The following is a 113,083-nucleotide window of genomic DNA, read 5'->3' as shown; positions in this document are numbered from 1 at the left end:
TACAGGGCCATGACTTCTGACGCCTGCTCAGTATTGAGCAGGATCACCTGGTTGCTGTAGCGATGGCCACGCTCGGCAATCTCGTCGGCAATATTGCGCACTTCCAGTACCGACAGCATGGGCTTGCGGTCCGCCACGAAGGTGCCGATACCCTGGCTGCGCATCAATACGCCGTCCTGCGTCAGCTCAAGAATGGCGCGCCGCGCGGTCATGCGCGACACGCCAAATTCCGCAGCCAGCTGATGTTCCGACGGCACTCGCGCGCCCACCTGCCACTCGCCCGAATCGATCTTGCTCAGGACATGCATCTTGATGCGGGCGTACGGGGCTTGCAGCGCGGCAGAGTGTGTCGGGGACATGGCATCTCGCTAAGGCATGTCCAGACTTTATGTTGGCTAGACTTGCATAGTCAAGCGCGAATGTGACTGCTGCTCGTTATCGAGCATGCTCGGATTTGAGTGGCGTCGGGATTGATCGGTTTCGGCTTTGAGTAGGTTCAGGACTGCGGTGGGGTCGGTGCTGCGGCAGGTCCGGTGCTGCGGCGGGTCCGGTGGTGGTCCCATTCGTGAACGCGATTCATAAGCCTTGCAAGCGCCAGGGCGCTAGTCGCGCACGGCGATCTGCATGACCATGTCGCTTGATGCGCGGCACGTCCGTGCCTTTGCTGTCATCCACCGGCATTGACTGGCATTCGCTGGACTGCCTGACCTTGCCCTTCCGACCAGGACGCTTTGCATGACCGCTACACACCGCCGCCGCACGCCCGCCTATGTGTTCGCCTATATGTCCGCCGCTGCCGCCCTGGCCGCCATCGCCCTGGCCGCTGTTGCCGTGACTGCCCATGCGCAAGCTACGGCGCGCCCCGTTGCCCAGGCAACAGGATCCGCACCCATCGTCACCCCCACCAAGGACTTGCGCATGTGGATGACCGTCGGCGACCGCCGCTACGCCCTGACACTGGCCAACACCGACGCTGCGCGGGCCTTTGCGGCGCGGCTGCCGCTGACGCTGGACATGAGCGACCTGAACGACAACGAAAAGAAGGTCACGCTGTCGCCCGCCCTGCCCGCTGCGGCCAGCCGGCCGGGCACGATCCGCAACGGCGACATCATGCTGTACGGCGACAGCACGCTGGTGGTCTTCTACCGCACCTTCGATTCGATCTACTCGTACACCCGCATCGGGAAGCTGGACGGGCCAGAAGACCTGGAACAAGTCCTTGGCCCGCGAGATGTGAAGGTGACCTTCTCCAAGCAGTAGCGGGACAACACGCGCGGTCATCCTTCCGCTTGTCAGCCTTCGATCATGGTGTACACACGCACGCGATGACCATCGGGATCAGCGATCACGAACGTGTAGCCAAAGTCGAGCAGCACCGGCGATTGCAACACCGTGACGCCCGTCGCGGACCAGCTTTCAAACAGCGCGTCCACTGCCGCCTCGTCGTCCACGGCAATCGCCAGTTCCGATCCGCCGCCGGTCGTGGCGGGCGCAGGCTTGCAGGTGTGCTTCGACCACAGCCCCAGCTTCAGGCCGTTGGCCAGGACAAAAAGCAGGAAGGTCGGCGACGCTTCGACCGGTTGCTGATCGAGCAGACGCGCGTAGAACGCCCCGCTTTGTTCGGCGTTGTCGACATACAGAATGGTCATCGAAGGGACAGACATGGAAGGCTCCGGAAGTGAGATAAGGACCGTGCTGATCGAAGGGATTTCGTCTCAGCGCAGGGGGGTATCTTCTTCCAGGCCACTGACAGATTCTGTCAGTAGTGAAGATGGCGCGTGAGCGCCCCATGCCATTTACTGCTCGCCCGTGATGCCCATTTCGGCGCGCCACCGCTTGAGCAAGCCCAGCCGGCGCTGCGGATACCGCACGTTCTGCGTGGTCACGTTAGCCAGGCGATCCGCTCTAAAATGGCGGAAGCCCTCTCGCGTTTCGCACCACGCAACCACCACCCGTTGGCGCTCGAAAAAGCCCAGCGCAAACGGCCAGATGGTGCGCGAACTGGACGCGCCATTGGCGTCCGTGTAATCGATATCCAGCTTGCGTTCGCGCCGGATGGCATCCCGCAATTGCGGCAGATGCTCGGTCAACCCGGGCGGATCGGCGCGGGGTCCGACCAGCAAGGTGTTGGCATCCAGCTCCCGCCGCATCTCGGCAGGCAGCACCGACGAAATCTTCGCCATCGCCTGCTTCGCCGCCGCGCCCAGCTCGTCGTCCGTGCTGCGATTGACCCACCGCATGCCAAGCACCAAGGCTTCCAGCTCCGTCACGGAAAACATCAGCGGCGGCAGCAGATACCCCGGCTTCAGCACATAGCCCACCCCCGGCTCGCCCGTAATGTCCGCGCCCTGCGCCTGCAGGCTGGCAATGTCGCGATACAAGGTGCGCACGCTGACCCCCATCTGCGCCGCCAGGGTCATCCCGGTCACGGGATGTTTATGGCCACGCAGATGCTGCATGAGGGAGAGGAGGCGTTCAGCGCGGGACATGCTCAGACGTCCAATCGCCAATGCCATGGTCCCACCGCGTGGTGGACCATGGCCGTATCAGGATCAAGGTATGCGAGCCGCGCCATGAAAGCACCGCGATCACTTGCCAATACAGAACCGCGAAAAGATGACCCCCAACAGATCATCGCTCGTGAACTCCCCTGTGATCGACGTCAGCGCGCCGTGCGCGAGCCGCAGTTCCTCGGCAAACAGATCCAGCACGCGATCGCTCAACGCCGCATGTTCGCCGGCGATGTCCAGATGGTCGGCGGCTTGCAGCAGGGCCTGGATATGCCGTTCACGCGCAAGGTAGGGCGATTCGCCAGACGGATTCCAGCCTGCTATCGCCAGCAGTTCCTGGCGCAGCGTATCGAGCCCTTCCCCCGTCAAGGCAGAGATGCCCAGGCGCTTGGCGGGGTGACCGGCGACGCGCGTTTCGGCACTGACACGCGCAGCACGCTGGCTGCCGCCGGCATCAGCATCCGCATCAGCATCCGCATCAGCATCCGCATCCGCATCAGCACCGGCACCGGCACCGGCATCGGCCTCCGCACCCGCGTTGCCGCCCGCCCCCGCCCCATCGTTGCCACCGTCAACCAGATCCATCTTGTTGACGATCTCAAGCACCGGCGTGCGGGCGGGCAATCGTGACGTGATCGCAGCATCCAGTTCCGGCTGCGGCTGCGTTGCGTCCAGCAGATGCAGGATCACATCCGCCTGTTCGATCTCGGTCCACGTGCGGGCAATGCCAATCTGCTCGACCGTATCGGTCGTCTCGCGCAGCCCTGCCGTGTCCACGATATGCAGCGGCACGCCTTCAATCGTGATCTGCTGCACGACCTTGTCGCGCGTGGTGCCGGCAATGGGAGTGACGATGGCGGCTTCGAAACCGGCGAGCGCATTGAGCAGGCTCGATTTGCCGACATTGGGTTGACCGGCCAGCACCACGTGCAGGCCTTCGCGCAGGATCGCGCCCTGGCGGGCCTGGGCCAGCAGGTGCGACAGGTCTGACGCAATCGCATCGAGCACGCTGCGAGCCTGGTACTTTTCCAGGAACTCGATCTCTTCTTCGGGAAAGTCCAGCGTCGCTTCGACCAGCATGCGCAGGTGCACGATGCGGTCGGCCAGGCCGGTCACCTGGTCCGAAAACGCCCCCGTCATGGAAGCGGCCGCACTGCGCGCGGCGGCTTCGGACGAGGCGTCGATCAGGTCGGCCACGGCCTCGGCCTGCGCCAGGTCCATGCGGTCGTTCAGGAAGGCACGCCGCGTGAATTCGCCGGGCTCGGCCAGGCGGATGCCCTGCTCCCGTCCGGCTTCCAGGCAGCGCGCAAGCAAACGCCGCAACACGACAGGCCCACCATGGCCCTGGAACTCCACGACATGCTCCCCCGTGTACGAATGCGGGGCGGGAAAGGCCAGGGCGATGCCTTCGTCGATCAGCACGCCGTCGGCGTCCTTGAACGGCAGATAGTGCGCGTGGCGCGGCGTAAGCTGCCGGCCTGCGATGGCTTCGATCAACGCATCCAGCCGGGCCGGCGACGATACGCGCACGACGCCAATGCCGCCGCGGCCGGGAGCCGTTGCAATCGCAACGATGGGGTCGTGATCGGAAATCATCGGAAGATCCTGAAGTGAAAAAACGAAGCCAACGAAAACGAAACCACAAACAACACAGGCCGCCCGGAAACCGTGGCGGCCTGTGAAGTGTACCGGCGGAGGGTGTGAACAAAGCACCCGGCCGGACTAGCGATCCAACAACGTTACGCTGCTGCCAGCGCCTTGTCGGCCTGCTTGCCCACGTACCATTGCTGGGCGATGGAAAGGCAGTTGTTCACCACCCAGTACAGCACGAGGCCGGCCGGGAAGAAGAACATCATGCCGCCGAACACCAAAGGCATGAACATCATGACCTTGGCTTGCATGGGGTCCGGCGGTTTCGGGTTCAGGCGCATCTGCAGGAACATCGTGCCCATCATCAGTGCAGGCAGGATGAAGAAGGGATCGGGCGAGGCCAGGTCACGCACCCAGCCGATCCACGGCGCATTGCGCATTTCAACCGAAGCCAGCAGCACCCAGTACAGCGAGATGAACACCGGAACCTGGACGATCATCGGCAGGCAACCACCCAGCGGATTGATCTTCTCGTTCTTGTACAGCTCCATCATCGCGGTGTTGAGCTTGGTGCGATCGTCCTTGTACTTGTCGCGCAGCGCGGTCATGCGCGGCGTGACCTTCTTCATGCGGGCCATCGAACGGTAGCCGGCGGCCGACAGCGGGTAGAAGGCCAGCTTGATCAGCACGGTCAGCGCCACGATGGTCCAGCCCCAGTTGGCCAGGATCGAGTGCAGCCAGGTCATGAGCAGGAACACAGGCTTGGCGATGATGGTCAGCCAGCCATAGTCGACTACCAGATCCAGACCCTGCGCGACGGCAGCCATGGCCTGCTGGTCTTGCGGACCGATCCAGAGCTTGGCTTCGACGCTGTTGCCGGTACCGGGCGACAGCGTGCCGACGGGCTGCACGGCGCGAACGGCGTACAGGCGCGAGTCGAGCTTGGTGATGTCGTACGTGCGCGGCGCGCCTTCGGGCGGCACCCAGGCCACGGCAAAGTAGTGCTGCACCATGCCCAGCCAGCCGTCGTTCGCGGCCTTGTTGAAGGTGGCCTTGTTCTTGTCGATGTCGCTGAACTGCACCTTCTGGAACTTGTGTTCCGAGGTGTAGATGGCCGGACCCGTGAACGTGCTGTAGAAGTGGCTTTCGCCAGGAGGCTTGCCGCCATCACGCGTCAGCTGCAGGTACAGCGACGGTGCCAGGGGCGCGTCGCTGACGTTCGACAGGTCGTGGCGCACGTCGATGTCGTAACGGCCCTGGCGCAGCGTGTAGGTCTTGATGACCTTGACGCCGCCGCTTTCGGCTTCGAACGACACGTCCATGGCGTCGCCCGACAGCTGGCGTGCGTCGGTGACCGGGCGGAACAGGGTGCGATGCGTCGGGAAGGCCGCGCCTGCCGGTGCACCGACCACGCCGCTCTGGGCCAGGTAGGTGCGGCTGGTCGACTCGTCGAGCAGCACGGTGGGCTTGGTGTGGTCTTCCACGTCGGGCTGCTTGAGCAACTCGGCCTTGACGATCTGGGCACCCAGCGTGTCGAAGGTCAGGCGCAGCACGTCGGTCGTGACGACGATCTTTTCCGCCTTGGCTTCGACCGGCGCTGGCGCGGGGGCCGAGCCGGGCACGGCAGTGTTGCCCGCGACCGCACCTGGCACGGCCGACGGAATGCTGCCGTCAGGCGCGGTAACCGGCGGCTTGGCGTCGGTGGTCGCGGTCTTGACGGGCGTCGTGCCGAACATGGACGGCTGTCCATTGTATTTTTGCCATCCATCCCATAGGAACAGGAGGGAGAGCGAGAAGATCATCCAGAGGATGGTGCGTTGCATGTCCATGGACGGTTGGTTCCAGTCGTCGCGGCAAAGTCCGCTAGTTTAGCTGCCTTGAGCTGACAGATCTCATACAGGCGGCTTGGAAGTCGAATGATCGGCGGAGGATGTGTCGGCAGTGCGTCGGCCAGCTGCGCCGGGCACGGGCGGCACGGGATCCAGGCCGCCCGGAGAAAACGGGTGGCACCGGCAAATACGCTTGAACCCCAGATACACGCCCGCCCCGGCGCCATGCATGTCGATGGCTTCCATCGTGTACACGGAACAGGTGGGCGTGAACCGGCAGGACTGGCCGATCCAGGGGCTCAGGAAAAAACGGTAGAAACGGATGGGCCAGATCAGCAGGCGGCGCAGCGGCGTCGATCCATGAGGAACACCGCCGCCCCGGCTTTCCGCAGCCTGGGCCTGGGCGTCCTGCTGAGCTTGGGCATCCTGTTCAGACACGAGTTCCATCACGTTCCGCACCTTTGTCGGGCGTCACTGCGTTGTCCACGGCCCGCGCGCGGGGTTCGGGTGGGCGTCCTGCCCTGCTGTCGGCCTGGCCGGCCCGGGCCGCGCGCAACCAATGCCCATCCATTTCCAGACGGGTCATGTGCTTGAGCGCCGTCAACGAGACGGACGGGATCCGCGTGTGCAGACGCACCACGTAGTCGCCCGCAGGCAGGGCCAGCCGCTTGTGGCGGAAGGCTTCCCGGATCACGCGTTTGATCGCGTTCCGGCTGACCGACAGGGGCGCATAGCGCTTGCCGATGACCAGGCCCAGGCGCGCTTCAGGCGCAGCCACAGGCGTGGAGACCGTGTCGCCAGACGACGCATCCTGCATCGCTTGCGGCGGCGCGACGCTCAAAACAAAAAGCGCCCCTCTTGCAAGGCGGCGCCCTTTCAGCGCAGGGGCGAATTCCGCCGGACTACGCAGCCGCGCGGTGCCGGGAAACGACGCGCGCGATGTCAACGACATGACCTGATCACGAGGTGGTGGATCCCATGCCTGTTCGGTTCGGCGGCAAGATACGCCCGCCAAGGCACGGACACCCCGTGGTGGACGTGGCGTTTATACAGCCAGGCGCTTGCGGCCCTTGGCGCGGCGCGCGTTGATGATCGCGCGGCCTGCACGGGTGGACATACGCACACGGAAACCGTGGGTGCGCTTGCGGCGGGTAACTGAAGGCTGATAGGTACGTTTCATGACTATTCCGGTTGGTGGTTGGCCGCCCCGGAGTATTGCCTAGCTCGCTGCCGCCCCCATCTACCAGTACGTGAACGTACAAGACGGGAACCGCAGGCCTGCTACCAACCCAGGGCCTTTCCGATGATTCTTGAGGTGACTCTTAATGCAATGCTTACTCTGACTTCTCGTCCCATTTGGGCGCAAGCCTGCGCTCCAAACTCCGGACAGCCTTACATTTCATCAAACTTTGGCGCGTCTGTCAATCCTGGCGCGGCCTGGAGACGTGGGGAAAAGTCGCTTCCCTGTGGATAACTTGGTGCTGGAGGAGTAGAATGGATCGTTTCGGATCGGCGTTTTCCTGCTTCGCGTGAGCCGTTACGGGTCCTCCCAAGTACTCTCAAGTACGGGGCCTCCCCAAGTACAGCTGCGCCCAAGCAACATGCCCTGTCACGGCACTGTCATGTGTGCCCCCCGATCCTTCTAGCGAGATTCATGGAAGATTTTTGGCAAACCTGCGCCCAGACGCTCGAGCGCGAACTGCCGCCACAGCAATTCAGTGCGTGGATCCGGCCGCTCGTTCCGGTGGCCTTCGACGAATCCGCCGGGGTCTTGCGTGTGGCTGCCCCGAACCGGTTCAAGATGGACTGGGTACGCAGCAACTACTGCGGCCGCATCGAATCGATCGCGGCTGAATGGTTCCAGCGCCCGATACAGGTGAAGTTCGAGCTCGACGCCCCTCGCGCGGTCGAACCTCCCCCGCCCCGGTCGCAGAATGGCCTGCAGCACCTGCAACAGCCCAGCCAGGGCCGTGGCGCCAGTGCGCCGGCCCAGCCGCGTGCACCGCAGCAGTCCACCTACCCTGGAGATGGTCCCAGCTACAACGGCCAGAACAATGGCAGCCTGCCCGCGCAGCAGACCGGCCCGTATTCGGGTCCTTATACCGGTCCGAGCAATGGCGGCGCGCAGCACGGCGGCCAGCAAGGTTCGGGTGATGCAGGCGGCGCTCGCGCGCCTGTGCATAACGCCAAGTCGGATCTGAACGAGGCGACCGGCATTTACGAGCGATCGCGTCTGAATGTCGATCTGACCTTCGACAATTTCGTGACGGGTAAGGCCAACCAGCTGGCTCGCGCCGCGGCGCTGCAGGTGGCTGAAAATCCGGGTACGTCCTATAACCCGCTGTTTCTGTATGGCGGCGTGGGATTGGGCAAGACCCACCTGATTCACGCGATTGGCAATTCCATGGTGGCCGACAACAGCGGCGCCCGGGTGCGGTATATCCATGCGGAACAGTTCGTGTCCGACGTGGTGAAAGCCTATCAGCGCAAGGCGTTTGACGAATTCAAGCGGTACTACCATTCGCTCGACCTGCTGCTGATCGACGATATTCAGTTCTTTTCCGGAAAGAACCGCACGCAAGAAGAATTCTTCTATGCGTTCGAAGCGCTGGTGTCGCTGCGCAAGCAGATCATCATCACCAGTGATACCTATCCGAAAGAACTGGCCGGTATCGACGATCGCCTGATTTCGCGATTCGATTCGGGGCTGACCTGCGCGATCGAACCGCCGGAACTGGAAATGCGGGTGGCCATTCTGCTTAAAAAGGCAGAAACCGAGGGCATGCCGCTGCCCGAAGAATGCGCATTCTTTATCGCCAAACACTTGCGCAGCAATGTGCGTGAACTGGAAGGCGCGCTGCGCAAGGTGCTGGCGTATGCCAAGTTCCATGGCCGCGCGATTGGCGTGGAAGTCTGCAAGGATGCACTGAAGGATCTGCTGTCGGTATCCAACGGCCAGATCACCGTGGAAAACATCCAGAAAACCGTCGCCGACTTCTACAAGATCAAAGTCGCCGACATGTATTCGAAGCGAAGGCCCGCCAATATCGCATTGCCGCGGCAGATCGCCATGTACCTGGCCAAGGAATTGACCCAGAAAAGCCTGCCGGAAATCGGCGAGCTGTTCGGTGGCCGCGACCACACCACGGTGCTGCACGCCGTACGAAAGATTTCAGAAGCCCGGACCAAACAAGCCGAGCTGAACCACTCGTTGCATGTCCTCGAACAGACGCTGAAGGGTTGACCGCCGCCCGTGACGCGCACGGCTGACATGGTCCTTCGGCATACTCGCGCCACGCTTGCGGCAGGGTCGCCCCGCAGAGCAACCAAGCTGTTGATTTAAAATACGATTTGCTGATGTTCGAGTTATCCACAGGCTCCTATTTAACGACCAACCCCAAGAAGGATTGGATATGCAATTGGTGAAAGCCTCACGCGACGCACTCCTCAAGCCGCTCGCGACAGTGTCAGGGATCGTGGAGCGTCGGCACACGCTCCCCATCCTCGCCAACATCCTGTTGCGCAAGGACGGCAGCCGCGTGTCGTTCGTATCGACCGATATCGAGGTTCAGATCACCACCCATGCCGATTTCGGCGTGGGTGATGCGTCTGAATCGACGACGGTCGCGGCGCGCAAGCTGCTGGATATCCTGCGCGCCCTGCCCGATACGGGCGACGTTTCGCTGTCGCTGGCGAACAAGAAACTGTCCGTGCAATCCGGCAAGAGCCGTTTTGCGCTGCAGACCCTTGCCGCCGAGGAATTCCCGACGGTCGCCCAACCGGCGACCTGGAATGCGTCGCTCACCATGACGCAAAAGTCGTTCAAGCATCTGCTGAACATGGTCCATTTCGCGATGGCCCAGCAGGACATCCGGTATTACCTGAACGGCATGCTGCTGGTCATCGACGGTTTCGACGTGCGCTGCGTGTCGACCGACGGTCACCGCCTGGCCTACTGCTCGGTCACGACCGAAACGGAATCGCCCAAGCAGGAAGTCATCATTCCGCGCAAGACCGTGCTGGAACTGCTGCGCCTGCTCGACGATTCCGAAGAACCCGTCCAGATCGACGTGGCCGCGAACCAGATCCGTTTCCGTTTTGCGGAAATCGAACTGATCTCCAAACTGGTCGAGGGCAAGTTCCCCGATTACCAGCGCGTGATCCCGAGCGGCTACACCAAGCATTTCCTGATCGCCCGCGAAGCCCTGCAACGCAGTCTGCAGCGCGCCGCCATTCTGACCACCGACAAGTTCAAGGGTGTCCGGATGCAGATGGCCGATCACGTATTGAAAATCTCGGCCAGCAACGCCGAACAGGAAGAAGCGCAGGAAGAACTCGATATCGACTTCAGTTTTGAACCGCTCGATATTGGTTTCAACGTCAGCTACCTCCTCGACGTGCTGGGTAATCTGAAAGCCGAAACCGTGCAGTGGGGCGTCGGTGACGCCAACTCGTCGGCGCTGATTACGCTGCCCGACAACGCCGACTTCAAGTACGTCGTGATGCCCATGCGCATCTGACGCGCCGCAGTCTGCTTTTTATCGTCTTGTAGTTTTTTAACTGCCGGGCCCGGTGTCACAGGGTTCGGCAGTGTGGATGGTTTACACGCTTATGACCGAACAGAACACTTCGCCGGAAACTGGCGACACGGATAACAGCCACCTGACGTCGAACACGGCGATCAATGCCCACATCGCTGGCGCATCGGATGCCTATGGCTCCGATTCGATCAAGATGCTGAAGGGGCTCGAGGCCGTGCGCAAGCGGCCAGGCATGTACATCGGCGACACGTCCGATGGCACCGGCCTGCACCACATGGTGTTCGAGGTGGTCGACAACGCGATCGACGAAGCGCTTGCCGGTCATTGCGACGAAATCGTCGTGACCATCCACACCGACAATTCCATTTCCGTGACCGACAACGGCCGCGGGATCCCGACCGACATTCACAAGGACGACGAATTCCAGCGCAGCGCCGCCGAAATCGTCATGACCGAACTGCATGCCGGCGGCAAGTTCGACCAGAACTCGTACAAGGTCTCGGGCGGGCTGCACGGCGTGGGTGTGTCCTGCGTGAACGCCCTGTCCGAATGGCTGCGCCTGACCATCTACCGTAACGGCGACGTCTACAAGATGGAATTTCGCCAAGGTGCGCGCGTCGAACCGCTGGCCAAGGTCGGCCCGACCGAAAAACGCGGGACCGAGGTGCACTTCCTGGCCGACGTCAGCATCTTCACGAACGTCGAATTCCACTACGAAATTCTGGCCAAGCGCCTGCGCGAACTCTCGTTCCTGAACAACGGCGTCAAGATCAAGCTGGTCGATCAGCGTCAGGGCAAGGAAGAAGACTTTGCGTTCAGCGGCGGCGTGAAAGGCTTTGTTGACTACATCAACCGCGCCAAGACCGTGCTGCACCCGAACGTGTTCAACGTTGCCGTGGAATCGGCTGCCGGCGGCGTGCCCGTGGGCGTCGAAATCGCGATGCAGTGGAACGACAGCTACACCGAAAGCGTCCTCTGCTTCACGAACAACATTCCGCAGCGCGACGGCGGCACCCACCTGACCGGCCTGCGCGCCGCGATGACTCGCGTGCTGAACAAGTACATCGAACAGAACGAAATGGCCAAGAAGGCCAAGGTCGAAACCACCGGCGACGACATGCGCGAAGGCCTGACCTGCGTGCTGTCCGTCAAGGTGCCCGACCCCAAGTTCAGCAGCCAGACCAAAGACAAGCTGGTCTCGAGCGAAGTGCGCCCCGCGGTCGAAGACGCCGTGGGCCGCGCGCTCGACACGTGGCTTCAGGAACGCCCGATCGACGCCAAGGCCCTGTGCGCCAAGATCGTCGAAGCCGCGCGCGCCCGTGAAGCCGCCCGCAAGGCCCGCGAAATGACCCGCCGCAAAGGCGTGCTCGAAGGCGCCGGCCTGCCCGGCAAACTGGCCGACTGCCAGGAAAAAGACCCGGCATTGTCCGAAATCTACGTGGTGGAGGGCGACTCCGCAGGCGGGTCGGCCAAGCAGGGCCGCGACCGCAAATTCCAGGCCATCCTGCCCCTGCGCGGCAAGGTGCTGAACGTTGAAAAAGCCCGCTTCGACAAACTGATCGCGTCCGAACAGATCGCCACGCTGATCACCGCGCTGGGCACCAGCATCGGCGCCGAAGACTTCAACATCGACAAGCTGCGCTACCACCGCATCATCATCATGACCGACGCGGACGTCGACGGCGCCCACATCCGCACGCTGCTGCTGACCTTCTTCTACCGTCAGCTGCCGCAGCTGATCGAACGCGGCCACATCTACATCGCCCAGCCACCGCTCTTCAAGGTCAAGGTTGGCCGCGATGAACGGTACTTGAAGGACGAAGAAGAAGAAACCGCGTTCATGCTGACCCTGGCCCTGCGCGACGCCAAGCTCTACCCGACCGAAGGCGCCGACCCCATCGCCGGCGACGCCCTCACGGAACTGGCACGCCAGTACAACCTGGCCGACGCCGTCATCGCGCGTGTCACCCGCTTCATCGACGAAAAAACCCTGAGCGCCATCGTTCAAGGCACAGTCGTGGACGTCACCAACGAAGCCGCCGCCACGGCCTCCGCCGAACGCCTGCAAGCCGCCTTGGAAAACCCGTCACTGCCCGGCGTGGTGCAGGTGTACGCCAAGTACGACGAGGCCGCCGAAAAATGGCGCCTGGAAGTCCACCGCAACCACCACGGCAACATCCGCGTCAGCGTGATCGACGAAGCCTTCGTTGCCGGGTCGGATTACGGCATTCTTCATCACGCCGCGGAAACGTTCCAGGGCTTGATCGGGGAACGCGGTCGTATCGTTCGCGGTGAAGGCGAGAAGGCCAAGGAGATGTACGTGAATGACTTCCGCGAAGTCATGCACTGGCTGCGGTCCGAAGCGGAACGGTCGATTTCCAAACAGCGGTATAAGGGTCTGGGCGAGATGAACCCTGCGCAGCTGTGGGAAACGACGATGGATCCTACTGTTCGGCGGTTGATGAAGGTGCAGATCGAGGATGCTATTTCAGCGGATGAGATCTTTACTACGCTGATGGGGGATCATGTTGAGCCACGCAGGGCGTTTATTGAGAAGCATGCGTTGATGGCGGGGAATATTGATATTTGAGTTTGTGGGGTCCCACGGGAAGTTAGATTTATCCCGAATGAGTTAGATGTATTAGAGAGGCTGCCGCGGGGCGGCCTCTTTTGTTTCGAGCTTAGCGAGCTTTTGGGGCTTTGATTTCTAGTCATATCGATCGCATTCACGGCAATCGTAGTTCTTAGAGATACTGCCAAGCGCAGGAAGTTAGTACCAACGGATTCTCAGAGTATTGCCAATGGCTAGGGACGGAACTGAGCAGCTCGAACTCGTGACTCGAAGCAATGGACGTCTGGTTCCGACTCATTTCGGCCGGTGGCTAGGCAGAAAGCAGACTGTCATCGTTCGAGGCCGGCGAGAACGATGGGTCGGACATCCCACTGAAGCGGCAAGTCCTAGCAAAGCTTATTCATTTGCGATTGCCATTGTTGCCGCGCAGTGGTCGAGTTTAGATTCCAGTTCATGAATCATCGGCTCGAGTAGCGCAACTACCTCCTCAACCGAATTAATGGCTGAGGGTACTCCCCGCGCGGCATGCCTCCACATGTAATCAGTTTCAAACGGATATTTTCCTCGGAACGCCTTTCGTAAGACATCTTCTGCTAGCGATATAAATGCCGCGCCAGAATAGCCATCTTCCGAGACGTCTGGACGTAGTCCATGTTCGATTCGAACGTACTTTGGGATGTCCCAATACCGTTCCCGGCATACTTCGATACGGTCATTGAGTTCCGTGAGGCGCATGCCAAAAATCTCGGCGCTTGCTTCATGCTGGGATTCGGAAAGCGAGGTCAGGTGTACATTCGTCAGTGCGGCTGCTTCCGCTGCACCGATCTGAAATCCATTTTCAGCCAGAAGAATCCCGCGATCTGCGCCAGTGTCAGCAACAATCTCTCGGAGGCCGAGAACGTGAAGCTTGCTTACCCGAGACTGCCAGTGTTTGCACTCGACAATCCAGGTAACTTCGAAGCCGGCGTGTCGCGATTTCACGAGAACATCAACATCGTGACTTGTACGAACCCCCCTGATTGTGACGTTCGTGGCCGCTTCGAGTCCGAGCGACCGAAAGAATTCAGCGGCTTTCTCTTGATACTCGCTCCAATCTGCCGCCATGGCCGCTTGCTCCTTGTTGAAAACGAACGGGAAACAGGGGTGCGTTCTGAAACGCTCTACGCATGATATTAGTGGCACCGGAGCGCGAAGGGCGCCAAAAGCGTTAGCCGTCGGCATCCGCTTGACCGCCCAGTTAGGCGGCCGGGTTGAATGAACGGACTTCGGCGAACGCTTTCATGAATAGTCCTTGCAAGTGCTTCGGTGGTACTGACAAAAAGGCACAAGCCACGGCAGCAAAACCTTCGATAGCCTCAATCTGCGATGGGAATTTTACGTTAGGTCTGGCGTGCCTCAAAACTTCATAGATTGAGCTCAAATTGTGGTTCTCTATTGAGTGATCAATCTCGTGCCCGAATTTGTTTCGAATCGCATTCAACTGAATGATTCCGGGCCTTACGAATGCCGCGCTCGAGCGTCTCGATGGAAGCAGCTTTGCCTTCTGCGCGAATGTCAGTCGCAGATCATCGAACTCCTCTATCACGTAGAAAATCGTCAGGAATATGTCGAGGAAATTTTCGATCACCAAGTGCGCACGAAGAATCCGCCCGATGGGCTCATGATCGACGGCGAGCAACTTACGGAATCGTTCATTGTGGTACCGGAAATCAGCCTCAATTTCCTGCCAATGCGGTTGAAGTGCGGCAACAGCTTTTTCGATCCCTTCAATGTCATTCATAGCGCATGCCTCATGCCATCCATATTCACTAGCATTTACAACCGAAAATTCACTGGAAAATGTTGTGTCATATTTCCTTGCTTTGCTTGCGACAAGTATATCGAAGGAACTCTCCCCTCAAGGGGCTTAGAGGCAATGTCTGCTTTCTGGTGAACGACCTGAACAACCGTTCTTGGCCGGATGTGTACGTTCTAATAAGTTACGATAGCTGGCGTTCGATGCGAACAGTAAATCGGCCGGTGACTGCTTTCGGGCACATGAATGAAATGAAGTTCTCGGCCAGCAGCGGTCGACGTCAAACGTCCGCTTTTTGGGAAAACTGGCTTTATCTTTCGATGTACACCGACCAAGAACGCGCTCACTTGTGCGTTCGGCATCTGACTGCCGGCAGTTCAATTGGCTTGCTGTGCAGCGAGCAATGGAGCAAACCGCAGCCGAAGGTGCTGAAAGCGCTCATCTAGCCGCTGGGCACGTTCTGTCATCTTCGTGAGCACCTTCGGTCAATCCTCTCGGGATCCATCGAATTCAAAGGCCGAGAAGTCCCGTGCACTGATTGCCTTTTCAAGATGGCCAACTACGTCAGGCGGTTGTTTGAAGCGCATCGTGCCCATATCGATCACGTCCGCGACCGAGCTGTCTTTGACGTTCCTCGGCACCACGATAGATGTTTTGGCTTCGCCGTACAGGTTCGCCGCCGTGACGACAGCGTCAATGCGGAATTCGTCCGCGTGCGGGTCTGCCCAACCAATGACAGCGTACTCGTACTCCAGGCCATGGCGGAAGTCCTCGCATGCAATCTGCACCTCTAGGCACCGTTTTGGATCATCGAGCACCACGAACTCGTGCTTCCCTGGCTGCGCCATCGAGCGGATAGAGTCGTGCAGCGTGCGCGGCATGTGAAAGTCCATCAGAGACCGCCGCTTTGGCCTCGGAGCGGAAGGCCCTGAAGGACTGGCCAACACATACCTCTTGTTGAACCACCCTCCCATTGCTGTCATGCGTATGAGCAAGGACTCCGCCGGCACCTGGCCCATGTTCTCTATCCGGAAGCGAATCTTGAGCTGCCCGTAGTTCAGCTCGATCTTCCGCTCGTAATCACGAACGAAGCGAGGGACCTTGTTGCGCTCCCACTCTGTATAGCGCTCGTCCAAAGTATGGTCATAGTCGCTCATGATTGAAGTGAACCCCGAGCGCTCCTGCTCCGGCAAGGGACTTAGCCGGATGATGGTCTCCTGAATAGCTCTCCTCTCGTCAGGCGACAAAGCCTGAATTCGGTGCACATCCACGGAGGGTTGGCTTGTACTCAGATGCAGTGAAAGCTGGGGCTCGCGGTCTTTCATCGCGTTCAACTGACGCTGAAGATTGGCAGCCTTCTTCTCGGCCTCGGAAACCTCTTTCGGGCGAAGCCAGGTTTCGCTGACCTGATGAATGTTCAGTCCATGGCGTTTCGCAAGGTGGAGTGGACGAATGTCTTGGCTAACTACCACACGTGCATCCGGGGAAGGCCCTTGGGCAGACATTGCCTGCGCTACCACGCGCGCATCCGGCTCGTCTCGGTCAAGCTCGGGGTACTGTTCCCAATCAACGCGTGTGCAGTCGGCCAGCGCGATCTCTACCAGGGGTGCTGGCGACTCTCTAACTAGTACGGTGGACTGGCCTTCAAGCAAAGGCCGCAACGTCCGATTGAAGCGTCGGGCGTGATCTGAAAGCCGCGCATGGTTCTTCTTGGAGTCCACCTCCTGCATCACCGTCGGTACTACCAGAATTAGGATGGGGCCGGTTGCACTGATCTCTTTCCAAGGTAGCCCGCCGAGTGCGGAACACTCAAGGGCAACGTTCGAGTCGATGAACGCGACGACCGGATACTGCTGCCAGTTGATGCTCATTGAGATAGTGTGCCGCAATTAAAGTAGTCGGAGTGTAAGGCTCTACGAGCTGTTGCGAACTACGGCAGTTGGTGAATGTGTCGCTGTCACAGCGGATACGGCTGACACCGCCGGCTGCCCGCGTCCTCCGTCCTGAGGCAACGAGTAGTTTTTTCGTCGCCGACCAGCACCAGGGGCGGGTCGATGGCCAGGCGTTCCTACTTTTCTGACGAGATACCGCCCAGGCCGGCCAGCGAGGGCGAGGCCAGCGTGGCGGCCCGCAGCTAGGTCCAGGCAGGGCGCGGCCTGCTTGGCTGTTGAGTGGCCGGCGCTCGACGATACCGAGGTGGGCCCAGGGCTTGAAGCGCCGACAGACCGCCCCGCGAGAGCAGGCCCGCGATGCCCACTGGCCGCTACGGGGCGAGACAGTCAGTTCGGAGCTTCGAGCAGCAGACATTCGACGGTCTGTTGACGGTTGAACCACTGCCCGCGAGGCCGAATGACTGCTGCACCGCCGAAAGCCGTCATTAGTGTCGATCACCACCATGTTAGATACCTATCTCGGCACGCTCTAAAATCGTAGGTTCTTTTGTTCTGGATCTGGATCATCATCGCTTCAACTAGGAAAATCCAGAAAAATGGGGACGAAGTAGTTTATGCGTCCCATTACAATGCACTAACTCGTTGATTTATATATGTGCACGTTATGGGGTGGAGCGGAACCCTACAGAGCGTTAGGAACTCGGGGAAGAGCGTCTGTTCCTGAGATACTTGGAGTCATCAAGGCCGCCGCAAGGCGGTCTCTTTATTTCTACTCCCGCCCAAGCTCAAGCTCATTTGATTGCTCGGATACGTTGAGCGAGAAGCTTTAATTCCTCATCATCCGCACGGGCGTGATCGTGCGAAGACATGTACCCCTCATACTTATGAAAGTACTTATCGACGTTTGATTTGATTGGTCGCCAATCTGCTGTCGTGCCGTGCATCGGGAATAGTTTCACATGGGCATGGTCTATTCCAAATCCTTCGATCATGCACCCGGTCCGTCCCACATCGTCGAAGGCTGCATCCAGTAGCAATGCGGCCTGCTTCGCGGCCAGCATCAGTTCGGAAATTTCCTCGTCCTTGAGCTCAAAAACATAGCTGGGTCGATGTGCTTTGGTTATGACTACAGCAAATCCAGGCGTGTTCGGAAAGATGGAGAGAAAGGCCAGGTGGTTGTGATCCTCCCATATCTTGTGGCTTGGGAGCTCTCCCTGTGCGATCTGGCAGAAAATGCAGCTTTTCATATTTTTAGAAGACATTTTGTCCAGGGCTATCATTCAAGGTCTACGGCGCGTAGGGTGGAAATGGTAGGGGTCTGGAAAATCGTTATCAATACGCGTTCTACGCAGCCTTCGTTGTCTACACTCAACGATGAGTGACAGTTGTCATTGACCCTCTCTGATCAAGGCGACATCCATGTACGTCCCAGCCCACTTCGACGAACCCCGTCCAGAAGTGCTTCACCAGCTGATTGCCGACCATCCGCTAGGGGTGCTCTTCACTCACGGGCAAAGTGGTCTCGATGCGAATCATCTGCCTTTCGAACTGAACGCCAGCGAAGGCGCACTAGGTAAGTTGCATTCGCATGTCGCCCGCGATAACCCGGTTTGGCAGGACATTGCCGATGGGGATGACGTGCTGGTGGTCTTCCGGGCTGGGGATGCGTACATCTCTCCGCAGTGGTACCCGAGCAAGCACCAATTTCACAAGCAGGTGCCCACCTGGAATTACATGGTGGCGCACGTGCACGGCCGCGTGACGATCCGCGACGATGAGCGTTATGTCCGGGGCATGGTGGGCCGGCTGACCCGGACGCATGAAGCGTCGCAGCCTGTGCCTTGGAAGATGAGCGATGGTGACAAGGACTATATCGACATGAGGCTCAAGGCAATTGTCGGTATCGAGATTGAGGTGACTCGGCTGGTGGGGAAGTTCAAGCTCAGTCAGAACCGAGAGGTGCGAGATATCGAGAACGCTGGTAAGACGTTGGTGGCGCAAGGAAGCGATGTCGTTGGCAATGCGATGCTCGGTTGCGCGTCCGACAAGGCCGGCAAGGGCTGAACTTACACGCCGCCGCCGTCGTACTTCGAGCTTCGTTCAGCGGTTGCCGGCTGAATGAGCGCATGTCGATCCGGACGCTCAGGCTGGCGGCTCATCAAACTGAACGCCGCGTTGCCGCGCGACGTACACCGCCTGCGTCTTGTTGGTCACCCCTAGCCGCTGATACAGCGACGATGCATGCGTCTTGGCCGTCGCTACCGATATCTCCATCCGCCGGGCCACGGTCTTGATCGGGTGGCCCTTGGCCAGCAGCGACAGGACTTCGAATTGGCGCGGCGTCACGTCCAGCGCGTCGGCCTGGTCCGCGATGGACTGCAATTGAGCACGTTCAGGGGATCCGGCCTCGACCGGCCAGCGTGTGTCATGAAAGACCGAACCGGTGCCACCCCCCGCACCCGACCTTGACCGCCGCACCGGCCCACCATCATTCAGCACCCTTCTTCGGCACCGTGGAAAGCACTCCCCACCCGCATCGATCATCATGATCGCCGCTTTGATCTCGGCGGGCGTGGCGTTCTTGGCGACGCAGCCGGCGATGGTGTCGTTGGCATGCGCGTCGCGCAGCAGGTCGTGCGTGACGGTGTCGGGAAGGAGCAGGACGCGGCGGGGGGCGATCTCTTGCTGCGCGTGGTGGAGGTGGGCCCAATCGTAGGTTCCATCGCCCGACATGCCGTAGATCATGATGTCGGGGGCACTGCCCGCCAGGGCGGCCCGTTCGGGGTCGTGGGGGCCGCAGGACTGCAGGAACGCGTCGTCGTTCAGCGGCTGCAAGACGCCGGCCATGCCCAGGCGGATCAGGGGCTGTGCTTCGATGAGGATCAGTTTGGCCATGGGGCTCCAGGGTGGATTGGCTGCGGACATGGGCCTGGCGTCAAGCCGGGTGTCGTTGGCGGATGCAACCATTCTGGAGTGGCATTCGGACATTTCGCGGACGAATGATGAGCGATCGAATGAATGCCGACGACGTGGGGAAATTGCGACGGCGCCGATCGACTGCGTTTGAAGTGGCAGCGCGATCAGCTACCGAGAACGACAGAGCGAGGAAGGTCGCTTTTCTTGTAGCCGCAAATCACGAACACCCCGCCGCTCGCTAACTGGCTAAACCGTCAGGAAGGTCCTGCCCTATGCGTCGAGCACTGCGGTCAACGCTTGCGCGGCGGCGGGTGTCATGACAATGGCCGCGGCCATCGTTGCGCGCGTCAGGCCGACGAATAGCTTGCGGCGGTCGGTGGTGGTCACGCTTGAAAAGTCCACGTCGGTCAGGATGACGACGGGCGACGAGCAGCCCTTGAAGCGGTAGATGCTGTCGCAGGAGATGGCGTCGTCGTTCACCGGCGTGCCGGGTTGGTGCAAGGGATAGCTGCCCAAGGACTCGCTCTGGAACAACGGCGACCTGGCAAGGCCGACGTAGCTCAGCACCACGATGTCGTTGCGGCTGTAGCCGTCGGCCAGGTAGCGGTCGATGCAGTTGACGACTGCAACTTCTTTTTCAGAGGGCGTGGCGCACGCGATGAAGTCGGGCGTGTCCCCTAGGTAGGGGCTGACGCCAACCACCTTGTGGTCCGCCAGGCCAAAGGCGTTGATGGTGTCGACGACGGCGCGGGGGCTGCGGAAGTTGTCGGTGCAGGTCAGGCGGGTGGCGTCGGGCAGCGCGATGGGTTGGGTGCGGTACAGGCGCTGGTCGGTGTCTTCCAGCACGTGGGTCGTGCCGCTGACACGGGTCAGGCGGCGCAGGCAGGTGATCCATTCCGGGTGGAAGTCCTGGCCTTCGTCGATGATGAGGACGTCGTACAGAGCCGTGAAGGTGGATGCGTCGGCCACGTACCGTTCGGCGTTGCGGTTGAATTCGTCTTGCGAGTCCAGCTCGGTGCCGACGGCGCCGATGCCTGCGCAATAGGTGCGCGCCAACTCGTGGAAGGTGGCAACGATCGCACTCGCAGGCGCGAGCCGGCGGACTTCGTTCGATAGCGGCCGGTTGAAGCAGACGTACAGGGCCTGGCGCCCGGCTGCGGCGGCGTCTTCGAGCAGGCGCAGTGCCAGTTGCGTCTTGCCCGATCCCGCGGTGGCCTGAATCCAGAACAGTCCATTCGGTGTGTACAGCCGCGGCACCCAGGTCGCCAGGCCGCTGGCCAACCGATGACTGGCCTGGGCCAACTGGTTGCGAAACACACCCAATGATCGCGCGACCTTGAACTCGTTCAACAGGAAGCTGCGGACGTTGTCGGCGCGTTCGGTGGGAAAGCCTGCCGGCATGAGGTCGGCAATATGCCGGTGCAGGTCATCGATCTGGTCGGCGTCGATGATGCGTTCACGCGGCAAGGCGGCGGACCCTTGCCCCACCATTCGATGGTCGGGCAGCACCAGAAGCTGCCTGACGTGGGTGCCCAGATCAGCTTGCTTGAGACGCCCGCGCAGCGCGGTGTAGTGCTTGCGGCACTGGGCGGCAATGTCTTTGCGGGCGGTGGGATAGCGCTTGTACAGGGAGTCGTCCGCCTCTTCGACCTGGCCTGCCTTGACCTCCAGGATCAACAGATCGCCTCCGGCGTTCATGACGATGATGTCGATCTCGCCGCGCGTTTCGTGGCCCGCATGGACGGACACCCAGTCGATGCTGTGGAAGATGCTGTAGTCATTGCTCAGTGCCAGTTCCAGGCGCTCGAGTACGTCGAGTTCCCGGCGCAGGCCGCCGTCTGCACGGGCGCGGGGGTCGGACGAGGTATCGCTGGGAAACATACGCGCCATGGGAAAACACCTGAAGAGCAAAGAGGGTTGATCAAGCAATCGAAAGGATCGAACCGGCGCAAACCGTCAGCACACTGCTGATCAGCGGTAACGGTCCGCCAGCATCAGCGCTTCGTCTCGAAAGCGTTTGCGTATCCAGTCTGGCGCAATCACTTCGACCGACGACGCGTGGCTGTGCAGCAGCTGCCAGAGCATGACCGACGGCTTGACCTTGGCGCGCAGCAGAAAGCCGCCGTCGGCATCTTCGGCAAGCTGGTCTTCGCACAGGCGGAATTCGCGCAGGGGATGGCGGCGGGGCTTGCCGTCGGTGCGCAGGGGCTCGCACACGAACAGCTGGATCTCGATGTCGTCGTCGGACCCGAAGTTGAGGGCTTCTTCGTTCATCACATAATCGTGCAGGTCAAAGGTCGGGTCGGGTTCGCCGGCGTGTTCGGATATCCGGACATTCGACAGGCGGTCCATGCGGAACAGGAAGCGCTGCCCGGGCCGCCGACTGCCCCACGCCACGAGGTACAGCACCCCTGCCCGGTCCACCAGAGCCAGCGGCGTCATGGTGTAGGTGCGTGCGCTGGGCTGCTCTTCGCCAAACGGGCGATTCGAGAAGACAAGCTGGCGGTCGTAGAACAGGGCTTCGGTGACAGCCTTGTAGACACCGGGATCGACCTTGGGCAGCACGACAGGCTGACTGCCGTCGATGCGCAGGGTCTTGCGCGACCAGGCCTGCCCTCGCTCGCTATCGGGCGAACCGGAATGGCTCGCCAGATACCGGTCGGCGATATGGAATGTCTTTTCCAGGTCTTCCCATACCACCCCGGGAAGGTGGTGGGCGGCCACGCGGCGCACCGCGTTGATTGCCATGGCGACGTTGACCGTCATATTGCTGATCTCGGCCTGCGGGCGCGAGATGGTGCGGTACCACTTGGTGGACCGCGTGCTGCCGACCGAGCCAAATGCGTCGGTCATGTCCAGGAGCGCCCGGCGAATATGGCGATCCGACGGCACTTCGGCCATATGCATCGCCAGCCGCCGGGTAATCTCACTCATCGACATGCCGCTGGTATTGGTGGTTTCGTCTTCCACCAGCGGGAGAATGGAGAGCAGTTTTTCGCGCAGTATCGAGGCTTTGGCCATGGGTCAGAAAGAGCGCAGCAGGTTCAGTAAGTATTCGTTACATGAATGCTAGCTCAAACTGGCATTTCCTTAAACCGCCAGATCCCCCAGAAACCTTCTCCACCACGCGCCCAGATCATTCGTTTTCAACTGCTGCAGCATGGACGCATGCCGTTCCTTCCGTTCTTCCTTGGGCATGGTCAACGCCCGGTGCATGGCCTCTGCCATCCCCAGCGTGTCATACGGATTCACCAGCAGCGCACCGTCAAACTCCGCCGCCGCCCCCGCAAACCGTGACAACACCAACACGCCCGGATCATCCCGATGCTGGGCCGCGACATATTCTTTCGCGACCAGATTCATACCGTCCCGCAGCGGCGTGACCGCCCCCACCTGCGCGCCCCGGAAAAACGCCATCAAGGTACTGCGCTCGTAATTCCGGTTGATATAACGAATCGGCGTGTAATCAATATCCCCAAATCGGCCGTTAATCCGCCCGGCTTCGCCTTCCAGGTCGTGGCGAATCTTTTGGTAGGTCTTGATATCGGACCGGGACAGCGGGGCAATCTGCACCATGGATAATGCGCTGCGGTGCGAAGGTTGAATCTCCATCAGTTTTTCAAACGCGCGGAAGCGTTCGAATTGGCCTTTGGAATAATCCAGCCGGTCGACACTGATGATCAGTTTGCGGTCGAGCAGGCTTTGGCGCAGGCGGCGCAGATGCCGTCTGCTGGCCGCCGTGTGGGCCTGGTCTTCGATTTCGTCGGGGTAGACGCTGATCGGGTAGACGCCGGACCGGACGACGCGATCTTCCATCTGCAGGTTGTCTTCGTCCAGTTTGCGCGCGCCGGATTCGCGGGTCAGGCAGTCGACGAAGGCCTGGCGGTCGCTGGGGGTCTGGAAGCCGACGAGGTCGTAGTGGCTCAGGGCGCGCAGCAGTTCTGACGACGGCGGGATGCAGGTCAGGATGGGCTGGGTGGGGAAGGGAATGTGCAGGAAGAAGCCGATCTTGTTTTTGACGCCCATGGCGCGCAAGGCGGCGGCCATGGGGATCAGGTGGTAGTCGTGCACCCAGATGATGTCATCGGGTTTGAGCAGGGGGAACAGTTTTTCGGCCAGCCAGAGGTTGGCGCGTTGGTAGCCTTCGTATTCGTCGCGCTGGTAGCGGATCAGGTCGCTGCGGTAATGGAAGGCGGGCCACAGAACGTTGTTCGAGAAACCGAGGTAATACTGCTCGTAATCTTTGCGGCTGAGGCCGATCGTGGCCAGGGTGATGTTGCCGTGTTCGGTGACTTGCACCTGTTCCGGGGACTGCGGCGAGGTTTCGCCGTTCCAGCCGAACCAGAGTCCGCCGGCTTTGCCGAGGACGTCGCCGATGCCGACGGCCAGGCCGCCGGTGGACGCTTTGCCGGGGGTGATCGATGCCACCCGATTCGAAACGATGACCAGACGGCCCATGGTGTTTCTCCTTTTTTTAGTGGGCTGACGGCGCGTGTGCGGCGAGGTCGGCTAACCAATGATGAACAGCGGCGACGTCTGGCAGGCGGCAGGGGGCGATGGTCGGGCCTTCGCCGACTTTGACGCTGATGCCGTCGAGGCGGCGCAGCGTGGCAAAGCCTTTTTCGTCTGTCAGGTCGTCGCCCAGGAAGACGGCGCGTCGTCCGGCGAACGGGGCTTCCTGCATGAATGCGGCAATGGCGCTGCCTTTGTCGAGGCCGCGGGGTTTGATTTCGACCACCATCTTGCCGGGCTGCACCGTGAAGTGCCGGCGGCGCGGCGCGATCAGCGTGATCGCCAGCCTGCGCACGGCGTCGGCATGTTCGGGGGCCTGGCGGTAGTGGATGGCGATGCCGATGCCCTTGTCTTCAAGGAGCAATCCCGGGGTGGCATTCACAAAGGCCTGCGCGGCGTGGCGCATGACGGCGACTGCTTCGCGATCGACATCAAAGCGGCGGACGGTGCCGTCCAGGCTGCGTCGCTCGGCCCCGTGCAGGCCCGCGGCGGGCAGGTGCAGGGGCGCAAGGTAATGGTCAATTTCAGCGATGGGACGTCCCGAGACGAGCGCCAGGGCGCCCCCGGTTCGTGCAGCAAGATTGCGCAACGAATGGCGCACGGGGTCGGGCAGGTGGACGAGGTCTGGGCGCGGTGCGAGATCGACTAGGGTGCCGTCAAAATCGAGGAATAGCGCCAGACCGTCAATGGAAGTAGGCAGTTGGTGCATGCTTGCGATTATGCGCGCACGAACGTAAGGAAGGTTTAAGGCTCGGTAACAGACTGCTGGGATCCTGTTGCCGATGCGGTCCCGGATTGGCTCGACCGTAGCCCTGCGCCGCCCCAATAAAAAGGACCGGCAAAGGCATTGCTGCCTGTGCCGGCCTGGAGCGAGCCGAGCTGAAAGTCAGGGTGCCGATGCGCCATCGAACGTGGCGCTGGCCACCCTACTCTCTGAATCCGAAATCGAATACCGCATACCCGCCGTGCCGATGGAAGTGATGCATCGACGGGTGCTGTTCCTTGACGAAGTCCGGATATTGCACCGCGCCGCTTTCTTCCCGATACGTGGTCGGGGTAAGTTCGACGATGCGGTTCAAGGACAGGCCCTTGCCGTAATGGCAGAAGCCCTGGTATTGCGCCGTGCGGACGATGTCGCCGTTCTCGGCGATGATGATGCCGCCGTTGCGGGCCTTGTCGGGATCGCAGACGATCGGGTTCAAGGCATGCGGCGTCCACTCGGTCGACGTGGGCGAATCCGCATAGAAGGCGAACAGTTCGTCGCTGTGGCTGCTGTTGTTGGTGCGGTCGATATTGGTCAGCATCCACCAGCGCTTGTCGTGCGGAAACAGGATCGTGTCGACGGCCGAGATGTCGCTCATCAGCGTCGTCGCCAGTTCCCACTTCAAGGGGAACTCGGTACAGCGCCAGAGTTCGATCGTGCGGTTGCCGCAGGTCTCGGGCAACATGTACAGCTCGCCTTCATGTTCGAACAGGAAGGGGAACGACAGGTGATAGGGCAGGTCCAGCACGACGCCCAGGAACTCGAATTGTCCGTCTTTGCAGACAGCTGCCGAGATCTTGCCGCGGCCTTCTGCAAATGCGTAGTCCTCGAAGAAAATGTACGGCTGGCCTTGATGCGTATAGACGAAGGGGTCGGCAAAGAAGCGGCCCTTGGGTGGACGCAGCGTGGCCGGGATCGCGCCGGTGGGCGTGCCGTTGGTGAGCGCAACGCGCCACACGACATCTTTCTTCTGGTAGCGACGCATCAGCATGCCGGCCATGACCGACGACTGACGCGTGACGTAACCGGCGATCTGCCAGCCTGGCTTCAGCGCCTGCCGGGTGCGCTTGGACAGCGCATGCGGCGCGGGGGCACGCGACATGCGGGGCTGCGCAGCGGGCGCGGTGTCGAGTTCGGCCAGCACGTCGAGCAGGGCAAGGTTGCCCAGGCTCAATGCGCGGGCCTTGTTCTTGAGCCAATAGAATTCGGTGTTGAAGCTGCGCGAGACGACACGTTCGTCGCTGCCGGCATCGGCGCCCAGGCGCACGATGGACAGGGTCGAATGGTCGCGGGCGCCGCGCACTTCCCAGAAGCCTGCATGGCGATCGGTAGCGAGCGACATGTCGGAATGCTGGATGGTCCAGGCGCCAAGGCGCGCCATGGTGACGACATCGCCCCGCACGATCGGCATGCCCAGCACGAGCACCAGATCGAATTCGCCCGAGGCGCGCAGCTGTCGCGTGTCGTCGGTGGTCCACTCACGGGGTGAAGTGGCCGACGGCGTCACGACCAGACCGCGAACCCGTGCATTGGGAACCTGAGGGCGCATGTCTTCGCGATGGAACAGCTGCACTTCGGCCGCGTTCAGCAAGTGCGATTCGGCGCGCTGCAATGCGCCGAGCGCCAAGTCGGACAGCTTGTCCGACAGGGTGTTCTTGGGCAGTTCATTGATCTGATACTCCGCGAGTATCAGGGTCAAACTTTCGGTGTCCGGATCTTCGGACAATCGGACAGCCAGATCGCGAATCCAGCCCGGTTGGTCGATGCGGTCTATGAGTAGACCGATCCGACGTTTCCGTGTTCCTGTTGTGTGCATGACGCCCCCTTGAAGGCTTACCCCTGTCTTTACGCAGGTTGTCAGTGGTTCGGGCCCGGCATTCGGTGATGTCGGCAAGTGGGGTCATGCTGCGCCCGGAACCCCTGTGAAGCCAGCGTGCGATCGGGCTAGGGCGAACGTCGGTGCAATCCCACGGATCGCCTAGCGGATGGCTACGGATCAGTCGTTTTGGACGAGCGCCGTTTGGGGAGGAGGTTGGGATGAGATACGCAATGAACGCGGCTGAATCTAAACTGAATATCCACGCAGCGTACAGCTCAACACCTGCACTGACGCGGGTTTCGCGCTGAGCGGAAGATAGTCTTAAAAGTTGGGGTATTTGTTCGCGAGGTGGAACGAGAGGCGGGGCTGGCCGCCCGGAGAAGGACGGCCAGCAGGACGAGGAATTATTTGATTTTTGCCGGGTCCTTGACGGCTTCGATCTTGTCGAACGGCACGTTGTACAACGCGCCGTTGACCCGCTCGACCTTGCTGATATAGATGTTCTGGACGATTTCGCGCGTGGCGCCGTCCAGCATCACCGGACCGCGCGGGCTGTCCCACTTCAGGTTCTTCATGGCGGCCAGCAGCGCGTCGCCCTTCGCATCGCCCTTGGTGGCGGCCAGCGCGGCGTAGATGACGTGCATGCCGTCATAGCCGCCCACGCTGTGGAAGTTCGGACGCAGGCCGTTGTTGGCCTTGCCGAAGGCATCCACATAGGCCTTGTTGGCCGGCGTGTTCAGGGCGGCCGTGTAGTTCATGGACGTGACCACGCCCATGGCGGCGTTGCCCATGTCGTTCAGCAGATCGTCATCGGTCACGTCGCCAGTGCCGATCAGCTTGATGCCGGCCTTGTCCAGACCACGCTCGGCGAACTGCTTCATGAACGCCGCGCCCACACCCGACGGCACGAACACGAAGACGGCATCGGGCTTGGCGTCGCGCACACGTTGCAGGAACGGGGCGAAGTCCGGGTTGCGCACGGGCACGCGGATTTCTTCGGCGATCGTTCCGCCACCGGCCGTGAACACCTTCTTGAAGGAGTCCTGCGCGTCGATGCCCGGACCATAGTCGGACACCAGGGTCACGACTTTCTTGATGCCGTTCTTGGGCGCCCATTGGGCGATGCCCAGCGTGGCTTGCGGCAACGTGAAGCCGGTGCGCACGATGTACGGCGACTGCTCGGTGATCATGGCGGTGGCGGCGGCCATCACGACCATCGGCACCTTGGCCTGGGTGGCGATCGGCGCGGTCGACAGCGCGAGCGGCGTCAGGCCGAAGCCAGCCAGCACGTTCACCTTGTCGTTCACGACCAGTTCCTGCGCCATGCGTTTGGTGGTGTCAGCCACGCTGGCGTCGTCACGCACGATCAGTTCGATCTTCTTGCCCGCCACGGTCGAGCCGTTCTGCGCCATGTACAGGCGGGCGGCGGCCTGGATCTGGCGGCCGGTGGATGCAAAGGGACCTGTCATGGGCAGAATCAGGCCGATCTTGACGACCTCCTGGGCCTGGGCATGGGCCGGCAGGCCGGCGGCGCCCATCACGGTGATGGCCGCGGCAAGTTTGAGCAGAGTGCGTTTGTTATTCATGAGGTCTCCGTAAAACAGGTAGGGGGAGCCGGGCGCGCGCTACGGCATCGCACGTCGCGGCAGGCGCAGGAATTCGCCTGAGCAGGCTCTGGCGGAATCGTAGCGGGTTTCCAGGGGGAATCCCCAGGATGTAAACCCGAATATGTCGGGGGATTTCCCGTGGGTTTCCGCAGGGCATTGCCGAGAGGGCGAGGACGCTTGCCAGCGCGTCGGCCCGGTGCCGGCACGGGCGCTGTTGCGATCGCTTGCGGCTGCCTTTTGCCGTAATGGCTATGATGGAAGCGCCTGAGCCGTGTCGACTTCCGGCCGCGCCTTTTAATGGATACCTTATGACCTCATCCCAAGACAACGTCAGCATGGCGGTGTTCTGCGACTTCGAAAACGTCGCCCTCGGCGTGCGGGACGCCCAATACGAAAAGTTCGACATCAAGCTGGTGCTTGAACGCCTGCTGCTCAAGGGCAGCATCGTCGTCAAGAAAGCCTATTGCGACTGGGACCGCTACAAGAACTTCAAGGCGACCATGCACGAGGCCAATTTCGAGCTGATCGAGATTCCCCATGTGCGCCAGTCCGGCAAGAACTCGGCCGACATCCGCCTGGTGGTGGACGCGCTGGACCTTTGCTATACCAAGTCGCACGTCGACACTTTTGTGATCGTCAGTGGCGATTCGGACTTTTCGCCGCTGGTGTCCAAGCTGCGCGAAAACGCCAAGAAGGTGATCGGCGTGGGCGTGAAGCAGTCCACGTCGGACCTGCTGATCGCCAATTGCGATGAATTCATTTTCTACGACGATCTGGTCCGCGAGATCCAGCGCGCCGCGGCCAAACGCGAGACGCGTGCGGTTCAGGCCGCGCCCGCCCGCCGCACCCGCGACGACGAACCGGCCAAGAAACGCCGCGACGATGCCGATACGCGCCGCACGACGGCGGTCGAGATCGTGTCCGAGACCTTCGAAGCCCTGGTGGCCGAGCGGGGCGACAGCGGGAAGATCTGGGCGTCGGTGCTCAAGGAAGCCATCAAGCGCCGCAAGCCCGATTTCAACGAGTCCTATTACGGCTTCCGGGCCTTTGGCAATCTGCTGGAAGAAGCGCAGTCGCGCGGCCTGCTGGAAGTGGGCCGGGACGACAAGTCGGGCACCTTCGTGTATCGCGGCAATGGCGCCGGCACGTCGGCCAGCGGGGCGTTGATGGATGCGCCGTCGCAGGGCGAGGCGCAAGGGGGGCAAGGCGGGTCGGATGAGTCGCCGGCTCGTGGCGAGTCGCGCCGGCGCGGTCGCGGCAGCCGCCGCAATGAACGTCGCGATGACAGCGACACGCCGGGCCTGTTCGAGGACGGCGGCGATGCCATGGCCGCGAATTTTGTGTCGCACGATCTGACCGAGCCCGTGGTGGACAAGCCCGTGGGGTCCGGTCACCCGCTGCCCGATGTGCGCTTCGATGCGGAGGCCTTGCAGGAAGCGGCGCGGTCGCGGGACGATGATGACGACGGGCTTGTGGACGATCCGTTCGATGCTCGCCGGAACGCCGGGCGCGGCGATGCGCGGTCGGAGCCGGTGCAGTCGGATTACCGGTTTGCGGATGACGATGAGGATCTGGACGACGAGCAGGCGGATCGTGCGCCGGCGAGTTCGGGGCGAGGCAACCGGGCACGTGCGGACAATGCGGGTGCTGCCAGGGGTGCTGATGCGGGTGCCGATGGCATGGAGGGTGCGAGCTTCAATGCTGCAGGAACCGATGACGCCGGCCCCGATGCTTCACGGACCCGGGACGCCATCAACGGCGACAGCATGAACGGTGAAGCAGGCTCGGACAACGCTGCGGGCGCGCCGTCCGCCAATCGCCGCCAGCCACGCGGTCGCCGCAAGGCCGGGGCTGCGGCCAAGACGTCAGGAAATGCCGCGGATCCGACCTTGTTCGATGCCGATGCACCTGGCGCTGCTGCGCCCGACAACGTTGCACCAGATTCCTCGGCATCTGCGGATGCGCCCGCGTTTTCGCAGGCCGATGCCGATGTGTCGGGCGGTGCGGCAGGCGTGCGCATGGGCATGGACGAGTCGCCCGCACCGGTAGGCCGCCGTCCGGGCCGCAACGCGCAGCGTCGCCGGAACACTGCCGAGACAACGCCGTCGTCGGATGCGTCGTCGACGCCGGGGATGCCGGAGTCGGTGGAAGGCGGGGCAGGTTCGGTGCTGGCTGCTGCCGACAACGGAGGTGGCAGTGGCAATGGCGATGGCGATGGCGACAGCGATAACACCGGCAATACCGCCGCGCCCGCCAAACGCGCGGCCAAGTCTGCCCGCAAATCGCCTCGCCCCACGCCTGCACGCAGCCGCCTCCCCCGTAAACCGAAGGAAGGCTGAAACCGAAGGAAGGCTGAACCGGGCGGCCCGGCGTGCCTGGCGCGCCAAGGCTAATCGGGTCCGGCCTCTGATCCCACCCTGAGCCAGTTACCCTGCCATCACGGCGACCAACCGGTTCGCGGCGTCCGGCTCACCTAGCCTGACGCCGTCCACGGCGGCCAGCAGGGCGTACAGCCGGGCATCGGCCCGGGCTGCCTCGGGCGCGGACCAGAACAAGGGCAACACGGCGGGGCCGCCGCCCCGCCCTGCCGGGTCGGGCCAGACCGGCGCCAGGGCATCCCCTGTCGTCAACCGCGCCGGCCCCGGCACCGCAGCACCCCCGGTGATCATGCCGCGCGTTAACGAACCTGGGGCCGCTGGGTAGACATAACGCAGCCCGTGCGTCAGGAATTCGATCAGTGCCGGCCGGACCGCCAGCGGGATGTCCGTGCGCACATCCCGCCTGGCCAAGCCATTGGCAAGGCTGCGCTGCAAGGACAAGGCGACTTCGGATTTGCTGATGCCGGTGGCCTGGGCCAGCGCCCGCACGCTGTGCAGGGCGATCAGGGTGGGGTCGGTCCAGTCGTCGCGTTCAGGCGTCTGGATGCTGACGAGTTTGAGCAGCAGCAGGATGTCTTGAGGTTTCATGCAAAGCGGGACGACGGAATCGCGGCATCGCGCAAAGGCCCTGTGGCGGGGACCTGTCGCGAAGCACTGAGCAACGGCGTCCCTGAGTCAGGGACAATCCGCCCAGTGTAGCCGTCGTCACGCCTGGTCTTCATGGCGGCGACTCAAGCATCCACCACGACCTGGAACCCACCATAGATCATCCGCTTGCCATCGAACGGCATGGGTTCCAGGTCCGACTGCAGCCGGGGGTCGTTCATCACCTTGTCCATGCCGACGTCCCGCACCGTCTTGGACGGCCACACGATCCACGCAAACACGACCGTCTCGTCGTCGCCCCGCTTCACCGCCATGGGGAATGAGGTCAGCTTGCCTTCGGGCACGTCGTCCCCCCAGCACTCCACCACCTGCAGCGCGCCGAACTCCTTGAAGACTTCGGCGGCCCGTGTGGCGTGGGCAATGTATTGCTCGCGATTGGCGTTGGGTACGGCGGCTACGAATCCATCGATGTAGTTCATGACGTCTCCTGATGCAAGGAAGGCGCCGGCGGCACGTGCCCCGGCGTGACAGACGCAGTGCGTCTGCCTACCCCTTCGACGATCGGGAACCCGCCGGATCGACACCCCACGTCACCAAGCCATCCCGACAGTCGGTCATCACGCCCGAAGCTTCCGGGCCAGGTCCGCCAGCCGATAGGGTTTGTTAATGAACGCAAACTGGTCGAGGTCGTCGAAATCGTTCTTCAGGGCCGGCAGCGGGTAGCCCGATGCCAGCACCACTTTCACGCCGGGTGCGATGTCGAGGGTGAGCCGCGCCAGCTCGATACCGCTCATGCCCTGCGGCATCACCACGTCGGTGAACAGGATGTCAATGTCATTGCGGCGGCGCAGCAGTTCCAGGGCGTCGGGCCCGTTGCTGGCCGTGATCACCGCGTAGCCGATGCTGCGCAGCAGTTCCGCCGCGGCGTCCATGACGTCGGGTTCGTCGTCCACCAGCAGCACGGTTTCGACGTTGCTGTCGCCGTTTCCATCGGTGTCGGCCGGGGTGTCTCCGGCGATCGCGGGCAGGTAGGCGGTCACGGTGGTGCCCTGGCCGGGCCGGGTGTCCAGCACGATGTCGCCGCCCGACTGCGCAAAGAAGCCATACACCTGGCTCAGGCCCAGGCCGGTCCCCTTGCCCACGGCCTTGGTCGTAAAGAACGGTTCGAAGGCGCGCGCGGCCACGTCCGGCGGCATGCCCGCCCCGGTGTCGCGCACGGATACCTGCACGTACGGACCGGCCGGCAGACGTCCCACCGCATGGTCGGCAAGGTCCACATCGGTCGTGGAGACAATCAGTTCGCCGCCTTCGGGCATGGCGTCGCGCGAATTGACGACCAGATTCAGCAGTGCGGCTTCGAAGCGCGCGGCGTCGACAAGTACCGGGCGCAGTTGCGGCGCCAGGTCCAGATCGAAGCGTACTGATGAATTTCCGGCGCGCTGCAGCACCGATTCGAAGCCGCGAATGACGGTGTTCAGATCATGCGTGTCGACCTTCAGCGGCTGCTGCCGCGCGAATGACAGCAACTGTTGGGTGAGCGTGGCGCCGCGGTCCACGGCGCGCCGCATGGCGTCCAGGATGCGCATGTCGGCATGTTCATGCAGGCGGGTGGCCAGCACTTCCAGGCTGTTCGACACGACCGACAACAGGTTGTTGAAGTCATGGGCGATGCCGCCGGTCAATTGGCCGATCGCTTCCATCTTTTGCGCCTGGAACAGGGCGGTGTTGGCGCGCTCCAGGGCTTCAGCGGCCAGCTTGCGTTCGGTCACGTCGCGCGTCACTTTTGCAAAGCCGACCAGCTCGCCATTCTCGCGAATGGCGTCGACCACCACGTGCGCCCAGAAGCGGGTGCCGTCCTTGCGCACGCGCCAGCCTTCCTGCTCATAGCGGCCTTCGCGCGCCGCCAGCGCCAGGCTGCGTCCCGGCACGCCGTCGTCACGATCCGCTTCGGCGTAGAAGCGCGAAAAATGCATGCCGATGGCTTCGGTCGAACTGTAGCCCTTGATGCGTTCCGCGCCCTGGTTCCAGTTCGTCACCACGCCTTCGGGCGACAGCATGTAAATGGCGTAGTCGGTCACGCCCTGCACCAGGCGGCGGAACTGGTCTTCGCTTTGGCGCAGCGCGTCCTGCGCCGTCTTGCGGTCGGTGATGTCGCGCGTGATCTTGCCGTAGCCGATCAGGACGCCCTGATCGTTGCGAATTGCATCTATCACCACGCTGGTCCAGAAGCGCGTGCCGTCGCGGCGGACACGCCAGCCTTCGGATTCGAAGCGGCCCGTTTCGCGTGCGATGGTCAGCGCCCGGGCGGGCAGTCCGCTGGCCCGGTCTTCATCGGTATAGAACACCGAAAAATGCTGGCCGATGATCTGCTGCGGCAGGTAGCCCTTGAAGCGTTGCGCGCCCAGGTTCCAGCTGCTGACGTAGCCATCGGGATCCAGCATGTAGATCGCATAGTCGGTCACGCCGTCTACAAGCAGGCGGATACGTTCGGACTCCGCGAGATCGCGCAAGGTCTGGGGAGGCGGGCTGGTCATCGGGAAATCGGTTCCATCAGGGGAAGTCATGCTGTGCGCCCGGCGCCGTAGCGTCCTGGCCGCCCGATAATCTCACAGATTCTTTACGCGGTGAAAAGAGCCGGCATCGGGATGAGGGCCTTTACGCGGTCTTCAAGAATCCAGCCGGCGGCCTTCTCGGCGATCATCAACGTGGGCGAATTGGTGTTGCCGCTGACGATGGTCGGCATGATGCTGGCGTCCACCACACGCAGTCCCGCGACCACGCCACCGCGGCCGTCCCGCACCCGCAGCCGCGCATCCACGACGGCGTTCAGGTCATCCAGACGGCCCATGCGGCAGGTGCCCACCGGGTGGAAGATGGTGGTGGCGATGTCTCCTGCCAGGGTGGCCAGCGCCTCGTCCGATTGATACTGCAAGCCGGGCTTGAATTCCTCGGGCGTAAAGGGCGCCAGCGCGGGCTGCGCAACGATGCGCCGCGTCACCCGCAACGAATCGGCCGCAACCTTGCGATCTTCCGGCGTGCTGAGATAGTTGGGCGCAATGGCCGGCGCATCACTCGCGCGCGGACTGCGCAAGGTGACGGTGCCACGGCTGGTCGGATTCAGATTGCACACGCTCGCGGTAAAGGCATCGAAGCGGTGCAGCGGCTCGCCAAACGCATCCAGGCTGAGCGGCTGCACATGGAATTCCAGATTGGGATGGGGCTGGTCGGGCGAACTGCGCGTGAATGCGCCCAGCTGGCTCGGCGCCATGCTCATCGGACCCGTACGGTGCAAGGAGTACTCCAGGCCGATACGCGCCTTGCCCCACCAGGTCGACGCCAGCGTGTTCAGCGTGCGCGTATTGCGCAGTGTGAACACCGCGCGGATCTGCAGGTGGTCCTGCAGGTTGGCGCCGACACCGGGCAGATCGTGCCGCGGCGTGACGCCATGCCGGGCCAGCAAGGCCGCGGGCCCCAGCCCCGACAGTTGCAGCAGATGCGGCGACCCGATGCTGCCGGCCGACAGCACGACCTCATGCCGGGCGGTCACGTCCATCCGGCGGCCATCCCGCACCACGGTCGCGCCGGTGCAGCGCGAACTGCCATCGGCCTGCGTCGCCATGGTCAGGCCCTGCACATGCGTGCGTGTCCACAAGGTGAAGTTGCGGCGCTGCATGCAGATCGGCCGCAGGAATGCCTTGGCCGTGTTCCATCGCCAGCCATTCTTCTGGTTGACTTCGAAGTAGCCGACCCCTTCGTTGTCGCCTTGATTGAAGTCATCGGAAGCGGGAATGCCGGCCTGTTCGGCCGCCTTGGCAAAGGCATCCAGGATGTCCCAGCGCAGGCGCTGTTTTTCGATGCGCCATTCGCCGCCCGCGCCATGCATCGCGTTGGCGCCCCGGTAGTGGTCTTCGTGCTTCATGAAGGCGGGCAGCACGTGGTCCCATCGCCAGGCGTCGTCACCGGTGGCCCGCGACCACCCGTCGTAATCGCGTGCCTGGCCGCGCATGTAGATCATGCCGTTGATGCTCGAACATCCGCCCAGCGTCTTGCCGCGCGGGTAGCGCAGACTGCGGCCGTTCAGGCCGGCATCGGGTTCGGTGGCATAGAGCCAGTCGGTGCGCGGATTGCCGATGCAATACAGGTAGCCCACCGGAATGTGGATCCAGTGGTAGTTGTCGTTGGACCCCGCTTCGATCAGCAGCACGCGGCATTCCGGGTCGGCGCTGAGCCGATTGGCCAGCAGGCACCCGGCCGACCCCGCACCGATGATGATGTAGTCGAACGCTGCGGAGTCGGTCATGAAGGGTCGCCGGATGAAAGGGATCCCGGCGACGATATCAGGTGCTGAGCGGTGGATTGCCCCGGCTAGGGTATGCCCCAGGCCACTCCGCGCACATCAAGGATCGGGGAAACCACGTATCGCCGTGGAGCCGCTTGCGCTACGTTAGGCGCTTTCCTGATTGCCGCCTGCCGTCATGCTGGATCTGAACGAATTCGTCACCTTCGCGGCGGTTGCCGATCTGGGCAGCTTTTCGCGCGCCGCGGCCAAGCTCGACCTGTCCAAGGCGCTGGTCAGCAAACACATTGCGGATCTGGAACGCACGCTGGGGGTGAAGCTGGTGAACCGCACCACGCGGCGTGTCGGCCTGACCGCGGCGGGCGAGATCTTTCACCGCCGTTGTCATGAACTGATCGCGCATGCCAATGGCGCGCGGCATGAACTCGAACAGTTTCGCGATGCGCCCGGCGGCACGGTCAAGGTGAGTGCATCGATGTCATTCGGCCGGCTGCATCTGGTGCCGGCCATTGCGCGCTTCCTGAAGCGCTACCCGAACGTGTCGATCGAACTCGAGCTGAGCGAAAAGTTTGCCGACCTGGTCAGCGGCAATACCGACGTCGTGGTGCGCCAGGCCGAAGAACCGCGGCTGCTGTCCTTCGTGGCGCGGCGGCTGTTGCCGCTGCGGCAGGTGGTGTGCGCCACGCCGGCGTATCTTGAACGCCACGGGCGGCCTGCATCACCTGACGATCTGACCCGTCACAACTGCATTGTGCGGACCGCCAACAGCAAGGGGGAATGGATGTTCGACAGTCCGTCGGGATCGCAGATGGTGCGTGTGACGGGCAATCTGCGCGCGAACAATGCCGATGGCGTGTTGCAGGCCGTGCTGCAGGACCTGGGCATCGGCGCCATGCCGTCCATGGTCGCGGGCGACCTGCTGCGGCAGGGCCGGCTGGAACGGCTGCTACCGGATCATGCCTTGCCGAATCTGGTGCTGTACGCCGCCTACCTGCCCAACCCCACCATGGCCACGTGCGTGCACACCTTCGTGGACTTTCTGGGTGGGGCGTTCGGGCAGCCGCCGTACTGGGATGAGGGACTGGGGCTGTGGCCGGATGCGGAACCTCCGGCCAAGGTCCCTGGCGGTCTGGCCTAGACGCCGCCGCGCGAGATGTTGCGCAGGGTGTCCGTGCGGCTCTGCTCGATCGCGGACATCTTGTCTTTCACGTCCTTGATCACATCCATCATCTGCTTCTGCATGTCGCCCGCCTGCTGCGGCGTCGAACTCATGGCAGTGGCCTCGTGAGCGAGCCCCGCCTTGGCGCTGAGCGCATCGTGCGACGTATCGGCCATCGCGCCTTTACCCGACGAAAGGCTTGAACCCAGTCCGGCCAGACCGCTCTGCACCATCCCGCCAGCAATACTCATGCTGCCGGCCATGACGGCGGCTTGCATGCGGTCATGGGCGGTGTCGCGCATGTCGTTGGCCGTCTGTTTCAGTCCCTCGATCTGCGACGCCATCTCGGCGCTGCGGGTTTCGCGCGCGGAATCGCGCGATTGCTGGGCCACGTCCTGAAACAGTTTCATGACGCTGTGCATGTCCGTCGTCGACGTCTCGTCCAGCCTGGTTGATGGCGTGGCGCCCGCGCCTCCGACGACCTTGGCAAGTTCGTCGTCGTTCAATGGGGTCGGGTGGTCGGACATGGCGTGCTCCAGTTCGGATGGGCGAAGGGTGCCCGATTCTTTCGTGCCCGGCGCGCGCTGTCAACGGAAAGTCGATGGCCTACGCACGATGGTCGAGTCAGGCAGGCGTTGTCACGGTGGTGCTGGCGGGACTCGGTCATACTGGGGCTCATCCGTCACGAGGAAATACCATGCCGCTCTCGAACTATCGCGCGTTGGGCCGCTCCGGGCTTGCTGTCAGCCCGCTTGCGCTGGGCACCATGACGTTCGGCGCCGCGCGATGGGGCTCCGGGCAGGACGAGTCGCGCAAGGTGTTCGATGCCTATGTGGATGGCGGCGGCAATTTCATCGATACGGCCGACGTGTATTCCGGTGGCGAGTGCGAAACCATGCTCGGCAACTTCGTTGCGGACCGCAACAATCGCGACGACCTGGTGATCGCGACCAAGGCCGGCTTTTCGACGTCGACCGGACCGCATCGCGGCGGCAACGGCGCCAAGCACGTGCATGCCGCAGTGGATGCGTCGCTGCGCCGGCTGCGGTTGGACCATGTCGACCTGTTCTGGCTGCATGTGTGGGATTCGGTCACGCCCGCGGAAGAACTGCTGGAAACCGTGACCGCCCTGGTGCGCTCGGGCAAGGCGCGGTACTGGGGCATCTCCAACGCGCCCGCGTGGTTCGTCGCCAAGCTGGCCGCCCTGGCTGCGGCCCACGGCGCGCCCCGCCCGATCGCCTTGCAGTATTTCTATTCGCTGGCCAATCGGGATATCGAAGAAGAATTCGTGCCGCTGGCCGCCGATGCCGGGATGGCCATCGTGCCGTGGAGCCCCTTGGCCTTTGGCTTCCTTGCCGGCAAGTACGACCGCGCCACGGTAGAAAGCGCCGCGCCGCGGGCCGCAGGTTTGCCTCGCGATGCCGCACAGGCCGGCCAAGCGCGGCCCGATGCCGACAAGCGGCTGGACGGCGCCAACCCGTTTGGCGACACGCTGTTTACCGAGCGCAATTGGCGCATTGCCGACGTGCTGCGCAACGTCGCCAGCGAAGCCGGCCACAGCATGGCCGCCGTGGCGCTGGCGTGGGTGGCCGGACGGCCCGGTGTGGGCGCCACCCTGATGGGGGCGAGCCGGATCGAGCAGGTGGCCGACAACATCGCGGCGCTGGACGTGGTGCTGTCACCGGAGCATCGCGCGGCGCTGGATGCCGTCAGCGCGCCTGATACTCGCTTTCTGTACAGCCTGTTCACCGATGCCGGGCGGCAGCATGCGGTGTTCGGCGGCAGCGCGGTGTCGGCCTGGAAGTAAGGCGCAACACCCGGCGCGCTACACCTTGAACGCGGCCACCACGGTGCTGAGCCGATCGGCCATGTCGCGCATGCCCTGCGCCGACCGTGACGTCTCGCTCATGGCCACGGTGGTCTCTTCCACCATCTGCGCAATGCTTTCCACCTGCTGGGCGATCGACGTGCTGGCCGCCGATTGTTCGCGGGTGGCGTTGGCCACTTCCCGCACCCGCTCCAGGGATCCGTCCGCGCTCAGGCGGATCTCGGCCAGGGCCGCGGCCACCCGCGCCGTCAGGTCGCAACCTTCGGCCACCATCGGCAGCACCTGCGCCATGGTGCGGGTCGAGTCCGACGCTTCGCGCTGCACATTGGCCACCATGGCTTCGATCTCGACGGTTGCCGAGGCCGTGCGCTCGGCCAGCTTGCGCACTTCGTCGGCAACCACGCTGAAGCCCCTGCCCTGATCGCCTGCCCGGGCGGCTTCGATTGCGGCATTCAGCGCCAGCAGATTGGTCTGGCCGGCGATGTCCTTGATGGCCGACGCAATGGTGCTGATCTGGACCGCACGGGCTTCCAGTCCGCGCATCTTGTCGGACGCATCTTCGACTGAGCCCGCAATGCGGCGCATGCTGTCGGCCGCGCTGGTCACCTGGATTTCGCCGTCGCGGCATTTCTGCGCCACGCTTTCCGAGTTCTTTTCGGTTTCGGCGGCGGCATGCGAAATGTGCGCGACGGACACTGTCAGCTCTTCGACGGCGGCTGCCATGGACGCGGTGGCGTCGCTTTGCGCGGCCGATGCACGCGACACCTGTTCAACCGAATCGGCAATCGATTCGGCATCGCCCTTCATGGCCTGCGCTTCGTCCCGGACCTTGGCGATCATGCCGCGCACGGCGCCCGACATGGTCGAGAAGCCTGACAGCAGGCTGCCTGCCGGGGCGGCCGGCAAGGTGCGCGACAGGTCGCCACGCGCGGCACTGGCCATCACGCCCATCACATCGGCCGGTTCGCCGCCGATCTGGGCCAGCACGCGCCGCGCGATCAGCCAGCCAATGGCCGTCATCAGCAACACCAGAACGATGCCGGTGACGATGCTGCGAATAATGCGCGCGCGCACCAGGGCGTCCAGGTCGTCCGTGAATACGCCCGTTCCGATCGACCATTTCCAGGGCTCGAAGATCTTGTAGGCGTTGAGCTTGTCGATGTGCGCGGTGGCGCCCGGCCGGATGGCCTGTTCATTGAAGATGGCCTGGCCGCCGTTGGCCCGCATGGCCGTGAACTGCTCCTGCATCACGGCCACGGGATCGCGAGTGTCGCCCGTGCGCCGAAACGCATTGGTGCCGACGTACGACCGGTTGCCACCATGCGCGACGTTATCGCCTTGCGCATTGCGCACAAAAATGTAGTCGGCATGGCCGTTGCTGCCGCCATACCGCATGTCGTTGAGCACGCTGGCCGCCGCGCGCTGGGCTGCGTCACGCGACAGTTCGCCTTTCAGTTCCTGTTGATGGAAATGGTCGACCACGCTCCATGCGTTCTGCACGACCGATGTGATCTCGGTGCGCTTGGCCTGGATCAACTGGTTGCGGTCAGCAACGACCGCGCTCGTCTCGAGACCCGCCAGGAAGATGACGGCAATGGCGACCAGGGCCAGCAGCTTGGTGCGCAAGCGGGAACTGGCGCGGCGCTTGCCAGGATGGGGACCTTCAAACAGGACCGGATGGGGTATCGCACTCATGGTGACCTCGGACAGAACGCCGCGGCCGCCTTCTCATGGGGTGGCAACACGCCGGCAGGGAACCGCAGAATCAGTACAGCAGCCGGGTGACCTGAAGGCTGAAACCGTCCAGATAGGCGTCGGGCGATGTGCCGTCGTGCGCGTCCGTATGCACCTTCACGTGATCCAGGATCCGGTGGACCAGGGCGGACCGGTCGGGGCTCGAAGCCAGGATCGCGCGCAGGGCAATTTCCATCATGTCGAGCCGTCCGGAGTCGAACATCACCTTGTCGTCGACCCAATGTCTTTTTTTACGCATACGGCATGTAGCGGGCTTGCCGGCATCGCCGGACGGTGCGCGCGAGTGTTCCGCCGGGCGTTCCTGGATGTCGGGCTGGGGCGCGTGGGGGCTGGTCGCGGCGGCGTTTCCCAGCATGGCGCGCGGCAGGCACGAGCGAGACCGGAAGGATGAGGGCAGACGTTTGCGGCGGGGACTGATCATAAGTAGCTCACGGCAAGTATCGGAAACTGCGATCACCGCAGAATTTGTTTTGGGTTACCGTCCCCGGGAAGCTCGTTTATTTGGCGGCCTGCCACACAGCGTGGGCCCCACCAAGAAACAGCTAACTCTATATAATGCTAGAACCATATCATATGAATTTGCTGGAATATCCACCAATACTCACAGAGTTGCCGCCGTACGACAAGGCAGCGTGGGCGATGCGTGAGTTCCATGACCGAAGCGCGCAGCTGCTCAATCGCATCCTTGCGCCGCACGGCACCACCCTGCCCCGGATGATGATGTTGATGTTCATCCATCGGGCCGGATCTGCGCGATCGATCGACCTGATGGCGGCCTTTCCGTTTGCGCCGCGCACAATCACCGAATCCATCGACAGTCTGGAAACCAAGGGTCTGGTCACGCGAACGCCCGACCTGAAGGATCGCCGCTCGAAGCGGATCGAATTGACGGATGAAGGACGCGCGAAGCTGGTCCGCATCCTGCCGATCATCTATCGGTTCGGAGAAGACTTGTTTGGCACGATGGCCGATGAAGAACTCGACGCCGTGGCCGCCATGTTCGACCGGCTGAATGCGCGCGTGGCCGAGATCGAGGCCGCGCTGCCCAAATAAGGCATGCCGCCGGACTAGGCGGATGCAGGCTGCATCGCCGGCTTGGCCAGCGCGACGCATCGGATCGCCAGGATCGTGGTGGGGTCCACGAAGGCCACCGTGGTCCCGGCCAGCGCCACGGCCGGGGCATGCGCGGCGATCAGCGGCAGTTCGGTGCACCCCAGGATCACTACCCGCGCGCCCCGGCGCACCAGATGCTCGGCAGCCGTCATCAGCTGGTCGACGCACACCCCTTCAGTCCACCCCGCTTTGACGCCCTGCTCGCCATAGATGGCGCTCGTCACCAGGTCCTGGTGCGCGGGGTCGGGCACGATCAGCTGCAGGCCGACCGCATCGGCGGCTTCGTGATACACCCGGCTGGCCACCGTGCCCGCCGTCGCCAGCAGGCCAACCGGACTCTCCGCGCCATGCACGCGGCGGATGTAGGCCACGGTCTCGGTCAACATGTTGATGATCGGGATGGTCAGATGCGGCTCGATCCGCTCAACGAACGCGTGCGCCGTGTTGCATGGAATGGCAATGGCATGCGCACCTTCGCTCTCCAGCCGCTTGCAGGTCGCATACAGCGCAACGCTGGGGTCGGCGTCCTGATGCAGCAGGTGCGCCGTGCGATCGGGGATCTGCGGGTTCTGTTCGACCACCATCTTGATGTGGTCCTGATCGCGCCCCGCGGGCGTGTGCTTCACCACCTTCCCCATGAAGTCCACGGTCGCGGCCGGCCCGATGCCGCCCACGATGCCCAGCTTGAACGGCGCCGGCGCGGCCGCCGTGCGTGACCGGGTGGCATAGTCGGCATACACCGCGTTGACGTCGACACACGGCACCCCGCGCTGCTGCAAAGACGGGCTGACCAAGGACAGTTCCGTCATGCCCGGCAACACCATTTCGGCGCCCTGCCCCATCACGTCCAGGCTTGCGCTTTCCACATATTCCAGCGCCGGCCCCTCCAGGTGCCCCGCCTTGATGCCCTGCGCGCCATAGACCGCGTCCATCAGGTGTTCCTGCGCAGCGGCGGCCGGGTACACCAACGTGTAGCGGTCACCGAAGTAGCGTTCGAACAGTTTGCTCTGGCGCACGTAGTCCGACGTCAGCACGCCCAGGCAGGTGGGCTGCAGCGGACTGCGGTCCACGTGTTCGCGCAGGCCCGCCATCATGTCGACCAGGCCGATGCCGAGTTCCGCCTGGAGCTCGTCACGGAAGGTGTGCGTCGCAAAGCACGGCAGCAGCACCGCGTCCACCTGGCGGGCCTGGAAGGACTGGCAGACCTGGAACACATAGAACTTGCGCGACGTCATGCTCGCGTGGGCCGTGAGCGGCACCGCCACATCCTTGAACGGATGCTGTTCAAACAGAAAGTGGTACCTGCCCTGGTCCGCCAGCACTGGCTGGCTCTTGACCAGTTTGAGGAACAGGTCCGCGCCCGCCAACGACCCCAGCCCGCCGATGATGCCCAGGAAGGTGTTGGCGGCGGGGTCGGTGGGTGGGAGCATGGCGGGGTGTCGGGAAGCATCGGGGATGGGTGCAGTCTACCCGGACCTGACCACGCCGATTCCGTGAACACACTGTTCACCGTAAGTCGTTGCTGATGTCATCCACTTTGCCCACACTGTGTCGCATCCGCGGCGCAAGACTGCGGACCGGAAACATGCCGACGCATCGGCGGTCTGGAGACACGCATGGTCATGCAACGCCTGATGGCAGCGATCGCTGCCGTGCTGTTCATCGTCGCCCCCGCGGCGGCGCAGACGGACAAGGTCTGGCCCGACAAGCCGATCAATCTGGTGGTGGGGTTCACGCCCGGCGGGCCGAGTGATGTGCTGGCGCGGCTGGTGGGCAAGAAGATGGGCGATGCGCTGGGGCAGACGGTGGTGGTGGTGAGCCGGCCCGGTGCGGGCGGCAACATTGCGGCGGCGGCGGTGGCCAAGAGTGCGCCGGATGGCTACACCTGGCTGTTCGGCAACAACTCGATCCTGTCGACCAATGCGGCGCTGTACAAGACGCTGCCGTTCGATCCCGACAAGGATTTCGATGCGGTCGGGCTGGTGGCGGTGCAGCCGAGCATATTGGTTGTGAACAGCAACGTTCCGGCCCGGTCCGTCCAGGAGCTGGTCGCGCTGATCAAGGCGAAACCGGGCGAGCTCAATTACGCGTCGTCGGGCGCGGGCGCCGCGGCGCATCTGGTGGGGCAATGGTTCAAGACGTCGGCGGGGCTGACGCTGGAGCATGTGCCGTACAAGGGCGCGCAGCCGGCGTTGACGGATCTGATTGCCGGGCAGGTGCAGATGATGTTCGCCACGTCAGCGTCGGCACTGCCGTATATCAACCAGGGGCGGCTGCGGGCGTTGGCGGTGACGGGGCCCAAACGGATGGATGAGTTGCCGCAGGTGCCGACGATGGTGGAGGCGGGCATGCCGCAGTTCGTGGCGGAAAGCTGGCACGGGATCGTGGTGCCGGCGGGCACGCCGCCGGCGATCATCCAGCGGATGAATCAGGTGATGGTGAGCGCGCTCAATAGTCCGGAGGTGCGGGCGCAGTTTCGCGAGCTGGGGGTGGATGCCGCGCCGGGTACGCCGGAAGCGTTTGCGTCGTTCATCCGGTCCGAAACGCCCAAGTGGACGCGGCTGGTGCAGGATTCGGGCGCGTTCGTGGAATGAAGAGGGATTCCGCAGCGAGCTGACCCAGTCGCGCCAAATCGGTGCATGATCTGAGCCGGACATTTCCCCGCGACTGCCTGCCCTGGACTTCCTGCCCATGCCTACGCCCACGCCTCCCTCCATGTCAAACCAAGCGCCCTCTTCCGACCCGACCCGACAAGGTGCGCCCCTGTGCGCGGCGCCCGATCCCTCTCCACGGCCACCCGCCTTCGCCGTTCCCGCCGGCAGCTGTGACTGCCACGCCCATATCTGCGGGCCGGGCGACCGCCATGCCTATTCCCCCGACCGCATCTACACCCCGCCCGATGCGCTGCTGCCCACCTACCGGTCGATGCTCAGTGTGCTGGGCATGACGCGCGCGGTGCTGGTGCAGCCGAGCGTGTACGGCAGTGACAACGCGGTGCTGATGGCGGCGTTGCAGGAAGGGGGCGAGGCGTTTCGCGGCGTGGCGGTGATCGATGACGCGATGGAGGCGGACGCGCTGCAGGCCATGCATGCGGCTGGCGTGCGCGGCGTGCGCGTCAACATCGTGGACCGCAAGACCGGCAAGGGTGAACTGCCGATGGATGACGTGCGCGCCCTGGCCGACCGCATCGCGCCGCTGGGCTGGCATCTGGAACTGCTGATGCATGTCGATGCTTTTCCGGATCTGGCGACCTCGCTGGGCAACCTGCCGGTGCAGCTGGTGTTCGGCCACCTGGGCTATATGGCGCCCGGTGCGAAGGTGGAGACGCCTGCGTTCCAAGGCTTGCTGGACCTGATGTCGCGAGGCCGCGCGTGGGTGAAGCTGACCGGGCCCTACCGCATTTCGGCCGGCGCGATGCCGCATGCCGATATCCAGCCGCTGGCCGATGACCTGCTCAAGGCGGCGCCCGACCGGGTTGTGTGGGGCAGCGATTGGCCGCACGTGATGGTCAAGCGCGACATGCCCAATGACGGCGATCTGCTGGACCTGTTGCACGCCTGGGCGCCCGATGCGGCCCTGCGGCGGCGGGTGCTGGTCGACAACCCCGCCAGGCTTTATGACTTTCCGCCGCTGCCCTGAAGGCGGCGCCCCGCTTTGATTCCCTAGCCTTGGCTTATCCAGGAGTTCACCGTGTCCGCCCACCCGCCGCTTACGCAGAACATCAACCGCCTGTCGCGCCTGGAGCTGCCCGGCGCGGGCCAGGTGACCGTGCAGGGTCACCATGCCTATGTGGGTCACATCCCGAACAAGGCCGGGCTGGGCACCAGCATCCTGGACGTGTCGGACCCGCGCAACCCGCGCATCGTCAGCCAGATCATGCTGGACGATCCGGAATCGCACACCCACAAGGCGCGCGTGGTGGGCGACATCATGATCGTGAACAACGAACGCAACATGACGCTGATCGGGCGCAAGGCGGACGAATTGCCGGGGCTGCGGATCAAGCTGCGCGATCGCCTGGGCCGGGACGCGACACACGCCGAACTGGCGGATGCGCTGAACGTGCGCGAGGTGGATATCCCCGCGGTCGAGGCGGCCGAAAAGCAGCCGTACGATCGCGGCGGCTTCAAGATCTATGACGTGTCGGACAAGACCCGCCCTCGCCTGCTGTGTCATCAGAAGACCGGCGGGATTGGCGTGCACCGTTTCGACATGGACGAAAATTATGCGTATATCTCTACGGAAATGGCCGGCTATATCGGCAACATCCTGGTGATCTATGACATCCGCAATCCCTCAACGCCGCAGGAAGTCTCGCGCTGGTGGATTCCGGGCCAGCACCTGGCGGGCGGCGAAACGCCCACGTGGAATGGCCGCCGCACCCGGCTGCATCATGCGCTGCGGTATGGCGACGAGTTGTGGGCGGGCCTGTGGCATGGCGGGGTCGGGATCATCGACATTCGCGACATCACCAAGCCCACGACCCTGGGCATGTACAACTATCATCCGCCCTTCCCCGAACCGTCGCATACCTTCATGCCGCTGGAAAAGCCGATAGGCGGACGGCGCATTGCACTGGCGATCGACGAGGAAGACCATGCGCACGATGCCGAGGAACTGGACCGCCGCAAAGGCCGGCCGCATGGCTGTCTGTGGGTGATGGACGTGACGGACCCGGCCAACATCAAGGCGCTGTCGAGCTACGAGGTGAGCGAGCTGGATTCGCCGTGGAGCCGCGCGACGCCCGGACGGTTTGGTGCCCATCAGTTCCAGGAACAGCGCCGCGGCACGATGGTGTATTGCGCGTGGTTCGCGGGCGGCTTGCGGGTGGTGGACGTGGCCGACCCGATGTCACCGCGCGAAGTAGGCTACTTCATTCCGGACCCGGCCGAGGGCCGCGCCGCGCCCCAGACCAATGACGTTTTCGTTGACGATGACAACCGGATCTACATGGTGGACCGGTACGCCGGGTTCGACATTCTTGAGCATGCTCGATAAGGGCGCGCGCACCGATACGCAGCCCGTGATCACGCCGGCGTGAACACCTCGTCGGGCATCACTGCCGGCACGAACGCGTCGCAGAAGAAGGCGTCGCGTGGCAGGCCGCGTTCGTCCACGAAGGCCTGCCGCGCGGCCTGGATCATGGCGGGTGATCCGCAGGCATAGACCTCGTGTCCGGCCAGGCTGGCGTGGTCGTCCAGCACGGCCTGGTGAACGAAGCCGGTGCGGTGGCCCGGCACACCATCCCCTTCCGACAGCACCGGCACGAACGTGAACCACGAATGCTTCTGCGCCCACTTCGCGGGCAGGTCCGCCAGGTACACATCGGGGGCCTTGCGCGCGCCCCAGTACAGCGTCATGGGCCGGGTCGCCTTGCGTTTGATGGCGTCTTCAACCATCGCCTTGACCGGTGCAAAGCCGGTGCCGCTGGCCAGCAGGATCATGGGCTTGCCGGTGGCATCACGCACCGTAAAGTCGCCGAACGGCAGGGTCACGTCCAGCGTGTGGCCCACCTGCATCTCGCCTGCCAGGTGCGCGGTGAAACGACCGCCCGCCACATGACGGATATGCAGCTCGACGCCGTCATTCTGCTGCGGCGGATTGGCCATCGAATAGTGCCGCACGGTGCCGTCTTCCAGCCGCGCGTGCAGGTACTGGCCAGCCTTAAAGCGCACCTTGGTGCCCGCCGGAAAGCGCAGGTGCACGATCGTCACGTCGGGGGCCGCCTGCGTCAGTTTGTGGACCTTGGCCTTGATGGATCTGGTGGCGTCGGGATTGCGCTTTTCGATGTCCCGCACCGCGAGGGTCAGGTCGGAACAGGCCTGCGCCTGACACAGCAATACGTGGCCTTCGCGACGTTCGTCGTCGCCCAGCACGCCCACGCCGCTGCCGCCGCGTACGTCGCCCGCAATGACCTTGCCGCGGCAACTGCCGCAGATGCCGCTGCGACAGGAATACGGGATCTCGTAGCCGGCGGCCAGTGCGTTGTCGAGCACCGAGCGCGACGGATCGGCGGCGAACGCAATGCCGTGATCGGCGATCTGGATGGTGTGTGCCATGAGAGTCTCAAAGATAAAGGCCGTGCGGACGCCGCTCAGCCGCGCAGGCCGGCCAGCGATCGCACGGTGCGGATCGTGGCGGTGGCATCGGCCACGCCGCGTCCGGCAATGTCGAAGGCGCAGCCGTGGCCCACGCTGCTGAAGAAAACGCCGCCGCCGACCGACAGCGCGCTTGACTGCAGGGGGCTGAGCAGCTTGACCGGGATGTGGCCCTGGTCGTGATACATCGCGAGGTAAACATCGTGCTTGCGCTGCGACAGCAGCAGGTCGGCGCCAATGGGGCCATCCACCTGCAGGCCGCGCTCGCGCAGTCGCGCCACAGCGGGTTTGGTAATGGTCTCGTCTTCGGTGCCGAACAAGCCGTCTTCGCCCGCATGCGGGTTGATGCCGAAGACGCCGATGCGCGGATTCCGAATACCCAGCGCGCCCATGGCGTCGGCCACGGCCACGGCCGCATCCACGACCAGGTCGGGAGTCAGCCGCGCCAATGCCGTGGTCAGCGGTTCGTGCAGCGTGACATGGCCAATCTTCAGTTCCGGGCAGACCAGCAGCAGGAACACCTGGTCGGACGCGGTGCCGGTCAGCTCGGCGATCAGTCCCGGATAGCCCGAAAACGAAATGCCGGCCTGGTGGATGGACGTTTCCGAATGCGGGCAGCCGACCACGGCGTCCACCTCGCCCCGCTGCGCCATCTCGACCGCCGCACGCACATAGGCCACGGTGGCCGCGCCCGCTTCGGCACGCACCTGGCCCGGCAGGAAGGCATCGCGCGGCAAGGCGGGCACGTCCGCAATGGTGACGGCATCGGCGCCCTCCCCCATGCGGTCCAGCTGGGCTTGCAGCACGTAGGCGTCACCCACCAGCACCACGTCGACGGGTTCATCGCGCAAGGCCAGGGCCGCCTTGACGGCGATTTCCGGACCGATGCCGTTGGCGTCGCCCAGCGCGATCGCGATCCGTTTGCGCGCGCCGGCCGTCATAGCGGGATCGCCAGCAGCGTGTCGATGTTGTTGCTGTCGCAGACGGCAATGCGCTGCGCGAACTTGAGCGCGCCGGCTTCGTCCACGATGTGGTCCACGTAGCGGCCGCTGGCGAACACATCGGTCTGCCCGTCGCGCATGATGCGCACGACCACGAACGGCGTTTCGGCCTGCACGCCCTCTTCCGCGCGTTCCAGCACCAGCGGCGTGCCGACAATGTGCCGGTAGCGATGCTGCTCGTAGATGTTGGCGTCACGCAGGGCCGACACGCGATCGTGCAGCATGGCGCGGCTGTCGGCGTAGATCACCCCGGCCTGCATGCCCTGCGCGTAGTTGTCGGCGGTGTTCACGACATACAGGCAGCGTTCCACAAAAAAGTCGGGCCACTGCTCGACCGCGTCGTTGTCGATGCATCGAACATACTCAGCATTGAGCGTGCTCAGGCGTTCACTGGAAAAGTCGGCCATGTTCAGATCTCCATGTAGTCGCGGTAGGCATTCCAGAAGCCCCGTACCGACGCTTCGGTCGTGCGGTTTTCCTGGGTTTCGATGCCCGCGCCACCCATCTCCAGAATGGCTTCTTCGCCATCCACGGCGCCGGCAATGCCGCGCTGCACGAAGCCGCCCACCGCCCCGTCTTCCATCGACACAAAGCCTGCCGGACCCGTCAGGTTCGATTGCTTGAGCCGCATGCGCCGCAACTCGGGCGTATCGTCCTTGAATCCCAGATAGGTCCAGTTCAGCACCGTCTTGTCGATGCCGGTCGGCAGCACTTGGCGGATCGCCAGCGTGTTCTGGATCTGCGCCAGCACAAAGCCCGGGAACACCGAGAGGATCTGCAGCGTGATGCCATCGCCGAACTCGTCACAGCCGTCGAGCATGGTCGGGTCCGCCAGCGCGTAATCTTCCTTGTCGGACCGCAGCTTTTCCGCGCTGTACTCGGTGCTGGCCTGCGGCTGGTGCGACACCTTGGAATAGCTGACGTGATGCGCGCCGTTGTCGCTCACGATCACCCCGCCCTTCTGCGACAGCCGGTTGATATTGAAGGTCGTGAAGAACACGTGCAGCAGACTCGCGTGGTACGAGTCCTTGACGTTTTCCATGTACAGCTTCCAGTTGTTCGGAATCGTCTGCTTGAAGCGGCCAATGACTTCGACCGGCTTGCACATCACGCGCTCGATCCGTTCGACGATCTCTTCACCCAGGTATTCCTCGATGTCGGGCACGTCTTCATGCAGGCTGCCGAACACGATGCCCGACATGCTGGCCGTGCGCAGCTTGCGCGGCCCGTGGTCTTCCTTGCAGAAGTCCGGCGGCATGCCGCCCTTCCCGTTCACGCCGTTTTCAAACGCGACACCCTTCAGGTTGCCCTGCAGGTCGTAACGCCATGCGTGATAGACGCAGCTGAAGTCCTGCGCCTTGCCGCCTTCCTTGAGCGCGATCAATGCGCCGCGGTGCGCGCAGCGATTTTCGAAAGCCTGCAGTTCGCCTTCTTCATCGCGCACCACGATCACGGGCATGTCACCGACGAATGTCGTTCGGTAATCACCGGGCTCCGGGATCTCGGCTTCCAGGCACAGGTAGTTCCAGGTCGGGCCCTGGAACACGCGCTGCTGCTCGGTGCGGTAGACAGGTTCGTCGCGGTACAGCCAGTACGGCACGCGGGTCAGGCCGGGCGCCCATTGGCGGGCGTCCTGAAGGGGATGGATATCGCTCATGCGCGGTCCTTTGTGTAGAGTCGGTCGGGCAGAAGGCCGGTGGAGGGTTGCGTCAGTGGATGGATGCGTCAGTGGATGGTTGCGTCAGTGGATGGGTACGTCAGTTGATCGAGACGTCGGCGGTGGCGATCGCCTTCTTCCACTTGATGCGTTCGGCATCCAGGAACTCGCCCATCTGCTTGGGCGTATCCCCCACCACCTGCGCGCCCTGCTCGATGAATTTCTGCTGCACGTCGGCCATCTTCAGGACCTCGACGATGCCGGCATTGAGTTTCTGGACGACCTCAGTGGGCGTGCCTGCGGGTGCGACCACGCCAAACCACGTGCTGACGTCGAAGCCCGGCAAGCCGGATTCGGCCAGCGTCGGCACCTTCGGCAGCAAGGGGCTGCGCGTGTTGCTGGTCACGGCCAGGATGCGGACCTTGCCGGCTTCGTGCTGGCGGTACGCCGAGCTGATGTTGTCGAAGAACGCATCGACCTGTCCGCCCATCAGGTCGGCCAGGGCGGGCGCGGTGCCCTTGTAGGGCACGAACACGAAACCGGCGCGGGCCTGGTTCGCGACCATGGCGCCGGTCAGGTGCGACGTGGTGCCGTTGCCTTGCGTCGCGACCGTGACCTGGCCGTTGCGGCTGCGCGCGTAGTTCAGGAATTCGGTGGCGGACTTGGGCGGCAGGTTGTTCTGTACCGCCAGCACGTTGGGCACCTTGGCCAGGATGGTCACCGGCACGAACGCTTCGGGTTCGAACGGCAGGCTCTTGTACAGATAGCGGTTAATCGCAAGCGGCGCGGGCGGCGTGGCCATCAGCGTGTAGCCGTCGGGCGCGGCCTTGGCCACCATGTCGGCGCCGATATTGCCCCCTGCCCCCGGACGGTTGTCGATGATGACCGGCTGGCCCCACATGGCGGTCAACTTTTCGCCAATGATCCGCGGCAGCACGTCTGCGGTGCCACCGGCCGAATACGGCACGACGATGCGGATCGGTTTGGTGGGAAAGTCCGCGGCGCCGGCCATTGGCGCGGCAACGGCGAACGTACAGGCAAGGGCCGCCGAACAGGCGGTCAGCAGGGGGTGTCTCATCCGGGTGTCCTCAGATTCGTGCAGCGCCACCGGCGCCGCATCTTGTTTTGTCGAACAGCTTGTCGCAAAGCGAACACTAGTTCGTCATATCTGCAGGGTCAACGAATCCGGCTACTATGTTCGCAAAACGAACAAATGGCGGGGTGCACGATGGTTGAGGAAGTCCGCAGCAAGGAAGACAAGGAATATGTCGCGGGCCTGGAAAAGGGTCTGGCGGTGATCGAAGCGTTTGGCATCCGCAACGGCCCGTTGACGCTGAGCGAAGCGGCAGAAATTACCGGCCATCCGCGCGCCACGACACGGCGTTCCTTGTTGACGCTGCAACGGCTGGGCTATGTTGAATCCGATGGCAAGACCTTCCGGCTGGCGCCACGCGTGCTGCGTCTGGGCCATGCGTATGTCACGTCCAGCCCCTTGCCGAAGCTGGTGCAGCCGGTAATTGAAGCCATCAGCGAGCGCACGCAGGAATCGAGTTCGCTCGCCGTGCTCGATGGGGCGAATGTGGTGTTCGTGGCGCGGGCCGCGACGCGGCGCAGCCTGTCGCATGGCTTGGGAATGGGATCACGCCTGCCGGTGCACAGCGCCGCCACGGGCAGGGTGCTGCTGGCCGCGCTGGCGCCGGACGAGGCCGAGCGCATCTTGCTGCGGATGGCGCGCCGGCCGCTGACACCACGCACGCGCATCGACGTGCCCGAGTTGCTGGCCTTGCTGGATGACGTGCGGCGGGATGGCTACGCCGTGAGCGACGAGGAACTGGAACTGGGTTTGCGGTCGATCGCCGTGCCGGTGCACGACATGCATGGACGCACGGTGGCGGCGATGAGCATCGTCGCATCCACGTCGCGCTTCACGTTGGCGGCCATGATCGATACCTTGCTGCCCGAAGTGCAGCGCGGCCGGCGGATGCTGACGGCGATGCTGTAGCGGGCCGCGGTCAGGGCTGACGCGGTGAGGGCCAACGCGGTCAGGTCGAGGCGGTGAGGGCCCACGATGTCACGGCGACGCGGTAAGGCCGACGCGGTCACGCCAATCCCGCTTTCAAGGGCACGTGCGCCAGCACGCGATACCGCGGCCCGCCTGGCGCTTCCGATCGGGTGTACAGGGCCAGATGCGTGAACCGTGCGGGGGGCAGCCGGCAGGCGGGCGGGGGCCCGAGCGGGGGATCGGACACCTGGGTCGGAACGCCCGCGACATCGATCGTGACCGTGGCGCGGCGCCGATACCTGGCCAGCGTAATGTGCGCGCGAAATGGCCGCGGGTCGACCGGCAGGCCGGCGCTCGACACCAGTTGCTGGACATCCTCAACCAATCCGGCAAGCAGCGGCGGCACCCGATAGGTGGCGACCAGCACGCGCGGGGCATCGCCTTCGGGCCAGCGTTCAAGCCCGTCGAAGGGCAGGGCGGCCAGGTCGATGGCGGGTGCGGCCAGGCCGGGCAGGGCGCCGGCCAAATGTTCCGCCTGCTGCTGGGTCAGGCCGCCCAGGAACGCCAAGGTCAGATGCAGGTCGTCGAACAGCGTGGCCTGCGCCCGGGGCGGCGTGCGGTACGCAGCCAAGGTGGTCCGGGTCGGCAGGTCGGGGGCAAGCGCCAGGAAGCAGCGGTGCCACGCCGGTGTGGCGGCCTGTCCAGGCTCGGGCTGGTGCGAAACGGACGGTTGATGCGCGGATTGATCAGACAGGGACTGATCGGACACGGATCGATCGGTCGCGGGTGGATCGGTCGGAGGTCGATCGGTCACAGGTGGATCGGACGGCCGTTGATCGGACACCGGTGGATCGGACGCCGGTTGATCGGGTACGGAAAGATCGTGCACACGATCGGCGTCGGCCGTCGGGCCCTGTCGGAAAGTCGTTGCGATCATGGTCAGGCCAGGGCGTGTTGGGCCGCTCGCGCATCCGCAAGCTGCAAGGCAAAGGCGGCGGTGGCCATGGTCACGCGTTGCGCGGCGGCGGCAGCGCCCCACGCATCCTGGCGTTCCATGGCAGCCACCATGTCGCCCCACAGGCGATTGGACTCGCGCCGCCGCTCGATCGTCGACTGGCCAAGAAAGCAGTAATACCAGAGCAGGCGTTGCCGGAAGTCGGTCACCAGACCGTGCAGATACCGGTTGCCGGTCATGTCGGACAGCATCGCGCTCAGTGCGGCCGTGGCCTGCTTGTAGTCGCGTTCGTCGCCGCCGGCTTCGGTCAAGGCCGACAGGCCATCGATGGCGGCGCGAACCGCTTCGAGTTGCGCCGGGTCGCCCTTGGCAACGATGCGTTGCACGCACATGGCGAGCAGGTCGGCACGGATCTCGAACAGTTCGCGTACTTCATCGCGCGTGTAGTCGGACACGCAGACGCCGCGCCACGGCATCATGCGGATCAGGCCATCGCGCTCGAGCAGGCGGAAGGCTTCACGCAAGGGCGCGCGGCTGGTGCCGAAGCGCGCGGCAATGTCCTGTTCCTTGAGTCGTTCACCCGGCAGGTACACCCCCGTCACGATGTCGTCCGCCAGGCGTGAGGCAATCTGCTCGACCAGCGATTGGGTCGAGACGGGCGTCGGCAGGGCAGAGCGCAGCGTGGCCATGGCGAGAGATCCGGGTTCGCGTGATCAGAGCGTGATGTCGAGTTGCTGCACCAGTGTGCCCCATTTGCGCACACCTTCGGAAATGGATCGGGCCGCATCGTCGATGCTGCCGCCGACCGGATCGGCGCCTTCGGCCGCGAGACTGGCGCGCACTTCGGGCGTCTTGAGGATGCGGTCGACTTCAGTATTGAGCTTGCTCAAAATCGAGCGCGGCGTACCCGCTGGCGCCATCAGTGCGAACCAGCCGATCGCCTCGTAGCCGGTCAGGCCGGCTTCGGCCACGGTGGGCACCTGGGGCAGGGCGGGCGACCGCGTTGCGCCCGTCACTGCCAGCGCCTTCAACTTGCCGGCCTTGATCTGTTCCAGCACCAGCGGAAACGGGGCAAACGACAGCTGGATCATGCCGCCCACCAGATCGTTGACGGCCGGGCCACTGCCTTTGTAGGGCACGTGGGTCATCTTCACGTTGGCCATCGACGCGAACAACGCGCCGAACAGATGGTTGGAAGATCCGCTGCCCGACGACCCATAGTTGAGCGCGCCCGGGTTCGCCTTGGCGTACGCGATCAGTTCCTTGACGGAATTGACGGGCACGCCCGGATGCACGACCAGCGCCGTGGCAGGCTCGGCCAGCAGGATGACCGGGGCCAGGTCCTTGACCGGGTCATAGGGCAGGTTCTTGTACAGCCCCGGCGCGGTCAGGATGTTGCCAAAGGTGCCGAGCACGATGGTGTAGCCGTCGGGTTTGGCTTTGGCGACCAGGTCCACGCCGATCGTGCCCGCCGCCCCGGCCCGGTTTTCGACCACCACGGATTGCTTCCAGGCATCGCCCAGCTTCTGCGCAATGATGCGCGCCAGCAGGTCCGTGTTGCCGCCCGGGGTGTAGGGCACGACCAGGCGCACGGGCCGATCGGGATAGGCGTCGGCGGCATATGCGATACCCCCGGACACGCCCGAAACCAGGCACACGCCAAGCACCAGCGACATCGCGCGTTTGAGCATGATCAATTTCCAGAGCCGCCATGGCGGCTGACGTACGACTGGGAAAATTCCCGCGTCAGCCCGAACACCTTGGGCAGTGGCCGTCCGTTCGGCAGGGTGAGCCACGCGCGCAGCAAGTGCCGCCGCTGCGCCGGGTCTTCCCTGTCTTCGTACTTGCTGCGGGCGTGCAGCACCGAGTAGTTGTTCGCGATCTGGATGTCGCCCGCTTCCATGTAGAAGTTCAGCTGCACATCAGGGTCGTTGCACAGGCTTTCGATCAGGTCGATGGCGTCCTGCTGCGCCGGGGTCAGGCGCGGCACGTCCGGATTTTCCTGCGCCAGCCGCAGGTAGCGGCGCTTGTACAAGGCGCTCAGCCGGCCTTCATGGAAGTTCAGGATCGGCACCGACTGGATCTTCAGGCCGGTGGGGTGCTGGCCGCGCGTATCGAAGTGGAAGGGTTCCTGCAGCGTTGCGACCAGGTCCGGCCGGCGGCGCAACACCTCGTTGTACAGATGCGCGACGCTGACCAGCTTGCTCATGCCGCCCGATTTGGCGGGCCGCAGGCAGAGCAGCATGAAGGCGTCGCCGCCATCGTTGTGGAAGGTCAGTTCGTCGTCGGTCTGGAAACTGCGGACCGAATTGCCGGGTTCGACGCGCATGCCGGTGTTGGTCACGCTGTGCATGCGATTGCCGGCGCCATCCTGGCCTTGCGGGTCGCCCAGGTGCTGCGCCAGCCCCCAGAACAGCAGCCGGGCATCGGCATCGGAATAGTCCGCCATCGGCAGGCCACGCAGCAGGGCAAAGCCGCGGCCGCCTTCCAGGGTGTCGCGCACCTCGGCCAGGCGTTTTGCCACCAGGGGAATCCGGAAGTCACTGGCGTCAAAACCCATGTCGGGCGTGCCGGCCGACTTGAGCGCGGCGACGGCCTGGGCCAGTTCCGCGATTTCTGCCGGGGTAAGGTGGGTGATCCAGTCCGTGCGGTCGCGCAGGCTGGCGCCGCTCCAGACTTCCGGGCCGGCCAGCGGGCTGCCTGGGTTAATGTGCACACTGCCTGCGTGCAAGGCGCCTGCCGATGGGCCGCCGTGCAGCGAGCCGGATTGCGTCGTCAACATGGGTCGTCTCCTGATGACAGGGACGCGGTGGCGGAATGACCCCGGCCCGCGTGTGATTCAGGCCAGTTTTTAGGATTGTCGACAATCTGTCAATCCTGGGGTTTTCCAGCGCCCATGCGGGTTTGCGCGGGTTCAGCCGGACTATGCATAGCAGGTTTGATCCGCCCCGGGCTGCCTTTCCGCAGCCCCGAATTGCACACTTCGAGTGAACCGGGCGCCATCGCCCCCCAAATCATCGCGGCAGCACCGACTGCCGCCGGAGACATCGTCGAATGAATGCCGGTCGTGGGCCACTATCGCACCTGAAGGTGCTCGATCTGAGTCGTATCCTTGCCGCGCCGTGGGCAGGTCAATTGCTTGCCGATCTGGGCGCCGAAGTGATCAAGGTCGAACGCCCTGGCGCGGGCGACGACACGCGGTCCTGGGGGCCGCCCTTCCTGAAAGATGCCGGCGGCCGCGATACCGCCGAAGCCGGCTACTACCTGGCCGTGAACCGGGGCAAGCAATCGATCACCGTCAGCCTGGATCACCCGGATGGCCAGAAGGTCGTGCGCGAACTGGCGGCCAACGCCGACATCGTGCTGGAAAACTTCAAGGCCGGCACGCTGGCGCGGTATGGCCTGGACGCCGCGTCGCTGCGCGCGATCAATCCCAAGCTGATCTATTGTTCGGTAACCGGCTTTGGCCAGACCGGCCCGCGCCGCGACCAGCCCGCCTACGATTTCCTGATCCAGGCCATGGGCGGCCTGATGAGCGTGACGGGCGAGCGGGATGGCCAGCCCGGCGGCGGTCCTCAGAAGGTGGGCGTGCCCATCGTCGACCTGATGACGGGCATGTACACGGCCGTGGCCGTGCTGGCTGCGGTGGCGCGGCGCGACCAGACAGGGCAGGGCGAAACCATCGACATCGGCATGCTGGACGTGCAGGTCGCGACCCTGGCCAACCAGGCCATGAACTACCTGGTGTCCGACAAGGTGCCCCAGCGCAATGGCAATGCCCATCCGAACATCCAGCCGCAGGACGTGTTCCGCTGCAATGACGGCAACGTGATCCTGGTGGTCGGCAACGACGGCCAGTTCGCGCGCCTGTGCGAGGTGCTGGGCAAGTCAGAGTGGGTGCGCGACGAACGCTTTGCCACCAATGCGCAACGTGTACGGAATATCGGTGTACTGAAGGCCATGCTGGACGAGGCGTTCTCGGGCTATTCGCGCGCCGAATTGACGGCCGCGCTGGACCGCGTGGGCGTGCCCTGCGGCCCGATCAACACCGTGCCCGAAGTCTTTGAAGATCCGCAGGTGCGCGACCGCGGCATGCTGATGCATCTGCCGCATCCATCGGGCCGCGACGTGCCGCAGGTGGCCAACCCGATCCGCTTCAGCGATGCGCCGATCCAGTACGATCTGCCGCCGCCGCTGCTGGGTCAGCATGCCGACAAGATCCTGCGCGACCTGGGTTACGACGACGACGGCATTGCCGCCCTGCGCGCGTCGGGCGCGATCTGATCCGACTCCCCCCTCATCCCCCTATAACGACATCGAGACAGGAAGACCCCATGGACGGAATCATCGTCGAGAAAGCCAACCGTATTGCCACCGTCACGCTGGACTACCCGCCCGTCAACGTGCTGACGCTGGCGCGCTACGCCGAAATCACCCGTGTGTTCGACGAGATCAGCACGATGGATGACGTGAACGTGGTGGTCTTTACCGCCAAGGGCACCAAGGCTTTCTGCGCGGGTCTGGACCTGCAGGAATTTCTGGCCGCCACGCCCGAAGAAGACCCGCATCGCGCCAGCATCGTGCGCGCCACCTTCAAGGCGATCCGCCATTGCAAGGTGCCGGTGATCGCGGCCGTCAATGGTCCGGCGCTGGGCGCGGGCTGCGTGCTGGCAGGCGCCAGCGACATCCGTATCGCATCTGAAAAAGCGACCTTTGCAATGCCCGAGATCAACGTCGGCCGCTGTGGCGGCGGCGCGCATACGGGTCGCCTGGTGCCGCAGGGCACCTTGCGCCTGATGGCTTTTACGGGCGAGCCGATCAGCGCCTGGGAAGCGCATCGGGTGGGCATGGTCGAGCAGGTCGTGACCCCGCGCCGCCTGATGCCGACCGCGATGGATCTGGCTGGCGTCATTGCCAAGAAAAGCCCGATCGGATTGCGGCTGATGAAGGAAGCGCTGAACCGTATCGAGACCATGCCGGTGGATGAAGGCTATGAACTTGAACAGCAGTACAGCACCCGCCTGATGATGACGGAAGACGCGCGCGAAGCAACGCGGTCGGTGGTTGAAAAACGCGCGCCCGTGTTCACGGGCCGTTGATTCCGGAGACCCATGATGAAACTGCACTGGTCTCCCAAGTCGCCGTATGTGCGCAAGGTCATGATCGTTGCGCAGGAAACCGGCCAGCTCGACACCTTCGAGAAGGTGCGTTCCGTGGCCGCGATGCTCAAGCCCAACGAAGCCTTGATGCGCGACAACCCGCTCAGCAAGATTCCGACGCTGGTGCTCGATGACGGGTCCACCTTGTTCGACTCGGTGGTGATCTGCGAGTACCTGAACGACAGGGCGGGCGGCACCTTCTTTCCGACGGGCGACGCCAAGTGGCCCGCGCTGCGCTGGCAGGCCCTGGGCGACGGCATGCTCGATGCCGAAATCCTGTGGCGCAATGAACGTGAACGCAGCGACGCGTCGCGTTCCGACGTGCTGATCGCGGCGTTCGAAACCAAGACGATCGCTGCATTGGCGCTGCTGGATGGCGAGGCCGAGGCACTGGCTTCAACGCCTTTTGCCATTGGCCACGTGGCCGTCGCGTGTGCGTTGGGCTACCTGGATTTCCGCTTCGATGCGTTTGGATGGCGTGCGCGCGCGCCGAAGCTGGCGGCATGGTTCGCCACGGTAGAAGCACGGGATTCCTACCGCGACACGTCGCCCGACCTGGGTGAATGAGGCCATGACGACGACAGCGGAATCGGCATCCCGCCTGGTGCGCACCGAGCGGCAGGGCAGGGTGGGCATCGTCACCATCGACCGGCCCGAACGCAAGAATGCGCTGAACCTGCAGGTGAAGCAGGAACTGGTCGAGGCCTTCCAGGCCTTTGAAGCCGATGCGCAGGTGGCCTGCGTGGTATTGACCGGCGCGGGCGGCTACTTCGTGGCGGGCACCGACATCGTCGAGATGTCGGACATGCGGCCGACGGATCACGTGCTGCTCGACACCGACAAGGTCTTCCGTGTACTGAAGGGGTTGAGCAAGCCGGTGATCGCCGCGGTCGAAGGCTATGCCTTGGGCGGCGGATGCGAACTGGCGCTGGCCTGCGACATCGTGATTGCGGCGGAAGGCGCAAGCTTCGGGCAGCCCGAGATCCGCGTGGGAATCATGCCGGGCGCGGGCGGCACGCAGCGCGTGTTGCGCGCGGCGGGGTCGTACAAGACCTTGTTATGGACGTTGACCGGAGAACGCATTCCGGCGTCGGCCTTTCATGCCGCGAACCTGGTCAGCGATCTGGTGGCGGATGGCAAGGCGCTGGAACGCGCGCTGGCCGTGGCAACGCAGATTGCCGATGCGCCTCCGCTTGCGGTCAAGGCGATTCGTGAAGTGGTCCGCTTTGGTGGCGATGCGAGTCTGGATGCCGGACTGGCGCTGGAACGGCGCGCGTTCGAACGCCTGTTCGACAGTGAAGATCAGAAGGAAGGCATGCGCGCCTTCATGGAAAAGCGCAAGCCGCAGTTCAAGGGGCGGTGATCTCCGGACTCGTCGGAAACACGTGCGCGCTCAGGTAGTCCACCAGCGCGCGCAGCTTGGGTGACGGGTGTTTGCTGGCCGGCCAGAGCACATGAAACGCGCCGGTGCGGCCCACGTGTTCCGGCAGCACGACCACCAGCCGGCCATCGGCAAGATGGGATCGCACCGCAAAGTCGGGCAGGCAGGCAATGCCCAGCCCGCGTTCCGCAAAACACACCCGCGTCTCGCAGTTGTTGCACACCATCGCGATCGGCAGATCCAGACTGGGCGCACCGTCAGCCAGGCGCAGCGGCCAAGGCTCGACCTTGCCCGTGTGGGTGTAGCGGTAGTGCAAGCAGTCGTGCGCCAGCAGGTCTTCAGGGACGCGCGGCGTGCCGCGCCGTGCCAGGTAATCCGGCGCCGCAACGATGACCTGCCGGAAGGCGCCCAGGCGGCGGGCAGACAGCCGCGAATCGGTCGGGTCGCCAGTGCGCACCACCGCATCGAAGCCCTCTTCGATCACGTCCACGAGCCGATCGGTAAAGTCCAGGTCGAGTTCGATGTCGGGATACTGCCGCATGAAGTCCGCCAGGATCGGCAGCATCAGTTCACTGACCAGCGGCAGGCTGACACGCAGCCGGCCGCGCGGCGCGGCGGTGGTCGCTGACAGTTCCATTTCGGCCGCTTCGATCTCGGCCAGGATGCGGCGGCTGCGTTCCAGGAACAGCAGGCCTTCGGCGGTCAGGGTGATGCTGCGCGTGCTGCGGTGAAACAGGCGCACGCCCAGCTTGTCTTCCAGCCGCGCGACGCTCTTGCCGACGGCCGAGGCCGACACACCCAGCTGCCGCCCGGCCGCCACAAAACTGCGCGTATCGGCCACTTGCACGAACACCACGAACCCGTTCAGACTGTCCACCTGTCACCTCCGATTGCGGACACGCATGTCCGCACAACGCGGAACTCTACCCCACTTTTTCTTTAATCGCCCACTGACTATCGTGGCGGCAACGATCATTGAAGATGGAGTTCCAGCGTGTCATCACCCGCTACCCCGACCTGTTCCGAGGTGTCTGCAGAACACACCTCGCGGGCATCGCCCGCATCACGCACGCCCGCATCACATACGCCCGCATCTCGCACGCCCGATCACGCCGACCGCCTGCCGCTCGCGTCCCTGCTGGCGCTTGCGCTGGCCGCCTTCATCACCATCCTGACCGAAGCCCTGCCGGCAGGTCTGCTGCCGCAGATGGCTGCAGGACTTGCCGTGTCCGAGGCCTGGGTCGGCCAGACGGTCACGATCTACGCGCTCGGGTCCTTGCTCGCCGCAGTGCCGCTGACGCTGGCGACACAGAACGTGCGGCGCCGGCCCTTGCTGATGGCGGCCATGGCGGGCTTTGTCGTGGCCAACACAATCACGACGTTCTCGACCAGCTTTGCACTGACGATGGCGGCGCGCTTCGTGGCCGGGGTGTCCGCCGGCCTGGTGTGGGCGCTGCTGGCAGGCTATGCCGCGCGCATGGTGCCCGACCACCAGAAGGGCCGCGCGATTGCGGTTGCCATGGTCGGCACGCCGCTGGCCTTGTCGCTGGGCGTGCCCGCGGGCGCCTTCCTGGGCGCCATGCTGGGGTGGCGCGTCGGCTTCGGGATCATGAGTGTGCTCGCGCTGATCGTGCTGGCCTGGGTGCGGATCAAGGTGCCTGACTTTGCGGGCCAGGCCTCGGGCAAGCGGTTGGCGCTGGGTCACGTGTTCCGCTTGCCGGGCATCCGCACCGTGCTGTTCGTGGTGCTGGCCTTTGCACTGGCGCACAACCTGCTCTACACCTACATCGCGCCCTTCCTGGCCGCATCGGGCATGCCGGGCCGCACGGACACCGTGCTGCTGGTGTTCGGCATGATGTCGCTGCTCGGGATCTGGATCATCGGTGTACTGATCGATCGTCATCTGCGCACGCTGACACTCGTCAGCACGGGGATGTTCGGACTGGCGGCGTGCACGCTGGGGGTGGCAAGTGATGTGCCGCTGCTGGTCTACGCTGCGGTGGGCGCATGGGGACTGGCGTTCGGCGGCGCAGCCACCCTGTTCCAGACGGCGCTGGCCAAGGCGGCGGGCGACGCCGCGGACGTCGCACAGTCCATGCTGGTGACGGTGTGGAATCTGGCGATCGCAGGCGGTGGCCTGCTGGGCGGGGTGCTGCTGGACCGGCTCGGCATGGACGCCTTTGCGCCGGTCCTGGTGGTGCTGCTGGCTGCTGCGGTACTGGTGGCGTGGGCAGGCCGCGCAGGGTTTCCCAAGCACGGCAGTTGAGCCTGCCGCGTCAGTTCAGAATGGTCAGGGCTGGAGCATCCGCTCTACCGCGTCAGTCCGGCCGCGTCAGTCCCACCGCATCACTCCCACCGCATCACTCCGGCCGCGTCAATCCACTGTCGCGCCGGACTTCTTCACCACTTCCGCCCACTTCGGGATTTCCTTCACGACCAGCGCCTTGAAGGCCTCGGGGGTGCTGGACGTGGTTTCGATGCCGCTGGCGGCCAGGTGATCGCGCATGGCCTTGTCGGACGCAGCCTTGACCACTGCAGTATTCAGGCGCGCGACGACGTCGGGCGACGTGCCCTTGGGGGCGAGCAGGCCCAGCCAGTTCGACACGTCATAGCCCTTCAGCCCCGATTCCGAAATGGTCGGGATATCCGGCGCGCTGGTGATGCGGGTAATGCTGGTCACGCCCAACGGGCGGACCTTGCCGCTCTTGATGTGCTCGCCATACACCGCATACGAATCGAAGGTCATCGACAGGCGGCCCGCGATCAAATCGTTGAGCAAGGGCGCGCTTCCCTTGTACGGGATGTGCAGCATTTCCACCCCGGCCATCGACGCGAACAGGGCGCCCGACAGGTGGCTGGAACTGCCGTTGCCGGCCGACCCGTAGGTGAGCTTGCCCGGATTCTTCTTGGCCAGGACGATCAGTTCCTGCACGGTCTTCGCGTCGACCGAGGGGTGCACGACCAGCACGCGTGGCGTGGTGTGGGTCAGGCTGACGTACTCGAAGTCCTTGACCGGGTCGTAGCGCAGCTTGGGGTACAGGGCCGGGTTGATGGCCTGCGTGCCCATGGTGCCGAAGAACAGCGTGTAGCCGTCGGGATTGGCGGCCGTGGCCGCTTCGGCCGCGGTGGTGCCGCCCGCGCCGCCCCGGTTGTCGACCACAACTTGTTGGCCCAGCTGTTCCGACAGTTTTTGCGCCAGGCTGCGCGCCATCATGTCGGCCGCGCCGCCGGCGGGGAAGGGCACGATCAGGCGGACGGCGCGTTCCGGATAGGCGGCGTGCGCGGGGGCGGCGGCAAACGTCAGCACACTGATGACAGGAATAGCCAGCAGGCTTGCGGCAAGGCTGCGGCGGCGCAGGGAAGGGCGGTTCTTGGACATGGGCGTCTCTCTTTCTGATTGAGTTGTTATAGGTTTTTGATTAGCGGTCTAGGGATTTTTTGGCAGGATCCTGTCGGCAAAGTCCGCGAGGGCTTCGGCAACCGCCGCAGGCTGGTCGGGCAGCAAGGCATGACCCGCCGGCCCCACCACGCGCACCGTAACGCGATCCCCGCCCAGTTCTTCACGCAGCAGATGCGCGCCACTGGCGGGCGCGAAGGGATCATTGGCAGCCTGCACGTCCAGCACGGGCACGCTGCCCGCCGTCCACCAGCCCGCCACCGGCGTGGCGGCCGACGCGGCGCGCTGTGCGCGCGCGACATCGGGATACCAGCCGTCGAGCCAGGGCGACGGATCGCCACCCGCCGAAAAGAAGGCCGCGCGCAGATGGGCCAGCCGCAGATCCCGTGCAAGGCTAACGTCCATGGCGCCATCGATATGGGCACGCAACTCGCGCGGGAAATCCTTGTGCGCCGCCGCCAGCACAGCCACGCCTGCGACCCGGTCCGGATGATCGATCGCCGTATTGCGCGCGACCCAGTTGCCAAAGGCATGCCCCGCGACCAGCGCAGGCCGCGAGCCTTCGTGCGCGATCACGGCGGCAATGTCGTTGGCGAAGTCATGCAGGGTGATGCCGGTCAGCGGGCCGGTGCTGTCGCCCATGCCGCGCGGGCTGGGCATCACGACGCGATAGCCGCGCGCGGCCAGCAACGGCGCGATCGGAAAGAAGTCTTCCACATCCCGGCCGAGCGACGGCAGCAGCACGATGGCCGGGCCACTGCCGCAGGTCGCAACGGCGATTCGGACATCGCCATGCGTCACGGTATGTCCGGAAAGGGAATGAAGGCCAGCCTGCGCGGCATGCACGGCAGATGAACCCGCAACATCGGCTACCGCATCAGCCATCGCGCCGGCGGCACCCGCATCCAGAATTTGCATCGACGTCATCGACATCAATCCCACTTGATGCCCAGTTCCTTGGTCAGCCCGCCCCACACGCTGCTTTCCTTGGCCAGGAAGGTAGCGAACTCGGCCGACGAACTGGCGACCGCATCCGCGCCTTCCTTTTCCAGGCGCTGCTTGATCTCGGGCATGGCAATCGCCTTGCGGATCGCGCCGTGCAGGGTCTGCAACAGGGCGGGCGACATGCCGGCCGGGCCGACGATGCCGTGCCAGTTCGACACCACCATGCCCGGCACGCCGGCTTCGGCTGTGGTCGGCACCTTGGGCAATTCGGATACCCGGGCCGGTCCCGCCACGGCCAGGCCGATCAGGCGGCCGGCTTCAATGTGCGAGCGGACCAGGGTGATGTCGGACACCATCATCTGCACCTGGCCGGCCAGCAGGTCATTTAATGCCGGGCCGGATCCGCGATAGGGAATGTGGACGATGTCGATCTTGGCGGTGCGCTTGAACAGCTCGCCGCCCAGGTGCGGGATCGTGGCATTGCCGGCCGACCCGAAGTTGACCTTGCCCGGATTGGCGCGCGCATAGGCGATCAGTTCCTGCAGGGTGTTCACGCCCAGCTTGGGGTTGACCACGATGATCTCGGGCACGGCCACCACTTGAGACACGGGCGTCAGGTCGCTCATCTGGTAGGGCATGCGGGTCGCGATGTGCGGTGCGACCGTCAGTGCGCCCGCCAGCGAGTAGCCCAGGGTGTAGCCGTCGGGCTTGGCGCGCGCGACTTCCGACAGGCCCGTAATGCCGCCGGCACCCGGCTTGTTTTCCACCACCACGGTCTGTCCCAGGACCTGGCTCAATCCATTGCTGAGCAGGCGGCACACCGCGTCGGCCGACCCGCCCGGCGCCAGGGGCACGATGATGCGCAACGGGCGATCCGGGAAGCCTGCCTGCGCCAGGGCGCGGGTCGAAAGCGACGCGAAGGGCAGCGCGAGCGCGCCCAGGACGAAGGTACGGCGTGTGGTGTGGGTCAATGCTGTCTCCCGACGATGTTGTGTCGCGGCCGGGCGTGGGGGACACGCTCGCGGTCACGCGTTTTCCGTCATGGTGGCAGAAGCTGGCCGCCAAGCCAGCCGCCGGGAGAGCAAAGCAGATATGCCGAACGGGCGGAAGGCCCAGTCCGGGGTCAGGCGTACAGGCGGGCCGGGTTGTCGATCAGCACGGCGCGCACGCGCTCGTCGCTGCCCGCCCAGCGGCGGAAGGTGGCCAGCAGCTCGGCTGCGTCGGGCGCAGGTTCCACCCGCAGATGGGGCCAGTCGCTGCCCCACACCAGGCGGTCCGGGTTGGCCGCCATCATGGCTTCCTGGAAGGGCTGCGCCTGTTCCAGCGAGCCACCCAGCGTGTTCCGGTAGGCGCACAGCTTGACCCACACCTGGCCGCCTTCCAGCAGCGACAGCAAGGCGCGAAAGCCCGGCGCATCAATCCCCGCCTTGACGTCGAAGCCGCCCATGTGGTCGATCACGACAGGAATCGGCAGCTTGCCGATCGAGTCGGCCAGCGTGTCCAGCGTCATGCAGTCGGTCCAGAGCTCAGCATGCATGCCGGCGTTGGCCAGGTCCGGCGCCATGGCCTGCAGGTCGGCAAATGACGCGCTGCCCGCGAAATTGGCGCCGGCACCGCTGCGCTGGCTGAAGCGCGCAGCGCGCACCCCCAGGTCACGCAATGCCACCAGTTCGGCGCGCGACGCACGCTGCTTGACAGTCACGCCCCGCCAGTCAGGATGCGCGGCCAGTGCGTTGCGCAGCAGGCTGTCGTCTTCGCCATATGCACTGGGGTGGACCAGCACACCGTGCTTGAGTCCCAGCCGGGCCAGATGGGCCACGTAGTCGTCTTGCGTGGCTTCGGGCGGCGTGTAGCTGCGGTCTTCGGCCAGCGGAAACTGGGCATACGGACCGAACACATGCGTGTGGCAGTCCCAGCCGCCCGCACGCAGGTCGGCATCAAGATCCAGGGTCATACGTGCTCCAGGTTCATTTCAGTTCCTCGTGTTGCGGCAGCGCAAAGGCGGGGGCCACGCCTTCGGGCAACGGGATTTCCTGCGAGTTCAGGGTCATGGCGACCAGGGTGTAGTAGCCCACCAGTGCGGTCAGTTCAACCGTGCCGCGTTCGCCCAAGGCTTCCACAGCTGCCGCATGGGTCTTGTCCGACACCGACCGGTACTGGTTCAGTTCCATTGCGTAGCTGTAGACAGCCAGGTCCGCGCCCGTCAGGTCGGGCGTGCGCTGCGCCAGCAGGTCTTCGATGATCGCGGTTTCCAGCCCGGCTTTTTCAGCCGCCGGGCGGTGCGCGAACCATTCGAAGGGCGAGCGGCAATAGCGGCCCGTGACCATGATCGCGAGTTCGGAATGGCGCGGCGACAGCGTGGTGCGATAGCGCAGCAGGGCACCCATGGCCTGCCAGCAATCGGCCAGTTCGGCATTGACCAGGGCCGCGCGCAACGGGCCCTCGATCTTGCCGCGCGGACCGTTCACGACCTTGTCGTAGACGGCGCGCTGGTCGGCGTTCATGGTGTCGGGGGAGGGCAGCGTGATACGAGGCATGGCGTGGGAGTCGAACCAAAGAAAGCGGTCAGAAGGACGGGCGTCGATGTGCCCGTGGCGGCGCGGCCGGCGACCGCGTCCTTAGCGTAGCGCGCGGCCGCCACCGCGGCCATGTCGCCATCGCCAATTCAGGTTTGCGCCGTTGCCGCCGCGCGCGGTTGACCGGCATCGTCCAGCCTGTGCCACATGCCGCTGCGCCCCATGTCGTTGACGATGTCCACGATGGCGGACGCGACCTCGGCCACTGCGCGCGCCGGGCCTTTCGACTTCGACAAGGACATGGAAATGGTGCGCGCCATGCCTGGGCCGATCACCTTCGCGGCTTGCAGGGTGCCTTCGGACACCTCGTTCCACACCGCATGCAGTGGCAGCACCGTGTACAGGCCGTCCTGCGCCACCAGCAGCTTTTGCAGCGGCAAGGAATCCGCTTCCATGCGCGGCTGCAGCGTCAGCTTGTGTTCTTTGGCGGCGCGGTCCAGGGCGTTGCGCAGGCCATTGGGCGCGCTGGGCAGAATGAAGGGCAGCTTGTCGAATACGTCGAACGACACTTCGGCCGACCGCGTGACCGGGTCGCCCTTGCCGCCGATCAGGTAGGTGTCGACGATCGCCAGCGCCTGGTCGCCTTCGGGCAAGGTCGCACCGTAGCGATACAGGATCGCAATGTCGACGCGGGCATCGGCCAGCCATTCTTCGACCTGCCCGCTGGACCCTTCCAGCACCTTCAGATGGATGCCCGGAAAACGCTCGCGCATGCGCACGAACAGGTTGTGGATCAACGGGTTCGAGATCGACGGGATCAACGCAATGGTGACCTGCCCGGTGGGTACGCGCGACTCGCCCTTGATGTCGGCTTCAAGTTGTTCCGCATCGGACAGCAGGCGCTTCACGTTGGGAAAGATGCGCGCGCCGACTTCCGACAATTCGACGCCGCGGCCGGTCCGGTTGAACAGCCGTGCGCCGCACTCGCGTTCAAGCGCGTTGATGCGGCGGCTCAGTACCGACTGGTCGACATCGAGATACAGCGCGGCGCGCGTGAGGCTGCCCAGTTCGGCGATGGCCAGGAAGGCGCGCCATTTGTGCAGGTCCGCCGTGACGTCCAGCTGGATGCCCGTGGCCTTGTTGATGGATGGGTGCAAGCGTGTCTCCGCCTCTGTGATCCGGCCCATTGTAGGGGTCGGCCCGGCAGGGGGATAATCCTTTCTCTGCCTGACCCCCTACCGGAGACGCTGCACCATGTCCTATTCCCTTGAAGCCTTCGTTGCCGATTGCCGTGCCGCGCTGCAACACGATCCGGGCCCGGCCGGCCGTGAGGTCGTGAAGCAACTGGTCGAAAGGGCCGCGGGCGATGCGCAATTTGTCGAGACGAATATCCGCCCCGATCAGGAAAAGGAACGTCACCTGCTGTACGAAGATCCGGATCTGAAATTCTGTGTGCTGGCGCATGTCTATCACGACGCCAAAGGCAGTTCGCCGCACGATCACGGACCCAGCTGGGCGATCTACGGGCAGGCGTCGGGCACCACCGACATGACCGACTATCGCATCATCGAAAAGGCGCACGATGGCCAGTCCGGCAAGGCCGTTGCGATCCGCAACTATGCGCTCACGCCGGGGACGGCCTATGTCTACAACGAAGGCGATCTGCATGCGCCAAGCCGCTCGGGTCCGACCCGCCTGCTGCGCATCGAAGGCATCAATCTGCTGGGCGTGAAGCGCGACAAATACGAGGTCGTGCAAGGCTGATCGGCCACCATCGTCCGTAAGGATGACGGGCCGTTTGCACGGTTAGGGATACTCTGCTGTACCACGCCGCGGCAGCCTGCCGCGGCAATGGACACGGCAGGTTCTCTCCATGACAAGTCATGAAAAGTTCATCTTTTTGGGACCGGTATTTGCGGGGGTCGCCGTCGTCCAACCGAACAGGAACATCCGTCATGCGCGCGATCAAGAAAGCCCGGAAGTACATCTCGGAACACCCCGAAAAGCAGGATGCCAAGACGCTGGCCAAGCTGGCCGTCGCCTTGCAATCGAATGAAGATTTTCCGCTGCACGAGTTGTATGAAATGAAGCTCGATTCGTTCGAACTCGCGCTCGAAGTACTAAGCGACTGGCGCCTGGACCGCTACTACACCGGCAAGGAAAGGCTGGTGGAAGTGGCTGCCGGCATCGGCAGCCACGAAGAGCGCAGCGCCATCGTCATCGCGCAATAAGGCGGATCAGATCCCCAGCCCGCCCAGCGATTTGCCGCCATCCACGAACAGGGTCTGTCCTGTGATGAAGCGGGTGGCGGGCGACGCGAAAAATTCGATCGCCACCGCAATGTCGTCGGGCTGCGCAGCGCCGCCGCTGGGCTCCAGCGACACGGCCTTGGCGTATTGATCGGGCGGCATCGTCCGGGTCATGGGCGTGTCGGTAAAGCCCGGTGCGATCGAGTTCACGGCAATCTTGCGAGTCCGCAATTCCAACGCCATGGCACGGGTCAAACCAATCACCCCTGCCTTGGACGCCACATAGTCCGCAAACCCGAAGCCCCCCAGCGCACCCCGTGACGATACCGTCACGATGCGGCCGCCGGCCTTCATGCGCCGTGCGCCTTCCTGCGCGGGAATGAAGACGCCGATCACATTGACGTCCAGCGTCCGCCGGAAGTCGTCTTCCGTGATCTCGTCCACCAGGCGCGGTGTGTACACGCCGGCCGCGCACACCACCACGTCGACCCGGCCTTCGTCGTCCATCATGCGGCTGACGGCCGCGCGGTCGCACACGTTCAGCGCATAGCCCTTCACGTTCAGCCCGAGCGCCTTCAGGTCGGCTTCGGCCGCGGCTGTCTTGCCCGCGTCCAGGTCCACGAGCGCGACCCGGTAGCCGGCACGCGCCAGCCGCGTGGCCGTCGCCAGGCCGATGCCGGATGCGGCGCCGGTGACGAAGGCGACTTCCGGACCCGGTGCCGTCGCGCCGTCCTGTGTTGTCGTGTCGTTCATTGCCGGACCCCGTCAGTCGGCACGAATGCCGAAGTCCTTGATGATCTTGCCGTAGCGGGCGTCTTCCGCGCTGATCACCGCGCCCATCTGATCGGGGGTGCCGCCGGTCGGCAGGATGGCCAGCGCCTTCATGCGATCGACCACGTCAGGCATCTTCAGGATGTCGTTGACGGCCAGGTTGACCTTCTGGACGACTTCGGGCGGCAGGCCGCGCGGGCCGAGAATGGCTTGCCACGCGCTGACTTCCACGTCCTTGTAGCCCAGCTCCGCAAAGGTCGGGATATCGGGGGCGAAGGGCGAGCGCACCTTGTCGGCCACGCCCAGCAGGCGGACCTTGCCGGTCGCCACGTATTGCGCGAGCGGGCCGATCGTCGAATACATGACCGGCACCTGGCCGCCCACCAGATCAACGATGGCAGGCGCGCTGCCGCGATAAGGGATCTGCGTCAGCTTGATGCCGGCCGACCGGTCGAACAGTTCCGACAGGATATGCATGGGCGACCCGCTGCCCGGGCTGGCGTAGCTGTTGACCTTGCCCGCGCGGGCTTCCTTCACCACCTGGTCCACCGACTTGAGTCCGGCGTGATCGGCGCCCACCATGAAGAGGGATTGGCGGCCGATTTCCGAAATGGGGGTGAAGTCCGTCTTGGCGTTGTAGTCGCCGCCGCTGCCGGGCTTGAGCACATACGGGACGATGGCCAGGGTGTTCGGCGCGACCAGCAAGGTGTAGCCGTCGGCCGGGGCGCGTGCGACATAGGCGCTGCCGATCGATCCGGCCGCGCCGGTCCGGTTTTCCACGACGACGGGCTGGCCCCACTTGGCAGCCAGCTTTTCGGCGATCCAGCGCGCGATGACGTCGGTGTCGCCGCCGGCAGGATAGGCCACGACGATCCTGACCGGCTTCACCGGGTAATCGGCGGCCTGGGCAGGTGCTGCGAGAGCCAGCAGGGCGGCCAGCGAAGTGGCGAAGGACGCTGCAAGCAGCGGAACGGGGCGACGAAGGGCGGTTTTTTTCATTGGGTGTCCTTAGTGGACAGGTCTGGGTGACCTGCGACGGTGCGTGGTGCCGTATCCCCGTTTTTATATGAACGCGTAGTTCATATAATTTATGAAAAAATTATAAATTATTGCGCCCGTCGTGTTGTAGTGGTTTACCCGTAGATGTGGTGCGGGCATGCAGCGCTGACCGCGCCTGGTCAGCTGACCACGAGCTTGCGCGGATTTGGCGGGATCGACAAGGACTGGAAATAGACGGCTTCGCCACGCCGGTCAAAGGCCGAAATGTCCAGGGTGGCGCCCGCCGATCCCTTGGGCAGCTTCAACAGCTTGCAGACCGCGGGCGGAAACACGCTCACCGACAGCTTTTCCGAAAACCGCGTGGCCGGCCGCCGGTATTCCCGCTCCAGCAATTCCTTGATGTTGATGCCGCTCAGCGTGTCCAGCGGCGAATCATCCAGCAGGGGAAAGACACCCCGCACGATGTACGCGCGGGTGTAGACGTCGAACTCGTTGTTGATCGAAAAGATGCGTTCGATGCAGACGTGTTCGTCGCCGCGCAGGTGGTCGCTCCACGCACCGGAGTCGGTGACCACCGTGCGGCCCAGGATGCGCGAATAGATCGGCAGGATCTCGCCCGACGTTTCGTCCAGGAATTTGCAGTGATAGAAGGGCGCGCGCATGGGCGCTTCCTTGTCGGCCACGAAGGTGCCCGACCCCTGCTTGCGGGTCAGCAGGCCGTCATCGACCAGCACGCTCAGCGCACGCTGCACGGTGCCAAGACTGAACCCGCTCATTTTTACCAGCACCTCTTCGGCCGGCAGCTTTTCGGCTTCGGTCAGGGTGGTGTCGGCGATCGCATCGGAGATGGCCTTGCGCAGCTGCAAGTACTTGGGCAAGCCCGATCCGGCGTCGTTCTTCAGGCGGCCTGCGAGCCAGTTGGGGGCGGAAGTCATGGGCTGCATTCTACAAAACCGCGTGCGAAGGAAGGATTGACATGCGTTTTCTCAAGCCTATAATCCAAATCACTATATAGGACTATAGTAATCGAGAGGAGACCTCGTGATCGTCGAAGAACGAACCTACACCTGCCATGCCGGCAAATCCCTGCCCTACATCCGCGCCTATGAAGCGGAAGGGCTGGCCATCCAGCGGCCCATTCTGGGCAATCTTGTCGGCTACTTCACCACCGACATCGGCACGCTGAATCAGGTCGTGCACCTGTGGGCGTACGACAGCCTGGCCGACCGCGCCGCGCGCCGCGCCACCCTGCTGCAGCACCCCGACTGGCAAGCCTATGCGGCCAAGGTCCAGCCCTTCGTGCTGACGCAAGAAAACCGCATTCTTGTGCCCGCGCCGTTCTCGCCCTGGGCCGACGGCCCCGCGTATTGAGCCTGCCACCCCACTTTCTGTTCAAGAGCCCCCCATGAAAATTACCGATGTCATCACCCATCAACTGCTGGTCAATGTCGATGAGCCTTTCACCTCGTCGCGCGGCTGGTTCTACAAGACCAAGGGCGCGCTTGTCGTCGAGATCGTGACCGACGAAGGCGTCATTGGCTGGGGCGATTGTTATGGCCCGGCCGCGGTCAACAAGGCCATCGTCGACACCGTGCTGCGCGCGAGCCTGATCGGCCGCGATCCGTTTGACGTCGAAGTGATCTGGGAAGAGCTCTACAACAAGGTCAAGGATTACGGCCTGACCGGCATGACCATCTCGGCCATCAGCGGCGTGGACATCGCGTTGTGGGACATCATCGGCAAGGCGGTGGGCAAGCCCATCCACAAGCTGATCGGCGGCGCCTTCCGCACCGAGCTGCAAGCCTATGCGACCGGCCTGTACTTCAAGGACATGGACCGCCTGAACGAGCAGGCCGTGGAAGAAGCGCGCGGCTATGTGGACCAGGGATTCAAGGCCATCAAGATGAAGATCGGCCTGGGCTCGTTGACCAAGGACATCGACCGCGTCGCGGCGGTGCGGGATGCGATCGGCAACGACATCCAGCTGATGGTCGATGCCAACCATTGCTTCACAGTGCCGCAGGCCATCAACCTGGGCCGCGAACTGGAAAAGCTGGGCGTGCACTGGTTCGAAGAACCCATCTCGCCCGAAGACCTGGATGGCTATGTCGAAGTCTCGCGCAAGCTGGACATGGCGATTGCCGGCGGGGAAAACGAGTTCACCAAATTCAGCTTCCGCCGCATCCTGGAAAAGCGCGCGATGGACATCGTGCAGCCGGATGTGTGCGCCGCGGGTGGCATTACCGAATGCAAGAAGATCGCGGCCCTGGCGCAGGCGCAAGCCATCCAGTGCGTACCGCACGCCTGGGGCACGGCGATCGGCTTGGCCGCGACCATGCACTTCCTGGCGTCGTTGCCCAACACGCCGCCGTGCCTGGTGCCGCAGCCGCCCATGCTCGAGTACGAGCAGACCTTTAACCCGTTCCGCGATGAACTGAGCAGCACCGCGCTGACGCATGTCGGCGGCATCGTGCATGTGCCGACCGGCCCGGGCCTTGGCATCGAGATCAATCGTGCCGTGCTCGACAAATACCGTGTCGCCTAAGCCCGCATCCAGGAGACAACCATGACCCGACCCGTGGTGCTCTGCACCCTGCCCATGCATCCATCCGGCGACGCCTTGCTTGCCGGCATCGCCGACATCGTGGTCGCGCCTGACACCCAGGCGGACACCTTCCGCCGCATGGTGGGCGACGCCGACTACCTGCTGGTGCGCAACCATCTTCCGGCAGACCTGCTGGACCGGCCGCATCGGCTCAAGGGCATCGTGCGCAACGGCACGGGCCTGGACATGATTCCCGTGGCGGCCGCCACCGCGCAGGGCGTGCCGGTGGCCAACGTGCCCGGCGCCAACGCGCAGGCGGTGGCCGAATACGTGGTGGGCAGCCTGCTGCATGCCGCGCGTCAGTTCGGTGCGATCGACCGCAGCCTGCATGACACGGATTGGGGCACGGCGCGGGCGCTGTCAGGCGCCACCTTCGAATGGTCGGGCAAGACCATCGGCATCGTGGGCGTGGGCGATATCGGCCGGCGCGTGGCGCGCATCTGCCACGATGGCCTGGGCATGAATGTGCTGGGCTATCAGCCGAATGCCACGGACCTGCCCGACTACGTCGAAGCGGTGTCGCTGGAAGACCTGCTGGCGCGCAGCGATGCCGTCACGCTGCATTGCCCGCTGACGGACCAGACGCGGCACATGATCACGCTGGATCGCCTCAAGACCATGAAGCCGTCGGCGTGGCTGGTCAATGCCGCGCGCGGCGAAGTGGTGGACGAACTGGCGCTGGCCGAGGCCTTGAATGCGGGCGTCATTGCCGGCGCAGCGATCGATGTCTATGCAAACCAGCCCCTGCGCCGGGACCATCCGCTGCTGACCGCGCACAATGCCGTGCTGACGCCGCACGTGGCCGCCTTGACCGAAGAAAGCTCGGTCAAGATGAGCGAGGGCGCGGCCCGGCAGCTGGTGCAATTGATCCGTGGCGAGCGGCCCACTTTCCTCGTCAATCCGGAAACCTGGGAAGGCGCGGCCGCACGGCAGCATGCCAGGGAGGCCGCCGCATGATCAATGCCGACAGCAGTCTGAAGATCGCGCGCATCGAAGGTTTTGCGACCTCGTTCCCGGTCAGGCAGGGCGTGACGCTGGGCATCGGCCGCGCGGTCAAACGCGATGCGCTGATCGTCAAGGTCACGACCGAAAGCGGCATCGTGGGCTGGGGCGAATCGCATCATGGCCGCTGCCCCGGCGCCATTGTTCAACTGATCAACACCACGCTGAAGCAGCTGGTGCTGGGCATGGATGCATCCGACGTGGTGGGCGTCTGGTCGCGCATCTATCAGCGGCAACTGGCCAGCCACGGCATGGGCACTGCGTGCGCGCTGGCCATGAGCGGCATCGACCAGGCGCTGTGGGACATCCGCGGCAAGGCCGTGGGCTGGCCGCTCTACAAATTGCTGGGCGGCAGCCGCAAGCCCTTGCCTGCCTATGCTGGCGGGATCTCGCTCGGCTTTCAGCCGCCGTCGGAACTGGTGGACGAAGTCGAAGCATTGCGCGCGCAGGGGTATCGCACCGTCAAGCTGCGGTTTGGCGATACCGCCAAACGGGACATCGAACGCCTGACCGCGGTACGCGAAGCGTGCGGCGATGATCTCGGCATCATGGTCGATGCCAACACCGGCTACACGCTGGCCGACGTGCGCAAGGTGATGCCGGCCCTGGATGCCCTGGACGTGCTGTGGCTCGAAGAGCCCTTTGCGCCGCACGATTACCGCAGCTATCTGGACGCGTCGCAGCTTGGCGCCGTGCCGCTGGCCGCGGGTGAAAACCACTTTACGCGCTTCGAGTTCAACCGGCTGATCGCCGAAGGCGCCGTGCAGGTGCTGCAGCCCGATCTGTCCAAGACGGGTGGCATTACCGAGGCCTTGCGGATTGCTGCCATGGCTTCAAGCGAGAAGCTGGCCATCCATCCACATACGTCTGCCAGCGGGCTGAACATGTCCGCCAGCATTCATTTCCTGGCGGCGATCGACAACCCCGGCTACTTCGAAGCGGACGTCGCCAAAGAAAACCTGTTCCGCGACGCTTTGACATCGCGCCCGGACCTGCTTGATGAGAACGGCTGCGTCATGCCGGGCGACAAGCCTGGCCTGGGCGTGGACGTGGACGAAGACTTTTTGCGTGCCCATCCGGGCATTGAAGGACCTGCCTACGTGTAAGACCTGCACCGCAAACCAAGTGGCCCGACGAGGCCTATGGAGGAGACGACCATGAACACCCGCATCGTGATGACTGCCTGCCTGGCGCTGGCTGCGCCTTTGGCCCTGCCGCTGACTGCCTTTGCGCAGGCCTACCCCAACAAGCCCATCCGCATCATCGTGCCGTATGTGGCCGGCGGCACCACCGACCTGCTGGCGCGCGCCGTGGGCCAGCGCCTGTCCGAACGCATGGGGCAGACCGTGGTGGTGGAAAACCGCCCCGGCGCCAACGGCATGATCGGCGCCGACGCTGTCGCCAAAGCCGCGCCCGACGGCTACACGCTCGGCATCGCCTCACCCGGCACCCATGCCGCCAATGCCAGCCTGTACAAGAACGTGACGTATGACACCATCAACGACTTCACGCCCATTTCGTTGGCCGTGTCGGCGCCGATGATCCTGATCGCGCATCCGTCGCTCAAGGTGCGCGACGTCAAGCAACTGATCGCCAAGGCCAAGGCATCCCCCGGCGGCATCAGCTACGCATCGGGCGGTGGCGGATCGTCGCAGCATCTGGCCATGGAACAGTTCGCGCACATGGCGGACATCAGCATGGTCCACGTGCCCTACAAGGGATCGTCCAACTCCTACACCGATCTGCTGGGGGGGCGCGTGGTGCTGGAGTTCGACGTGCTGCCCACCGCCATGCCGCATGTGAACAGCGGCAAGCTGTTGCCTTTGGCCGTGGCGTCAGCCCAGCGCCTGCCGTCATTGCCCGACGTGCCGACGGTGGCGGAATCCGGCGTGCCGGGGTATGAGGCGACGTCGTGGTACGGCTTTGTCGGCCCGGCCAAGATGCCCAAGGATGTATTGAGCAAGCTCAATACGGAGATCGTGGCGGCGTTGAAGGATCCTGGTATCCAGGAAACGTTGACGAAGGCAGGAGTGTTGATCGTGGCGAGTTCGCCGGATGCGTTCGCGACGCACATCAAGTCCGAGATGGACAAGGCCGCGAAGATCATTGAGGTGGCGGGTGTAAAGCCGGACTGATCGTCCGGCGTAAAACCAGACTGAAGCCGGATCGATCGCCATGCGGCCGGCGGCGTGCCGTCAAGGCGCGCCGGCCTTCGCCTTCAACACGAACTCCGTGATCTCGGATGGCACACCCAACCGCACCGGGAACCCGTTCCACAGCCCGGTGCCGTTGCTGACATACAGCGTCATCCCGCCAAAGTCATACCTGCCGGATACCACGCCGCCATTGGCCTGCTTCACGATCAGGTCAAAGCCGCGGATCATGCCGCCGTGCGTGTGGCCCGACAGTTGCAGGCCGACGCCGGCGGCGGCGTTGCGGAGCATGTCCACGGGACGGTGGCTTAGCAGCACGACCGGAGCGCCGGCGGGGATGCCGCTCATTGCGCGGCTCAGGTCGGGCGCGTTGTCCAGGCCGAAGCGTGTGGCCACCATGTCGGTCACGGCGGCGATATAGAGCGCGCGGCCGGGGTCGCCGATGGCCGTGTTCTCGTTCACCAGCACCCGCATGCCCAGGCGCTGGAATTCGGCGGTCCATTCGGGCGCGCCAAAGTAGTACTCGTGATTGCCCAGGCTGGTGATGACACCGTGCCTTGCCTTCAAGTCTGCCAGGGGCTGGATGTCCGGGCGGCGCGCGTCCACGGTGCCGTCAATCAGGTCGCCGGTAATGACGACCAGGTCGGGCGACAGGGCATTGGTGCGCGCGACCACCTGGGTCGCCCATTCCGCATTCATCAGGCGCTGCAGATGCAGGTCGGTCAGCTGCACCAGCTTGAATCCGTCCAGCGCCGGCGGAAGGTTGCGGATCGCAACTTCCACGCGCTGCACGTCGGGGACTCGCAGGGCCTGCTGCACGCCGATGGCCGACAGCAGCAGCGCGACGATCATGACTGCGTAGCGGCCTCGTGTGCGGGTGGTGCCCGGCAACGCGCGCCGTTTCCTGGCGACCCAGGACACGATCAGGCCGACATCGAACAGCGCGGTCAACAGGATCATCAGGAAAAAGGCGACGAACAGCCACCCCATGACGAGCACGGCGGGCCGGGGCATTTCGGGCGAGTACATCGTCCCGAAGGTCCAGATCTGCAACAGGTGGTACTTGGAGACGATCAGCAGCACGACCGCCAGCACCGCGCGCCCAGCAACGGACCAGGGCAGCGGCAGGACAAGACGGGCGGCGACGTACAGGAAGGCAAGGAAAAGATTGACGTGAAACACGGGGGGCGTCTGCAAGGCAGGAAGGGCCGTCGATGATAGCGGCTGCGGCGGCGCACCGCCGCAGCGTACTCTTTCCTGTTGTTACAGCAACTTTTCGATCCGCACCGGAAGTTCGCGGATACGAACGCCGGTGGCGTTGAAGATCGCATTGCACACGGCAGCCGCCGTCCCTACGCACCCCAACTCACCAATGCCCTTGATGCCCAGCGGATTGACTTCGCGGTCGGTCTCGGCCACGAACAGCACGTCCACCTTGGGCACGTCGGCGTTGACCGGGATCAGGTACTCGGCCAGGTTGTCGTTGGTGTAGCGTGCGTTGCGGGGGTCGATTTCGGTGGCTTCGTGCAGCGCGGAACTGATGCCCCAGATCATGCCGCCCATGAGCTGGCTGCGGGCGGTGATCGGGTTGATGATGGTGCCGGCGGCAAACGCGCCGACCATCCGGGACACGCGCACTTCGCGCGTCAGCCGGTGCACCCGCACCTCGACGAATTCCGCCCCGAAGGCGTATTTGACGAAGTCTTCGGCCATGCTGCCGCCGGTCATCATCAATCGGCCCTTGCGCAAGCCTGCCAGGGCTTCGGGCGGCAGGTTCTTGGGATTGTTGCCCACCATGGCTTCGACCCCGCCGCCAGCACGCGCCACTGCCGCGGCCAGCGGTTCGCCGGTTCCGTTCGCCGCGCGCAGCTGGCCGTCCATCAGCTGCACGGTCGCCGCGTCGCGCCGATGCAGGGGGCTCTTGGGATCATTCACCGCCGCCGCCGCCAGTTGCTCGCGGATCCGCATGCAGGCCATCGCGACGGCATTGCTGATGCTGGCGGCATTGTTGCTGCCGCCGGCCACGGGCGCGGGGGGCAGGCGCGAGTCGCCCATGATGACCTCGACCTTGTCGACCGGCAGGCCCAGCATCTGGGCCGCCGTCTGTGCGTAGATCGTGTAGGCGCCGGTGCCGATTTCATGCCCCGCCACTTCGACCTTCGCACCGCTGTCCGACAGGCTGACGCGCGCAAAGCTCGGCGCAATCATTGACGGGTAACACGCCGTGGCGCAGCCCCATCCGATCTGCCAGTCGCCATCGCGCATCGACATGGGTCTGGCGGCGCGGCGGTGATCCCAGCCGAATGCCTTGGCCGCGGCGTCGTAGCACTGCACCAGCGAACGGCTGCTGTAGCGGCGCTTTTCGATGGGTTCGATCTGCGCATCGTTGATGCGGCGCAGTTCGACCGGATCCATCTGCAGCGCGATCGCGAGTTCATCCATCGCGCTTTCCAGCGCGAACATATACGGCACTTCGGCCGGCGCGCGCATGAAGCCCGGTGTGTTGCGATCCGCGTGCTGCACCGTTACCTTGCTGGCGACGTTGGGAATCGAGTACATGCGGGCCGTCGTTTCCGTGCCGCCGACCTTGTAGCTGTCCATCCGGCTGCTGACTTCGTCGCCTTCGTGGATCAGCGCGGTGATCTTGCCATCGCGCGATGCGCCCAGCTTGACCAGCTGCCGCGTCTCGGCGCGGTAGGTGGCGATGGTGAAGCCCTGGTCCCGCGTGGCCACCATCTTGACGGGGCGGCCCAGTTTGCGCGAGGCCAGCGCGATCAGGCCGGTCCGGCTCGTGGTCATGCCTTTGGCGCCAAAGGCGCCGCCCACATACTTGCTGATGATCCGCACCTTGGCGGGATCGATCCGCAGTGCGGCCGCAATCGTGTTCTGCGAGCCGACCAGGAATTGGCTGGGCTCGTGGATGGTCAGTTCATCACCCTGCCACTGCGCGGTGGTGGTGAAGAGTTCGATGGCGTTGTGATGCTGGGTGGGGGTGGCGTAGTGCTGCTCAACCTTGACGGCGGCGGCCTGGAGCGCCGCGGCCGCGTTCCCCACGTTGCTGTTCTTGAAGCGGGGGCCGTCCTTCTGCAGTTCCGGTCCCAGGCCGGTGGATCCGAAGGTCGCGGTCGGCGTGCGGGACGTGTAGCCCACGCGCAGCCGGTGAGACGCATCCCGTGCGGTTTCGTAGTCTTCGGCCAGGATTACGGCAACGATTTCGCCATCGTGATGAATGTCCGCGGACTGCAGGACCGGGATCGACGTGCTCCCGCCCTTGGACGGTGGCACGGTGTCCAGCATGCCTGCCGTATTGCGCCAGGTCATGATCTCGACCACGCCTGGCAAGGCACGGGCCTCCTGCTCATCCATGGACTCGATGCGGCCCAGGGCGATGCTGCTGGTGTGGAAGTAGGCGTACAGCGGCCGTTTGACGGCCACGTCCGACGGGTATTCCGCCGTGCCGGTCACCTTGGCGGGGCCATCGACACGCGTCACGCGCGCGCCGATTCCGCCGGCCCGGGTGGCCGGATTGGGGTCTGTCAGCGTTGCCATCTCAGATCTCCTTCGCTTTGGCCTGCAGCAGAGCGCGCACCAGGGTGCGGCGGGCCAGCTCCGGCTTGTAGTCGTTATGCCCATGCGTGACCGCGCCACGCAGGGCGGCATCGGCGGCGGCGGTGGCGCTTGCCTCGTCCAGCAGCTTGCCCTTCAAGGCGGCTTCGGCTGCCATGGCCCGATAGGGCGCGTAGTGGATGCCGCCCAGACCGATACGCGCGTCGCGCACGGTGCCATCGGCGGCCAGGTCCAGCGCCACCGCGGCCGACGTCAGCGCAAAGGCATACGACTGGCGATCCCTGACCTTCACATAGGTGGACCGGCGAGTGTACGGACCCGCCGGCACGAAGATCGAGGTGATCAGTTCACCCGGACGCAGCGTGGTTTCGGTTTCGGGCGTGTCGGCCGATTGCAGATGCAATTGCGCGAACGGGAACATGCGGGGGCCGTTGGGTCCGAGCACCTGCACTTCGCTGCCGAGCGCGATCAATGCATGGGCCAGGTCGCCGGGGTAGCTCGCAATGCATTTGGATGTGGTGCCCAGCACCGCGTGGATGCGGTTGACGCCTTCCATGGCGGCGCAGCCGCTGCCGGGCGAACGTTTGTTGCAGGCGGCGTAGCTCGTGTCGCGGAAGTAGGAACACCGGGTGCGCTGAAGCACGTTGCCGCCGATGCTGGCCATGTTGCGCAACTGCCCGCTGGCCGCCAGCGCCAGGCTTTCGGCGATCACGGGATAGTCACGCAGCACCATGGGGTGGTCGGCCACGTCGGCCATGCGCGCCAGGGCGCCCAGCCGCAGCCCGCGGGCATCGGCATCGATGCCGCCGTGCGTCGCCGCCAGACCGTTGATGTCCACCAGGGTGCGGGGACGCATCACGTCGAGCTTCATCAGGTCGACCAGCGTGGTGCCGCCCGCCAGGTAGGCCGTGGCGCCATCCGCGCGCAGATCGGATCCGCCCGGCGCGGGCGTGGCCGCACGGACGGCGTCCAGCTCGTTGGCGGCTTGTTGGAAAGTAAAGGGACGCATGGGTCAGCTCCCTGCCGGCGACGGGGTCGCGGCCATCTTGACCTTGGCATCGTTGATGGCGTCAACGATGTTGGGATAGGCCGCGCAGCGGCACAGGTTGCCGCTCATGGATTCGCGGATGTCATTGTCGTTCTTGGCGTGGCCTTCGTTGACGATCGCCACGGCGCTCATGATCTGCCCCGGTGTGCAGTAGCCGCACTGGAACGCGTCGTGATCGATGAATGCCTGCTGCATGGGGTGCAGCCGGCCCGGACTGGCCAGGCCTTCAATGGTGGTGACCTTGCGGCCCTGGACCGTGACGGCCAATGTCAGGCAACCCAGCACGCGTTTGCCGTCGACATGCACCGTACAGGCGCCGCATTGGCCCTGGTCGCAGCCTTTCTTGGAGCCGGTCAGTTCCAGCTTTTCGCGCAAGGCGTCCAACAGGCTGAGACGCACGTCGCCATAAAAACGCCGGGTCTGCCCGTTGACCTCGAGCGTCATGGGCATTTGTACGGCTTGCGTATCGGCGCCGGCCTCGCCCGTGACGGGCGGCGCGGCAGCCATCGGGTTATCGGCCGCCATGGACGCACAGCCTGTCACGGCTGCGACGGACGCGGCGCCGGCGCTGTAACCAAGAAACGAACGCCGGCCCGGTTTGAACTTGTCGTCGGGTTGATGCATGAGAGCCCCTCTGCGGCGGCGGTCGCCGTCGCCGGAACCGTCTCGTGGAAAGGACTCAATCTACTCGACTCATCACTAGAAAATCGAGTGCCGCTTTCAATTGGAAATCACTAAGGCGGCGGCACCGGGCGTCCGGCCCTGCGTTCAGTCCACCTTGATGTTGGCGGCCTTGACCAGCTTGTCATACTTGGCGTTCTCGCTTTTGACATAGGCAGCGAAGGCTTCCGGTGTCGACCCGCGTGGAATGAAGCCCTGTTCGCTCAGGACTTGTGCCACCCGCTGAGACTTGAGCGCCTTGACCACCTGTTCATGCAGCTTGTGCGTGATGTCGGCGGGCAGTTTGGCAGGACCCCAAAGGCCGTACCACGACACCATGTCGAAGCCGTCCAGGCCCGATTCGGCCACGGTGGGCACGTCGGGCAGGGAAGGCAGACGCTGCGCGCTGGTGACCGCCATGGCCTTCAGCTTGCCGCCTTTGACATGGGGAAGCGAAGACGGGATGGCGTCGGTCATGGCGCTGACGTGGCCGCCCATGGTGTCGGTCAGCGCCGGGCCGGTGCCCTTGTACTGGACGATGCCGATGTCGAGCTTGGCCTCGTATTTGATGGCTTCTTCGGCCAGGTGGCTGGCGGACCCCACGGCCGACGAACCGAAGTTGTACTTGCCGGGATTCTTGCGCACCAGGGCAATGAACTCGCGCAGGTTGGCGGCCGGGATGCCGGGGTAGGCCGTGACCAGCAGCGGCACATCCCCCAGGTTGGTAATCGGGGTGAAGTCGCGGTTGATGTCGTAGGGCAGGTTCTTCATCAACAGCGGGCTGGCCGCAAAGGTCGACGCGTTGACCAGCAGCGTGTAGCCGTCGGGCGCGGCGCGCACCACGGCTTCGCTGCCGATCGAACCGCTGGCGCCCGCGCGGTTTTCAACCACGAAGGTCTGGCCCAGTTGTTCGGTCAGGCCTTCGGCCACCACGCGCGCGACCGCATCGACCGTGCCGCCGGGCGGGTAAGGCACGATGATGCGAACAGGCCGGTTGGGGTAGGCCGCGTCGGCGGCCATGACAGGCGCCGTCAGCGGCGCCGCGGTCGTGACGGCGCACAGCAGCGCGCCGGTGAGCAGGGTTCTGCGCTTGTTCAAGGTAGTCTCCACCAGTGTTGTGGGCCCGTGCGGCCCGTTTTTCTTTTTCACGCGATCATCGGCGCGTGCGCCGGCTTTCGAAAATGCGTAGCGTGTCTTCGACCAGATCGCGTTCGATGTCGCGGGTGATGAAGACGATTCGTGTGCGGTGATCCGCATCCGGCCAGGCCGGCAGGAAGGCGGGCGGATGGAAGAGGTGCTGCACGCCGTGAATGACGACGGGCTGGCCGGGGTGCTCGATCACGTTGACGATGCCCTTGACCCGCAGCAGATCGTCGCCGCGCATGCCGGCAATCATTTCCAGCCAGGTCTGCAGGCCGGCCCACGACACGGGCTGGTCGCGGATGATGGAGAAGGCCTTGATGTGGTCGTCGTGACGGTTGCGGTCGTGGGCGTGCGTGTGCGCGTGATCGTGAGCGTGGCCGGCGTGTTGAGCGTAATCGGAATCGTGATCGTGATGATCATGAGCGTGCTCAGGTTCGTCCTCCGCGCCGTCTTCCGCGTCATCCTCATACGCCGCGACCCGCAGCCACGCTTCGACATCCGCACCGCGCCGGGCCGGGTCGTAGGTGTCATCGCCCAGCAGCGTTTCCGGCTGGGTGATGGCCTGCGCCACATCCACGATATCTGCCGCCGGATTGATCGCGCGCAGCCGCGCCACCAGGCGGTCGCGGGCCGCGGCGTCCACCAGATCGGTCTTGGTCAGCAGCAAACGATCCGCTACCGCCACCTGTTTGACGGCCTCGGCATGCCGGTCCAGCGTGCCTTCGGCATTGACCGCATCGACCGTTGCCACCACATTCGCCAGCCGGTACTTGGCCGTGACGGCGGGGTCGCTCATCAAGGTATGCAGGATCGGCGCAGGGTCGGCCAGACCCGTGGTTTCGACAATCACGCGTTCGACGAACCGGCCACCGGCGCCATCCGCCGTGCCTTTCTCCGGTCCATTCCCCGCGCCCTCGGCCTTCGCACGCTGTTCAGCCAGCATCGTGAACGCGCCGATCAGGTCACCCCGCACGGTGCAGCAGATGCAGCCATTGGCCAGCAGCACCAGGTCTTCTTCCGTGCGTGCAACCAAGTGGTGATCGAGGCCGACTTCACCAAACTCGTTGATGATCACGGCCGTATGCCGCAGCGCGGGCTGCACCAGCAGCGCATTGAGCGCGGTGGTCTTGCCGCTGCCCAGGAAACCGGTCAGCACCGTGACCGGCGTAGGCGAGGACGAAGTCGTTGTCGTCGACAACGATTCGTCGTCCGGCAATGCAGCGGGCGGCACGGCTGTCGACGCCTTGAGTTCGGGGGTCCTGGTCATACCGTGGTCCTTACGGTGCTCGCCGCCGCGCCGCCATGCAGCTTGGCAAAGGAATTCAGGGTGCGTTCGAGCCGCTGCAACAGCCACTCGACCACCGTGGGCGATGCGGGCGATTGCGTGTCGGCCATGGCGCGCAGCACCTTCACGATCTCGTCTTCGCCCGGCGGGTCGAACTGCACGTGCTGCGACAGCAAGGCCAGCACGTCCGCCTGCTTGAGCCGCTCGGCCTCGGCGACCAGGTAGTCGGCAATGTCGTGCTCGAAGTCCTGCAGCCGCACCGTCACGCCGCCGATGCCGCAGGCGCATCCGCCGCCCATCGACACGTGCTGGCGCGCCAGGTCTTCCCACATGCGCAGCAGCACACGGGTGCGGTCGCCGGGATCAGCCGGCATGGTCGGACGTGGCGCGCAACTGGCGCGTCGCCTCATCATCAATCGAGCCCTCGGCCGTCAGCGCCACGCGGTAGATCTCGCGCGCCACCTCCGCACTCACATACCCTTCCCGCACATCCTCCGCCACCAGCGCGGCATCTCGTTCGGCAGGATTGCCGAACCCACCGCCGCCACCCGACATCATCTTGTAGGCATCGCCGCGCTCCAGCCGCACATTGAAGATCTTGGCGTTGGGCATGTCCGAATTCCATTCGCCTTTCTTGCGGATCGCGATGCCATTGCCCGCCGCTTCGCCGCCGCCATGCAGGCCCCACGGCTTGCAGTGCACGCGGTCGATCCGGGTCGTGACCGAGAACGGCGACAGGGCCTGCACGATCATTTCGGCGCCCAGGCCGCCGCGCTGCCGGCCCGCGCCGCTGCTGTCGTCGCGGATGGCGTACTTTTCAACCAGCACCGGGTACTTGGCTTCCAGCTGTTCGGTCGGGCTGTTGTGGGTGTCGCCGTCGTTGATGCAGACCGTGACCGACACGCCATCTTCAGACGACTTCGCGCCCCAGCCGCCACCCAATGGGCCGATGCCCACGATGAACAGTCGGCCGTCTTCGGGCGAAATGCCATGGATGTTCGGGAACACCAGGTCGGCATGGTGACCGGCGATCACCCGATCCGGGATCGCGGTGGCCAGTGCCTTGAAGATGGTGTCGATCACCGTCATCGGGAACGTCATCCACACCCGCATCGGGAAGGGACGTTCGGCGCTGATCACCGTGCCCATCGGCATGATGACTTTCAAGGGACGGAAGCTGCCATCGTTGACCGGGTAGTCGGTCGGCGTCGTCAGGCACTTGTAGGCCACTTGCGCGCAGGCAATGCCGGTGGTGAAGCCCGAGTTGTAGAAGCCCCGCACCTGCCGGCTCACATGCGACAGGTCGATCGTCATTTCATCGCCCTTCTTGATCACCTTGACGCGGATCGGGATGCGCTTGCCCACCTCGACGCCGTCATCGTCCATGTAGGACTCGGCTTCGTACGTGCCATCGGGAATGCTCAGTGTGTTCTGGCGTGCGACCGCTTCGGACTGGTCCATGATCTGCGCGATCGACGCCTTGACCTCGGCCGCGCCATAACGCTGCACCAGTTCCAGAAAGCGCCGCTCGCCGGTCGTCACCGCAGTGATCTGCGCGCGCAGGTCACCCATCGCGCGTTCGGGCAGCCGCACATTCATGGCGATGATGTCGACCAGATCCTGGTTCACCACGCCCTGCTTGCGGTACTTCACGATCGGGATCTGGATGCCTTCCGAAAAGATGTCGGTGGTGACCTGGCCCAGCGTGCCGCCCACGTCCAGCCAGTGCGCCATGCAGCACGTAAAGCCGATGATCTCGCCTTCATGGAAGACCGGCATGGTGAACGTGAAGTGGTTCAGGTGACTGCCGGTCGTGTACGCATCGTTGGTGACCAGGATGTCGCCCGGGTGGATGTTCTCCAGCCCGAAATGGCGGATCTTGGCCTTGACCGTTTCGGACATGCCACGAATGAACATCGGCAGGCCCAGGCCGATCGACACGGTGTCACCTTCGACCGTGAACAGGCCGACCGTAAAGTCCAGGGCTTCGTAGATGATGAGGTTGTAGGCCGTCCGCATCAGGTTGGTCTTCATTTCTTCCGTGACGGCAAACAGGCCGTTGCGGACGATTTCGACGGTGACGGGGTCGACCGTGGCGTGGGGTTGGGCAAGGACGCTCATGAACGATCGCTCCCGATGGTGAGTTGCAGGTTGCCGCAGGTGTCGACTTCAAGCGTGTCCAGCGGCTGGAGGACGGTCGTCGATGCATGCTCTTCGATCAATGCCGGGCCGGTGATCCGGTTGCCGCTGCACAGCTTGTCGCGGATATAGACCGGGGTATCGACAAAGCCGCTGCCTCGGAAATACACCGGCTTGGTGGCGCGGATGGCATCGGCGGCAGGGGTGGCGTCGCCTACCGGCACGGCATGGCGTGGCGGCTTGCGCATGGTGCCCAGCAGCGTCACGCGCAGGCTGACGATGTCCGACGGTTCGTCGGGCGCCGACGTGCCGTAGCGCACGGCATGGATCTCGTCAAAGTGGCGCTTGATGGCTTCGCGGTCTTCCTGTTCAAAGAAGGCGCGCGGCAGATCGACGGTGACCGCGTGTTCCTGACCCACATAGCGCATGTCGGCGGCGCGTTCGATCACGATGCCTTCCGGTGTCAGTTCCGACGCACCAATCGCGGCGCGGCCTTCTTCTTCCATCGACGCATACATGGCTTCGATCTCGTCGAACGACAGGTCTTCCAGGCGGCGGAACACCGACCGCACATAGTCGTAGCGCAGGTCGCTGAACAGCATGCCGTAGGCCGAGAAATAGCCCGGCGCAAACGGGATCAGTACCTTGCGAATACCCAGTTCCCGCGCGATGGCCGACGCATGCAAAGGACCTGCGCCGCCATACACCACCATCGTGAAACGGCCCGCATCCAGACCGCGTTCGGTGGTCACCGCCTTGACCGCATGCGACATGGCCGTCACCGCGATGCGCAGAATGCCGTCAGCCGCCGTGACCGGCTCCAGGCCCAACGGACCGGCAATACGTTCATGCATCGCCGTCATGGTGGCCGCATGATCGAGCGGCATGTCGCCGCCCAGGAAGTGGTCGGGGTCGAGCCGGCCGAGCAGCAGGTTCGCATCCGTCACGGTCGGCTCCTTGCCCCCGCGGCCGTAGCACACCGGGCCGGGGGACGAGCCCGCACTGCGTGGGCCCACCCGCAAGGACTGGCCCAATTCGATGCGCGCAATACTGCCCCCGCCCGTGCCGACTTCAAAGATATCCATCATCGGGATCTGGATCGGCAGCGCGCGTTCATACCCGCCAATCAGTGCACTGCCGGTCGTCAGCGGCTTGCCGTCGCTGATCACTCCCGCCTTGGCCGTCGTGCCGCCCATGTCGAAGGCAATCGCATCGCCCAGGCCGAGCTGCGCGCAGATGGCCTGCGCACCGATCACGCCGGCGGCAGGTCCCGATTCGAGCATCCGCACACAGTCGCGGCGGGCATGCGCCACCGGGAACAAACCGCCGGTCGACTGCACCGCATAGAAGGCGCCGCCAAAGCCACGCTCATGCAGATGCGTTTCCAGCTCGCCCAGATAGGCCGACACACGCGGCCCGACATAGGCGTTGGCCACCGCAGTCGATGCGCGTTCGAACTCGCGATACTCCTGCGACAGTTCGTGCGACGCCGTCACGAAGGCGCCCGGCAGTTCTTCCTGCAGGATCGCCTTGACGCGCTGTTCATGCGCGGGGTTGCGATAGGAATGCAGCAGCAACACGGCCACGGCTTCGATGCCCTGGCCCTTCAATGCCTTGGCGGTCTCGCGCACGTGGTCTTCATCCAGCTCGCGATGCAGGCTGCCATCGGCACGCAGGCGTTCACGCACTTCATAACGCTGCGAGCGCTTGACCAGCGGCACATGCTTGCCGAAGAACAGGTTGTACGCGTCCGGACGATTCACCCGCCCGATTTCATAGATGTCGCGAAAGCCTTCGGTGATCAGCAGCGCCGTATTGGCGCCATTGCGCTCCAGCAGCGTGTTGATCGCGATGGTCGATCCGTGCAGGAACAGGTAGCCATTGGCCAGGTCGACCCCGGCGCTGTCCAGCGTGTGCTGGATGCCGTTGACGAGCTCGCCATGCGTCGACAAGGCTTTGCCGAACGACAGCTTTCCAGTCTTCTCGTCAAAGGTCGCGAGGTCGGTAAAAGTCCCGCCAATGTCCACTGCGATACGCAGGGGGGCGGAACCGGGTGTCTCCTGTCTGCTCATGGCATTTCCTGTCCGGTCATCTTGGAACGCAGTCTAGGCAAGCGCTCGATATCTGAATAGACTGGCAGCGGAGATTTCAGACATGCCAAAAAACAGATATCAGGCCGGACCGGAAGCCATGGATCCCGCCGCGCTGCGCCTGTTCATCGACGTGGTCGAAGCAGGCAGCTTCACCAAGGTCGCGGCCGCCCGCCAGACCGTCCAGTCGCACATCAGCCGCCAGATCACCGACCTGGAAACCGCCTGCGGCGCGCGCCTGTTCCGCCGCACCGGCCGCGGCGTCGTGCTGACCGAGCAAGGCGAAAACATTGTGGTGCGCGTGCGCGCGTGGCTGGCGGATTCCGAGCAGCTGTTCCGCGACATCCGGTCCACGTCCAGCGTGCCGATGGGCGACGTGCGCCTCGGCATCCTGCCGTCCGCCGCCCACCCCTTGCTGACGACCCTGTACGCGCGGCTGCAGGAACGCTACCCGTCGATCCGGCTGAACGTGCGTGAAGGGCAGGGCGGCGAACTGGACACGCTGCTGGACGGTGGCGCGGTCGACATGGCGATCCTGTTCCGCTATCGGCGGCCCGACAGCGCCGAAGAACGGCTGCTGGCCAGTGTCGGCACCTACCTGGTCGCCCGGCCCGGGGACGCGTTGACGCGCGCGCCGTCCATCGACTTTGCCCGCCTGGCCGGCCTGCCCCTGGTGCTGCCGCGCCGCCCCGCGCACTGGCGCGCGATGCTGGACGAAACCGCGCGCAGCAAAGGCTTCGTGCTGCAGGCCGCGGTCGAAGCCGATTCCCTGACCCTGCAGAAAGAACTGGCGGCCAGCGAGCCGCTGTATGCGGTGCTCGGCCCGTATTCCTTCGTGGCGGAGCTGCGCGCCAGGCGCTTGCAAGCAACCCCTATCGTCACGCCCAGCCTGAAGCGGCACGTGACGCTCGCGCTGCCCAAACACGGGAAGATGACGACGGCCTGCCAGATCGTGTCCGAGATGGTGCAGGCGATCGTGAAGGAGTGGGATGGGAATCTGAGTCCGCCAGAGGTGGAGGACTAAACGGGCGCGGCGGTGTACTTTGCGTCTATGCCTGCCGCGAGAGCCCCATGACCACGCACGTCGACCACATTGATGACCTGATGATCTTTCTGGAAGTGGTCGAGGCTGGCGGATTCAGCGCCGCCAGCCGGCGGACCGGCCGGTCCACGTCGCTCATCAGCCGGCGCATCCAGGATCTTGAACGCAAGCTGGGGGTCGGTCTGCTGGTGCGGGACTCCAGAAGGTTCGCGGTCACACCGGTGGGCAAAGGCATCGTCGAACACGCGGTCCGCATCCGGTCGGAGGCCCAGGCCGCCTATGCCTTTGCCGCCGATAGCGCGGACAGTCCCACGGGCGTGTTGCGGGTGTCCTGTCCGGTCAAGGTTGCGGCGTCGCTGGTCGGTCCGTTGGCCATGGACCTGGCCACGCAGCACCCGCAACTCCAGATCAAGATATCGACTTACAACGGACGCGCATCAGAGCAGGAAGCCTCGGCAGACATCGTGATCCTGCCCTCGATTGGCGCGCTGAAAGATGCCGATATCGTGGCGCGCAGACTGGGTGAATGCCAGTACCTGCTGGTCGCGGCGCCCGAGCTTGCCGATCGGTATCGGCATGTCTCCACACCGCAAGACGTCGAAGGGATTCCGGCGGTCGGGTGGACCTTCCATGACAGCCCTTCCAGCTGGGTGCTGCAGGATCCGACGGGCGCACGCGAAACCATTCATGTGGACGTCCGCTTCCTGGCCGATACCTTGTCGCTGGTGAGCGACGCGGCGCTGCGCGGCCTGGGTGCGGCGCAACTGCCTGTCATGACCTGCAAAAACGACATTGCGGAAGGACGGCTGTGCGACCTGCTGCAAGGCTGGACGCCCCCACCGGTCACCCTGTACGCGGTGTACCCGTCACGTCGCAGCCTGAGCCGGGGCGGGAGGCTGTTCGTCGACTTGTTGTCCCGGCGATTCCAGGCGACGCACGCCTGATCGGGGGCCTGATCCAGCGCCTGATCCAGCGCCTGTCAGCCCGCTGAAAACAGGAAGCAGCGTTGCAAAAATAGGAAGCGTGCGACCGCACGCCCGTCCTTATCATGACCATCAACAGCTTTAAACCTAAAGCTTATCCATCAGGGCCGGGCGCCCGGAGGTAGTCATGAAGGCATGGGAATCCAATCCGAAGACATTGCTGGCGGTTGCAGCGACGCTTGCCCTGGCAGGCTGCGGCGGAAGTGACGATGGCCCGCCGGCGCCCGTTGCCGACTCGGTGTTCGTCAACGGCAAGGTACTGACCGTTGATGGTGCGTCCAGCGTGGCGCAGGCCTTCGCGATCAAGGACGGAAAATTTCTTGCCGTGGGCTCGACCGACGCCATCCGGCGCAATGCCGGACCCAACACCCAGGTGGTTGACCTGAAAGGCCGCACGGTGATTCCGGCACTTTCCGATAACCACTTCCACAGTGCCGGCGGCGGACCGAACATCGACATTTCCAAGACGCGGTCCCTGGCGGAACTGTTTGCCAAACTGTCCGAAGCCGCCGCCAAGGCCGCGCCCGGAAGCATCCTGGTTTCGAACAGTGACTGGCACGAAGCGCAGCTGAAAGAGCAGCGCCTGCCCACCGCGGCCGAACTGGAAGCCGCCGCGCCCGGGTATGCCACGGTGCTGGTCCGGGGGGGACACAGCTACTTCCTGAGCACGACATCGCTTGCAAAGTGGAACATCACGCCGGCCACGGCGGTCCCTGCGGGGGGCGCCATCCCCAAGGATTCCGCCGGCAGACTGACCGGCGAGCTGGTGGACACGGCCCGCCGCCTCATCACCCTTCCGGCCACGCCAGCCGCAACCATCGAAGACGTTGCGGCCGAACAGAAGGTGCTCAATTCCTACGGCCTGGTCAACGTGCGGGTCCCTGGAACGTCGGTCGCGGTCTACAAGCAGTACCAGCAACTGGCGGCCGACAAGCGATCGTCGGTGCGCTACAGCGTCTTGTTCCGCGGCACGCCGCAAAGCCTGGCCGAAGCCGGCGTCAAACAGAATGACGGCGACGAGTGGGCGCGCGTGTGGGGCATCAAGCTTGCCGTGGACGGCGGCTTCGAAGGTGGCCTGATGACCAAGCCGTACGCGGAACCGATGGGTCAGAACGGCACGTACTACGGACTGCAGACGGTCACCCAGACCGCGTTCAACGAGCAGGTGATCGCGTTGAACCGCGCGGGCTGGCGCGCGGCAACGCACGCCGTTGGCGATGCTGCTGTCGACCAGGTGCTGCAAGGGTATCAACAGGCCAATGCCGACAAGGACATCCGGCAGGCGGGATGGACCATCGAACATGCCTTCATCACCCGGTCGGACCAGTACCCGGCCATGAAGGCGCTCAATCTTCGTATGTCGCTTCAGGACCACTTGTATCTGGTCGCGCCGGTGCTGAAGAACTACTGGGGCGAAGAACGCGCGTCGCAGGTCTCGCCCGCCAAGACCTTGCTCGACCAGGGCTTGCAGGTGTCAGGTGGCACCGATGCGTCGGTCATTCCGCTTAACCCGTTCTGGGTCATGTACCACTTCATCACACGCGACTCCATCACCGGCGGCGTCGTGGGTGTCAACCAGGCGGTGTCACGGGATACGGCGTTGCGCATGCTGACCATCAACTACGCCCAACTGACGGACGAGACGGCCATCAAGGGCTCGATCGAACCCAACAAGCTTGGCGACTTCGTGGTGCTGTCGGGCGACTTCATGGCCATGCCCGCGGCCGAACTGGAAGACCTGAAAGCCGTGGCCACGTTCGTGGGTGGCAAGAAGGTGTACCAGGACCCCGTGCTGACATTCTGACGTTCCGAGGTGAAGCATGATTCACGACCTGCCCGCGTGCCTTGCGCGATGGATTGCTCCGGTGGTCGTCGCGCTTGCGTCGACGCTGCCTGTTCTTGCGCATGCCCATGAGCACGCGCCGGAGGTCGTGAATCCGCACGGCGATCATCAGCATGACACCCGGGAATTGTCGGCGGCGGATTTCCGGAACCCCCCGGCGAATCTGGTCCTGTGGGGGACCCTGGCCAAGACCTATGTGGCCCGGAAAAACGGCGGCGTGTTCACCGCCACCTTCCCGCCTGCCGTTCGATCCCTGGACGGCAAGCGGGTGACCCTGGTCGGCTTCGTGACTCAGGTGCGGGATCGCCAACCCAATCGCCAGTTCCTGGTCAGCGCAACGCCCATTCTGTGCACGCACTGTACGCATCCCGATCCAGCGGCGATCGTGGAGGTGAACACCAAAAGGCCCTTTGCCGGGTCGAACGAACCGGTGCGTGTGCGAGGCACCCTGCAACTGGTGACCGATGCGCCCAACGCCCTGGTGTACCGGCTCAATGACAGCGACGTGGTGACGAAGTTTTGATGCGAGGCCAGGCCCCGCGCGGCGCCTAGCCCGTATTCAACATCTGCCACAGCCGTTCCGCGCTCGACCCAAGGAACTTATCGTCGCGGTACAGCTTGATCGCCACCGGAATGCTCCATTCCGGTCCGGCCGCGGGGACGAGGGCGCCGCTGCGCAGGTCGTCTTCGACCAGCGTCTTGGGCAGCCATGCGATGCCGCGGCCATCGAGCACCATGGGGCGCAGCACCGAGGCCAGGTGCGCGGTGAACACCGTGCGGTTCGTGAACTGGTCCAGGCGCCGATCGAGCAGCGCATGCATGATGCGGCCCAGGCCGGACTCGTCGCTGTAGCGCAGGATGGGCACCACATGGCCTGCCTCGTCGCGCAGCGGGTGCATGGCATTGCCTTGGCCATCGGCCACGGATAGCGGAAGCAGCACGTCGGTGCCGATCTGCGTTGACGTAAATGGCGCGGAGTCGAGCACGCCGTGCGCGGCCGCGTGGGCATGGCTCAGGAGAAACTGGACCTTGCCATTCAACATCAGTGCTTCGCATCGCTGCAGCACGTCCGACATCAGCTGCACCGGACCGAGCGGCGTGTTCGATTCCAGGCTGCGCAACCAGCGCGGCAGGAAGGTGAACGACAGCGCGTGCGTGGCCGCCAGGCGCAGCGTGGCCGAGTTGGCTTCGGCTAGCCGCTGGGCCTCTTCGGGTACGCGCGCAACGCGCGCCAGGATGTCCGTGGCTACCGTGCGAAACCATTCGCCGGCCTCGGTCAGTTCAGCGGGTTGGGAGCTGCGGTCGAGCAGCTCGACCCCCACCCACGATTCCAGCGCACGGATGCGGCGGCTGAATGCCGGCTGCGAACAGTGCCTGTCTTCCGCTGCACGCGAAAAGTTGCCTGTGGCCGCTACCGCCAGAAAGTCTTCAAGCCACAAGAGATTCATGATCGGTTCGTCCAGTGCATGGTTTGAGAAGAAATTAGCATTGGTTGTAAATGGCGAAAAACCTCACTATTGAAAAGCGTTTCAGAGGAGAAGACCCGTCATGCACAACATGGGAATGCGCTCCAGCACCCACCCAGGCAGTGCCTCGAATGATAAGCCCGGAGCCAGTCCGGAGCCAGCCCATGCATTGCTGCACGCCGCCGAAGCCGGGCAGGTGGACGTGTGCGAACAGTTGCTGAAAGACGGCGTGGACGCCAACTCAAAGACAGCGGACGGGCATACGGCGCTGCACCTGGCAGCCAAGGCAGGGCACACCGCAATCATCAGCATGCTGATCGATCACGGTGCCGACCCGACCCTGCAGACGCCCCTTGGCAACACACCTTTGCATGGCGCGGCCTACACCGGTCATTTCGATGCGGTGTCGATGCTGCTGGCGCGGGGCGCAGACCCGGCGCTACGGAATGGCAAAGGGCAGACCGCCCGGGACAGGGCGCAGGAATGCGGCATGACCGAGGTGGTGCAACGCCTGCCTGCATGACCCGCACCAACAACAAGAATCAGGAGACAGCATGAAAACCGTAGCACTCGCCTTGGGCAGCCTTGCGCTTGCCTTGACGTCCGCCGTGTCGGCGCAAAGCTGGCCGAGCCGCCCGATCAAGGTCGTCGTGCCGTTCGCGGCGGGGGGCAACGCCGACATCACGGCGCGCCTGATCGCCAAGCAGCTGTCGGACGATCTGAAGACGCCGGTCGTGGTGGAAAACAAGCCGGGCGCCAACGGCATCATTGGTCTTGAAGCGGCCCGCATGGCGGCGCCCGATGGCTACACCTTGCTGGTTGCGCCCAGCAGCCCGCTGGTCGTGAACCCGGTCCTGTACAAGAAGGTGCCGTACGACAGCGTGAAGGACTTCGAACCGATCAGCCAGATCATCACGTATCAGTACGTCCTGGTCGTGCCCACGGCATCGAAGATCACCACGCTTCCGGACCTGGCAAAACAAGCCAGGGAAAAGCCCGGCGCGCTGACCTACGGATCGTCGGGCGTGGGCGGGGGTGGCCACCTGGCGGGTGAATTGCTGGCGCTGCAAATGGATGCAAAGCTCAACCATATTCCGTACAAGGGCACCGCGCCGGCGCTGGCCGATCTGTTGGGGGGCCAGCTGTCGTTCACGTGGGACACAGTGATGACGACAGTGCCGCAAGTGCAAGGGGGCAAGTTGCGGCCGATCGCCGTGTCGGGACCGCAGCGCACGGCGTCGCTGCCCGATGTGCCGACCATGCGCGAGCTTGGCTACAAGAATTACGAGATCACGCAGTTCGTGGGCCTGCTCGCACCTGCGAAGACGCCGCCACAGATCATCGAGCGTCTGCATGCAGGCGTGCAGAAGGCGATCAAGGCGCCCGAGGTCATCAAGGCGCTCAAGACCGACGGCGGCAACGACCTGGTCGGCAGTTCGCCGGCCGAGTTCAAAAGCCTGATCGCCAGCGAACTGGCGTTCTATCGCAAGCTCGTCAGCGACGCCAACATCAAGGAAGAATGATGTACGAGGTGAATGTATTGGTCCAAGGCTTTCCCGGCCGCGCCGTGTGTCATGGCGGGCTGGGGTGGAGCACCGTCACCCTGCTTCGCGGTGAAGGCCGCACGATCCTGGTCGACGCAGGCGGGTATGCGACGCGTCCCGAGATCGGCAAGCAGCTGACGCGGCTCAAGGTGTCGCCAACCGACGTGACCGATGTCGTGCTGACGCATGCGCATCACGATCATGCCTGCAACTTCACGCTGTTTCCGGATGCCACCGTGTGGATCGGCCGCAAGGAACTGGAGTGGGCTGTTGCTGAAAAGCCCGGCTTCAATCCGCTTGCGGAACTGCATGCCCGCGAACTGTCGATTCTGCCGCGCGTGAATCGCCTGGAAGGCGGGCAACGGTTCATCGATCACTTCGAGGCGGTGGACGTGCCAGGCCACACCCCTGGTCATCTCGCGTACTACTTCACGGGCAATCCGCAGCCCATCCTGTTCACCGGTGATGCGGCAAAGAACCGTGCCGAGCTTTTGTCCAAGGACGTGGCCATGACGCTGGACGCCGCCGTCAGCGCGCGCAGCATCGAAACGATCTGGCAGTACTGGCGCGCGCAACCGGGCACCATCCTGATCCCGGGACACGACCTGAGCATGACGCTGGATGCCGACGGCAAGCCGCTGTATCAGGGTGAGCGGCGGGCAGGCATCGAAGCCTGGTTCTCTGAAACGATGGAAACCACCACCTTGTTTGACCTGACGGGGAACGGTGGCCCGTGGGCGCAGTACCGAGACGAATGATCAAAAAAGGCGCAAAGCCTGGTGTGCCATGAGGAGACAAATCTTGACCACGAATTCCACGCGCGCAATCCTTGCCGCACTGTTTGCCACGTCCACGGTGCTTCTGACCGCCTGTGGCGGCGGGGGCGGCAACGACCCTGTCGGCACCAGTCCGCCGGCCACGCAGGAACCTTCGACGCCGGTGGCGGTGAACGCGGCGACCGTGACGGTGAACGGTGTCGAGCGCAGCTATGTCGAATACGCGCCGGCCAAGGTGGCCGATCTGCGGGAATACGATGCGCGGGGAGTGCGCGTCGTGATTGCGCTGCATGACGATGGCAGCGATGGGAACGCCTATGCGCAGCGGACCCGGTGGACGGAACTGGCCGACGAGCATGGCTTTGTGGTCGCGTTCCCCAACGCTGCGCAATCGAAGTGGAACCTGACGGGCGACGCCAATGCGGGCGACGAGCTGGCCTACGTGAACGCGGTGGCGGCAGCCATGCGCACCAAGTACGCGCTGGTTGCCACCATTCCCACCTACCTGACCGGGACGGGCACGGGCGGGGCACTGGCGCAGCAACTCGCCATGCGGGCGCCGAACCTGGCGGCGGCCGTGGCGTCGATCAACGGAGTCGCGCCGGCGCCGACCTTCAACCGCACGGACCTGCCCCCTTCCGCCATGGGCGCCTGGATCATCCGGTCCGCCGACACACCGCTCACTACCACCGAGACCCTGCAGGCCGCCTACTGGCAGAAAGCGAACGAGACGGACCAGGCCCCCAAGGTCCAGGCCACGGACCTGGCAACAGATACAACCTACGCCAATCAGGCCAACCCCCTGCAGCAAGTCCGGATATCGTCGTTGAAGCCCGGCGTGACCGCGGACGGAAGGGCCGTCACGCGGATGATCTGGAATTCGATGTTCGATGGCGTGGTGCGCTTTGCCGATGACACCCGCGTGAACGGCACGCTGCATGCCAACCAGACCATTGCATCGATGAAACTGGTTGAGGCCGTCAAGGAATTGCGTCCGGGCAGCACGCGCCGCTGGCTCACCTACGTGCCCTCGAACTATGAAGCGCTCAAGGCGTCAGGCAAGAAGGTGCCGCTGCTCTTTTCCTATCATGGCCGCAATGGTTCGGCCCGGTTCCAGGCGCTGATCACCGAGTGGCCCAAGGTCGCGGAAGAAAAGGGCTTCATCGTCGTCTTCCCGCAGGGCATCGGCGCGACGTGGGCGGTGCCCATGGAAGCTGACGCGCGCGACATGCTGTTCTTCCAGGACCTGTATGCCGAGGTCACCAAGACCTACAACATCGACACGACACGGGTGTATCTGAACGGATCGTCGATGGGCACCGCGATGAGCAACCGCATCGCAGTCCAGCAGCCCAATCTCTTTGCGGCGCTGGCCCTTTGCTACTCGGGCCACCTTGGCGCGGCAAGCTACGCCAATCCTATCGTGCGAACCGACATTGCCATGCCGGTCTGGCAATGCCGCGGGGGTGACGAACTGGACTCCGAATTTCCGGGCAGCGAACCCGCAGCGCGCGAGTTCTGGCGGTCGACCGTCAACAAGCACAAGGGGCCACCCGTCAACATTGTCGATGGCCGCCGAAAGATCGAAGTATGGTCCGATGGCCTGGCGGAATATCGCTGGCAGGTGACCGACAAGATCGGGCACTTCTGGCATCCCGGGCAGGCCAGGCTGATGTGGGAACAGATGCTGTCGAAGTATTCCCGCGCGCCCAATGGCGCGTTGCAGCGGCAGGACTGACGTTGCATAGTCGGGGCTGACGTCTCAGCGCCCCGCCACCTTGTCGGGAAACCGCGCCATCAACCAGTCGATGAATACCTGCAACCGGTGCGTGACATGCCGGTTGCTGGGATACACCACATGGAAGGGGTAGGCGGCGGGGCGCCACGGCTTCAGGATCTCCACCAGCGCCTTCTGTTTCAAGTCGTTTGCGGCTGCATAGTCAAAGGTCTGCACGATGCCCAGGCCCGCCACGCAGGCGGCCAGGTGCGCCGTGCTTTCGTTGATGCCCATGCGGTGTTCGATCTTCAGTTCGGTTTTCTCGCCGCCGCGTTCGAAGCGGAACGGAAAGGCGCGGCCGCTTTGCGTCGACACATAGCTGATCAGCTTGTGGCCGTTCCTGAGTTCTTCAGGGTAGGCCGGCACGCCATGCTGCTTCAGGTAGGCTGGAGATGCGCACGTGATCAGGGTGGCCCAGCCGATATGCCGCGCGACCAGTGACGAGTCGTCCATGGGCCCGCCGCGGATCACGCAGTCGACACTGTCGCTGATCAGGTCGACGGCGCGATCGGACACGCCCAGGTCGATGCGGATGTCCGGATAGCGCTTCATGAAATCGGGCAGGAGCGGAATCAGCACACAGCTGGCGGTCGAGCTGCCGATGTCCACCCGCAGGTGGCCGCGGGGCTTGCCTTGCGCCACATTGAACGACGCATCGATGTCGTCCAGGTCATGCAGAACGCGCGTGGCCTTGGCGTAGTAATCCTGGCCTTCGGCCGTGACCGTGACCCGCCGCGTCGTGCGCTGAAGCAGGCGCACGTTCAGATGCGATTCCAGTTCCTGCACCAGCTTGCTGACCGTGGCGTTGGGCATGTCCAGCGCGTCGGCCGCGCGCGTGAAGTTGCCGGTCTCAACGACCCGCGCGAACACGCGCATTGCCAGCAATTGATCCATGTTCTGCCTGCCTTGACCGGTCGATGTATCTTGCATTATCCATCCATGTAGATAGTCTTTCCATTGCACGCCCTTTTTCCATCAATGGTGCGCTCCTACAGTGAGATCCATGGCATCGCAGCCACGAAACAACTCAACGATTTGGAGCGCAAGATGGAACACACTTTGAACGACAAGATTGCCCTGGTGACCGGAGGCAGTTCGGGCATCGGCCTGGCCGCGGCTCAGGAACTCGCGCGGCAAGGCGCACGGGTATTCATTACCGGACGCCGGCAGGAAGAACTCGACGCGGCCGCAGCCACGATCGGCGCCGCGGCCACGGCCATCCGCGCCGACGCATCGGTGCTGTCCGACCTGGACCGCGTCTATGCCCAGATCGCGAAGCAGGCCGGCCGGCTCGACATCCTGTTCGCCAACGCAGGCGGCGGCGACATGTTGCCGCTCGGCGCGATCACCGAAGAACACTTCGACCGCATCTTTGGCACCAATGTGCGCGGGCTGGTGTTCACCGTGCAGAAGGCCCTGCCGTTGCTGACGCATGGCGCGTCGATCATCCTGACCTCGTCGACGGCATCGATCCAGGGCACCGCCAACTTCAGCGTGTACAGCGCCAGCAAGGCCGCGGTGCGCAACTTTGCGCGCTCCTGGGCGCTTGACCTCAAAGACCGCGGGATCCGCATCAACGCCGTGAGTCCCGGGCCGGTTCGCACGCCCGGTCTGGGCGGTCTGGCCACCGAGGCGGAACGCCAGGGCCTGTTCGATTACCTGGCCGCGCAGATCCCCCTGGGCCGCCTGGGCGAGCCCGGCGAGATCGCCAAAGTCGTGGCCTTTCTTGCCTCGGACGCGGCCAGCTTCGTGAACGGCACCGAGATGTTCGTCGATGGCGGGATGGCACAGGTATGAGCGCGCAAGACTTGATCGACGCCCACTTCGCGATCTGGAATGATCCCGATCCCGCGTCCCGGCTGCCGCGTTTTGCGGCTGTCTACCGTCCCGACGTGGTCGTTGCCGACTACGAGGGCGAAGTGACCGGGTTCGCCAAGGTCAACGATCTGATCGACAGGGTCCAGCGTGAGAACGCCGGCTTCGTCTTCACGCCGGAACCGGTGGTGTGGAACCACGGCCTGGGTCGGGTCGTGTGGGGCTACGGCCCGCCAGAGGATCCGGATCGGGTTCGTGGAGAAGATATCTTCACAATCCGGGAGGGCTTGCTGGCGACGTTGCACGTGTTCATTGACGCGGGGGGATGACGTCAACAGTGGCCTTCCAGCCCGTTTAGGGCGGTCACCCACCGATCCGGCCGTGAGCCAGTAGAATCTAACCAATTACTCACGCTGGATCCACAGGGAAGCCGCAATGAGCCCGCAAGAAACACCGTCGTCATCGGCGCCAGGCAAGCGCGTTCTGATCGTCGATGATGACACGATGATGGTCGAGATTCTTGCGCAGTTGCTGGAAGGCGCGGGGCATGCGGTCAGCACCGCGAACGACGGGCAGGCGGCGCTGCTGGCGGCGCAGGACATCCGGCCCGACGTGGTCCTTTTGGATATCGATCTGCCCGGGATGGACGGTTATGAGCTGGCGCGGCGGCTGCGGGCGGACCCGCGTGGTGGCGCCATGACCATCGCCGCGTTGACGGGGCATGGGCGCCGCGGGGACAAACACCTGGCGTTCCAGGCGGGCATCGACCGGCGTTTCTGCAAGCCGGTCGGCAGCCAGGAATTGATTGCGTTCATCAACCAGCCGGCTGGCGCGACCGCAGCAGCAGTACCGCCAGCAGCGTCGATATCAGCGACCCCGCCAGCACCCCCAGCTTGAGCTGATCCTGCAGCGGGGCCGAATCGGGAAAGGCCAGCAGGCCGATGAACAGGCTCATGGTGAAGCCGATGCCGCACAGCGCCGCCAGGCCATACATCTGCTTCCAGGTGGCTTGCGCCGGCAGGGTGGCCAGCCCGAGCGCGATGACCGCGGCGCTGGTCAGGAAGACGCCCAATTGCTTGCCCACGAACAGGCCCAGCGCCACGCCCAGCGGCACCGGTTCCATCAGCGCCGACAGGCTCATGCCCGCGAACGATACGCCGGCATTGGCGAAGCCGAATACGGGAACGATCAGGAAGGTGACCCAGGGCTGGATGCCGTGTTCCATCGTCAGCAAGGGCGATCCGGCGTCGGGTGTGGACCGCGTGCGCAGCGGCACGGTAAAGGCCAGGATGACGCCGGCCAGGGTCGCGTGGATACCTGACAGCAGCACCAGCAGCCAGAGCAGCGCGCCCAGCGCGATATACGGCAGCAGGCGGTTGACGCCGACGCGGTTCAAGGCGATCAGTGCCAGAGTGACGAGGCCCGCGCCGCCCAGCGCGACGGCATCCAAAGACGTGGTGTAGAACAGCGCGATGATGACCACGGCGCCCAGGTCGTCGATGATGGCGAGTGCCATCAGGAAAACGCGCAAGGACACCGGCACGCGCGGCCCGAGCAGCGACAGCACCCCCAATGCAAAGGCGATGTCGGTGGCCGCGGGAATGGCCCATCCGCTGGGGTGGCCGGTGGGCCCGAGGTTGAATGCCAGGTAGATCAGCGCGGGGCCGATCATGCCGCCCAGCGCTGCGCTGCCCGGGAGGATGCGACGCGGCCAGGATGAAAGCTCGCCTTCCAGCACTTCGCGTTTGATCTCGAGGCCGACCAGCAGGAAGAAGACGGCCATCAGGCCATCATTGATCCAGTGCAGCACGGACAGCCCGCCCACATACGACGCAAGGGTGCGCTGGTACAGGTCGGCAAGCGGGGAGTTGGCAACAAGAATGGCCAGTGCAGCGGTGATCATGAGGATCACGCCGCCTGCGGCGCTGTGGGCCAGCAGGGACTGGAGATAACGGGTAGGACGCGCGAGGGAATAGGGCGTGCGGTCAGGCATGCTGAGGAGTTCCTATATGAAGTTCAACAGGTTCTCCGTTTTTATGAACCCGGGTTTTTCACCCGAATTCAAAGCACACGCAGCACGTCCTTGTTAAGTATTTTAGCGCAGCAGGAACCAGGCATCTGTCACGAAGTGTTGTCCGTGTTCCTGCCGCGCGGTCATGGCGTCAGGGCGCCGATGCCTTGGCCCCCGACGCCTTGACCAGCTTGGCCCACTTGTCGGTTTCCGACGCGATGTAGGTCGTGAACTGTTCCGGGGTCGACGGGATCACGCGCAGCGACATCGTCTCGTTCACTTTCACCACCTCGGGGCTCTTCAGGGCCTGCGCAATGGCGGCGTTCATCTTGGCGATGATGGGCTTGGGCGTGCCTGCCGGGGCGATGATGCCGCCCCAGGCCACGGCTTCGAATCCGGGAAAGCCGGACTCGGCCATGGTAGGCACGTCGGGGTATTGCGGCAGGCGCTGCGCGCTGGTGACCGCGAGAGGCTTCAGCGTCTTGTTGGCGATGAACTGCTGCACGCCATTCACGTTGTCGAACATGATGTCGACACGCCCGCTGACCAGATCCGACAAGGCCTGCGCGCCGGTCTTGTAGGGCACATGGGTGATGTCCAGCTTGGCGGTCGACTTGAGCATTTCACCGGTCAGGTGGCTGCCCGATCCGACACCCGTGCCCGACGCAAAGTTGACCTTGCCGGGATTCGCTTTGGCATACGTGACGAGGTCCTTCAGCGAGTTCGCCTGGAAGTCCGGCCGTGCCACGAGCATGTACGCGTTTTCAAACAACAGGCTGATCGGTTCGAAGCTTTTGACGGGGTCGTAGGACAGGTTGTCGAAGAAGCTCTTGTTCACGGCCAGCGTGATGTTGTTGCCGAAGCCCAGGGTGTAGCCATCGGGCTTGGCGCGTGCAATGTTCTGCGTGCCGACCACGCCGCCCGCGCTGGCGTAGTTTTCAACGACCACGGTCTGGCCAAGGATCTTGGAGAGGCCTTCGGCCAGAGGACGCACGGCGGCATCCGGACCGGAGCCGGCGCCATACGGCACGATCAGGCGGACCGGCCGGTTCGGCCATTCCTGTGCTGTGGCGACGGAGGCAGTTCCCAGCAGTGCAATACCCAGCAGCAGTGTCAATTTCATGGCGAGTCCTCAGGCGATGTGTGCGCCGTTGTCCGGCTAACCCGGTGTCAGTTGGAAGAAGCAAACAGCAGATCGATGACACGCCGCGTCCAGGGAGACGTGGCGGATTCGATATCAAGCGCAGCGCTGAAGTGGTCGCCGTCGACGATCAGGACGTCATGCGCAATGGCGTCGCGACGCATGGCGTCGGCGGTGGCGCGATTGCCGGCGATGATGCGCGGGAAGTCGTTCGTGGCATAGGCCAGCAAGGTGAATGGCATGCCGCGATGCAGGTGGCTGATCGGACTGGCATCAGGCGCTTCCGACGCATCGCGCAGCACCATCTGGTGCGTGCGTTCTTCGCCGCTTCCGGGTTGCCGGTCGGGATACCGCACGTCCAGCGGCGCGCACAACGGCACGCACGCACGCAGGCAGGACGATGGAACGCCTGCGGCTTCCAGCTTTTCCGTTTGCCACGCCGTCAGCATGGTCAGGTGGCCGCCTGCCGAATGTCCGCCAAGAACGATGCGCTGCGGATCGCCACCGTGCTCGCGAATATTCCGATGCACCCAGGCCAGGGCCTGCCGGCAGTCATCTGCCATCTCGTCCCATTTGTGCTGGGGGGCCAGGCGATAGGACACGGAGACCAGAATGGCGCCGGCGGACGTGATGGCGGGCGCTAGCAGGCCCATCCATTCCTTGTAGCCGTTCGTCCAGGCGCCCCCATGCGCAAACACCAGCACGGGCGCGCCTTCAGGCGGGCATGTCTGCGGCAGATAGAGGTCGACGGTCTGCTTCGGATCGGTTCCATAGGCCACGTCGACGACACGCTTGCACTGCTGCGCGGCGGCGTCGGATCGGCTCAGTGTGGACCGGGCATAGTCTTCCGCCTCGATCGGAAAGATCGGGGGCTGTGGAGGCAGGTGGGCAAACCGCATGGGCATCTCCGGTAGAAGCCGCCAAAGCTAAAGAAAGTACGTATACGTGTCAACGTTATTTTTCGGTCGACGGTTAGGCTCGGGTATGTTCAGCTGATGCTTGCCACCGTAGCACGGCCGGCATATCGGCCGCCTGCAGGCATGCTCATCCATGAAGTGAACCCCCGTATGGCTCTCAAGCATGCGGGGAGGCAGCATACCTGTCCGGACATTTCGAGCAATGGCTAGGGAAAACCAGTAGCGCCGGGCATGCGGAATTGTTTGACCTGGTCCCGCATGACTGCATAGACTAGGATTATTGAGACGTATACGTACGAAAGCGATCGTAGCGAGATCGCCGATGCCCATCGCGGGTGTTGTCCAGGTGCCTTCCACAGCCGCGCGGGTAAAGCGGGGAAGACAGCTATCCAATTGATGCTTCACGATGAAAAAGGATATGTATGTCGGACGGAAAAATTCTTGCGGGCTTTCTTGCCCCTCACCCCCCTCACCTTGTCTACGCCGAAAATCCTCCGCAGAACGAACCTCGGTCCGAGGGCGGCTGGGAGCAATTGCGTTGGGCCTATGAACGCGCCCGCGCCAGCCTCGACGAACTGAAGCCGGACGTGCTGCTGGTGCATTCGCCGCACTGGATCACGCAGGTTGGTCATCACTTCCTGGGCGTCAAGAACCTGTCGGGGAAGTCGGTCGATCCCATCTTCCCGAACCTGTTCCGTTATGACTTCGAACTGGAAGTCGACGTCGAGCTTGCGCAGGCGTGTTGCGATGAAGGCCGGGCCCGGGGCCTGATCACCAAGATGATGAACAACCCGAAGTTCCGCGTGGACTACGGCACGATCACGACGCTGCACATGATCCGCCCGCAGTGGGACATCCCCATCGTCGGCCTGTCGGCAAACAACACGCCGTACTACCTGAATACGCAGGAAGGCCAGGAAGAGATGGAGCTGCTGGGCCAGGCAACGCGCGAGGCGATCCGCAAGAGCGGCAAGCGCGCCGTCCTGCTCGCCAGCAACACGATGTCGCACTGGCACTTTCATGAAGAGCCCGAGATTCCCGAAGACATGTCCAAGGAACACCCGGTCAGGTATGACGGGTACAAGTGGGACATGCGCATGATCGAACTGATGCGCAAGGGAAAGATGCGCGAGACCTTCGATCTGCTGCCGACCTTTATCGAAGAAGCCTTTGCCGAGTTCAAGTCGGGCGCATTCACGTGGATGCACGCCGCGATGGGTCATCCGGAACTGGCCGCCGAGCTGCATGGCTATGGCACGGTCATCGGGACCGGCAATGCGGTCATGGAATGGAATCTGGACCGTGCCGGCCTATCGTCCATCGAGTCGGGCAACGCTGCCACAAGCGCGCCTGCCACTGCCACCGCCTGAGCCAAGGATCCAGATATGACCGTTGTTTCCGCTTTTCTGGTGCCGGGCCTGCCCTTGCCGCAACTGCGCCCCGATGTCCCGGCCTGGGGCGCCCTGGCCTCCGCCTTTTCAAGCGCGGGCGAAGCCCTGGCGGCGTCACGGCCCGATGCCGTCCTGGTGTATTCCACGCAGTGGTTCGCCGTGCTCGATGAACTCTGGCTGACGCGTGCACGAAGCACAGGTCTGCATGTGGACGAGAACTGGTACGAGTATGGCGAGCAGTCCTACGACCTGGTGTGCGACACGAACCTGGCCGAGGCCTGCGTGGCCGGAGCGACCCGTCACGGCATCCGTTCACGCGGGGTCGACTACGACGGATTCCCTATCGATACCGGCACGATCTCCGCAGCCACGCTGATGAACTTCGGCACATCGGCATTGCCGTTGGTGGCCGCAGCGAACAATCTCTATCACGACGGCGACACCACGGCGCGGCTTGCCGCGGCGGCGGTCGAGTGCGCGACCGAGCAGGGCAAGCGGCTTGCCGTGGTCGGCGTGGGCGGTCTGTCGAACGTCATGTTCCGCGAAGAGATCGACGTGATGGAAGACCGGATCCAGGACCCGGAGCACGACGAGTGGAACAAGCGTCTGCTCGGTGCCATCGAGTCCGCCAAGACCGACGACGTGCTCGCGATGTTGCCCGACTATGGACAGCACGCCCGTCCGGACATGGGCATGAAACATCTGCACTGGGTGCTGGGTGCGCTTGGGTCCCGCTACAGCGCGGCCAAGGTGCATGGCTACGGGCCCATGTACGGCAGCGGTGGCGCGGTCGTCGAATTCAAGCCCTGACGGCCGCAGGCCCAGGCATATCCATCGATTCACAAGGTAGATCATGACAGTTGACACGAAGGCGCAGGTCGTCGAAGGCAAGGCCGTCCCCCGCGGCCGATTCCCCCACATCAAACGCGCGGGCGATTTCCTGTTCGTGTCGGGCACGAGTTCACGACGTCCCGATGGCAGCTTCGTTGGCGCCCATGCCGATGCGTTTGGCACACAAACGCTGGATATCCGCGCGCAGACTCGTGCCGTCATCGAGAACATTCGTGATGTGCTGGCCAGCATGGACGCCGGGCTGGGGGATGTCGTCGAGATCTGCGCCTATCTGGTCAGCATGAATGACTTCGGCGGCTTCAATGAAGTCTATGGCGAGTACTTCGATTTCGACGGTCCGACGCGCACCACCGTGGCCGTGCATCAGCTGCCGCATCCGCATCTGGCGATCGAGATCAAGGCCATCGCATACAAGCCAACAACAACTCACCACTAGGAAGTCATGTTCCAACGAACCCTGCTGTCCGCATTGCTGCTGGCCTGCGCCAGCGCCGCCTCCCACGCCGCCGATGTGACCCTGGTCGACAAGGTCGGCCAGTGCCCGAACGCTTCGCCGGCCGGCATGCGTCCGGATGAAGTCGCGTTGTTCCGTCAGTTGCAGATTCGCGGCGCGCAGTCCATGCAGGACGCGACGCGGGTCTACTACGGCGAAGGCCTCGATCAGTATGGCGACTTGCGTTTGCCCAAGGGCACCGGCCCCTTCCCGCTTGCCATCGTGGTGCACGGCGGCTCGTGGAAAGCGTCCGTGAACTCGGACTACACCGCGCCGGTGGCCAAGCTGCTGACCGACGCCGGCATCGCGACCTGGAACATCGAATACAGCCGGCTGGGCAGCGGCGGCGAATGGCCCGGATCGTTCAAGTCGGTGGCGGCTGCCGCCGACTATGTTCGCGTGCTGGCGGAGCGTTATCCGATCGACCTGAAGCGCGTCATTTCCATCGGTCATTCGTCGGGCGGACATTACGCGCTGTGGCTGGCGGGCCGTCACAAGCTGAACGCCTCGGCGCCGGGCTATGCGCCGACGCCGCTCAAGCTGGTCGGTGTGGTGTCGCTCGATGGCACGCCTGACCTGCGTGCGTTTGCCGCGTTGCCGCGCGGCAAGACGGTCATTCCCGAGCTGCTGAATTCGGGCGCTGATCCGCAGTGGGAAAAGAACTATGCGGTGGCGTCGCCGGTGGACCTGTTGCCGCTGGGCGTGCCGCAGTATTTCCTGACGCAGGAAAGCGATCGGCTGGCATCCATCATGTCGTACATGGACAAGGGCAAGCAGGGTGGCGACACCATGACGTACGACATTGCCTGCCCTTCCAGTCACTTCGTGACGGCAGACACGCAAAGCCCGGCCATTGCTGGCGCGATCGTGAAAGCGTCGAAAGCGTTCGTGAAATGATGATGGCGTCTTCCCCCGCAAGCCCGCGCGTCGTCGTCCCCACCAAGGCGCTGCCTGCGCCCCGATTCCGGTACAGCCCGGTAGTCGTGGCCCATCCCTTTGCGTTCGTGTCCGGACTCGTCGGGCTCGACCCGGCGACCGGCGCGTTGGCAACGGGGGGCGCCTACGGGCAGACCGTGCAGATCCTGGCCAACTTCACGGCCCTGTTGCAAGAGCAGGGCTGGTCGCTGTCGCAACTGGTCGTCGCCCGGTTGTTCTGCACGTCACCCGATGGCGCCGCCAGCATGAACCAGGCGTGGGAAGAGCTTTTCAAGGACGAGGTGCCCCCGGCCCGCACGTCGGTCATCGTGGCCGGCCTGCCGTTGGGCGCTGAAGTTGAAATCGAGTTCCAGTTGGTCCTGACGCAGGGCGCCTAGCCCGAAATCTGCTGCGGATCCGGGCGGCCCGTCGTTCCACGCGGGCACCCGGGCAGGCTTCTGAAATTAAAAAATTCCCGAAATTTGCCACATTTGCCACCGCAATACCCCATGCGCAGATGTGGCAAAAAGTCGGGTTTTTTTGAGCCGGAGTACCTGCCGGGCCGCCCGGTTGCCGAAACCGTCACCCGTCTGTCGAGACCGTCACCGCTTCCCATTCCGCGATGTCGCGTTCCAGCGCCGCCATCTTTTCCCGCACCAGCTTCAAGGCATCGCTGCCGAGCAGGAGGTGCGCGGGAGGGTGGTCGAGCGCGATGACGGCGAGCATTGCTCGCGCGGCCTTGGCCGGATCGCCCAGCTGCTTGCCACTGACCTGCTCCCGCGCCTTGCGGATCGGATCGAAGATGGCGTCGTAATCAGGGATCGACCTTGGCGTGCGCGCCATGGACCTGCCCGCCCAGTCCGTGCGAAACGAGCCGGGCGCCACGGCGGTGACGGCGATGCCGAGCGCGGCGACCTCCTTCCCCAGCGCTTCCGAGATCCCTTCCAATGCGAACTTGCTGCCGCAGTAGTACGTGATGCCCGGCATCGTGATGTAGCCGCCCATGGACGTGATGTTGACGATGTGGCCGCGGCGGCGTGCGCGCATATGTGGCAGCACCGCTTTCATCATGGCGACCGCGCCGAACACGTTGACGTCGAACTGCCGCCGCAGGTCCGACATCGGCGATTCTTCCATCGTGCCTTCGTGACCGTAGCCCGCGTTGTTGACCAGGACATCGATCGGACCCACGGTCGCCTCGATCTCTGCAACGACCCCGTCAATGGCGTCAACGTCGGTCACGTCCAGCACGCGCCCGAACGCTGCATGGGTCGACAGGGACTCGAAGTCCTGTTTCGCCTGCACGCTACGTACGGTGCCCACAACGGTATGGCCTGCGGCCAAAGCTTCTTGCGCCAGCGCGCGGCCAAAGCCGCTGCTGACGCCGGTAATGAGCAAGGTCCTGCTGCGCATCCTGCGCTCTCCTGAAAAGGGATGGAGGATGCATGCTAGTCTGACGGTCAACGCAGATTAAGCGCAAATCCGCTGATTTTCTTGCACAAAACTATGAGCAACGCGTCAGCCAGCACCAAGAGTCCGCCCTTGCCCACCGCCATCCAGGAACGCATGGTGATGCGGTTGCGGACACTTGCGCCGGTAGAAGGCTACAGCCTGACACCGCTGCCCAGTGTGCGGATCCTGCGGTCCGACCGGCCTTTGTCGCGCACGCCTGTCCTGTACGACCCGGGTGTCGTGATCGTCTGCCAGGGCCGCAAGCGGGGTTACTTTGGTGACCAGCTATATGTGTACGACGCGCAGCAATACCTGGCCGTGTCGGTGCCCGTGCCGTTCAGCATGGAAACGGATGCGACGCCTGAGCAGCCCTTGCTTGCGCTGTATCTGCACCTGGACTTCGCGCTGGCGGCCGACGTGGCGGCGCAGATCGATCGTGTGGGTACCGCCCGGAACGTGCAACCGCCGCAGAGCATGATGTCAACGCCCATGGACGACGCCATGCAACTGTCCGTGCTGCGCTTCCTGGAAGCGATGCATGACCCGCTGGAGGCTGCGGTGCTGGGCCCGTCCTTGCTGCGCGAACTGTACTTTCGTGTGCTGTCGGGCGCGCAGGGCGGCTCGATGCGTGAAGCCTTGGCGGCGCGGGGGCCGTTCGGCCGTATCGGAAAGTCGCTGCGGCTGATTCACGCACGCTATGCGCAGCAACTGGGGGTGACCGAGCTGGCGGACGCGGCCGGGATGAGCGTGCCGAGTTTCCACACGCACTTCAAGGCCATCACCCAGGTTTCGCCCATGCAGTATGTAAAGTCGACACGCTTGCACCAGGCGCGCCTGTTGATGGTGCGCCAGGACCTGACCGCCGAAGCCGCGAGTCATGCCGTGGGTTACACCAGCCCGTCGCAGTTCAGCCGCGAATTCAAACGGCTGTTCGGCTTGACGCCCGCGGCCGAGGCCAACCGGCTGCGGCAGAGCTTTGCGTTGCCCGCGGCGTTCGACGACGCAACCTTCGTCTCGTCGCATTGATCTTGCGCCGATGCTTACGGGCAGGCACGCAGAATGCTGCACCACACCATTGCATTAATTTGATTGAAAGGAAGACAGCATGCAACGAACCGCTCTGGTTGTAGGGGTGACAGGAATAGGCGGCAACCATGTTGCGCGCGAACTGCTCGCCAAGGGTTGGAATGTGATCGGCCTGTCGCGCCGGCCGCCCCGTGATCTGCCCGACGTACAGCACGTCGCCGCCGACCTGCTGGACCCGCAGGCCTTGAGCACGGCGCTGGCCGACGTTGCGCCAACCCACGTCTTCATCACCACGTGGATGCGGCAGGACACTGAAGCCGAGAACATACGCGTCAATGCCGCGCTGGTGCGCAACCTGCTGGACGCCCTGTCGGCCAGGAAAAGCGTGCGCCATGTGGCTCTGGTCACGGGCCTGAAGCACTACCTTGGCCCCTTCGAAGCCTATGCCAAATCCGGTACGCTGCCGGACACGCCCCTGCGCGAAAGCCAGCCGCGCCTGCCGCTGGAAAACTTCTACTACGCGCAGGAAGATGAGGTCTACGCCGCCGCCGAGCGCGATCGCTTCACCTGGAGCGTGCATCGCCCGCACTCAATCATCGGCCAGGCCGTCGGCAATGCCATGAACATGGGCACGACGCTGGCCGTGTACGCCACGATCTGCAAGGAAACGGGCCGCCCCTTCCAGTTCCCCGGATCCGAAGCGCAGTGGAAGGGTCTGTCCGACGTGACTGACGCCCGCATGCTGGCCAAGCAGCTGGTGTGGGCCGCCGACACCGATGCCGCCAAGAACGAGGCCTTCAACATCGTCAACGGCGACGTGTTCCGCTGGAGCTGGCTGTGGCCGAAACTGGCCGAGTGGTTCGGCGTCGAGCCCGCCGGCTACAACGGGCAGATCCAGCCCCTGGAGACGGCCATGGCGCAGGACGCGCCCCTGTGGCGCGACATTGCGACCCGCCACGGCCTGGCCGAGCCCGACCTGGATCGGCTCGCGTCCGCCTGGCACACCGACCTGGACCTGGGCCGTCCGCTGGAAGTCATGACCGACATGGCCAACAGCCGCCGCCTGGGGTTCACGGCGTATCAGGCGACCGATGCGTCGTTCTTTGAACTGTTCGAGCGGCTGCGTGCGCAGAAGCTGATTCCTTGAGGCCTGGGGGGGCGGCTTGAACTCGGGCCGCCCTCAATTCCGAGCCAGATAGGCCGCCTAGTTCCCTACCAACGAGATCGGCAGTCGCGCGACGCCCGCGCCTGCGCGCACCGTATCTCGCGCCATCGACCGCGACGTCAGGCGTAGCACCGGTTCGACCGTCAGCGTCGTGCTGCGGCGGCCCTTGATCACGGACCACTATCTTGCTCACACCAGGGCCGGCCGACCCCTCAACGGTGATGCGCGCTCAAGTCTTCGAGCCGGACGCCTTCCCCTGCAGACCCGGCGGCGGCGTGGCTTCCTCTGCATCCGGATCGCGGCCTTGGCTGCGATCGAAGTTGCGCATCACTGGCGTGACGGTAATACCGTGCATCAGGATCGACACCAGGATCACCAGGCCCACAATGGACCACAGGCGTTCGGCGTCCTGCACGTTCTCCATGTGGTTCAGGCCATAGGCCAGGTAGTAGATCGAGCCGACGCCGCGGATCCCGAAGAAGGACAGCGTCAGCCGTTCCTGCCAGTCGGCCTTGTGTCCGATCAGCCCGATCAGGCCAGCCACCGGACGCACGATCAACAGGATGACGATCACCGCGACCACGTCGGTCCACTTCAACGCTGACAGCAGGCCGCTGACTAGCGCGCCACCGAACAGGATCAGCAGGATCATCATCGCGATGCGTTCGACCTGTTCGGTCAGCGCGTGCATCTCCAGCTGGAATTCGTGATCGCGATGGGCGTGGCGAAAGGTTAGCGCGGTAACGAACACGGCCAGAAAGCCGTAGCAGTGAATCAATTCCGTCAGGCCGTACGAGACGAAGGTGGCCGATACCGCGATCAGTCCGTCGCCGGTCTTGACCAGTTTGGTCTTGGCCGGCACGTGGAATGTCAGCCAGCCGAACAGGCGTCCGATCAGGTAGCCGCCGACGACGCCTGCCCCGATTTCCCACAGCACGTTGTACGTCAGCCATTTGGCAAGCCAGGGTTCGCCGGTCGTGGCGGCCAGCGAGAGCACGATGGCCAGGTGAACGAAGGGGAAGGCAAAGCCATCGTTCATGCCCGCTTCCGACGTCAGGCCGAAACGGACCTTGTCTTCATCGCCGGATTTGGGCGGCCCGACCTGGACGTCGGCGGCCAGCACGGGATCGGTGGGAGCAAGGGTGGCGCCCAGCAGCAGGGCGGCGGTCCACGTCAGGCCCATTCCCCAACCGGCAATCAGCGTGATCGCGGCGATGCTCAATGGCATGGTGATGGCGATCAGCCGCCACGTCACGCCCCAAGTGCGGAAGCTGAAGATGCGGTCCAGTTTCAAGCCGGCGCCCATCAACGCGATGATCACCACGAATTCCGAAAACCGCTCGGTGATCTCGGGGTAGCGGATCGGCAGGGGATTCAGAGTTACCTGCGGGAGCAGAAATATGCCGGCTCCCAAGGCAATGCAGACAATAGGCAATGACAGCGGCAGCCGCCGCAATGCCAGGGGCAACCAGGCGACCAGGGCAATCAACAGCCCGGTACCCGTCAGCACGAGGATGTAAGGGTCGGGGGAAAAGTCTACGGGGAGCTGCATGGGACCCTTGGGTGGCGGGGGACTGCCTGGTTGCGTATAGCAACTATCGTGCCGTCCGGTCAGTGCCCCGTCATCTTCAGGTTAGCTTGTCCATTGTGATGGGCAGACTCCGAATGCGTTTGCCCGTTGCATGGAACACCGCATTGCCGATGGCCGGCGCCACCCCCACAACGCCGATCTCCCCCACGCCTTTGCCACCCAACGCACTCGCCTGCAGGTCCGGAATGCCGACCGACATCACCCGGATGTCCGGGACATCGGCGTTCACAGGCAAGGCGTAGTCGGCGAAATTGGCGTTTACGGTGCGGCCGTCGCGTGGGTCGATGTGGCCTTCTTCCAGCAGGGTCTGTCCCAGTCCCATCACCATGCCACCGATCCATTGGCTCTCGGCAAGTTTCGGGTTGAAGATCCTGCCGCTGTCGAAGGCGGCCACCATACGTTTGACCCGGATCGTGCCGAAGTCTTCGTCCACGCGTACCTCCACGAACTGGGCGCACCAGCTGTGGGCCGAGACGCCGCCTTCCAGCGATGCCTTCAATTGCGCGAAGCTGCGGTCGGCGGCGTTCTTTATGGCTTCGGTTGCCCCAGGACCGAAGGTGTTGCCTTCGACTTCGAGCG

106 protein-coding genes and 1 pseudogene (2 of these 107 cut by a window edge) are annotated in these 113,083 nt (G+C 64.1%); 43 read left to right on the top strand and 64 right to left on the bottom strand.

Annotation, left to right across the window (positions count from 1 at the left end; genetic code table 11):
- On the bottom strand, window positions 1–359 hold the start of the coding sequence (gene hutC / locus HD883_RS18955; protein ID WP_218863091.1) for a histidine utilization repressor. The gene continues 406 nt to the left of window position 1, outside the view; only the first 359 of its 765 coding nucleotides appear in the window; the start codon lies at window positions 357–359; the stop codon falls past the left edge of the window.
- A gap of 376 nt (window positions 360–735) precedes the next feature.
- Between hutC and HD883_RS18950 the strand changes: the two genes are divergently transcribed.
- Complete coding sequence (locus tag HD883_RS18950; protein WP_257022308.1) at window positions 736–1,260, top strand: cyclophilin-like fold protein; 525 nt, start codon at window positions 736–738, stop codon at window positions 1,258–1,260.
- A 32-nt stretch (window positions 1,261–1,292) separates the two neighbouring features.
- Here the strand turns inward: HD883_RS18950 and HD883_RS18945 are convergent, their stop codons facing one another.
- The 7 genes and pseudogenes from HD883_RS18945 to rpmH all read right to left on the bottom strand — a co-directional run bounded on the left by HD883_RS18945 (window position 1,293) and on the right by rpmH (window position 7,109).
- Window positions 1,293–1,664 (bottom strand): VOC family protein, encoded by a 372-nt coding sequence (locus HD883_RS18945; RefSeq protein ID WP_179582586.1) that lies wholly within the window; start codon window positions 1,662–1,664, stop codon window positions 1,293–1,295.
- 132 nt (window positions 1,665–1,796) lie between these two features.
- Window positions 1,797–2,489, bottom strand: a complete 693-nt coding sequence (locus HD883_RS18940) for a helix-turn-helix transcriptional regulator (RefSeq protein WP_179582588.1) — start codon at window positions 2,487–2,489, stop codon at window positions 1,797–1,799.
- 99 nt (window positions 2,490–2,588) lie between these two features.
- Window positions 2,589–4,103, bottom strand: a complete 1,515-nt coding sequence (mnmE, locus tag HD883_RS18935) for a tRNA uridine-5-carboxymethylaminomethyl(34) synthesis GTPase MnmE (RefSeq protein ID WP_373563441.1) — start codon at window positions 4,101–4,103, stop codon at window positions 2,589–2,591.
- Window positions 4,104–4,249: 146 nt separating this feature from the next.
- The gene (gene yidC / locus HD883_RS18930; protein ID WP_179582592.1) at window positions 4,250–5,929 is read right to left on the bottom strand and encodes a membrane protein insertase YidC; all 1,680 of its coding nucleotides are present in this window, start codon (window positions 5,927–5,929) and stop codon (window positions 4,250–4,252) included.
- 63 nt (window positions 5,930–5,992) lie between these two features.
- Window positions 5,993–6,277 carry a membrane protein insertion efficiency factor YidD gene (gene yidD / locus HD883_RS18925; RefSeq protein ID WP_257022561.1) on the bottom strand — a complete coding sequence of 95 codons (285 nt, stop codon included), beginning with the start codon at window positions 6,275–6,277 and terminating at the stop codon, window positions 5,993–5,995.
- A gap of 193 nt (window positions 6,278–6,470) precedes the next feature.
- Window positions 6,471–6,881 (bottom strand): annotated as a pseudogene (locus tag HD883_RS18920) (ribonuclease P protein component); the annotation flags it as partial.
- A 93-nt stretch (window positions 6,882–6,974) separates the two neighbouring features.
- On the bottom strand, window positions 6,975–7,109 hold the full coding sequence (gene rpmH, locus HD883_RS18915) for a 50S ribosomal protein L34 (RefSeq protein ID WP_179582598.1): 135 nt from the start codon (window positions 7,107–7,109) through the stop codon (window positions 6,975–6,977).
- Between the two features lie 474 nt (window positions 7,110–7,583).
- Here rpmH and dnaA point away from each other — a divergent pair, with 474 nt between their 5' ends.
- The 3 genes from dnaA (at window position 7,584) to gyrB (ending at window position 13,060) form a co-directional block, all read left to right on the top strand.
- Window positions 7,584–9,173 (top strand): chromosomal replication initiator protein DnaA, encoded by a 1,590-nt coding sequence (gene dnaA / locus HD883_RS18910; protein ID WP_179582600.1) that lies wholly within the window; start codon window positions 7,584–7,586, stop codon window positions 9,171–9,173.
- Window positions 9,174–9,342: 169 nt separating this feature from the next.
- On the top strand, window positions 9,343–10,449 hold the full coding sequence (dnaN, locus tag HD883_RS18905; RefSeq protein WP_179582602.1) for a DNA polymerase III subunit beta: 1,107 nt from the start codon (window positions 9,343–9,345) through the stop codon (window positions 10,447–10,449).
- A gap of 214 nt (window positions 10,450–10,663) precedes the next feature.
- Window positions 10,664–13,060: a DNA topoisomerase (ATP-hydrolyzing) subunit B gene (gene gyrB / locus HD883_RS18900; RefSeq protein ID WP_373563440.1), complete on the top strand. Its 2,397-nt coding sequence runs from the start codon at window positions 10,664–10,666 to the stop codon at window positions 13,058–13,060.
- A 378-nt stretch (window positions 13,061–13,438) separates the two neighbouring features.
- Here the strand turns inward: gyrB and HD883_RS28035 are convergent, their stop codons facing one another.
- The 4 genes from HD883_RS28035 to HD883_RS18880 all read right to left on the bottom strand — a co-directional run bounded on the left by HD883_RS28035 (window position 13,439) and on the right by HD883_RS18880 (window position 18,009).
- Window positions 13,439–14,146, bottom strand: a complete 708-nt coding sequence (locus HD883_RS28035; protein ID WP_179582604.1) for a restriction endonuclease — start codon at window positions 14,144–14,146, stop codon at window positions 13,439–13,441.
- Between the two features lie 133 nt (window positions 14,147–14,279).
- Window positions 14,280–14,822: a hypothetical protein gene (locus tag HD883_RS18890; protein ID WP_179582606.1), complete on the bottom strand. Its 543-nt coding sequence runs from the start codon at window positions 14,820–14,822 to the stop codon at window positions 14,280–14,282.
- Between the two features lie 500 nt (window positions 14,823–15,322).
- The gene (locus tag HD883_RS18885; protein WP_179582610.1) at window positions 15,323–16,708 is read right to left on the bottom strand and encodes a PIN domain-containing protein; all 1,386 of its coding nucleotides are present in this window, start codon (window positions 16,706–16,708) and stop codon (window positions 15,323–15,325) included.
- 812 nt (window positions 16,709–17,520) lie between these two features.
- Window positions 17,521–18,009 (bottom strand): HIT family protein, encoded by a 489-nt coding sequence (locus HD883_RS18880; protein ID WP_218863093.1) that lies wholly within the window; start codon window positions 18,007–18,009, stop codon window positions 17,521–17,523.
- A gap of 139 nt (window positions 18,010–18,148) precedes the next feature.
- Here HD883_RS18880 and HD883_RS18875 point away from each other — a divergent pair, with 139 nt between their 5' ends.
- Entirely contained in the window at window positions 18,149–18,793 is a 645-nt protein-coding gene (locus HD883_RS18875) for an FMN-binding negative transcriptional regulator (protein WP_179582612.1), read from the top strand.
- Window positions 18,794–18,871: 78 nt separating this feature from the next.
- Here HD883_RS18875 and HD883_RS18870 read toward each other — a convergent pair whose 3' ends face one another.
- The 7 genes from HD883_RS18870 to HD883_RS18840 form a co-directional block, all read right to left on the bottom strand.
- Window positions 18,872–19,624 carry a helix-turn-helix transcriptional regulator gene (locus HD883_RS18870; protein ID WP_179582614.1) on the bottom strand — a complete coding sequence of 251 codons (753 nt, stop codon included), beginning with the start codon at window positions 19,622–19,624 and terminating at the stop codon, window positions 18,872–18,874.
- Window positions 19,625–19,915: 291 nt separating this feature from the next.
- The gene (locus HD883_RS18865) at window positions 19,916–21,535 is read right to left on the bottom strand and encodes an NERD domain-containing protein (RefSeq protein WP_179582616.1); all 1,620 of its coding nucleotides are present in this window, start codon (window positions 21,533–21,535) and stop codon (window positions 19,916–19,918) included.
- Window positions 21,536–21,616: 81 nt separating this feature from the next.
- Complete coding sequence (locus tag HD883_RS18860; protein ID WP_179582618.1) at window positions 21,617–22,666, bottom strand: helix-turn-helix transcriptional regulator; 1,050 nt, start codon at window positions 22,664–22,666, stop codon at window positions 21,617–21,619.
- 69 nt (window positions 22,667–22,735) lie between these two features.
- On the bottom strand, window positions 22,736–24,103 hold the full coding sequence (gene otsA, locus HD883_RS18855) for an alpha,alpha-trehalose-phosphate synthase (UDP-forming) (RefSeq protein ID WP_179582620.1): 1,368 nt from the start codon (window positions 24,101–24,103) through the stop codon (window positions 22,736–22,738).
- 16 nt (window positions 24,104–24,119) lie between these two features.
- Window positions 24,120–24,866, bottom strand: a complete 747-nt coding sequence (gene otsB, locus HD883_RS18850) for a trehalose-phosphatase (RefSeq protein WP_179582629.1) — start codon at window positions 24,864–24,866, stop codon at window positions 24,120–24,122.
- A gap of 217 nt (window positions 24,867–25,083) precedes the next feature.
- Window positions 25,084–26,619 carry a glucosamine inositolphosphorylceramide transferase family protein gene (locus HD883_RS18845; RefSeq protein ID WP_257022305.1) on the bottom strand — a complete coding sequence of 512 codons (1,536 nt, stop codon included), beginning with the start codon at window positions 26,617–26,619 and terminating at the stop codon, window positions 25,084–25,086.
- 524 nt (window positions 26,620–27,143) lie between these two features.
- Window positions 27,144–28,325 (bottom strand): ABC transporter substrate-binding protein, encoded by a 1,182-nt coding sequence (locus tag HD883_RS18840; protein ID WP_179582633.1) that lies wholly within the window; start codon window positions 28,323–28,325, stop codon window positions 27,144–27,146.
- A 329-nt stretch (window positions 28,326–28,654) separates the two neighbouring features.
- On the opposite strand from HD883_RS18840, the gene HD883_RS27760 reads away from it, so the two are divergent.
- Window positions 28,655–30,685: an NYN domain-containing protein gene (locus tag HD883_RS27760; protein WP_257022304.1), complete on the top strand. Its 2,031-nt coding sequence runs from the start codon at window positions 28,655–28,657 to the stop codon at window positions 30,683–30,685.
- Window positions 30,686–30,772: 87 nt separating this feature from the next.
- Here the strand turns inward: HD883_RS27760 and HD883_RS18830 are convergent, their stop codons facing one another.
- The 4 genes from HD883_RS18830 to HD883_RS18815 form a co-directional block, all read right to left on the bottom strand.
- Window positions 30,773–31,312: a hypothetical protein gene (locus tag HD883_RS18830; RefSeq protein ID WP_179582635.1), complete on the bottom strand. Its 540-nt coding sequence runs from the start codon at window positions 31,310–31,312 to the stop codon at window positions 30,773–30,775.
- Window positions 31,313–31,455: 143 nt separating this feature from the next.
- Window positions 31,456–31,809, bottom strand: a complete 354-nt coding sequence (locus tag HD883_RS18825) for a DUF1428 domain-containing protein (protein WP_179582637.1) — start codon at window positions 31,807–31,809, stop codon at window positions 31,456–31,458.
- Between the two features lie 138 nt (window positions 31,810–31,947).
- Window positions 31,948–33,894, bottom strand: coding sequence for a hybrid sensor histidine kinase/response regulator (locus HD883_RS18820; protein WP_306455858.1), 1,947 nt, complete (start codon window positions 33,892–33,894; stop codon window positions 31,948–31,950).
- A gap of 53 nt (window positions 33,895–33,947) precedes the next feature.
- The gene (locus tag HD883_RS18815; protein WP_179582639.1) at window positions 33,948–35,630 is read right to left on the bottom strand and encodes a GMC family oxidoreductase; all 1,683 of its coding nucleotides are present in this window, start codon (window positions 35,628–35,630) and stop codon (window positions 33,948–33,950) included.
- Window positions 35,631–35,790: 160 nt separating this feature from the next.
- Between HD883_RS18815 and HD883_RS18810 the strand changes: the two genes are divergently transcribed.
- Complete coding sequence (locus tag HD883_RS18810; RefSeq protein ID WP_179582641.1) at window positions 35,791–36,765, top strand: LysR family transcriptional regulator; 975 nt, start codon at window positions 35,791–35,793, stop codon at window positions 36,763–36,765.
- Here HD883_RS18810 and sctB read toward each other — a convergent pair.
- Entirely contained in the window at window positions 36,762–37,313 is a 552-nt protein-coding gene (sctB, locus tag HD883_RS18805) for a type III secretion system translocon subunit SctB (RefSeq protein ID WP_179582643.1), read from the bottom strand. The two genes, HD883_RS18810 and sctB, sit on opposite strands and share 4 nt — an antisense overlap.
- Window positions 37,314–37,483: 170 nt before the next feature.
- Between sctB and HD883_RS18800 the strand changes: the two genes are divergently transcribed.
- On the top strand, window positions 37,484–38,593 hold the full coding sequence (locus HD883_RS18800; protein ID WP_179582645.1) for an aldo/keto reductase: 1,110 nt from the start codon (window positions 37,484–37,486) through the stop codon (window positions 38,591–38,593).
- Window positions 38,594–38,611: 18 nt separating this feature from the next.
- On the opposite strand, the gene HD883_RS18795 is transcribed toward HD883_RS18800, so the two are convergent.
- Window positions 38,612–40,309, bottom strand: coding sequence for a methyl-accepting chemotaxis protein (locus tag HD883_RS18795; protein ID WP_179582647.1), 1,698 nt, complete (start codon window positions 40,307–40,309; stop codon window positions 38,612–38,614).
- Window positions 40,310–40,379: 70 nt separating this feature from the next.
- Window positions 40,380–40,724: a hypothetical protein gene (locus tag HD883_RS18790; protein ID WP_179582649.1), complete on the bottom strand. Its 345-nt coding sequence runs from the start codon at window positions 40,722–40,724 to the stop codon at window positions 40,380–40,382.
- Window positions 40,725–41,008: 284 nt separating this feature from the next.
- Here HD883_RS18790 and HD883_RS18785 point away from each other — a divergent pair, with 284 nt between their 5' ends.
- Window positions 41,009–41,422 carry a MarR family winged helix-turn-helix transcriptional regulator gene (locus HD883_RS18785; RefSeq protein ID WP_179582651.1) on the top strand — a complete coding sequence of 138 codons (414 nt, stop codon included), beginning with the start codon at window positions 41,009–41,011 and terminating at the stop codon, window positions 41,420–41,422.
- A gap of 14 nt (window positions 41,423–41,436) precedes the next feature.
- Here the strand turns inward: HD883_RS18785 and HD883_RS18780 are convergent, their stop codons facing one another.
- Window positions 41,437–42,912: an amino acid racemase gene (locus HD883_RS18780; protein WP_179582653.1), complete on the bottom strand. Its 1,476-nt coding sequence runs from the start codon at window positions 42,910–42,912 to the stop codon at window positions 41,437–41,439.
- 186 nt (window positions 42,913–43,098) lie between these two features.
- Here HD883_RS18780 and HD883_RS18775 point away from each other — a divergent pair, with 186 nt between their 5' ends.
- The 3 genes from HD883_RS18775 (at window position 43,099) to HD883_RS27755 (ending at window position 46,480) form a co-directional block, all read left to right on the top strand.
- A complete protein-coding gene (locus tag HD883_RS18775) occupies window positions 43,099–44,076 on the top strand; it encodes a Bug family tripartite tricarboxylate transporter substrate binding protein (RefSeq protein WP_179582655.1) in 978 nt (325 codons plus the stop codon).
- A gap of 121 nt (window positions 44,077–44,197) precedes the next feature.
- Complete coding sequence (locus HD883_RS18770; protein WP_179582657.1) at window positions 44,198–45,121, top strand: amidohydrolase family protein; 924 nt, start codon at window positions 44,198–44,200, stop codon at window positions 45,119–45,121.
- Between the two features lie 51 nt (window positions 45,122–45,172).
- Window positions 45,173–46,480: an LVIVD repeat-containing protein gene (locus HD883_RS27755; RefSeq protein ID WP_179582659.1), complete on the top strand. Its 1,308-nt coding sequence runs from the start codon at window positions 45,173–45,175 to the stop codon at window positions 46,478–46,480.
- Between the two features lie 29 nt (window positions 46,481–46,509).
- Here HD883_RS27755 and HD883_RS18760 read toward each other — a convergent pair whose 3' ends face one another.
- The 5 genes from HD883_RS18760 to HD883_RS18740 all read right to left on the bottom strand — a co-directional run bounded on the left by HD883_RS18760 (window position 46,510) and on the right by HD883_RS18740 (window position 51,316).
- Entirely contained in the window at window positions 46,510–47,541 is a 1,032-nt protein-coding gene (locus HD883_RS18760; protein ID WP_179582661.1) for a 2Fe-2S iron-sulfur cluster-binding protein, read from the bottom strand.
- A gap of 35 nt (window positions 47,542–47,576) precedes the next feature.
- Window positions 47,577–48,521, bottom strand: a complete 945-nt coding sequence (locus HD883_RS18755) for a PdxA family dehydrogenase (protein WP_179582663.1) — start codon at window positions 48,519–48,521, stop codon at window positions 47,577–47,579.
- The gene (locus HD883_RS18750; protein WP_179582665.1) at window positions 48,518–48,988 is read right to left on the bottom strand and encodes an aromatic-ring-hydroxylating dioxygenase subunit beta; all 471 of its coding nucleotides are present in this window, start codon (window positions 48,986–48,988) and stop codon (window positions 48,518–48,520) included. The genes HD883_RS18755 and HD883_RS18750 overlap by 4 nt, the downstream gene beginning before the upstream one ends.
- Before the next feature lie 2 nt (window positions 48,989–48,990).
- Window positions 48,991–50,238: an aromatic ring-hydroxylating oxygenase subunit alpha gene (locus HD883_RS18745; protein ID WP_179582673.1), complete on the bottom strand. Its 1,248-nt coding sequence runs from the start codon at window positions 50,236–50,238 to the stop codon at window positions 48,991–48,993.
- A gap of 100 nt (window positions 50,239–50,338) precedes the next feature.
- Entirely contained in the window at window positions 50,339–51,316 is a 978-nt protein-coding gene (locus tag HD883_RS18740) for a Bug family tripartite tricarboxylate transporter substrate binding protein (RefSeq protein ID WP_179582675.1), read from the bottom strand.
- A 150-nt stretch (window positions 51,317–51,466) separates the two neighbouring features.
- Here HD883_RS18740 and HD883_RS18735 point away from each other — a divergent pair, with 150 nt between their 5' ends.
- The gene (locus HD883_RS18735) at window positions 51,467–52,240 is read left to right on the top strand and encodes an IclR family transcriptional regulator domain-containing protein (protein WP_179582677.1); all 774 of its coding nucleotides are present in this window, start codon (window positions 51,467–51,469) and stop codon (window positions 52,238–52,240) included.
- Between the two features lie 97 nt (window positions 52,241–52,337).
- On the opposite strand, the gene thpR is transcribed toward HD883_RS18735, so the two are convergent.
- The 4 genes from thpR to HD883_RS18715 all read right to left on the bottom strand — a co-directional run bounded on the left by thpR (window position 52,338) and on the right by HD883_RS18715 (window position 55,977).
- Window positions 52,338–53,009, bottom strand: a complete 672-nt coding sequence (thpR, locus tag HD883_RS18730) for an RNA 2',3'-cyclic phosphodiesterase (protein ID WP_179582679.1) — start codon at window positions 53,007–53,009, stop codon at window positions 52,338–52,340.
- A 170-nt stretch (window positions 53,010–53,179) separates the two neighbouring features.
- Window positions 53,180–53,884 (bottom strand): GntR family transcriptional regulator, encoded by a 705-nt coding sequence (locus HD883_RS18725; protein WP_179582681.1) that lies wholly within the window; start codon window positions 53,882–53,884, stop codon window positions 53,180–53,182.
- A 24-nt stretch (window positions 53,885–53,908) separates the two neighbouring features.
- Window positions 53,909–54,886: a tripartite tricarboxylate transporter substrate binding protein gene (locus HD883_RS18720; RefSeq protein ID WP_179582684.1), complete on the bottom strand. Its 978-nt coding sequence runs from the start codon at window positions 54,884–54,886 to the stop codon at window positions 53,909–53,911.
- Window positions 54,887–54,888: 2 nt separating this feature from the next.
- Window positions 54,889–55,977 (bottom strand): TauD/TfdA family dioxygenase, encoded by a 1,089-nt coding sequence (locus HD883_RS18715; RefSeq protein WP_179582686.1) that lies wholly within the window; start codon window positions 55,975–55,977, stop codon window positions 54,889–54,891.
- A gap of 272 nt (window positions 55,978–56,249) precedes the next feature.
- Between HD883_RS18715 and HD883_RS18710 the strand changes: the two genes are divergently transcribed.
- Genes HD883_RS18710 through HD883_RS18695 form a run of 4 tightly spaced genes read left to right on the top strand, consistent with a single transcriptional unit; the run spans window position 56,250 to window position 59,717 of the window.
- A complete protein-coding gene (locus HD883_RS18710) occupies window positions 56,250–57,479 on the top strand; it encodes a CaiB/BaiF CoA transferase family protein (RefSeq protein ID WP_179582688.1) in 1,230 nt (409 codons plus the stop codon).
- Between the two features lie 50 nt (window positions 57,480–57,529).
- On the top strand, window positions 57,530–58,294 hold the full coding sequence (locus HD883_RS18705; protein ID WP_179582690.1) for an enoyl-CoA hydratase-related protein: 765 nt from the start codon (window positions 57,530–57,532) through the stop codon (window positions 58,292–58,294).
- Window positions 58,295–58,306: 12 nt separating this feature from the next.
- On the top strand, window positions 58,307–58,921 hold the full coding sequence (locus tag HD883_RS18700; protein ID WP_257022301.1) for a glutathione S-transferase family protein: 615 nt from the start codon (window positions 58,307–58,309) through the stop codon (window positions 58,919–58,921).
- Window positions 58,922–58,925: 4 nt separating this feature from the next.
- The gene (locus tag HD883_RS18695; protein WP_179582694.1) at window positions 58,926–59,717 is read left to right on the top strand and encodes an enoyl-CoA hydratase-related protein; all 792 of its coding nucleotides are present in this window, start codon (window positions 58,926–58,928) and stop codon (window positions 59,715–59,717) included.
- Here HD883_RS18695 and HD883_RS18690 read toward each other — a convergent pair.
- Window positions 59,704–60,612, bottom strand: a complete 909-nt coding sequence (locus HD883_RS18690) for a LysR family transcriptional regulator (protein WP_179582696.1) — start codon at window positions 60,610–60,612, stop codon at window positions 59,704–59,706. The genes HD883_RS18695 and HD883_RS18690 overlap by 14 nt on opposite strands.
- 117 nt (window positions 60,613–60,729) lie before the next feature.
- Here HD883_RS18690 and HD883_RS18685 point away from each other — a divergent pair, with 117 nt between their 5' ends.
- Complete coding sequence (locus tag HD883_RS18685) at window positions 60,730–62,001, top strand: MFS transporter (protein ID WP_373563403.1); 1,272 nt, start codon at window positions 60,730–60,732, stop codon at window positions 61,999–62,001.
- Between the two features lie 108 nt (window positions 62,002–62,109).
- Here HD883_RS18685 and HD883_RS18680 read toward each other — a convergent pair whose 3' ends face one another.
- From HD883_RS18680 to HD883_RS18655, 6 genes are all read right to left on the bottom strand, one after another.
- Complete coding sequence (locus tag HD883_RS18680; protein ID WP_179582698.1) at window positions 62,110–63,114, bottom strand: Bug family tripartite tricarboxylate transporter substrate binding protein; 1,005 nt, start codon at window positions 63,112–63,114, stop codon at window positions 62,110–62,112.
- Window positions 63,115–63,162: 48 nt separating this feature from the next.
- Window positions 63,163–64,059, bottom strand: coding sequence for an alpha/beta fold hydrolase (locus tag HD883_RS18675; RefSeq protein ID WP_218863095.1), 897 nt, complete (start codon window positions 64,057–64,059; stop codon window positions 63,163–63,165).
- 5 nt (window positions 64,060–64,064) lie between these two features.
- Window positions 64,065–65,048 carry a Bug family tripartite tricarboxylate transporter substrate binding protein gene (locus tag HD883_RS18670; RefSeq protein ID WP_179582700.1) on the bottom strand — a complete coding sequence of 328 codons (984 nt, stop codon included), beginning with the start codon at window positions 65,046–65,048 and terminating at the stop codon, window positions 64,065–64,067.
- A 152-nt stretch (window positions 65,049–65,200) separates the two neighbouring features.
- Window positions 65,201–66,031 carry an amidohydrolase family protein gene (locus tag HD883_RS18665; RefSeq protein WP_179582703.1) on the bottom strand — a complete coding sequence of 277 codons (831 nt, stop codon included), beginning with the start codon at window positions 66,029–66,031 and terminating at the stop codon, window positions 65,201–65,203.
- 13 nt (window positions 66,032–66,044) lie between these two features.
- A complete protein-coding gene (locus tag HD883_RS18660) occupies window positions 66,045–66,614 on the bottom strand; it encodes a carboxymuconolactone decarboxylase family protein (protein ID WP_179582705.1) in 570 nt (189 codons plus the stop codon).
- A gap of 128 nt (window positions 66,615–66,742) precedes the next feature.
- Window positions 66,743–67,750: a LysR family transcriptional regulator gene (locus HD883_RS18655; RefSeq protein WP_257022300.1), complete on the bottom strand. Its 1,008-nt coding sequence runs from the start codon at window positions 67,748–67,750 to the stop codon at window positions 66,743–66,745.
- 97 nt (window positions 67,751–67,847) lie between these two features.
- Between HD883_RS18655 and HD883_RS18650 the strand changes: the two genes are divergently transcribed.
- Complete coding sequence (locus tag HD883_RS18650) at window positions 67,848–68,357, top strand: hypothetical protein (RefSeq protein WP_179582709.1); 510 nt, start codon at window positions 67,848–67,850, stop codon at window positions 68,355–68,357.
- Between the two features lie 191 nt (window positions 68,358–68,548).
- Window positions 68,549–68,824: a hypothetical protein gene (locus tag HD883_RS18645; RefSeq protein WP_179582711.1), complete on the top strand. Its 276-nt coding sequence runs from the start codon at window positions 68,549–68,551 to the stop codon at window positions 68,822–68,824.
- 6 nt (window positions 68,825–68,830) lie between these two features.
- On the opposite strand, the gene HD883_RS18640 is transcribed toward HD883_RS18645, so the two are convergent.
- The 3 genes from HD883_RS18640 to HD883_RS18630 form a co-directional block, all read right to left on the bottom strand.
- Window positions 68,831–69,595 carry an SDR family NAD(P)-dependent oxidoreductase gene (locus HD883_RS18640; protein ID WP_179582712.1) on the bottom strand — a complete coding sequence of 255 codons (765 nt, stop codon included), beginning with the start codon at window positions 69,593–69,595 and terminating at the stop codon, window positions 68,831–68,833.
- A gap of 12 nt (window positions 69,596–69,607) precedes the next feature.
- A complete protein-coding gene (locus HD883_RS18635) occupies window positions 69,608–70,612 on the bottom strand; it encodes a Bug family tripartite tricarboxylate transporter substrate binding protein (protein ID WP_179582714.1) in 1,005 nt (334 codons plus the stop codon).
- 179 nt (window positions 70,613–70,791) lie between these two features.
- Entirely contained in the window at window positions 70,792–71,547 is a 756-nt protein-coding gene (locus HD883_RS18630; protein WP_179582716.1) for a GntR family transcriptional regulator, read from the bottom strand.
- A gap of 106 nt (window positions 71,548–71,653) precedes the next feature.
- Here HD883_RS18630 and HD883_RS18625 point away from each other — a divergent pair, with 106 nt between their 5' ends.
- From HD883_RS18625 to HD883_RS18605, 5 genes are read left to right on the top strand one after another with little or no spacing between them, the layout of a single operon-like run.
- On the top strand, window positions 71,654–71,983 hold the full coding sequence (locus HD883_RS18625) for an NIPSNAP family protein (RefSeq protein ID WP_179582718.1): 330 nt from the start codon (window positions 71,654–71,656) through the stop codon (window positions 71,981–71,983).
- Between the two features lie 34 nt (window positions 71,984–72,017).
- Window positions 72,018–73,157, top strand: a complete 1,140-nt coding sequence (locus HD883_RS18620) for a mandelate racemase/muconate lactonizing enzyme family protein (RefSeq protein WP_179582720.1) — start codon at window positions 72,018–72,020, stop codon at window positions 73,155–73,157.
- Window positions 73,158–73,178: 21 nt separating this feature from the next.
- Window positions 73,179–74,174 (top strand): hydroxyacid dehydrogenase, encoded by a 996-nt coding sequence (locus HD883_RS18615; RefSeq protein WP_257022298.1) that lies wholly within the window; start codon window positions 73,179–73,181, stop codon window positions 74,172–74,174.
- Window positions 74,171–75,325: a mandelate racemase/muconate lactonizing enzyme family protein gene (locus HD883_RS18610; RefSeq protein ID WP_179582722.1), complete on the top strand. Its 1,155-nt coding sequence runs from the start codon at window positions 74,171–74,173 to the stop codon at window positions 75,323–75,325. Before HD883_RS18615 ends, HD883_RS18610 begins: the two co-directional genes overlap by 4 nt.
- A gap of 51 nt (window positions 75,326–75,376) precedes the next feature.
- Window positions 75,377–76,354, top strand: coding sequence for a Bug family tripartite tricarboxylate transporter substrate binding protein (locus tag HD883_RS18605; RefSeq protein ID WP_179582724.1), 978 nt, complete (start codon window positions 75,377–75,379; stop codon window positions 76,352–76,354).
- Window positions 76,355–76,414: 60 nt separating this feature from the next.
- Here HD883_RS18605 and HD883_RS18600 read toward each other — a convergent pair whose 3' ends face one another.
- The 9 genes from HD883_RS18600 to HD883_RS18560 form a co-directional block, all read right to left on the bottom strand.
- Complete coding sequence (locus HD883_RS18600; RefSeq protein WP_179582726.1) at window positions 76,415–77,554, bottom strand: metallophosphoesterase; 1,140 nt, start codon at window positions 77,552–77,554, stop codon at window positions 76,415–76,417.
- A gap of 81 nt (window positions 77,555–77,635) precedes the next feature.
- Window positions 77,636–79,921 (bottom strand): xanthine dehydrogenase family protein molybdopterin-binding subunit, encoded by a 2,286-nt coding sequence (locus tag HD883_RS18595; protein WP_179582728.1) that lies wholly within the window; start codon window positions 79,919–79,921, stop codon window positions 77,636–77,638.
- 1 nt (window position 79,922) lies between these two features.
- Window positions 79,923–80,948, bottom strand: coding sequence for an FAD binding domain-containing protein (locus HD883_RS18590; protein ID WP_179582730.1), 1,026 nt, complete (start codon window positions 80,946–80,948; stop codon window positions 79,923–79,925).
- Between the two features lie 3 nt (window positions 80,949–80,951).
- Entirely contained in the window at window positions 80,952–81,611 is a 660-nt protein-coding gene (locus tag HD883_RS18585; RefSeq protein WP_373563402.1) for a (2Fe-2S)-binding protein, read from the bottom strand.
- Window positions 81,612–81,755: 144 nt separating this feature from the next.
- Window positions 81,756–82,745 carry a Bug family tripartite tricarboxylate transporter substrate binding protein gene (locus tag HD883_RS18580; RefSeq protein WP_257022297.1) on the bottom strand — a complete coding sequence of 330 codons (990 nt, stop codon included), beginning with the start codon at window positions 82,743–82,745 and terminating at the stop codon, window positions 81,756–81,758.
- Between the two features lie 55 nt (window positions 82,746–82,800).
- Window positions 82,801–84,057: a CobW family GTP-binding protein gene (locus HD883_RS18575; RefSeq protein ID WP_179582732.1), complete on the bottom strand. Its 1,257-nt coding sequence runs from the start codon at window positions 84,055–84,057 to the stop codon at window positions 82,801–82,803.
- On the bottom strand, window positions 84,054–84,449 hold the full coding sequence (locus HD883_RS18570) for a hypothetical protein (protein ID WP_179582734.1): 396 nt from the start codon (window positions 84,447–84,449) through the stop codon (window positions 84,054–84,056). The genes HD883_RS18575 and HD883_RS18570 overlap by 4 nt, the downstream gene beginning before the upstream one ends.
- The gene (locus tag HD883_RS18565) at window positions 84,439–86,196 is read right to left on the bottom strand and encodes a hydantoinase B/oxoprolinase family protein (RefSeq protein WP_179582736.1); all 1,758 of its coding nucleotides are present in this window, start codon (window positions 86,194–86,196) and stop codon (window positions 84,439–84,441) included. Before HD883_RS18565 ends, HD883_RS18570 begins: the two co-directional genes overlap by 11 nt.
- Complete coding sequence (locus tag HD883_RS18560) at window positions 86,193–88,286, bottom strand: hydantoinase/oxoprolinase family protein (RefSeq protein WP_179582738.1); 2,094 nt, start codon at window positions 88,284–88,286, stop codon at window positions 86,193–86,195. The genes HD883_RS18565 and HD883_RS18560 overlap by 4 nt, the downstream gene beginning before the upstream one ends.
- An 82-nt stretch (window positions 88,287–88,368) precedes the next feature.
- Here HD883_RS18560 and HD883_RS18555 point away from each other — a divergent pair, with 82 nt between their 5' ends.
- The 4 genes from HD883_RS18555 (at window position 88,369) to HD883_RS18540 (ending at window position 92,695) form a co-directional block, all read left to right on the top strand.
- Entirely contained in the window at window positions 88,369–89,328 is a 960-nt protein-coding gene (locus tag HD883_RS18555; protein WP_257022296.1) for a LysR family transcriptional regulator, read from the top strand.
- A gap of 47 nt (window positions 89,329–89,375) precedes the next feature.
- Window positions 89,376–90,290 carry a LysR substrate-binding domain-containing protein gene (locus HD883_RS18550; RefSeq protein WP_179582740.1) on the top strand — a complete coding sequence of 305 codons (915 nt, stop codon included), beginning with the start codon at window positions 89,376–89,378 and terminating at the stop codon, window positions 90,288–90,290.
- A 166-nt stretch (window positions 90,291–90,456) separates the two neighbouring features.
- Complete coding sequence (locus HD883_RS18545; RefSeq protein ID WP_179582742.1) at window positions 90,457–92,133, top strand: amidohydrolase; 1,677 nt, start codon at window positions 90,457–90,459, stop codon at window positions 92,131–92,133.
- A gap of 16 nt (window positions 92,134–92,149) precedes the next feature.
- A complete protein-coding gene (locus HD883_RS18540; protein ID WP_179582744.1) occupies window positions 92,150–92,695 on the top strand; it encodes a DUF3299 domain-containing protein in 546 nt (181 codons plus the stop codon).
- Between the two features lie 25 nt (window positions 92,696–92,720).
- Here HD883_RS18540 and HD883_RS18535 read toward each other — a convergent pair whose 3' ends face one another.
- Window positions 92,721–93,620 (bottom strand): LysR family transcriptional regulator, encoded by a 900-nt coding sequence (locus HD883_RS18535; protein ID WP_179582746.1) that lies wholly within the window; start codon window positions 93,618–93,620, stop codon window positions 92,721–92,723.
- A gap of 187 nt (window positions 93,621–93,807) precedes the next feature.
- Between HD883_RS18535 and HD883_RS18530 the strand changes: the two genes are divergently transcribed.
- Genes HD883_RS18530 through HD883_RS18515 form a run of 4 tightly spaced genes read left to right on the top strand, consistent with a single transcriptional unit; the run spans window position 93,808 to window position 97,696 of the window.
- A complete protein-coding gene (locus HD883_RS18530) occupies window positions 93,808–94,161 on the top strand; it encodes an ankyrin repeat domain-containing protein (RefSeq protein ID WP_179582748.1) in 354 nt (117 codons plus the stop codon).
- 31 nt (window positions 94,162–94,192) lie between these two features.
- Window positions 94,193–95,161: a Bug family tripartite tricarboxylate transporter substrate binding protein gene (locus tag HD883_RS18525; RefSeq protein ID WP_179582750.1), complete on the top strand. Its 969-nt coding sequence runs from the start codon at window positions 94,193–94,195 to the stop codon at window positions 95,159–95,161.
- Window positions 95,161–95,940, top strand: coding sequence for an MBL fold metallo-hydrolase (locus HD883_RS18520; protein WP_179582752.1), 780 nt, complete (start codon window positions 95,161–95,163; stop codon window positions 95,938–95,940). The genes HD883_RS18525 and HD883_RS18520 overlap by 1 nt, the downstream gene beginning before the upstream one ends.
- A gap of 43 nt (window positions 95,941–95,983) precedes the next feature.
- Window positions 95,984–97,696: a PHB depolymerase family esterase gene (locus HD883_RS18515; protein ID WP_179582755.1), complete on the top strand. Its 1,713-nt coding sequence runs from the start codon at window positions 95,984–95,986 to the stop codon at window positions 97,694–97,696.
- Between the two features lie 24 nt (window positions 97,697–97,720).
- Here HD883_RS18515 and HD883_RS18510 read toward each other — a convergent pair whose 3' ends face one another.
- Complete coding sequence (locus HD883_RS18510) at window positions 97,721–98,629, bottom strand: LysR family transcriptional regulator (protein WP_179588470.1); 909 nt, start codon at window positions 98,627–98,629, stop codon at window positions 97,721–97,723.
- Window positions 98,630–98,782: 153 nt separating this feature from the next.
- Here HD883_RS18510 and HD883_RS18505 point away from each other — a divergent pair, with 153 nt between their 5' ends.
- The 3 genes from HD883_RS18505 (at window position 98,783) to HD883_RS18495 (ending at window position 100,447) form a co-directional block, all read left to right on the top strand.
- Window positions 98,783–99,532, top strand: coding sequence for an SDR family NAD(P)-dependent oxidoreductase (locus tag HD883_RS18505; protein WP_179582757.1), 750 nt, complete (start codon window positions 98,783–98,785; stop codon window positions 99,530–99,532).
- Complete coding sequence (locus tag HD883_RS18500; protein ID WP_179582759.1) at window positions 99,529–99,879, top strand: nuclear transport factor 2 family protein; 351 nt, start codon at window positions 99,529–99,531, stop codon at window positions 99,877–99,879. The genes HD883_RS18505 and HD883_RS18500 overlap by 4 nt, the downstream gene beginning before the upstream one ends.
- Before the next feature lie 106 nt (window positions 99,880–99,985).
- Window positions 99,986–100,447, top strand: a complete 462-nt coding sequence (locus HD883_RS18495) for a response regulator (RefSeq protein WP_179582761.1) — start codon at window positions 99,986–99,988, stop codon at window positions 100,445–100,447.
- On the opposite strand, the gene nhaA is transcribed toward HD883_RS18495, so the two are convergent.
- The 3 genes from nhaA to HD883_RS18480 all read right to left on the bottom strand — a co-directional run bounded on the left by nhaA (window position 100,365) and on the right by HD883_RS18480 (window position 103,601).
- The gene (nhaA, locus tag HD883_RS18490) at window positions 100,365–101,543 is read right to left on the bottom strand and encodes a Na+/H+ antiporter NhaA (RefSeq protein WP_179582763.1); all 1,179 of its coding nucleotides are present in this window, start codon (window positions 101,541–101,543) and stop codon (window positions 100,365–100,367) included. The genes HD883_RS18495 and nhaA overlap by 83 nt on opposite strands.
- 169 nt (window positions 101,544–101,712) lie before the next feature.
- On the bottom strand, window positions 101,713–102,684 hold the full coding sequence (locus tag HD883_RS18485) for a Bug family tripartite tricarboxylate transporter substrate binding protein (RefSeq protein ID WP_179582765.1): 972 nt from the start codon (window positions 102,682–102,684) through the stop codon (window positions 101,713–101,715).
- 47 nt (window positions 102,685–102,731) lie between these two features.
- Complete coding sequence (locus HD883_RS18480; RefSeq protein ID WP_179582767.1) at window positions 102,732–103,601, bottom strand: alpha/beta hydrolase; 870 nt, start codon at window positions 103,599–103,601, stop codon at window positions 102,732–102,734.
- Window positions 103,602–104,041: 440 nt separating this feature from the next.
- Between HD883_RS18480 and HD883_RS18475 the strand changes: the two genes are divergently transcribed.
- The 5 genes from HD883_RS18475 to HD883_RS18455 are packed head-to-tail and all read left to right on the top strand — an operon-like array spanning window position 104,042 to window position 107,668.
- Window positions 104,042–104,989, top strand: a complete 948-nt coding sequence (locus HD883_RS18475) for a tRNA U-34 5-methylaminomethyl-2-thiouridine biosynthesis protein (RefSeq protein WP_179582769.1) — start codon at window positions 104,042–104,044, stop codon at window positions 104,987–104,989.
- Window positions 104,990–105,004: 15 nt separating this feature from the next.
- The gene (locus HD883_RS18470) at window positions 105,005–105,820 is read left to right on the top strand and encodes a tRNA U-34 5-methylaminomethyl-2-thiouridine biosynthesis protein (RefSeq protein WP_179582771.1); all 816 of its coding nucleotides are present in this window, start codon (window positions 105,005–105,007) and stop codon (window positions 105,818–105,820) included.
- Between the two features lie 43 nt (window positions 105,821–105,863).
- Window positions 105,864–106,298: a RidA family protein gene (locus HD883_RS18465; protein ID WP_179582773.1), complete on the top strand. Its 435-nt coding sequence runs from the start codon at window positions 105,864–105,866 to the stop codon at window positions 106,296–106,298.
- A 6-nt stretch (window positions 106,299–106,304) separates the two neighbouring features.
- Window positions 106,305–107,252 (top strand): alpha/beta hydrolase, encoded by a 948-nt coding sequence (locus HD883_RS18460; protein ID WP_179582775.1) that lies wholly within the window; start codon window positions 106,305–106,307, stop codon window positions 107,250–107,252.
- A gap of 2 nt (window positions 107,253–107,254) precedes the next feature.
- Entirely contained in the window at window positions 107,255–107,668 is a 414-nt protein-coding gene (locus tag HD883_RS18455) for a RidA family protein (RefSeq protein ID WP_179582777.1), read from the top strand.
- A 184-nt stretch (window positions 107,669–107,852) separates the two neighbouring features.
- Here the strand turns inward: HD883_RS18455 and HD883_RS18450 are convergent, their stop codons facing one another.
- On the bottom strand, window positions 107,853–108,683 hold the full coding sequence (locus HD883_RS18450) for an oxidoreductase (protein WP_179582779.1): 831 nt from the start codon (window positions 108,681–108,683) through the stop codon (window positions 107,853–107,855).
- Window positions 108,684–108,836: 153 nt separating this feature from the next.
- Here HD883_RS18450 and HD883_RS18445 point away from each other — a divergent pair, with 153 nt between their 5' ends.
- Complete coding sequence (locus tag HD883_RS18445) at window positions 108,837–109,748, top strand: AraC family transcriptional regulator (RefSeq protein ID WP_373563439.1); 912 nt, start codon at window positions 108,837–108,839, stop codon at window positions 109,746–109,748.
- Between the two features lie 79 nt (window positions 109,749–109,827).
- Window positions 109,828–110,895 carry an SDR family oxidoreductase gene (locus tag HD883_RS18440; protein WP_179582783.1) on the top strand — a complete coding sequence of 356 codons (1,068 nt, stop codon included), beginning with the start codon at window positions 109,828–109,830 and terminating at the stop codon, window positions 110,893–110,895.
- 57 nt (window positions 110,896–110,952) lie between these two features.
- Here the strand turns inward: HD883_RS18440 and HD883_RS27750 are convergent, their stop codons facing one another.
- The 3 genes from HD883_RS27750 to HD883_RS18430 form a co-directional block, all read right to left on the bottom strand.
- On the bottom strand, window positions 110,953–111,087 hold the full coding sequence (locus HD883_RS27750; protein ID WP_257022289.1) for a hypothetical protein: 135 nt from the start codon (window positions 111,085–111,087) through the stop codon (window positions 110,953–110,955).
- Window positions 111,088–111,142: 55 nt separating this feature from the next.
- Window positions 111,143–112,465 carry a cation:proton antiporter gene (locus HD883_RS18435; RefSeq protein ID WP_179582791.1) on the bottom strand — a complete coding sequence of 441 codons (1,323 nt, stop codon included), beginning with the start codon at window positions 112,463–112,465 and terminating at the stop codon, window positions 111,143–111,145.
- 76 nt (window positions 112,466–112,541) lie between these two features.
- On the bottom strand, window positions 112,542–113,083 hold the final stretch of the coding sequence (locus tag HD883_RS18430) for a xanthine dehydrogenase family protein molybdopterin-binding subunit (protein ID WP_179582793.1). It continues 1,858 nt past the right edge of the window; 542 of the gene's 2,400 nt are visible here — the last part of the coding sequence; its start codon lies off the right edge, out of view; the stop codon is at window positions 112,542–112,544.

It is taken from the genome of Pigmentiphaga litoralis (genome assembly GCF_013408655.1).
Classification (GTDB): domain Bacteria; phylum Pseudomonadota; class Gammaproteobacteria; order Burkholderiales; family Burkholderiaceae_B; genus Pigmentiphaga; species Pigmentiphaga litoralis_A.
This window is presented reverse-complemented; position numbering and strand designations above follow the sequence as displayed.

What these genes read in the sequence shown, in the direction of transcription:
- HD883_RS18950 (WP_257022308.1), top strand. Translation starts at nt 736, where the DNA reads ATGACCGCTACACACCGCCGCCGCACGCCCGCCTATGTGTTCGCCTAT.
- HD883_RS18945 (WP_179582586.1), bottom strand. Translation starts at nt 1,664, where the DNA reads ATGTCTGTCCCTTCGATGACCATTCTGTATGTCGACAACGCCGAACAA.
- HD883_RS18940 (WP_179582588.1), bottom strand. Translation starts at nt 2,489, where the DNA reads ATGTCCCGCGCTGAACGCCTCCTCTCCCTCATGCAGCATCTGCGTGGC.
- yidC (WP_179582592.1), bottom strand. Translation starts at nt 5,929, where the DNA reads ATGGACATGCAACGCACCATCCTCTGGATGATCTTCTCGCTCTCCCTC.
- rpmH (WP_179582598.1), bottom strand. Translation starts at nt 7,109, where the DNA reads ATGAAACGTACCTATCAGCCTTCAGTTACCCGCCGCAAGCGCACCCAC.
- dnaA (WP_179582600.1), top strand. Translation starts at nt 7,584, where the DNA reads ATGGAAGATTTTTGGCAAACCTGCGCCCAGACGCTCGAGCGCGAACTG.
- dnaN (WP_179582602.1), top strand. Translation starts at nt 9,343, where the DNA reads ATGCAATTGGTGAAAGCCTCACGCGACGCACTCCTCAAGCCGCTCGCG.
- gyrB (WP_373563440.1), top strand. Translation starts at nt 10,664, where the DNA reads ATGCTGAAGGGGCTCGAGGCCGTGCGCAAGCGGCCAGGCATGTACATC.
- HD883_RS28035 (WP_179582604.1), bottom strand. Translation starts at nt 14,146, where the DNA reads ATGGCGGCAGATTGGAGCGAGTATCAAGAGAAAGCCGCTGAATTCTTT.
- HD883_RS18890 (WP_179582606.1), bottom strand. Translation starts at nt 14,822, where the DNA reads ATGAATGACATTGAAGGGATCGAAAAAGCTGTTGCCGCACTTCAACCG.
- HD883_RS18885 (WP_179582610.1), bottom strand. Translation starts at nt 16,708, where the DNA reads ATGAGCATCAACTGGCAGCAGTATCCGGTCGTCGCGTTCATCGACTCG.
- HD883_RS18880 (WP_218863093.1), bottom strand. Translation starts at nt 18,009, where the DNA reads ATGATAGCCCTGGACAAAATGTCTTCTAAAAATATGAAAAGCTGCATT.
- HD883_RS18875 (WP_179582612.1), top strand. Translation starts at nt 18,149, where the DNA reads ATGTACGTCCCAGCCCACTTCGACGAACCCCGTCCAGAAGTGCTTCAC.
- HD883_RS18870 (WP_179582614.1), bottom strand. Translation starts at nt 19,624, where the DNA reads ATGGCCAAACTGATCCTCATCGAAGCACAGCCCCTGATCCGCCTGGGC.
- HD883_RS18865 (WP_179582616.1), bottom strand. Translation starts at nt 21,535, where the DNA reads ATGGCGCGTATGTTTCCCAGCGATACCTCGTCCGACCCCCGCGCCCGT.
- HD883_RS18860 (WP_179582618.1), bottom strand. Translation starts at nt 22,666, where the DNA reads ATGGCCAAAGCCTCGATACTGCGCGAAAAACTGCTCTCCATTCTCCCG.
- otsA (WP_179582620.1), bottom strand. Translation starts at nt 24,103, where the DNA reads ATGGGCCGTCTGGTCATCGTTTCGAATCGGGTGGCATCGATCACCCCC.
- otsB (WP_179582629.1), bottom strand. Translation starts at nt 24,866, where the DNA reads ATGCACCAACTGCCTACTTCCATTGACGGTCTGGCGCTATTCCTCGAT.
- HD883_RS18840 (WP_179582633.1), bottom strand. Translation starts at nt 28,325, where the DNA reads ATGAATAACAAACGCACTCTGCTCAAACTTGCCGCGGCCATCACCGTG.
- HD883_RS27760 (WP_257022304.1), top strand. Translation starts at nt 28,655, where the DNA reads ATGACCTCATCCCAAGACAACGTCAGCATGGCGGTGTTCTGCGACTTC.
- HD883_RS18830 (WP_179582635.1), bottom strand. Translation starts at nt 31,312, where the DNA reads ATGAAACCTCAAGACATCCTGCTGCTGCTCAAACTCGTCAGCATCCAG.
- HD883_RS18825 (WP_179582637.1), bottom strand. Translation starts at nt 31,809, where the DNA reads ATGAACTACATCGATGGATTCGTAGCCGCCGTACCCAACGCCAATCGC.
- HD883_RS18820 (WP_306455858.1), bottom strand. Translation starts at nt 33,894, where the DNA reads ATGACTTCCCCTGATGGAACCGATTTCCCGATGACCAGCCCGCCTCCC.
- HD883_RS18815 (WP_179582639.1), bottom strand. Translation starts at nt 35,630, where the DNA reads ATGACCGACTCCGCAGCGTTCGACTACATCATCATCGGTGCGGGGTCG.
- sctB (WP_179582643.1), bottom strand. Translation starts at nt 37,313, where the DNA reads ATGTCCGACCACCCGACCCCATTGAACGACGACGAACTTGCCAAGGTC.
- HD883_RS18800 (WP_179582645.1), top strand. Translation starts at nt 37,484, where the DNA reads ATGCCGCTCTCGAACTATCGCGCGTTGGGCCGCTCCGGGCTTGCTGTC.
- HD883_RS18795 (WP_179582647.1), bottom strand. Translation starts at nt 40,309, where the DNA reads ATGAGTGCGATACCCCATCCGGTCCTGTTTGAAGGTCCCCATCCTGGC.
- HD883_RS18790 (WP_179582649.1), bottom strand. Translation starts at nt 40,724, where the DNA reads ATGCTGGGAAACGCCGCCGCGACCAGCCCCCACGCGCCCCAGCCCGAC.
- HD883_RS18785 (WP_179582651.1), top strand. Translation starts at nt 41,009, where the DNA reads ATGCGTGAGTTCCATGACCGAAGCGCGCAGCTGCTCAATCGCATCCTT.
- HD883_RS18780 (WP_179582653.1), bottom strand. Translation starts at nt 42,912, where the DNA reads ATGCTCCCACCCACCGACCCCGCCGCCAACACCTTCCTGGGCATCATC.
- HD883_RS18775 (WP_179582655.1), top strand. Translation starts at nt 43,099, where the DNA reads ATGGTCATGCAACGCCTGATGGCAGCGATCGCTGCCGTGCTGTTCATC.
- HD883_RS18770 (WP_179582657.1), top strand. Translation starts at nt 44,198, where the DNA reads ATGTCAAACCAAGCGCCCTCTTCCGACCCGACCCGACAAGGTGCGCCC.
- HD883_RS18760 (WP_179582661.1), bottom strand. Translation starts at nt 47,541, where the DNA reads ATGGCACACACCATCCAGATCGCCGATCACGGCATTGCGTTCGCCGCC.
- HD883_RS18755 (WP_179582663.1), bottom strand. Translation starts at nt 48,521, where the DNA reads ATGACGGCCGGCGCGCGCAAACGGATCGCGATCGCGCTGGGCGACGCC.
- HD883_RS18750 (WP_179582665.1), bottom strand. Translation starts at nt 48,988, where the DNA reads ATGGCCGACTTTTCCAGTGAACGCCTGAGCACGCTCAATGCTGAGTAT.
- HD883_RS18745 (WP_179582673.1), bottom strand. Translation starts at nt 50,238, where the DNA reads ATGAGCGATATCCATCCCCTTCAGGACGCCCGCCAATGGGCGCCCGGC.
- HD883_RS18740 (WP_179582675.1), bottom strand. Translation starts at nt 51,316, where the DNA reads ATGAGACACCCCCTGCTGACCGCCTGTTCGGCGGCCCTTGCCTGTACG.
- HD883_RS18735 (WP_179582677.1), top strand. Translation starts at nt 51,467, where the DNA reads ATGGTTGAGGAAGTCCGCAGCAAGGAAGACAAGGAATATGTCGCGGGC.
- HD883_RS18725 (WP_179582681.1), bottom strand. Translation starts at nt 53,884, where the DNA reads ATGGCCACGCTGCGCTCTGCCCTGCCGACGCCCGTCTCGACCCAATCG.
- HD883_RS18720 (WP_179582684.1), bottom strand. Translation starts at nt 54,886, where the DNA reads ATGCTCAAACGCGCGATGTCGCTGGTGCTTGGCGTGTGCCTGGTTTCG.
- HD883_RS18715 (WP_179582686.1), bottom strand. Translation starts at nt 55,977, where the DNA reads ATGTTGACGACGCAATCCGGCTCGCTGCACGGCGGCCCATCGGCAGGC.
- HD883_RS18710 (WP_179582688.1), top strand. Translation starts at nt 56,250, where the DNA reads ATGAATGCCGGTCGTGGGCCACTATCGCACCTGAAGGTGCTCGATCTG.
- HD883_RS18705 (WP_179582690.1), top strand. Translation starts at nt 57,530, where the DNA reads ATGGACGGAATCATCGTCGAGAAAGCCAACCGTATTGCCACCGTCACG.
- HD883_RS18700 (WP_257022301.1), top strand. Translation starts at nt 58,307, where the DNA reads ATGATGAAACTGCACTGGTCTCCCAAGTCGCCGTATGTGCGCAAGGTC.
- HD883_RS18695 (WP_179582694.1), top strand. Translation starts at nt 58,926, where the DNA reads ATGACGACGACAGCGGAATCGGCATCCCGCCTGGTGCGCACCGAGCGG.
- HD883_RS18680 (WP_179582698.1), bottom strand. Translation starts at nt 63,114, where the DNA reads ATGTCCAAGAACCGCCCTTCCCTGCGCCGCCGCAGCCTTGCCGCAAGC.
- HD883_RS18675 (WP_218863095.1), bottom strand. Translation starts at nt 64,059, where the DNA reads ATGACGTCGATGCAAATTCTGGATGCGGGTGCCGCCGGCGCGATGGCT.
- HD883_RS18665 (WP_179582703.1), bottom strand. Translation starts at nt 66,031, where the DNA reads ATGACCCTGGATCTTGATGCCGACCTGCGTGCGGGCGGCTGGGACTGC.
- HD883_RS18660 (WP_179582705.1), bottom strand. Translation starts at nt 66,614, where the DNA reads ATGCCTCGTATCACGCTGCCCTCCCCCGACACCATGAACGCCGACCAG.
- HD883_RS18650 (WP_179582709.1), top strand. Translation starts at nt 67,848, where the DNA reads ATGTCCTATTCCCTTGAAGCCTTCGTTGCCGATTGCCGTGCCGCGCTG.
- HD883_RS18645 (WP_179582711.1), top strand. Translation starts at nt 68,549, where the DNA reads ATGCGCGCGATCAAGAAAGCCCGGAAGTACATCTCGGAACACCCCGAA.
- HD883_RS18640 (WP_179582712.1), bottom strand. Translation starts at nt 69,595, where the DNA reads ATGAACGACACGACAACACAGGACGGCGCGACGGCACCGGGTCCGGAA.
- HD883_RS18635 (WP_179582714.1), bottom strand. Translation starts at nt 70,612, where the DNA reads ATGAAAAAAACCGCCCTTCGTCGCCCCGTTCCGCTGCTTGCAGCGTCC.
- HD883_RS18630 (WP_179582716.1), bottom strand. Translation starts at nt 71,547, where the DNA reads ATGACTTCCGCCCCCAACTGGCTCGCAGGCCGCCTGAAGAACGACGCC.
- HD883_RS18620 (WP_179582720.1), top strand. Translation starts at nt 72,018, where the DNA reads ATGAAAATTACCGATGTCATCACCCATCAACTGCTGGTCAATGTCGAT.
- HD883_RS18615 (WP_257022298.1), top strand. Translation starts at nt 73,179, where the DNA reads ATGACCCGACCCGTGGTGCTCTGCACCCTGCCCATGCATCCATCCGGC.
- HD883_RS18610 (WP_179582722.1), top strand. Translation starts at nt 74,171, where the DNA reads ATGATCAATGCCGACAGCAGTCTGAAGATCGCGCGCATCGAAGGTTTT.
- HD883_RS18605 (WP_179582724.1), top strand. Translation starts at nt 75,377, where the DNA reads ATGAACACCCGCATCGTGATGACTGCCTGCCTGGCGCTGGCTGCGCCT.
- HD883_RS18595 (WP_179582728.1), bottom strand. Translation starts at nt 79,921, where the DNA reads ATGGCAACGCTGACAGACCCCAATCCGGCCACCCGGGCCGGCGGAATC.
- HD883_RS18590 (WP_179582730.1), bottom strand. Translation starts at nt 80,948, where the DNA reads ATGCGTCCCTTTACTTTCCAACAAGCCGCCAACGAGCTGGACGCCGTC.
- HD883_RS18585 (WP_373563402.1), bottom strand. Translation starts at nt 81,611, where the DNA reads ATGCATCAACCCGACGACAAGTTCAAACCGGGCCGGCGTTCGTTTCTT.
- HD883_RS18575 (WP_179582732.1), bottom strand. Translation starts at nt 84,057, where the DNA reads ATGACCAGGACCCCCGAACTCAAGGCGTCGACAGCCGTGCCGCCCGCT.
- HD883_RS18570 (WP_179582734.1), bottom strand. Translation starts at nt 84,449, where the DNA reads ATGCCGGCTGATCCCGGCGACCGCACCCGTGTGCTGCTGCGCATGTGG.
- HD883_RS18565 (WP_179582736.1), bottom strand. Translation starts at nt 86,196, where the DNA reads ATGAGCGTCCTTGCCCAACCCCACGCCACGGTCGACCCCGTCACCGTC.
- HD883_RS18560 (WP_179582738.1), bottom strand. Translation starts at nt 88,286, where the DNA reads ATGAGCAGACAGGAGACACCCGGTTCCGCCCCCCTGCGTATCGCAGTG.
- HD883_RS18555 (WP_257022296.1), top strand. Translation starts at nt 88,369, where the DNA reads ATGCCAAAAAACAGATATCAGGCCGGACCGGAAGCCATGGATCCCGCC.
- HD883_RS18550 (WP_179582740.1), top strand. Translation starts at nt 89,376, where the DNA reads ATGACCACGCACGTCGACCACATTGATGACCTGATGATCTTTCTGGAA.
- HD883_RS18545 (WP_179582742.1), top strand. Translation starts at nt 90,457, where the DNA reads ATGAAGGCATGGGAATCCAATCCGAAGACATTGCTGGCGGTTGCAGCG.
- HD883_RS18540 (WP_179582744.1), top strand. Translation starts at nt 92,150, where the DNA reads ATGATTCACGACCTGCCCGCGTGCCTTGCGCGATGGATTGCTCCGGTG.
- HD883_RS18535 (WP_179582746.1), bottom strand. Translation starts at nt 93,620, where the DNA reads ATGAATCTCTTGTGGCTTGAAGACTTTCTGGCGGTAGCGGCCACAGGC.
- HD883_RS18525 (WP_179582750.1), top strand. Translation starts at nt 94,193, where the DNA reads ATGAAAACCGTAGCACTCGCCTTGGGCAGCCTTGCGCTTGCCTTGACG.
- HD883_RS18520 (WP_179582752.1), top strand. Translation starts at nt 95,161, where the DNA reads ATGTACGAGGTGAATGTATTGGTCCAAGGCTTTCCCGGCCGCGCCGTG.
- HD883_RS18510 (WP_179588470.1), bottom strand. Translation starts at nt 98,629, where the DNA reads ATGGATCAATTGCTGGCAATGCGCGTGTTCGCGCGGGTCGTTGAGACC.
- HD883_RS18505 (WP_179582757.1), top strand. Translation starts at nt 98,783, where the DNA reads ATGGAACACACTTTGAACGACAAGATTGCCCTGGTGACCGGAGGCAGT.
- HD883_RS18500 (WP_179582759.1), top strand. Translation starts at nt 99,529, where the DNA reads ATGAGCGCGCAAGACTTGATCGACGCCCACTTCGCGATCTGGAATGAT.
- HD883_RS18495 (WP_179582761.1), top strand. Translation starts at nt 99,986, where the DNA reads ATGAGCCCGCAAGAAACACCGTCGTCATCGGCGCCAGGCAAGCGCGTT.
- nhaA (WP_179582763.1), bottom strand. Translation starts at nt 101,543, where the DNA reads ATGCCTGACCGCACGCCCTATTCCCTCGCGCGTCCTACCCGTTATCTC.
- HD883_RS18485 (WP_179582765.1), bottom strand. Translation starts at nt 102,684, where the DNA reads ATGAAATTGACACTGCTGCTGGGTATTGCACTGCTGGGAACTGCCTCC.
- HD883_RS18480 (WP_179582767.1), bottom strand. Translation starts at nt 103,601, where the DNA reads ATGCGGTTTGCCCACCTGCCTCCACAGCCCCCGATCTTTCCGATCGAG.
- HD883_RS18475 (WP_179582769.1), top strand. Translation starts at nt 104,042, where the DNA reads ATGTCGGACGGAAAAATTCTTGCGGGCTTTCTTGCCCCTCACCCCCCT.
- HD883_RS18470 (WP_179582771.1), top strand. Translation starts at nt 105,005, where the DNA reads ATGACCGTTGTTTCCGCTTTTCTGGTGCCGGGCCTGCCCTTGCCGCAA.
- HD883_RS18465 (WP_179582773.1), top strand. Translation starts at nt 105,864, where the DNA reads ATGACAGTTGACACGAAGGCGCAGGTCGTCGAAGGCAAGGCCGTCCCC.
- HD883_RS18460 (WP_179582775.1), top strand. Translation starts at nt 106,305, where the DNA reads ATGTTCCAACGAACCCTGCTGTCCGCATTGCTGCTGGCCTGCGCCAGC.
- HD883_RS18455 (WP_179582777.1), top strand. Translation starts at nt 107,255, where the DNA reads ATGGCGTCTTCCCCCGCAAGCCCGCGCGTCGTCGTCCCCACCAAGGCG.
- HD883_RS18450 (WP_179582779.1), bottom strand. Translation starts at nt 108,683, where the DNA reads ATGCGCAGCAGGACCTTGCTCATTACCGGCGTCAGCAGCGGCTTTGGC.
- HD883_RS18445 (WP_373563439.1), top strand. Translation starts at nt 108,837, where the DNA reads ATGGTGATGCGGTTGCGGACACTTGCGCCGGTAGAAGGCTACAGCCTG.
- HD883_RS18440 (WP_179582783.1), top strand. Translation starts at nt 109,828, where the DNA reads ATGCAACGAACCGCTCTGGTTGTAGGGGTGACAGGAATAGGCGGCAAC.
- HD883_RS18435 (WP_179582791.1), bottom strand. Translation starts at nt 112,465, where the DNA reads ATGCAGCTCCCCGTAGACTTTTCCCCCGACCCTTACATCCTCGTGCTG.